Annotated in this window: 103 protein-coding genes and 1 tRNA gene (1 of these 104 cut by a window edge); 43 read left to right on the top strand and 61 right to left on the bottom strand. The window is 67.9% G+C overall.

All coding sequences use genetic code 11. The features are described 5' to 3' along the window. Window positions 1-11 precede the first annotated feature (11 nt). The 5 genes from KHC28_RS17455 to KHC28_RS17475 form a co-directional block, all read right to left on the bottom strand. Window positions 12-749, bottom strand: coding sequence for a proteasome-type protease (locus KHC28_RS17455; protein WP_214009609.1), 738 nt, complete (start codon window positions 747-749; stop codon window positions 12-14). Window positions 750-829: 80 nt separating this feature from the next. Beyond that, on the bottom strand, window positions 830-1,666 hold the full coding sequence (locus KHC28_RS17460) for a transglutaminase family protein (RefSeq protein ID WP_214009610.1): 837 nt from the start codon (window positions 1,664-1,666) through the stop codon (window positions 830-832). Window positions 1,667-1,767: 101 nt separating this feature from the next. Further along, window positions 1,768-2,712 (bottom strand): alpha-E domain-containing protein, encoded by a 945-nt coding sequence (locus tag KHC28_RS17465; RefSeq protein ID WP_214009611.1) that lies wholly within the window; start codon window positions 2,710-2,712, stop codon window positions 1,768-1,770. Between the two features lie 13 nt (window positions 2,713-2,725). Further along, entirely contained in the window at window positions 2,726-3,361 is a 636-nt protein-coding gene (locus KHC28_RS17470; RefSeq protein ID WP_214009612.1) for a LysE family translocator, read from the bottom strand. Between the two features lie 64 nt (window positions 3,362-3,425). Next, on the bottom strand, window positions 3,426-4,847 hold the full coding sequence (locus KHC28_RS17475) for a circularly permuted type 2 ATP-grasp protein (RefSeq protein ID WP_214009613.1): 1,422 nt from the start codon (window positions 4,845-4,847) through the stop codon (window positions 3,426-3,428). Window positions 4,848-5,053: 206 nt separating this feature from the next. On the opposite strand from KHC28_RS17475, the gene KHC28_RS17480 reads away from it, so the two are divergent. Further along, the gene (locus KHC28_RS17480; protein ID WP_214009614.1) at window positions 5,054-5,791 is read left to right on the top strand and encodes a competence/damage-inducible protein A; all 738 of its coding nucleotides are present in this window, start codon (window positions 5,054-5,056) and stop codon (window positions 5,789-5,791) included. A 187-nt stretch (window positions 5,792-5,978) separates the two neighbouring features. Here KHC28_RS17480 and KHC28_RS17485 read toward each other — a convergent pair whose 3' ends face one another. Beyond that, window positions 5,979-6,353, bottom strand: a complete 375-nt coding sequence (locus KHC28_RS17485; RefSeq protein WP_214009615.1) for a DoxX family protein — start codon at window positions 6,351-6,353, stop codon at window positions 5,979-5,981. A gap of 108 nt (window positions 6,354-6,461) precedes the next feature. On the opposite strand from KHC28_RS17485, the gene soxR reads away from it, so the two are divergent. Further along, window positions 6,462-6,935 (top strand): redox-sensitive transcriptional activator SoxR, encoded by a 474-nt coding sequence (gene soxR / locus KHC28_RS17490; RefSeq protein ID WP_214009616.1) that lies wholly within the window; start codon window positions 6,462-6,464, stop codon window positions 6,933-6,935. Window positions 6,936-7,162: 227 nt separating this feature from the next. Continuing rightward, window positions 7,163-7,495, top strand: a complete 333-nt coding sequence (locus KHC28_RS17495; RefSeq protein WP_214009617.1) for a GYD domain-containing protein — start codon at window positions 7,163-7,165, stop codon at window positions 7,493-7,495. A 30-nt stretch (window positions 7,496-7,525) separates the two neighbouring features. Here the strand turns inward: KHC28_RS17495 and KHC28_RS17500 are convergent, their stop codons facing one another. Beyond that, on the bottom strand, window positions 7,526-7,840 hold the full coding sequence (locus KHC28_RS17500) for a hypothetical protein (protein WP_214009618.1): 315 nt from the start codon (window positions 7,838-7,840) through the stop codon (window positions 7,526-7,528). Between the two features lie 416 nt (window positions 7,841-8,256). Between KHC28_RS17500 and gpt the strand changes: the two genes are divergently transcribed. The 6 genes from gpt to KHC28_RS17530 all read left to right on the top strand — a co-directional run bounded on the left by gpt (window position 8,257) and on the right by KHC28_RS17530 (window position 12,452). Beyond that, window positions 8,257-8,763 carry a xanthine phosphoribosyltransferase gene (gpt, locus tag KHC28_RS17505; protein ID WP_214009619.1) on the top strand — a complete coding sequence of 169 codons (507 nt, stop codon included), beginning with the start codon at window positions 8,257-8,259 and terminating at the stop codon, window positions 8,761-8,763. Between the two features lie 11 nt (window positions 8,764-8,774). Next, entirely contained in the window at window positions 8,775-9,236 is a 462-nt protein-coding gene (locus KHC28_RS17510) for a hypothetical protein (RefSeq protein ID WP_246564930.1), read from the top strand. Window positions 9,237-9,317: 81 nt separating this feature from the next. After that, window positions 9,318-9,728 (top strand): DoxX family protein, encoded by a 411-nt coding sequence (locus KHC28_RS17515; protein WP_214009620.1) that lies wholly within the window; start codon window positions 9,318-9,320, stop codon window positions 9,726-9,728. 95 nt (window positions 9,729-9,823) lie between these two features. Further along, window positions 9,824-11,518, top strand: a complete 1,695-nt coding sequence (locus KHC28_RS17520; protein ID WP_214009621.1) for a formate--tetrahydrofolate ligase — start codon at window positions 9,824-9,826, stop codon at window positions 11,516-11,518. An 81-nt stretch (window positions 11,519-11,599) separates the two neighbouring features. Then, window positions 11,600-11,686: transfer RNA gene (locus tag KHC28_RS17525), tRNA-Leu, on the top strand. Window positions 11,687-11,762: 76 nt separating this feature from the next. Then, a complete protein-coding gene (locus KHC28_RS17530; RefSeq protein WP_281419123.1) occupies window positions 11,763-12,452 on the top strand; it encodes an HAD-IA family hydrolase in 690 nt (229 codons plus the stop codon). Between the two features lie 40 nt (window positions 12,453-12,492). On the opposite strand, the gene KHC28_RS17535 is transcribed toward KHC28_RS17530, so the two are convergent. Then, window positions 12,493-13,395 (bottom strand): LysR family transcriptional regulator, encoded by a 903-nt coding sequence (locus tag KHC28_RS17535; protein WP_214009622.1) that lies wholly within the window; start codon window positions 13,393-13,395, stop codon window positions 12,493-12,495. Between the two features lie 121 nt (window positions 13,396-13,516). Between KHC28_RS17535 and KHC28_RS17540 the strand changes: the two genes are divergently transcribed. The 13 genes from KHC28_RS17540 to KHC28_RS17600 all read left to right on the top strand — a co-directional run bounded on the left by KHC28_RS17540 (window position 13,517) and on the right by KHC28_RS17600 (window position 29,099). Then, complete coding sequence (locus KHC28_RS17540; RefSeq protein ID WP_214009623.1) at window positions 13,517-14,194, top strand: L,D-transpeptidase; 678 nt, start codon at window positions 13,517-13,519, stop codon at window positions 14,192-14,194. A gap of 531 nt (window positions 14,195-14,725) precedes the next feature. Next, complete coding sequence (locus KHC28_RS28020) at window positions 14,726-15,910, top strand: septal ring lytic transglycosylase RlpA family protein (protein WP_376772739.1); 1,185 nt, start codon at window positions 14,726-14,728, stop codon at window positions 15,908-15,910. A 98-nt stretch (window positions 15,911-16,008) separates the two neighbouring features. After that, window positions 16,009-17,286, top strand: a complete 1,278-nt coding sequence (locus KHC28_RS17550; RefSeq protein ID WP_214009625.1) for a D-alanyl-D-alanine carboxypeptidase family protein — start codon at window positions 16,009-16,011, stop codon at window positions 17,284-17,286. Then, window positions 17,270-17,986 (top strand): dTMP kinase, encoded by a 717-nt coding sequence (gene tmk, locus KHC28_RS17555; protein WP_214009626.1) that lies wholly within the window; start codon window positions 17,270-17,272, stop codon window positions 17,984-17,986. Before KHC28_RS17550 ends, tmk begins: the two co-directional genes overlap by 17 nt. Beyond that, the gene (locus tag KHC28_RS17560) at window positions 17,983-19,017 is read left to right on the top strand and encodes a DNA polymerase III subunit delta' (protein WP_214009627.1); all 1,035 of its coding nucleotides are present in this window, start codon (window positions 17,983-17,985) and stop codon (window positions 19,015-19,017) included. The genes tmk and KHC28_RS17560 overlap by 4 nt, the downstream gene beginning before the upstream one ends. Window positions 19,018-19,088: 71 nt before the next feature. Then, window positions 19,089-20,642 (top strand): methionine--tRNA ligase, encoded by a 1,554-nt coding sequence (gene metG / locus KHC28_RS17565; RefSeq protein WP_214009628.1) that lies wholly within the window; start codon window positions 19,089-19,091, stop codon window positions 20,640-20,642. Beyond that, entirely contained in the window at window positions 20,639-21,412 is a 774-nt protein-coding gene (locus KHC28_RS17570) for a TatD family hydrolase (RefSeq protein WP_214009629.1), read from the top strand. The genes metG and KHC28_RS17570 overlap by 4 nt, the downstream gene beginning before the upstream one ends. Window positions 21,413-21,431: 19 nt before the next feature. Then, window positions 21,432-22,259, top strand: a complete 828-nt coding sequence (locus KHC28_RS17575; protein ID WP_214009630.1) for an MBL fold metallo-hydrolase — start codon at window positions 21,432-21,434, stop codon at window positions 22,257-22,259. 81 nt (window positions 22,260-22,340) lie between these two features. Next, window positions 22,341-23,165 (top strand): nucleoside triphosphate pyrophosphohydrolase, encoded by an 825-nt coding sequence (mazG, locus tag KHC28_RS17580; protein WP_214009631.1) that lies wholly within the window; start codon window positions 22,341-22,343, stop codon window positions 23,163-23,165. Between the two features lie 242 nt (window positions 23,166-23,407). Continuing rightward, complete coding sequence (locus KHC28_RS17585; protein ID WP_246564931.1) at window positions 23,408-24,688, top strand: glycosyltransferase family protein; 1,281 nt, start codon at window positions 23,408-23,410, stop codon at window positions 24,686-24,688. 3 nt (window positions 24,689-24,691) lie between these two features. Further along, the gene (locus KHC28_RS17590; RefSeq protein WP_214009632.1) at window positions 24,692-26,002 is read left to right on the top strand and encodes a glycosyltransferase family 4 protein; all 1,311 of its coding nucleotides are present in this window, start codon (window positions 24,692-24,694) and stop codon (window positions 26,000-26,002) included. After that, complete coding sequence (locus KHC28_RS17595) at window positions 25,999-27,153, top strand: glycosyltransferase family 4 protein (RefSeq protein ID WP_214009633.1); 1,155 nt, start codon at window positions 25,999-26,001, stop codon at window positions 27,151-27,153. The genes KHC28_RS17590 and KHC28_RS17595 overlap by 4 nt, the downstream gene beginning before the upstream one ends. Continuing rightward, the gene (locus KHC28_RS17600; protein WP_214009634.1) at window positions 27,150-29,099 is read left to right on the top strand and encodes a glycosyltransferase; all 1,950 of its coding nucleotides are present in this window, start codon (window positions 27,150-27,152) and stop codon (window positions 29,097-29,099) included. The genes KHC28_RS17595 and KHC28_RS17600 overlap by 4 nt, the downstream gene beginning before the upstream one ends. On the opposite strand, the gene KHC28_RS17605 is transcribed toward KHC28_RS17600, so the two are convergent. From KHC28_RS17605 to KHC28_RS17640, 8 genes are all read right to left on the bottom strand, one after another. Next, window positions 29,081-29,581, bottom strand: coding sequence for a class I SAM-dependent methyltransferase (locus tag KHC28_RS17605; RefSeq protein ID WP_214009635.1), 501 nt, complete (start codon window positions 29,579-29,581; stop codon window positions 29,081-29,083). The genes KHC28_RS17600 and KHC28_RS17605 overlap by 19 nt on opposite strands. Window positions 29,582-29,595: 14 nt before the next feature. Beyond that, on the bottom strand, window positions 29,596-30,777 hold the full coding sequence (locus tag KHC28_RS17610; RefSeq protein WP_214009636.1) for an ABC transporter permease: 1,182 nt from the start codon (window positions 30,775-30,777) through the stop codon (window positions 29,596-29,598). Further along, complete coding sequence (locus KHC28_RS17615; RefSeq protein WP_214009637.1) at window positions 30,774-31,772, bottom strand: ABC transporter permease; 999 nt, start codon at window positions 31,770-31,772, stop codon at window positions 30,774-30,776. Before KHC28_RS17615 ends, KHC28_RS17610 begins: the two co-directional genes overlap by 4 nt. A 3-nt stretch (window positions 31,773-31,775) precedes the next feature. Then, window positions 31,776-33,689 carry an ABC transporter substrate-binding protein gene (locus KHC28_RS17620; RefSeq protein ID WP_214009638.1) on the bottom strand — a complete coding sequence of 638 codons (1,914 nt, stop codon included), beginning with the start codon at window positions 33,687-33,689 and terminating at the stop codon, window positions 31,776-31,778. Between the two features lie 8 nt (window positions 33,690-33,697). After that, complete coding sequence (locus tag KHC28_RS17625) at window positions 33,698-35,509, bottom strand: ABC transporter ATP-binding protein (protein WP_214009969.1); 1,812 nt, start codon at window positions 35,507-35,509, stop codon at window positions 33,698-33,700. Window positions 35,510-35,573: 64 nt separating this feature from the next. Next, complete coding sequence (locus tag KHC28_RS17630) at window positions 35,574-37,211, bottom strand: adenylate/guanylate cyclase domain-containing protein (RefSeq protein WP_214009639.1); 1,638 nt, start codon at window positions 37,209-37,211, stop codon at window positions 35,574-35,576. A gap of 114 nt (window positions 37,212-37,325) precedes the next feature. After that, window positions 37,326-37,835 (bottom strand): cyclic nucleotide-binding domain-containing protein, encoded by a 510-nt coding sequence (locus KHC28_RS17635; protein WP_214009640.1) that lies wholly within the window; start codon window positions 37,833-37,835, stop codon window positions 37,326-37,328. A 30-nt stretch (window positions 37,836-37,865) separates the two neighbouring features. Then, window positions 37,866-40,553 (bottom strand): ABC transporter ATP-binding protein/permease, encoded by a 2,688-nt coding sequence (locus tag KHC28_RS17640; protein WP_214009641.1) that lies wholly within the window; start codon window positions 40,551-40,553, stop codon window positions 37,866-37,868. 201 nt (window positions 40,554-40,754) lie between these two features. Between KHC28_RS17640 and KHC28_RS17645 the strand changes: the two genes are divergently transcribed. Continuing rightward, window positions 40,755-41,675 (top strand): heparin lyase I family protein, encoded by a 921-nt coding sequence (locus tag KHC28_RS17645; protein WP_246564932.1) that lies wholly within the window; start codon window positions 40,755-40,757, stop codon window positions 41,673-41,675. 27 nt (window positions 41,676-41,702) lie between these two features. Here the strand turns inward: KHC28_RS17645 and KHC28_RS17650 are convergent, their stop codons facing one another. The 11 genes from KHC28_RS17650 to dusB form a co-directional block, all read right to left on the bottom strand. Then, window positions 41,703-43,040, bottom strand: coding sequence for a nucleotide sugar dehydrogenase (locus tag KHC28_RS17650; RefSeq protein WP_214009643.1), 1,338 nt, complete (start codon window positions 43,038-43,040; stop codon window positions 41,703-41,705). A gap of 43 nt (window positions 43,041-43,083) precedes the next feature. Then, window positions 43,084-44,484: a GTPase HflX gene (hflX, locus tag KHC28_RS17655; RefSeq protein ID WP_376772741.1), complete on the bottom strand. Its 1,401-nt coding sequence runs from the start codon at window positions 44,482-44,484 to the stop codon at window positions 43,084-43,086. A gap of 2 nt (window positions 44,485-44,486) precedes the next feature. Beyond that, complete coding sequence (hfq, locus tag KHC28_RS17660) at window positions 44,487-44,738, bottom strand: RNA chaperone Hfq (RefSeq protein ID WP_213351732.1); 252 nt, start codon at window positions 44,736-44,738, stop codon at window positions 44,487-44,489. 148 nt (window positions 44,739-44,886) lie between these two features. Beyond that, complete coding sequence (locus KHC28_RS17665; RefSeq protein ID WP_214009645.1) at window positions 44,887-45,747, bottom strand: D-amino-acid transaminase; 861 nt, start codon at window positions 45,745-45,747, stop codon at window positions 44,887-44,889. Window positions 45,748-45,768: 21 nt separating this feature from the next. Continuing rightward, the gene (locus KHC28_RS17670) at window positions 45,769-47,217 is read right to left on the bottom strand and encodes a TrkH family potassium uptake protein (RefSeq protein ID WP_214009646.1); all 1,449 of its coding nucleotides are present in this window, start codon (window positions 47,215-47,217) and stop codon (window positions 45,769-45,771) included. Between the two features lie 47 nt (window positions 47,218-47,264). Further along, window positions 47,265-48,641, bottom strand: coding sequence for a Trk system potassium transporter TrkA (trkA, locus tag KHC28_RS17675; protein WP_214009647.1), 1,377 nt, complete (start codon window positions 48,639-48,641; stop codon window positions 47,265-47,267). 176 nt (window positions 48,642-48,817) lie between these two features. Then, window positions 48,818-50,185, bottom strand: a complete 1,368-nt coding sequence (ntrX, locus tag KHC28_RS17680; protein ID WP_214009648.1) for a nitrogen assimilation response regulator NtrX — start codon at window positions 50,183-50,185, stop codon at window positions 48,818-48,820. A gap of 12 nt (window positions 50,186-50,197) precedes the next feature. After that, window positions 50,198-52,402, bottom strand: a complete 2,205-nt coding sequence (locus KHC28_RS17685) for a sensor histidine kinase NtrY-like (protein ID WP_246564933.1) — start codon at window positions 52,400-52,402, stop codon at window positions 50,198-50,200. A gap of 204 nt (window positions 52,403-52,606) precedes the next feature. Then, the gene (ntrC, locus tag KHC28_RS17690; protein WP_214009650.1) at window positions 52,607-54,049 is read right to left on the bottom strand and encodes a nitrogen regulation protein NR(I); all 1,443 of its coding nucleotides are present in this window, start codon (window positions 54,047-54,049) and stop codon (window positions 52,607-52,609) included. A 7-nt stretch (window positions 54,050-54,056) separates the two neighbouring features. Beyond that, window positions 54,057-55,142 carry a two-component system sensor histidine kinase NtrB gene (locus KHC28_RS17695; protein ID WP_214009970.1) on the bottom strand — a complete coding sequence of 362 codons (1,086 nt, stop codon included), beginning with the start codon at window positions 55,140-55,142 and terminating at the stop codon, window positions 54,057-54,059. A gap of 104 nt (window positions 55,143-55,246) precedes the next feature. Continuing rightward, window positions 55,247-56,278 (bottom strand): tRNA dihydrouridine synthase DusB, encoded by a 1,032-nt coding sequence (gene dusB, locus KHC28_RS17700; RefSeq protein ID WP_281419124.1) that lies wholly within the window; start codon window positions 56,276-56,278, stop codon window positions 55,247-55,249. A gap of 201 nt (window positions 56,279-56,479) precedes the next feature. On the opposite strand from dusB, the gene KHC28_RS17705 reads away from it, so the two are divergent. Beyond that, window positions 56,480-57,703 (top strand): bifunctional 2-C-methyl-D-erythritol 4-phosphate cytidylyltransferase/2-C-methyl-D-erythritol 2,4-cyclodiphosphate synthase, encoded by a 1,224-nt coding sequence (locus KHC28_RS17705; protein ID WP_312893268.1) that lies wholly within the window; start codon window positions 56,480-56,482, stop codon window positions 57,701-57,703. Beyond that, window positions 57,700-58,188, top strand: a complete 489-nt coding sequence (locus tag KHC28_RS17710) for a CinA family protein (protein WP_214009651.1) — start codon at window positions 57,700-57,702, stop codon at window positions 58,186-58,188. The genes KHC28_RS17705 and KHC28_RS17710 overlap by 4 nt, the downstream gene beginning before the upstream one ends. Window positions 58,189-58,232: 44 nt before the next feature. Here the strand turns inward: KHC28_RS17710 and KHC28_RS17715 are convergent, their stop codons facing one another. The 10 genes from KHC28_RS17715 to eno all read right to left on the bottom strand — a co-directional run bounded on the left by KHC28_RS17715 (window position 58,233) and on the right by eno (window position 67,892). Further along, on the bottom strand, window positions 58,233-58,691 hold the full coding sequence (locus KHC28_RS17715) for a type II toxin-antitoxin system RatA family toxin (RefSeq protein ID WP_214009652.1): 459 nt from the start codon (window positions 58,689-58,691) through the stop codon (window positions 58,233-58,235). 3 nt (window positions 58,692-58,694) lie between these two features. Further along, a complete protein-coding gene (gene lipA, locus KHC28_RS17720) occupies window positions 58,695-59,696 on the bottom strand; it encodes a lipoyl synthase (protein ID WP_214009653.1) in 1,002 nt (333 codons plus the stop codon). Between the two features lie 119 nt (window positions 59,697-59,815). Beyond that, a complete protein-coding gene (locus tag KHC28_RS17725; protein ID WP_214009654.1) occupies window positions 59,816-60,091 on the bottom strand; it encodes a GlsB/YeaQ/YmgE family stress response membrane protein in 276 nt (91 codons plus the stop codon). A gap of 41 nt (window positions 60,092-60,132) precedes the next feature. After that, complete coding sequence (gene lpdA, locus KHC28_RS17730) at window positions 60,133-61,548, bottom strand: dihydrolipoyl dehydrogenase (RefSeq protein WP_214009655.1); 1,416 nt, start codon at window positions 61,546-61,548, stop codon at window positions 60,133-60,135. A 177-nt stretch (window positions 61,549-61,725) separates the two neighbouring features. Next, the gene (locus KHC28_RS17735; RefSeq protein ID WP_214009656.1) at window positions 61,726-63,105 is read right to left on the bottom strand and encodes a pyruvate dehydrogenase complex dihydrolipoamide acetyltransferase; all 1,380 of its coding nucleotides are present in this window, start codon (window positions 63,103-63,105) and stop codon (window positions 61,726-61,728) included. Between the two features lie 15 nt (window positions 63,106-63,120). After that, window positions 63,121-64,512: a pyruvate dehydrogenase complex E1 component subunit beta gene (locus tag KHC28_RS17740; protein WP_214009657.1), complete on the bottom strand. Its 1,392-nt coding sequence runs from the start codon at window positions 64,510-64,512 to the stop codon at window positions 63,121-63,123. A 38-nt stretch (window positions 64,513-64,550) separates the two neighbouring features. After that, entirely contained in the window at window positions 64,551-64,868 is a 318-nt protein-coding gene (locus tag KHC28_RS17745) for a hypothetical protein (RefSeq protein ID WP_214009658.1), read from the bottom strand. 19 nt (window positions 64,869-64,887) lie between these two features. After that, on the bottom strand, window positions 64,888-65,937 hold the full coding sequence (pdhA, locus tag KHC28_RS17750; protein ID WP_214009659.1) for a pyruvate dehydrogenase (acetyl-transferring) E1 component subunit alpha: 1,050 nt from the start codon (window positions 65,935-65,937) through the stop codon (window positions 64,888-64,890). Window positions 65,938-66,203: 266 nt separating this feature from the next. Then, window positions 66,204-66,539: an FtsB family cell division protein gene (locus KHC28_RS17755; RefSeq protein ID WP_214009660.1), complete on the bottom strand. Its 336-nt coding sequence runs from the start codon at window positions 66,537-66,539 to the stop codon at window positions 66,204-66,206. A 69-nt stretch (window positions 66,540-66,608) separates the two neighbouring features. Continuing rightward, complete coding sequence (eno, locus tag KHC28_RS17760) at window positions 66,609-67,892, bottom strand: phosphopyruvate hydratase (RefSeq protein WP_214009661.1); 1,284 nt, start codon at window positions 67,890-67,892, stop codon at window positions 66,609-66,611. Window positions 67,893-68,049: 157 nt separating this feature from the next. Between eno and queF the strand changes: the two genes are divergently transcribed. Beyond that, window positions 68,050-68,502, top strand: coding sequence for a preQ(1) synthase (queF, locus tag KHC28_RS17765; RefSeq protein ID WP_214009662.1), 453 nt, complete (start codon window positions 68,050-68,052; stop codon window positions 68,500-68,502). A 105-nt stretch (window positions 68,503-68,607) separates the two neighbouring features. Next, window positions 68,608-69,690 carry a glycosyltransferase family 2 protein gene (locus KHC28_RS17770; RefSeq protein WP_214009663.1) on the top strand — a complete coding sequence of 361 codons (1,083 nt, stop codon included), beginning with the start codon at window positions 68,608-68,610 and terminating at the stop codon, window positions 69,688-69,690. Window positions 69,691-69,714: 24 nt separating this feature from the next. On the opposite strand, the gene glmS is transcribed toward KHC28_RS17770, so the two are convergent. Both glmS and glmU read right to left on the bottom strand, forming a co-directional pair. Further along, a complete protein-coding gene (gene glmS / locus KHC28_RS17775; RefSeq protein WP_214009664.1) occupies window positions 69,715-71,541 on the bottom strand; it encodes a glutamine--fructose-6-phosphate transaminase (isomerizing) in 1,827 nt (608 codons plus the stop codon). Window positions 71,542-71,641: 100 nt separating this feature from the next. After that, window positions 71,642-73,003 (bottom strand): bifunctional UDP-N-acetylglucosamine diphosphorylase/glucosamine-1-phosphate N-acetyltransferase GlmU, encoded by a 1,362-nt coding sequence (gene glmU / locus KHC28_RS17780; RefSeq protein WP_214009665.1) that lies wholly within the window; start codon window positions 73,001-73,003, stop codon window positions 71,642-71,644. 153 nt (window positions 73,004-73,156) lie between these two features. Here glmU and KHC28_RS17785 point away from each other — a divergent pair, with 153 nt between their 5' ends. Beyond that, window positions 73,157-73,537: a hypothetical protein gene (locus KHC28_RS17785; protein WP_214009666.1), complete on the top strand. Its 381-nt coding sequence runs from the start codon at window positions 73,157-73,159 to the stop codon at window positions 73,535-73,537. Here the strand turns inward: KHC28_RS17785 and KHC28_RS17790 are convergent. Beyond that, window positions 73,497-75,104: a glycoside hydrolase family 17 protein gene (locus KHC28_RS17790; RefSeq protein WP_214009667.1), complete on the bottom strand. Its 1,608-nt coding sequence runs from the start codon at window positions 75,102-75,104 to the stop codon at window positions 73,497-73,499. The two genes, KHC28_RS17785 and KHC28_RS17790, sit on opposite strands and share 41 nt — an antisense overlap. 336 nt (window positions 75,105-75,440) lie before the next feature. Here KHC28_RS17790 and KHC28_RS17795 point away from each other — a divergent pair, with 336 nt between their 5' ends. Together KHC28_RS17795 and KHC28_RS17800 are read left to right on the top strand one after the other, a co-directional pair. Continuing rightward, window positions 75,441-75,917, top strand: coding sequence for a hypothetical protein (locus tag KHC28_RS17795; protein WP_214009668.1), 477 nt, complete (start codon window positions 75,441-75,443; stop codon window positions 75,915-75,917). 278 nt (window positions 75,918-76,195) lie between these two features. Next, window positions 76,196-78,814 carry a glycosyltransferase gene (locus KHC28_RS17800; protein ID WP_246564935.1) on the top strand — a complete coding sequence of 873 codons (2,619 nt, stop codon included), beginning with the start codon at window positions 76,196-76,198 and terminating at the stop codon, window positions 78,812-78,814. A gap of 267 nt (window positions 78,815-79,081) precedes the next feature. Here KHC28_RS17800 and KHC28_RS17805 read toward each other — a convergent pair whose 3' ends face one another. The 3 genes from KHC28_RS17805 to yidD form a co-directional block, all read right to left on the bottom strand. After that, window positions 79,082-79,642, bottom strand: a complete 561-nt coding sequence (locus tag KHC28_RS17805) for a helix-turn-helix domain-containing protein (protein WP_214009670.1) — start codon at window positions 79,640-79,642, stop codon at window positions 79,082-79,084. 255 nt (window positions 79,643-79,897) lie between these two features. Further along, entirely contained in the window at window positions 79,898-81,859 is a 1,962-nt protein-coding gene (gene thrS, locus KHC28_RS17810) for a threonine--tRNA ligase (RefSeq protein WP_214009671.1), read from the bottom strand. A gap of 98 nt (window positions 81,860-81,957) precedes the next feature. Beyond that, window positions 81,958-82,266, bottom strand: coding sequence for a membrane protein insertion efficiency factor YidD (yidD, locus tag KHC28_RS17815; protein WP_246564936.1), 309 nt, complete (start codon window positions 82,264-82,266; stop codon window positions 81,958-81,960). A 132-nt stretch (window positions 82,267-82,398) separates the two neighbouring features. Here yidD and KHC28_RS17820 point away from each other — a divergent pair, with 132 nt between their 5' ends. Both KHC28_RS17820 and KHC28_RS17825 read left to right on the top strand, forming a co-directional pair. Continuing rightward, window positions 82,399-83,094, top strand: coding sequence for an acid phosphatase (locus KHC28_RS17820; RefSeq protein ID WP_214009672.1), 696 nt, complete (start codon window positions 82,399-82,401; stop codon window positions 83,092-83,094). 105 nt (window positions 83,095-83,199) lie between these two features. Beyond that, window positions 83,200-83,682, top strand: a complete 483-nt coding sequence (locus tag KHC28_RS17825; RefSeq protein WP_246564937.1) for a hypothetical protein — start codon at window positions 83,200-83,202, stop codon at window positions 83,680-83,682. Between the two features lie 5 nt (window positions 83,683-83,687). Here the strand turns inward: KHC28_RS17825 and KHC28_RS17830 are convergent, their stop codons facing one another. After that, entirely contained in the window at window positions 83,688-84,137 is a 450-nt protein-coding gene (locus KHC28_RS17830; RefSeq protein ID WP_214009673.1) for an iron-sulfur cluster assembly scaffold protein, read from the bottom strand. Window positions 84,138-84,365: 228 nt separating this feature from the next. On the opposite strand from KHC28_RS17830, the gene folE reads away from it, so the two are divergent. Beyond that, window positions 84,366-85,025 carry a GTP cyclohydrolase I FolE gene (folE, locus tag KHC28_RS17835; protein ID WP_214009674.1) on the top strand — a complete coding sequence of 220 codons (660 nt, stop codon included), beginning with the start codon at window positions 84,366-84,368 and terminating at the stop codon, window positions 85,023-85,025. Beyond that, the gene (hisI, locus tag KHC28_RS17840; RefSeq protein WP_214009675.1) at window positions 85,022-85,513 is read left to right on the top strand and encodes a phosphoribosyl-AMP cyclohydrolase; all 492 of its coding nucleotides are present in this window, start codon (window positions 85,022-85,024) and stop codon (window positions 85,511-85,513) included. Before folE ends, hisI begins: the two co-directional genes overlap by 4 nt. A 230-nt stretch (window positions 85,514-85,743) precedes the next feature. Here hisI and KHC28_RS17845 read toward each other — a convergent pair whose 3' ends face one another. Beyond that, entirely contained in the window at window positions 85,744-86,175 is a 432-nt protein-coding gene (locus tag KHC28_RS17845) for a CBS domain-containing protein (protein WP_214009676.1), read from the bottom strand. 211 nt (window positions 86,176-86,386) lie between these two features. Beyond that, window positions 86,387-87,148 carry a rhomboid family intramembrane serine protease gene (locus tag KHC28_RS17850; protein WP_312893239.1) on the bottom strand — a complete coding sequence of 254 codons (762 nt, stop codon included), beginning with the start codon at window positions 87,146-87,148 and terminating at the stop codon, window positions 86,387-86,389. A 218-nt stretch (window positions 87,149-87,366) separates the two neighbouring features. On the opposite strand from KHC28_RS17850, the gene KHC28_RS17855 reads away from it, so the two are divergent. Beyond that, complete coding sequence (locus KHC28_RS17855) at window positions 87,367-88,005, top strand: transglutaminase-like cysteine peptidase (protein ID WP_246564939.1); 639 nt, start codon at window positions 87,367-87,369, stop codon at window positions 88,003-88,005. A gap of 215 nt (window positions 88,006-88,220) precedes the next feature. On the opposite strand, the gene KHC28_RS17860 is transcribed toward KHC28_RS17855, so the two are convergent. The 5 genes from KHC28_RS17860 to KHC28_RS17880 all read right to left on the bottom strand — a co-directional run bounded on the left by KHC28_RS17860 (window position 88,221) and on the right by KHC28_RS17880 (window position 91,976). Beyond that, window positions 88,221-88,751: a gamma carbonic anhydrase family protein gene (locus KHC28_RS17860; RefSeq protein WP_214009679.1), complete on the bottom strand. Its 531-nt coding sequence runs from the start codon at window positions 88,749-88,751 to the stop codon at window positions 88,221-88,223. A gap of 3 nt (window positions 88,752-88,754) precedes the next feature. After that, the gene (locus KHC28_RS17865; protein WP_214009680.1) at window positions 88,755-88,967 is read right to left on the bottom strand and encodes a DUF3126 family protein; all 213 of its coding nucleotides are present in this window, start codon (window positions 88,965-88,967) and stop codon (window positions 88,755-88,757) included. Window positions 88,968-89,081: 114 nt separating this feature from the next. Beyond that, the gene (gene cysE / locus KHC28_RS17870; protein WP_214009681.1) at window positions 89,082-89,936 is read right to left on the bottom strand and encodes a serine O-acetyltransferase; all 855 of its coding nucleotides are present in this window, start codon (window positions 89,934-89,936) and stop codon (window positions 89,082-89,084) included. Between the two features lie 137 nt (window positions 89,937-90,073). Then, the gene (locus KHC28_RS17875) at window positions 90,074-90,826 is read right to left on the bottom strand and encodes an alpha/beta fold hydrolase (RefSeq protein ID WP_214009682.1); all 753 of its coding nucleotides are present in this window, start codon (window positions 90,824-90,826) and stop codon (window positions 90,074-90,076) included. 151 nt (window positions 90,827-90,977) lie between these two features. Beyond that, complete coding sequence (locus KHC28_RS17880) at window positions 90,978-91,976, bottom strand: hypothetical protein (protein ID WP_246564940.1); 999 nt, start codon at window positions 91,974-91,976, stop codon at window positions 90,978-90,980. A 233-nt stretch (window positions 91,977-92,209) separates the two neighbouring features. Between KHC28_RS17880 and KHC28_RS17885 the strand changes: the two genes are divergently transcribed. The 3 genes from KHC28_RS17885 to KHC28_RS17895 are packed head-to-tail and all read left to right on the top strand — an operon-like array spanning window position 92,210 to window position 94,140. Continuing rightward, a complete protein-coding gene (locus KHC28_RS17885) occupies window positions 92,210-92,455 on the top strand; it encodes a zinc-finger domain-containing protein (protein ID WP_214009683.1) in 246 nt (81 codons plus the stop codon). A 9-nt stretch (window positions 92,456-92,464) separates the two neighbouring features. Then, window positions 92,465-93,643 (top strand): FAD-dependent monooxygenase, encoded by a 1,179-nt coding sequence (locus KHC28_RS17890; RefSeq protein WP_214009684.1) that lies wholly within the window; start codon window positions 92,465-92,467, stop codon window positions 93,641-93,643. Beyond that, window positions 93,640-94,140 carry a hypothetical protein gene (locus KHC28_RS17895; protein WP_214009685.1) on the top strand — a complete coding sequence of 167 codons (501 nt, stop codon included), beginning with the start codon at window positions 93,640-93,642 and terminating at the stop codon, window positions 94,138-94,140. The genes KHC28_RS17890 and KHC28_RS17895 overlap by 4 nt, the downstream gene beginning before the upstream one ends. On the opposite strand, the gene KHC28_RS17900 is transcribed toward KHC28_RS17895, so the two are convergent. Beyond that, window positions 94,130-94,447 (bottom strand): DMT family transporter, encoded by a 318-nt coding sequence (locus KHC28_RS17900; RefSeq protein ID WP_214009686.1) that lies wholly within the window; start codon window positions 94,445-94,447, stop codon window positions 94,130-94,132. The genes KHC28_RS17895 and KHC28_RS17900 overlap by 11 nt on opposite strands. A 132-nt stretch (window positions 94,448-94,579) precedes the next feature. On the opposite strand from KHC28_RS17900, the gene KHC28_RS17905 reads away from it, so the two are divergent. Continuing rightward, complete coding sequence (locus KHC28_RS17905) at window positions 94,580-95,506, top strand: LysR substrate-binding domain-containing protein (RefSeq protein WP_246564941.1); 927 nt, start codon at window positions 94,580-94,582, stop codon at window positions 95,504-95,506. On the opposite strand, the gene eutC is transcribed toward KHC28_RS17905, so the two are convergent. Beyond that, entirely contained in the window at window positions 95,489-96,295 is an 807-nt protein-coding gene (gene eutC, locus KHC28_RS17910) for an ethanolamine ammonia-lyase subunit EutC (RefSeq protein ID WP_214009687.1), read from the bottom strand. The two genes, KHC28_RS17905 and eutC, sit on opposite strands and share 18 nt — an antisense overlap. Before the next feature lie 10 nt (window positions 96,296-96,305). Beyond that, complete coding sequence (locus KHC28_RS17915) at window positions 96,306-97,694, bottom strand: ethanolamine ammonia-lyase subunit EutB (protein ID WP_214009688.1); 1,389 nt, start codon at window positions 97,692-97,694, stop codon at window positions 96,306-96,308. Between the two features lie 168 nt (window positions 97,695-97,862). Here KHC28_RS17915 and KHC28_RS17920 point away from each other — a divergent pair, with 168 nt between their 5' ends. Beyond that, window positions 97,863-98,606, top strand: coding sequence for an alpha/beta fold hydrolase (locus KHC28_RS17920; RefSeq protein ID WP_214009689.1), 744 nt, complete (start codon window positions 97,863-97,865; stop codon window positions 98,604-98,606). 17 nt (window positions 98,607-98,623) lie between these two features. On the opposite strand, the gene KHC28_RS17925 is transcribed toward KHC28_RS17920, so the two are convergent. From KHC28_RS17925 to kdpF, 6 genes are read right to left on the bottom strand one after another with little or no spacing between them, the layout of a single operon-like run. Continuing rightward, window positions 98,624-99,310, bottom strand: a complete 687-nt coding sequence (locus KHC28_RS17925) for a response regulator (protein ID WP_214009690.1) — start codon at window positions 99,308-99,310, stop codon at window positions 98,624-98,626. Next, window positions 99,307-102,027 (bottom strand): DUF4118 domain-containing protein, encoded by a 2,721-nt coding sequence (locus tag KHC28_RS17930; protein ID WP_214009691.1) that lies wholly within the window; start codon window positions 102,025-102,027, stop codon window positions 99,307-99,309. Before KHC28_RS17930 ends, KHC28_RS17925 begins: the two co-directional genes overlap by 4 nt. 15 nt (window positions 102,028-102,042) lie before the next feature. Further along, window positions 102,043-102,612 (bottom strand): potassium-transporting ATPase subunit KdpC, encoded by a 570-nt coding sequence (gene kdpC, locus KHC28_RS17935; RefSeq protein WP_214009692.1) that lies wholly within the window; start codon window positions 102,610-102,612, stop codon window positions 102,043-102,045. A gap of 2 nt (window positions 102,613-102,614) precedes the next feature. Further along, a complete protein-coding gene (gene kdpB, locus KHC28_RS17940; protein WP_214009693.1) occupies window positions 102,615-104,678 on the bottom strand; it encodes a potassium-transporting ATPase subunit KdpB in 2,064 nt (687 codons plus the stop codon). Window positions 104,679-104,689: 11 nt separating this feature from the next. Beyond that, complete coding sequence (gene kdpA, locus KHC28_RS17945) at window positions 104,690-106,399, bottom strand: potassium-transporting ATPase subunit KdpA (RefSeq protein ID WP_214009694.1); 1,710 nt, start codon at window positions 106,397-106,399, stop codon at window positions 104,690-104,692. Window positions 106,400-106,418: 19 nt separating this feature from the next. Beyond that, window positions 106,419-106,544 (bottom strand): K(+)-transporting ATPase subunit F, encoded by a 126-nt coding sequence (gene kdpF / locus KHC28_RS17950; RefSeq protein WP_214009695.1) that lies wholly within the window; start codon window positions 106,542-106,544, stop codon window positions 106,419-106,421. 347 nt (window positions 106,545-106,891) lie between these two features. Here kdpF and KHC28_RS17955 point away from each other — a divergent pair, with 347 nt between their 5' ends. Next, window positions 106,892-107,872, top strand: a complete 981-nt coding sequence (locus KHC28_RS17955; RefSeq protein WP_214009696.1) for a DMT family transporter — start codon at window positions 106,892-106,894, stop codon at window positions 107,870-107,872. Here KHC28_RS17955 and KHC28_RS17960 read toward each other — a convergent pair. Further along, a complete protein-coding gene (locus KHC28_RS17960; protein WP_214009697.1) occupies window positions 107,827-108,858 on the bottom strand; it encodes an LLM class flavin-dependent oxidoreductase in 1,032 nt (343 codons plus the stop codon). The genes KHC28_RS17955 and KHC28_RS17960 overlap by 46 nt on opposite strands. A gap of 208 nt (window positions 108,859-109,066) precedes the next feature. On the opposite strand from KHC28_RS17960, the gene putA reads away from it, so the two are divergent. Continuing rightward, the gene (putA, locus tag KHC28_RS17965) at window positions 109,067-112,900 is read left to right on the top strand and encodes a trifunctional transcriptional regulator/proline dehydrogenase/L-glutamate gamma-semialdehyde dehydrogenase (protein WP_214009698.1); all 3,834 of its coding nucleotides are present in this window, start codon (window positions 109,067-109,069) and stop codon (window positions 112,898-112,900) included. A gap of 167 nt (window positions 112,901-113,067) precedes the next feature. Beyond that, window position 113,068 carries a 1-nt sliver of an agmatinase gene (gene speB / locus KHC28_RS17970; protein ID WP_214009699.1) on the top strand. Its footprint extends 1,055 nt past the window's final position, so just 1 of its 1,056 coding nucleotides falls inside the window; the start codon is cut by the window's right edge — 1 of its three bases falls inside, at window position 113,068; its stop codon lies beyond the right edge, outside the window.

The raw sequence follows: 113,068 nt of genomic DNA on the forward strand, positions 1-113,068 counted from the left end.
CTTTTCTACGCTCAGCGATAGGGCGGCCGGGGAATATTGTTGTGTGCTGCCCTGAGCGCCGCCGACCAGCGCTCGCGCAAATCGTGGAAATAGGCCTCGCCCGGCTCGATGCGGTAATTGAGCTCGGATTGGCCGGCATCGCGGCGCGCCACCAATATGTCGATCGGCATGCCCACCCCGAGATTCGAGCGCATGGTCGAATCCATCGAGATCAGCCCGAGCTTCAGCGCGTCATAGAGGTCGGTATTGTAGGTGACCGAGCGGTCCAGCACCGGCTTGCCGTATTTGTGCTCGCCGATCTGCAGGAACGGCGTGTCGCTGGTGCATTCGATGAAGTTGCCGGCGGCATAGATCATGAACAGCCGCAGCCGGCCGCCATTCACCTGACCGCCGAACAGGAAGGAGACGTCGAAGCGCAGGTCGGCGTCCTTCAGCCCCTCGGCATAGAGGCCGTGCACATGGCGGATGGCGCGGCCGACCAGCTGGGTCGCGCGGAACATGCTGGAGGTGCCGGCCAGCGTCTCCTTCTCGCCCGTCTCCGGGTTGTCGAGGCCTTCCTGCAGGGTGGAGATCACCGCCTGCGAGATCGAGAGGTTGCCGGCGGTGGCCAGCGCCATCACGTGCCGGCCCGCCTCCTCGAAGACGTGCAGCTTGCGGAAGGTCGAGACATTGTCGAGCCCCGCATTGGTGCGGGTGTCGGCGATCATGACGAGACCGTCGCGCACCAGGATTCCGCAGCAATAGGTCATTGAAGGCACTTCCCCCGACGCGCGCATGGCGCATGTTCATGGCGCGTCCTTATAGCGGGACGCTTCGTGGACGGGCAATATCAGCCCTGGATCTGGCGGCTCGATTGGTCGACGGTGAGGGCCACCGACAACACCTCGTCACCTCCGCCATAGCGGTTGCCGCGTACCGGCGCGGCGCTGAGATAATCGAGGCCGACCGCAACGCGCACATAGGCGTCGGTCGGGCAGACATCGTTGGCGGCATCGAAGCCGACCCAGCCAAATCCCTCGACATAGGCCTCCGCCCAGGCATGCCCGGCCTGGTGGCCGGCTCCCTGCTCGGCATGGGCCCCGTCCCCCACCAGATAGCCGCTGACATAGCGGGCGGGTATGCCGAGGTGACGGGCGCAGCCGATGAAGACATGCGCGAAGTCCTGGCAGACGCCGCGCTTCAGCGTAAAGGCCTCGGCCGCCTTGGTGGAGACCACGGTGGGATCGGGATCGTAGGTCATGCCCTTCGCCAGCCCGCCCATCAGCCGGTGCAGCCGGGCCAGGCGGTCGGCCTCGCCGGCGATGGCGTCGTGCGCGAATTCCCGCATTTCGGCGCTGGATTCGGTCAGCTCGCTGTCGCGCAGGAACAGGCTGGGCGGGAAGCGCTCCACCGTGCCGCGCACCACGCCGGAGGTGTCCTGAGTCTCCACCTCGCCCTCGACGGTGACGCGCAGCTCGGCGAGCGGCCCGTCGATGGCGAAGGTGTGGGAGAGGTTGCCGAAGGCGTCCTCATGCGCCTGCAGCCGGCAGCTCTCCGAGACGTCGATGCGCCAGGCGACGACATATTGCCCGTCATGGCTGCGCGGGGTCAGCCGCAGGATCTGGATGGCGCCCTTGGCCGGCGGTTCGTAGCGGTAGACGGTCGCGTGGCTGACATGGATACGCATGGGAACACCGTTGGCGGCGCGGAAGGCATCAGGGAAGCGGCAGACAAAGCTCGTGGAAGGCACGGCCCGTTCGGCACGTCAGGCGCGGCGGCGTGCGCCGGTCACAGCAGATACTGCTCCGTCACCGTGGCGCCGAGCCGGTTGTTCTCGGAGACGAAGGTCTCGATATATTCGTGCAGTCCGGTCTGAAACACGTCGTCCATCCGGCTGTTGGACAGCCGAGTGAAGGTGGAACGGGCCAGCCGTTGCGCGGTTCCCTGCCGTCCATAATAGGCAGCGATGTCATCGAGATAACGCGAGATGTTCTGGTAGCAGCTGGTGAGCGAGCGCGGCATCTGCGCGTTTAGGATCAGCAGGTCGGCCACCAGCCACGGCTTCACGCTCTCGCGGTACACCCAGTGGAACGAGGTCAGCGCCGACACCGAGCGCAGGATCGACGACCACTGGAAATAGTCGAGCGGCCCGCCAATGTGCTCGGTCTCCGGCAGCAGCACGTGATACTTCACGTCGAGGATGCGCGCGGTGTTGTCGGCACGCTCGACATACATGCCGACGCGGGAGAACCAGAACGCGTCGTTGCGCAGCATGGTGCGATAGGCGGCGCCGTCGAAACGCAGCGAGGTTTCCTTCACGAAGGAGAGGAAGCGCGCCAGCTCCTCGCGGGTCATGTCCTTGGTGGAATAGCGCTTCAGCTCCAGCCAGGAGGAGTTGATGGTCTCCCACATCTCGATGGTCAGCGCGGTGCGCACCGAGCGGGCATTGGTCCGGGCAATCTCGAAGCAGTTGCGGATCGAGGAGGGGTTTTCCGGCGCGAAGGCGAGGAAGTTGATGACGTTCTGCTCGGTGGCGTCCTCGCCATGCACCAGCTTGAACTGGTCGGCGCAGCCGGCGGTCAGCAGAGCCGAGCGCCATTCATTGGTGGAGCCGCCATAGGCGACCGGCAGCTGGGCGAGGCGCTGGGTGACGTCGAGCAGGCGCGCGAGACAGTCGGCGCGCTCCATGTAGCGGGCAAGCCAGTAAAGATTGTCGGCGGTACGTGACAGCATGAGAACCCGCGCCTTATTTGGCGTTGCGCCAGGCGAGCGTGGCAAGGCCCGCCCCGATGAGAAGGGAGCCGCCGATGCGGTTCACCGCGACGACGACCGAGGAATTGCTGATGGCGCCGCGCAGCCTGCCGGCCACCAGCGCGTAGGTGAAGGCATTAGCCGCCGCCAGCACCAGGAAGGTGGTCTCGAACACCACCATCTGGCCGAGCATCGGCCGGGAGGTGTCGAGGAACTGCGGCAGGAACGCCACGAAGAAGGTGAGGCTCTTGGGGTTGAGCGCCGTCACCAGCCACGCATGCGCCAGCATCTTCAGCGCCCGTCCCCGGCCCTGGCCGTTCCCCTGCGCCGGGGCGACCAGCGGGCTGGCGCCGGCGCGCCACAGCTTGATGCCGAGCCAGATCAGGTAGAGCGCGCCGATCCATTTCAGCACGGTGAACAGCGCGGCGGAGGTGGCGAGCAGCGCCCCGAGCCCGAGCATGGAGAGCGTCATCGCCGTGAAATCGCCGAGCGCCACGCCGGCGGCGACCGGCAGGGCGACCTTGCGTCCCTGTCCCAGCGCGTAGGAAACGACGAGCAGGATGGTCGGCCCGGGGATGAGCAGCAGCACCGCCGAAGCGGCGACGAAGGCCAGCCAGGTCTCGATGCTCATGTCAGACTCTCCCTGAACCTGCCGACCCTCTCCCTTAGGGGAGAGGGCGTTACCCCATCCTGCCTCAGTTCTCCTCCAGCACCCAGGTGTCCTTGGTCCCGCCGCCCTGGCTGGAATTCACCACCAGCGAGCCCGCCTGCAGCGCCACCCGCGTCAGCCCGCCCGGCACGATGCGCACCTTGTCCGATCCGGTCAGCACGAAGGGCCGCAGGTCGACATGGCGTGGCGCGATGCCTTCCTCGACGAAGGTCGGGCAGGTGGACAGCGCCAGCGTCGGCTGGGCGATGAAGTTGTTGGGGTCCTGCTTCAGCTTGGCGCGGAACAGTTCGATCTGCGCCTTGTCCGCCCGCGGGCCGATCAGCATGCCGTAGCCGCCCGAGCCGTGCACTTCCTTCACGACGAGCTCGTGCAGATTGTCGAGCACGTATTTCAGGTGGTCGGCCTCGCGGCAGCGCCAGGTCGGCACGTTCTTCAGGATCGGCTCCTCGCCGAGATAGAAGCGGACGATCTCCGGCATGTAGCTGTAGACCGCCTTGTCGTCGGCGACGCCGGTGCCGACCGCATTGGTCAGCGTGACGTTGCCGGCGTGGTAGGCGCTCATCAGCCCGGGCACGCCGAGCACGCTGTCGGGGCGGAAGGCGAGGGGGTCGATGAAGTCGTCGTCGAGCCGGCGATAGATCACGTCGACGCGCTTCGGCCCCTCGGTGGTGCGCATGTAGACGATGTCGTTCTTGATGAAGAGGTCGCGCCCCTCCACCAGCTCCACGCCCAGCTTGTCGGCGAGGAAGGAATGCTCGTAATAGGCCGAGTTGAAGATGCCGGGGGTGAGCACCACCACCACGGGGTCGCTCGTGGCGGTGGTCGGGGCGAGCGATTTCAGCGTCGCCAGCAGCTCGTCGGCGTAGTTCTCCACCGGCGCGACGCGGTTCTCCGCGAACAGCTCAGGGAACAGCCGCATCATGATCTCGCGGTTCTCCAGCATGTAGGAGACGCCGGAGGGCGTGCGGGCATTGTCCTCGAGCACATAGAAGGTGTCGGCGTCGATGCGCACCACGTCGATGCCGGCGATGTGCACATAGAGGTCGTGCGGCACCTTCTGGCCATTCATCTCCGGGCGGAACACCGGGTTCTGGTAGACGAGGTCCTCCGGCACGATGCCGGCACGCAGGATCTCGCGCTTGGAGTAGACGTCCTTGATGTAGAGGTTCAGCGCCTTGGTGCGCTGCTCCAGCCCCTTGGAGAGCCGGCTCCACTCGCCGCCGGTCAGCACGCGCGGGATGATGTCGAAGGGGATCAGCCGCTCCTGGGCATCGCTGTCGCCATAGACGGCGAAGGTGATGCCGATCTTGCGGAAGATGAACTCCGCTTCCTTGCGGCGATGATCAAGCACGTCGGGCGGAACGTTGCTCAGCCAGCGGGCGAGGGCGGTGTAGGCGGCGCGGACCGAGCCGTCCGCATTGGTCATTTCGTCGAACGCGACGGTCATCGTGGCAGGTTCACTCCCCAACTACGGCAAGTTAGCTACAAACGCCGTGCCAGCGGAAGAGGGGGTGGAGTACCTAGGCCGATATTGCGTGGAATGGTTTCATTTTGCTCAAAACGCAGGCGTCGTGCCCTTGCCTCAAGCGAGCTTTGCGCGCATGTGCGGCATAAGCGCCGGCCGGTGCGGCGCCAGCGACGGGGAATCGGGTGATGAGCACGCAGGAAGCGGTCACGGCGGGTATTCTGGTCATCGGCGACGAGATCCTCTCGGGGCGCACCAAGGACAAGAACATCGGCTACATCGCCGAATATCTTACCGCCATCGGCGTCGACGTCGCCGAGGTGCGGGTGGTGCCGGACATCGAGGACGAGATCGTCGCCGCGCTGAACGCGCTGCGCGCCCGCTACACCTATGTGTTCACCACCGGCGGCATCGGGCCGACCCATGACGACATCACCGCCGATTCGGTGGCGAAGGCGTTCGGCGTCGACATCTCGGTGAACGCCGAGGCCCGCGCCATGCTACTGGAGCGCATTGCCGAGGCCGACCTCAACGAAGCGCGGCTGCGCATGGCGCGCATCCCGCACGGGGCGTCGCTGGTCGCCAACAAGATCTCCAAGGCGCCGGGCTTCTGGATCGGCAACGTCATCGTCATGGCCGGCGTGCCCTCGATCATGCAGGCGATGCTGGACGAGGTGGCGCCGCAGCTGAAGACCGGCCGGGTGATGCTGTCGGAGACGGTGCGGGCGGACGCCAAGGAGGGCGATGTCGGCGGCCCGCTCGGCGAGATCGCCAAGGCCCATCCCGAGGTGTCGATCGGCTCCTATCCCTTCGCCGACGAGCTCGGCCGTCCCAACACCAATCTGGTGGTGCGCGCGCGCGACCCGGAACGGCTGGCCGCCGCCATGGCGGACGTCAAGGCGATGCTGGCCGCGCGGGCGGGGTGAGGGTTCCTAAGTCGTCACGACGTCATGTCGCGCCGACCCGCTCCCTGGCGGTGGAGCGGGTCGGCGCGGATGGAAGCCTGCTTCGCCTGCGAAGCAGGGACTTCCAACCTCGGATCGGCATCGAATTCGACAGCCTCGCCGCCGCCGGGCCGATAAGGCGCGTGTCTTCGGAAAGACCGCTCCCGGATTAGCGGGCGGGTTGCGCGGACCGGACACGCCGGATCGCCGGCGCTGCCACGGCGGCGAGGAGCATCAGCACCATCAGCGGCGCCAGTGCGTGCGTGTACTCACCGTGAAATAGCACCGTGCCGAGGGCGGCCGCCATCACCGCCGCTCCCAATGCGAGGCCAGCGAGCCGCGTTGTCCTGCGAACGATCAGCACCGCCGCCGCCAGTTCCAGTGTGGCCGTGACGAAGCGGAAATAAGCGGGATAACCCCACCGGACATAATCCGAGATGATGGCGTCGGAGGCGAAGGCGTTGCCGAAGCTACCGAGAATGAAGAAGCCGGCCAGTAGCCAGGCACCGATCTCGGATGCCCTTGAACGCCAATAGGTGAGCATGTCGTTTCCCTCCGTTGGCTCGGAGCGGGTGACGGCTCCGAGAGCTTGCGGGGGCAAGCCGACCGCTTCATAAAACCTCAAGCATGATTGAGGTCAAGAGGTGCGGGCATGCCTCTGCAGAGCAGCGGTGGACTGACGGTAGGCGAGGTGGCGCAGCGCAGCGGCGTTGCGGTTTCAACGCTGCATTTCTACGAGGCGAAAGGACTGATCGAAGCGGCGCGCACGGGGGGAAACCAGCGACGCTACCCGCGTGCCGTCCTTCGTCGAATCGCCATCATCCGGATCGCCCAACGCGCCGGCATCCCGCTGGCTACTTTGAAAGGCTATCTCGACACGATCCCCGCGGGGGCTCTCACCGCCGAGGACTGGAGGCGGCTCACGACATCCTGGCAGGCGCTTCTCGACGAGCGGATACAAAGCCTGCTGCAGCTGCGCAACCAGCTGGAATCCTGCATCGGTTGCGGATGCCTCTCGCTGCACGACTGTCCGCTGCGCAATCCCGACGACACGCTCGCGAAGGAGGGGGCGGGGCCGCGCCTGCTGCTGCGGGCGACCCGCCGTGGTCGATCCCCGGGGAAGTGAGGCCGGCTGCACCGGATTCTCGGTAATTTCGACCAGCCGGCCGTTACGTTTCCATCCGACGAATAGCGACTCCCGACCTACCCACTGGGCGCAATCAGCAGCTGACGTCCGCCGTGCCGGGGATCACCGTCGAGCCCGCTACCGGCGCCTGAGAGCGCCGCTCGCACTTGGCCTGCTCGCACTTCGCCTGCTCGCACTTCGCCTGCTCGCACTTGGGAGGAAGTCGGATGCCGATCTACGTCACGCGCGGCCGCTACTCGGCCGAGTCCATCAAGAACCTCGTCGCCCACCCCGAGGATCGCCTGCCGGCCGTCCGCAATCTGGTGGAGGCCAGCGGCGCGAAGCTGCTGCACTTCTACGTCACCCTCGGTCGCTACGATTTCCTGGTCATCACCGAGGCGGCCAATGCCAGGGAGGCGTCGGCCTTCATTCTGGCGGCGGCTGCCGCCGGAGGCATCACGGACAACGAGACGACGGAAGCGTTCACCGCCGCGGAGGCCAAGGAAGTCTTCGCCGCCGCCGGCAAGGCGGCGAAGAAATACAAGCCCCCCGGCAAATAGCTTCGGTCCCGTTCGCTTCTCCTCGCCGCGCTATTCCGGTGGCGAGGAGCCGATGGGGGCGGGCGCCTTTCCCGGCCGGTGCAGCAGGGTCAGCGACAGGAACGCGCCAACCCAGGAGCCGACGGCGGCGAAGACCACATACACCCAGTTCTCCGTGTAGCTGATCACGGCGAAGGACGAGAGCATGTACCAGACGCTCGACCAGTTGGCGGCGGAGAGCCGCTTGCGCGCCACCACGGCGGAAGTGAACGCCACGTAGCAGGCATCGGTCGCCGCCGTGGCGACGAACACGCCGAGCGCGATGAACGGGTCGAGGGCGAAAAACGCGGCGAGAAAGTGCTGCATGGGCGGCCCCGGAAGAGGAGGGCGGTCGGGTGATCCGCCCTCCATCATGGCGCAGGCGGGGACGCGGGCAAGGGGGCCGGCTCGTCGGATATCCGTCGCCTTGGCCGGCGCCTGCCGGGCCAAGGTCGGATCGCCATGGCTGACGATCCGACACGGCCCCTGCGGCGTTCGGCGCCAGCGTCCGAGCTGCGTAACGGCGTCATCCTCCGCTCCGCCCCCGACCGTCGCCGATGGGGCCGCGACGCGACGACCGCTCCCGGATCGGCCCGCGCCGGCCGGTGCCCCAGCCATCCTGTCCGCCTATCCTGTCGAGCCTCCCCCGATTTCCGCCACGGCCCCCTTCATCCGCGCCGCCACACCCGCTATTGATCCGCGCAAGCGACGGCGCGCACGTCCGCCGGAAGGAGGCCTCGACCATGTCCGATCCGCATCAGCAAAAGGCGTTTCCCGTCTCGTGGGACCAGTTCCATCGCGACGCGCGGGCGCTCGCCTGGCGGCTGCACGGCTTCGGCCCGTTCCAGGGGCTGATCTGCATCACCCGCGGCGGCCTGGTGCCGGCGGCGATCGTCGCCCGCGAGCTGGGGCTGCGGGTCATCGAGACCGTGTCGATCGCCTCCTATCACGACTACAAGAACCAGGGCGAAACCCTGGTGCTCAAGCCCATCGCCCCCTCGGTCATCGCGTCGGCGGGCGAGGGCGGGCAGGGGCTCCTAGTGATCGATGATCTCGTCGACACCGGCACCACGGCACGGCAGGTACGGGCGATGCTGCCCAAGGCGCATTTCGCCACCGTCTATGCCAAACCGGCCGGACGTGATGTCATCGACACCTTCATCACCGAAGTAAGCCAGGACACTTGGATCTACTTCCCCTGGGACATGGGCCTGTCCTTCCAGCCGCCCATCCGCGACGGCGTCGCCTGAGGAGATTTGCGATGAGCGGCAACGATTTTCACGGTAACCCGCCCGACGACGGCGACGAGGGTTATGACGAGGCCTATGAGGCCCACCGCGCCGCGCTGTGGGACATGCTGATGGCCTATGCCGACCAGCACGACCTCGCCGACGGCTTCCTGTCCGACCTCGTCTCCGATCTCGGCCTGTCTCTGCGCATGGTCGCCTATGCGGCGGAAACCGAGAAGCCGTCGGTCGGCGGGCTCAGGCTCGACCTCGACCGCTACGCCCGCGAGATGGGCGAATCCGTGCGCGAGGCCAAGAAGGGCGCCGGCGAGTTCATCGCCGAGGCCAAGGCCGCACGCGAGGCGGAGGCCGCCGAGGAGGGCGAGGCCGCCGCGCCGGAGGAGCCTGCGGCCGAGGTTACGGAAGAGCCGGGTCGCGAGCCGGCGGACAAGAACGCCGCGCTCATCGCCGCGCGGGCGTTTCCCCGACGTCAATAAAGCCGGCGGAGGCTCTCGCAAAGGACGACAGGCTGCGGTATGCGAGGGTGTATCCACAACCCTCGCGACAAGGCCTCTCCCATGACGCCTCGCATCATTTCCGCGATCCTCCGGTCGCCGGCCACCTTCCTGTTCGCCCGCGTGCTGCTGGTGGTGCCTTTCCTCGGCAGCGGCATCTCCAAGCTGGTGGATTTCCCCGGCGCGGTGGCGGAGATGGCGCATTTCGGCCTCAGCCCGCCGACCTTCTACGCGGTGGCCACCATCATCACCCAGCTGGTCGGCTCGGCGCTGATTCTCCTGAACCGCGCCGCCTGGCTCGGGGCTGGCGCCTGTGCCATCTTCACCGCGCTGACCATCCCGATCGCCCATCATTTCTGGACGATGCAGGGCGAGATCGCCCAGCTCGAATTCTTCTTCGCGGTCGAGCACATGGCGGTCATCGGCGGCATGATCCTGGTCGCCATCCTCGGCGAGCGCACCCGCAGTGCCTGAAGCGGTTCGCGTCGGCGGCCTTGAGCAGGCCGGCCCCGGCGTGCTCTAAGGCGGCGCGGAACTGAATGACGGGAATGGGAATGTCAGGAACGGCGATGGATCGCGGCGCGCGCAAGATCGATCCGAACAGCGATGCGGCGATCGCCGCCACGGTGACCCCGCGGCCGATCGAGGAGATCGGTGCCCGGCTGGGGCTCGATCCGCAGGTGCTGTTCCGCTACGGGCACATCAAGGCCAAGATCGCGCTCGAGGCGGTGCGTCCCGCCGAGGAGAAGGCCGACGGCAAGCTCATCCTCGTCACCGCCATCAACCCCACCCCGGCCGGCGAGGGCAAGACCACCACCACCATCGGGCTGGGCGACGCGCTGGCGCGCATCGGCAAGAATGTCGCCATCGCGCTGCGCGAGCCGAGCCTTGGCCCGGTGTTCGGCTCCAAGGGCGGCGCCACCGGCGGCGGCCGGGCGCAGATCATCCCGATGCAGGACATCAACCTGCATTTCACCGGCGACTTCCACGCCATCTCGGCCGCGCACAACCTGCTCGCCGCCGCCATCGACAACCACATCTACTGGGGCAACGCACTCGACATCGACGCCCGCCGCATCAACTGGCGCCGCGTCGTCGACCTCAACGACCGCGCGCTGCGCCATGTCACCGTCGGCCTCGGCGGCCCGCCTAACGGTTTCCCGCGCGAGGACGGCTTCGACATCACCGTCGCCTCCGAGGTGATGGCGATCTTCTGCCTCGCCCGCTCCTTCGAGGATCTGGAGGAGCGGCTCGGCCGCATGGTGGTGGCGCACACCCGCGCCCGCCATCCGGTCACCGCCGCCCAGCTGAAGGTCACGGGTTCGATGGTGGCGCTGCTGCGCGACGCCTTCCAGCCCAACCTCGTGCAGACGCTGGAGGGCACGCCCGCTCTCGTCCATGGCGGGCCGTTCGCCAACATCGCCCATGGCTGCAATTCGGTGGTGGCGACGCGCACCGCGCTCGGCCTCGCCGACTATGTGGTGACGGAAGCCGGCTTCGGCGCCGATCTCGGGGCGGAGAAGTTCCTCGACATCAAGTGCCGGCAGGGCGAGATCGCCCCCTCGGCGGTGGTGATCGTCGCCACCGTGCGGGCGCTGAAGATGCATGGCGGCATCGCCCAGAAGGATCTCGGCCCGGAAAACCCGGCGGCGGTGCGCGCCGGCTCCGGCAACCTCGTGCGCCACATCGAGAACATGAAGTCCTACGGCCTGCCGGTGGTAGTGGCGATCAACCGCTTCACCTCCGACACGCCGGCCGAGATCGCCGAGATCGAGAAGGCCTGCGCCGCCGTCGGCGCCGAGGTGCATCTGTGCAACCACTGGGCCGAGGGCTCGGCCGGCGCCACCGGCCTCGCCGAGGCGGTGGTGCGGCTCGCCGAAGGCCCGTCCGATTTCAAGGTGCTCTATCACGACGATCTGCCGCTGGTGCAGAAGATCGAGTCCATCGCCCGCCACATCTACCGCGCCGGCTCGGTGGCCTTCGACAGCGGCGCGCTGAAGAAGCTCGCCGATTTCGAGGGCATGGGCTATGGCGACCTGCCGGTGTGCATGGCGAAGACGCAGTACAGCTTCTCCGCCGATCCCGGCCTGCGCGGCACGCCGTCCGGCTTCGTGCTGCCGGTACGCGACGTGCGGCTCTCCGCCGGTGCCGGCTTCGTCGTCGCGCTGTGCGGCGACGTGATGACCATGCCGGGCCTGCCCTCGCATCCGGCCGCGGAGAACATCTATGTCGACGAGACCGGCTTCATCGCCGGCCTGAGCTGAGGTCGGCCCGGCGAGATCCTATAGTCTGGGTTGCACGGCTGGCATCGGCGCGGCACGCTCCGGTGGTAGGTCGATCCTTCGGCGGACGTGGCGAAACTGGTAGACGCACGAGACTTAAAATCTTGCGCCCTTAAAGGCTTACGGGTTCGAGTCCCGTCGTCCGCACCATTCTCTCCGCGCCGGCGCCGTCCGGTGCGCGTCTCATCTTGATCGTGCGAGACGGCCCGCACGGGGAGTGCCTGGATTGTTCGACCGGGATTTCGCCGCCTTCCTCTTCGACATGGACGGCACCGTGCTCACCTCCATCGCGGCGGCCGAGCGGGTGTGGACCCGCTGGGCGCAGCGGCACGGCCTCGATGTCGCGCGCTTCCTGCCGACCATTCACGGCGTGCAGGCGATCGACACCATCCGCCGGCAGGCGCCCAACATTCCCGGCCTCGACATCGAGGCGGAAGCCGTCTGGGTGACGCGGGCGGAGATCGAGGATGTCGGCGGCATCGCGCCCATCCCCGGCGCCGTCGCCTTCCTTGAGGCTCTGCCGGCGGAGCGCTGGACCATCGTCACCTCGGCGACCCGCGATCTGGCCGAGGCGCGGCTGCGTGCGGCCGGCCTGACGCCGCCGGCGCGGATGGTCTGCGCCGAGGACATCACGCGCGGCAAGCCGGCGCCGGACGGCTACCTGCTCGCCGCCGAGCGGCTGGGCGTACGCCCGCAGGATTGCCTGGTGTTCGAGGATGCGCCGGCCGGCATCGCCGCCGGGGAGGCGTCCGGCGGCGCGGTGCTGGTGATCGGCCACACCCATTCCCATCCGCTGGAAACCCCGCACGTCACCGTGCCCGATTATCTCGGCCTCGCCACCACGGTCACCGCCGGCGGCACGCTGCACCTCACCTGCCCGACCGCGCGGGAGCGGGGAGGGAAGGGCACGGCGTAAACCGCCGCCGCTCCGCTGACCCGAAGCGTCCCCGCCGCGCTCAGTCGATGCCGTCAACCGCCTTCAGCCGCGGCACGATGAAGTCGACGAAGGCCCGCACCGCCGGGCGCAGGAAGCGCGTCGAGGGGAGGGCGAGGAACAATTCGCTCGGCTTCGCCTCATAGTCCGGCAGGATGCGCACGAGTTCGCCGCGCGCGAGTTCGTCGACCACCAGCAGCTTCTGCACCGGCCCCGGCCCGTGCCCTTCCCTGAGGCTGCGCACCAGCACCTGCGCCACATTGGTGCGCAGCTTCAGGCGGACCGCCAGCTCGGAGGTCTCGCCGTCGCGTACCAGCACCAGCCGGTCGCGCTCGGAGAGCGCCCCGGTGGTCGCCACCAGCGGGCGCGAGGCCAGTTCCTCCGGCGTGTCGATCGGGCCGGCCTCGGCGAGGTAGGAGGGGGAGGCGACCAGTATGCGCTGCACCGTGCCGACCCGGCGGGCGACGATATCGCTTCCCTGCGGGCGGCCATAGCGCAAGGCGAGGTCGAAATTCTCATAGACGAGGTCGACGGACCGGCCGTCCAGCACCAGGTCGGCGACGATGCCGGGATGGGCGTGCTGGAATTCGGCCAGCAGCGGGTGCAGGCACTGGGTGCCGATGCAGGCCGGCGCGAACAGCCGCAGCGTGCCCTCGATCCGCCCGCTGTCGCGCCGCACGCCTTCCAGCGCCGCGTCGATGGAGGCCAGCGCCGCACGCGAGGCCTCGAACAGCGCCTGTCCCTGCGCGGTCGGGCGCACCGCCCGCGCCGAGCGCTCAAGCAATCGTGCGTTCACATGCCGTTCGAGATTGCGCAGATGCTTGGTCACCGCCGGCTGCGAAATGTCGAGATCGCGGGCGGCGCCGGTCACCGATCCCTTCTCCACCGTACGGATGAAGGCGCGCAGCGCCAGCGACAGGTCCATCGTTCTCCCACAAAGTGCCATATCTCAAAGTTATGATCACAATCGCATCATAGCAGGTGGACATGGTTGCGGCCATGAGGCTTGCTGCCGCGCGTCAGCTCAGTCGAGGCTCTGGAGAATCATGCTGCTTACCCGTCGTGCCGCGCTCATCGGTGCCCCGCTTTTCCTCGCAGGCTGTGCCACGCAGGGTCGCCTGCCGGCCCCGACGGCCGCGACCCCGACGGTCGATCCGCGCTGGGCGGCGATGTACGGCCCGGTGGACGGCGAGCCCTTCCCGGTGCCGGCGGTGGACATCTCCGAGATCGACCCGCAGTTCCTGCGCCAGGAAGTGGCCTATCGCGGCGCCGAGCCGCCCGGCACGCTGGTGGTGGATCCCAACCGGCGCTTTCTCTATCTGGTGCGCGAGAACGGCCGGGCAATCCGCTACGGCGTCGGCGTCGGCAAGCAGGAAGGCTTCAATTTCCAGGGCGAGGGGATCATCGCCCGCAAGGCGCTATGGCCGCGGTGGACGCCGACCCCGACCATGATCGCCCGCGAGCCGGAGCGCTACGGCCCTTATCGCGACGGCCTGCCGGGCGGGCCGACCAATCCGCTCGGGCCGCGCGCGCTCTATCTCTACAAGAACGGTCAGGACACGCTCTACCGCCTGCACGGCACCACCGAGCCGTGGTCCATCGGCACCATGGTGTCCTCGGGCTGCATCCGGCTGCTCAACCAGGACATCATCGATCTCTACCGCCGGGTTCCCACCGGCTCGAAGGTGATCGTGCTGCCGGCCGGCGCCCCAGGCGTCGCCTGAGGCGGTCGCCTGAGGCGCATCATCGGGGCGGCGGGGCAGGGGGCTCACGGCCCCCCTGGGCGCCCGCGACCAGCAGCTTACGCAGGGGACCTCGCTGCTCGCCCGGCGGGGCCTTCCGCCCGTCGCATCGTCCCTGTGGATGCCGCGGAAATCCCGTTGGCAACCGCGCCGGACTGTCGGAGATTGCCGCCGCATCTTGTTGCCGCATTCCTGCCGCCGGTGTGCCCCGCGTGCCGGCCCGGTGCCTTCAAAGCCTTGTCGCGCCAAGGCTTTCCTGAACGTCGGCTTACCGTTTGTTTACCATATTGTAATGTGCGTCGCATTTTTGCCGCACTTGGGCAGCCTCCTGTGACATAAGGAGTGGGGGATCGGGTGGATGGCCCGGTGTCCCGAATGTGGGTTCGCATCCGCTAGAATTTCGGTACCAGCCTTCAAGGTACCGCGACGGATGCCAACGGAACGGTCGGGTGCATGGGGCAGGAAACGGCTCTGGGTCGGGTTGCCGGCAAAAAATCGGCGCGGTTGATTTCGATGGACCTCTCGGGGGTCTGCCGTGTCGCGGTTCTTGTTGGCGTCGGCCTGATGGTCGCGAACTGCACGGGTGAGAACAAGCTCACCAGCAAGATCGATCCCAAGTACGGCGTGGCGGCGAGCCCGCGCGTGGTGAAGCCGGGCGATCCGGTTCCCAAGGGCGGCGGCACCTATCGCGTCGGCAAGCCGTATACGGTGGCCGGCAAGGTCTATACGCCCTACGAGAACACCAATTACCGCGCCGAAGGTCTCGCCTCCTGGTATGGCGACGATTTCCACGGCCGCCTGACGGCGAATGGCGAAGTGTTCGACATGCAGTCGATCGCCGCCGCGCACCCGACCCTGCCGATGCCGTGCTACGTCAAGGTCACCAATATCAGCAATGGCCGCTCGATGGTGGTGCGCGTCAATGATCGCGGGCCGTATCACGGCAACCGCGTCATCGACGTCTCCTCGCGCGCCGCCGATCTGCTCGGCTTCAAGCGCGTCGGCACCGCCCGGGTGCGGGTGGAATATGTCGGACGCGCCCCGCTGGAGGGGTCGGACGACATCCAGCTCGCCTCCACGCTGCGCGAGAACGGCAAGCAGGTCATCCCGACTACCATGCTTGCCTCGGCCGCGCCGAAGCTGCCGCGCCTGCCGGCGCTGTCCTCCGGCCTGTTCGCCTCGGCCGGCAAGCCCGCCACTGCTGCCGTCGCGGCCAATGTGCCGCTGCCGCCGAGCCGTCCGTTCGAGCTCGGCGAGCCCACGGCCGAGGACGTCGCCGAGGCGCCGGTCGCCGGCCCGGTGGTGGCGAGCGCCTATGCCGTCAATCCGGTGCGCGTCGCCCGTCCGGCGCAGCAGGCCGCCGCCGTGGTGGCCCCGCCCGCTCCCGCGCCGCAGCAGGTCGCCTTCGCCCCGCTGCCGCCCAAGCCGGCGAGCAAGCCGGTGGCGGCGCCCGTCGCCGCGGCTCCCGCTGCCCGGCCGGCTGCCGTCGCGGTTGCTCCGGCGCCCAAGCCCGCTCCCGTCGCCGCCCGTCCGGTTCCGGCCAATGCGCCGGCGGCGGTCGCCCAGATGGCGCCCAGGACCGCCCCGCAGCCGACCCAGCAGCAGTCGCTCGCCGCTGCCGGCTGGGTGGTCGGTGCGCAGCCGGTCATGAGCTATTCCCCCTCGCAGGGCGCGGCCACCGGCCAGGGCCTGTACTGACCCGGTTGCCGGTCCGCTCGGCGCGTCGCCGGAGGCGCTGATTGCTCCTCGCGGCGTCGGCTGCTAACTCTTCCGGCATGCGCGGAGGGTCGTCGGGCATGTCGTCGGGCAAGCTGTCATCATCTGTCGCCGCCGAAGCTGGCCTGATCGGCCGGATCGGCAAGCCGATTGGCCTCATCGCCCACCTCATCGGCCTGGCGGCGGTGCTGATCATCGGCCTTTCGCCGCTCCCCGCCCGTGCTCAGGCCCAGCCGCCGGCCATCGCTTCGCCGCAGGCGATTTTGGTCGACTATGATAGCGGCACCGTGCTCTTCGAGCGGGGCGCCGACACCCCGGTCGCCCCCGGCAGCATCGCCAAGATGATGGCGGTAGCCGTTGTTTTTCAAGAGCTTGCGGCAGGGCGCCTGACCCTCGACACCGAATTCAAGGTCAGCGAGTACGCGTGGCGGCGCGGCGGCGCGCCCTCCGGCGGCGCCACGATGTTCGCCGGCCTCAACACCTCGATCAAGGTTTCCGACCTGCTGCGCGGCGCCATCATTCCCTCCGGCAACGACGCGACCATGATTCTCGGCGAAGGCATTTCCGGCAACGAGCTCGCCTTCGCACAGAAAATGAACGAGGAAGCCAAGAAGATCGGCCTGACGAATTCGGTATTCGCCAATTCCAGCGGGCTGTCGGATCCCTCGCAACTGACCACCGCGCGCGACATGATGCGGCTGGCGACCTACATCATCCGCACGTTCCCGGATAACTATAAGATCTATTCCGAGAGCGACTTCCTGTGGAACAAGATCCGCCAGAACAATCGCAATCCTTTGCTGAGCATGAGCTTGGGCGCGGACGGCTTCCAGACCGGCTATCTGAAGGAATCCGGCTTCAATCTGGTCGGTTCGGCAGTGCAGGGCGACCAGCGCCTGATTCTGGTGCTGCTGGGCGCCAAGACCGACAAGGAGCGGGCCGAGGACGCGCGCAAGCTGCTCGAATGGGGCTTCCGCTCCTTCGAGTCGCAGCTGCTGTTCGATAAGGACCAAGTCGTTGGCGAAGCAACGCTTTATGGTGGCGCACGCGCCGGGATTCCGCTGGTCGGCACCGCGCCGATCCGCCTTCTGGTGCCGCGCAGCGGTGGCGAGCGGATCAATGCCCGCATCCTCTATGAGGGCCCGATCGACGCGCCGGTCAAGGCCGGAACCGAGCTCGCCCGGCTGCGGGTGATGCGCGGCGACCAGCTGGCGCTGGAAGTTCCGCTGGTCGCGGCCGAGGATGTACCGGAGGGCCCGCTCTGGCGCCGGGCGCTGGACGGGGCCTATGAACTCGTGGTCGGCCTCGCCCGCGAGGGATTCAGCAAGCTGAAGAGTGCTTATGCCAGAGCCACTTAAGCCGCGCGAGCCACGTCGCCGCACTGTGCGGCCGCCGGCCTCGGGGCGCTTCATCACCTTCGAGGGCGGCGAGGGCGCCGGCAAGTCCACGCAGGTGCGCCTGCTTGCCGAACGCCTGCGGCAGGCCGGGCTCGATGTCGTCACCACCCGCGAGCCCGGCGGCTCGGCGGGAGCGGAAATCCTGCGCCACGTTATTCTGTCTGGTGCCGCCAAACCCTTGGGGCCGTTGGCAGAAGCGACCCTGTTCGCCGCCGCCCGTGCCGATCATCTCGACGCCACCATCCGCCCGGCGCTCGCCGCCGGACGCTGGGTGATCTGCGACCGCTTCGCCGATTCCACCCGTGTCTACCAGGGCGCGCTCGGCCAGGTCGATCCCGGCCTGCTGCGGGAACTTGAGGCGGTGACGGTGGGCGAGACGCGGCCCGATCTCACCCTGATCCTCGACGTGCCGGCCGAGGCCGGGCTCGGCCGCGCCGCCGCCCGTTCCGGCGCTGGCGCCGACCGTTTCGAGAGCGAGGGGCTCAGCTTCCACCAGCATCTGCGCGAGGCGTTTCTCGATCTCGCGCGCGCGGAGCCGGAGCGCTGCGCCGTGATCGACGGCCTTCGAGGCATCGAGGTCGTCGCTGCCGATATCTGGCGCGTGGTGGGCGAGCGCCTGCCCTTGCCGGCGAGCCGGAGCCGGTCCAGGAAGACATCATGAGCGACGCCATCATAGAGGCCGACCGGTTCGGCACCGCGCCGACGCCGCGCGCCAATCATCTGCTGATCGGCCATGCCGAGGCGGAGGCGGCCATGCGCGAGGCCTGGGATGCCGGCCGGCTGCCGCATGCACTGCTGATTGGCGGACCGGAGGGCATCGGCAAGGCCACTTTCGCCTATCGCCTTGCCCGCTTTGTGCTTTCCAGCGGTCGCGCACCGGCGGGCACGCTGGAGATCGGCGCCGATCATCCGGTGTCGCGGCAGGTGACGGCGCTGTCGCATCCCGACCTGCTGGTCCTGCGGCGGATGCCGAACGACGCCGGCAAGCTGCCGACCGCCATTCCGGCCGAGACGGTGCGGCGGGTGCGCAGCTTCTTCGGTTCGACGGCGGCTTTGGGCGGCTGGCGGGTCTGCGTCGTCGACACGCTGGACGAGATGAATGCGCAGGGCGCCAACGCCCTGTTGAAGACGCTGGAAGAGCCGCCGGACAACGCTTTGTTCCTGCTGGTCAGCCACGCGCCGGGCCGGTTGCTGCCGACCATCCGCTCACGTTGTCGTGCCTTGTCCCTGCGGGCCCTGTCGCCGGAACAGGTTACGGAGGCACTCGACCATCTCGCCGGCCGGATGCCCGATCTGGTGCGCGAGCGGTTCGCCGAGGCCGCGGAGGCGAGCGAGGGCAGCGTCCGCGAGGCACTGGCCCTGCTCTCGGCCGACCGCCTGGCCGTGCGGCGCGCCACCAACGAGTTGCTGGCGCAGCTGCCGCGCATCGACCCTAAGGCGCTTCACAGCCTCGGCGACAAGCTGCAGGCGGACCGCGAGGGCGGCGCCGAGAGCTTCATGGCGGCTGTCGAAAACTGGATATCCGACCGCGCGACGGGGAGGGTGCAAAGCCCGGGAGTGCGCCTTGCACGCCTGCCGGAGGTGTGGGAGAAGGTTCGCCGCGCTGCGATCGACGCGGATGTCTATAATCTCGATCGCAAGACGTTCGTCTTCCGGATCTTCGCATCGCTCCACGAGGCGGTAGGGCCATAAGCTTTCGGCACCGCCCGCACGAGGCAGCCTGTCGGTCCGGCCGCCGCCAGATCGTGCCAGGATTACGCCTCGTGAAACCCGCCTTCTACATCACCACGGCCATCGACTACCCGAACGGCGCGCCGCATATCGGCCATGCCTATGAGAAGATCGCCACCGATGCCATCGCCCGCTTCAAGAAGCTGGACGGGTATGATGTGCGCTTCCTCACCGGCACCGACGAGCACGGTCTGAAGATGGCGCAGACGGCGGAAAAGCAGGGGCTGACGCCGTTCGAGTGGGCGACGAAGAACTCCGATCGCTTCAAGGCGATGGATGCGCTGCTGCGCGTCGACTATGACCGCTTCATCCGCACCACCGATGACGACCACATCGCCGCGAGCCAGGAAATCTGGCGGCGCATGGCGGCCAATGGCGACATCTATCTCAGCGCCTATTCCGGTTGGTATTCGGTGCGCGACGAGGCCTATTACGCCGAGGACGAGACGACGGTAAACGCCGATGGCGTGCGTCTCGGCCCGCAGGGCACGCCGGTCGAGTGGACCGAGGAGAAGAGCTACTTCTTCCGCCTTTCCGCCTATCAGGAAAAGCTGCTGGCCTTGTACGAGGCGCACCCCGACTTCATCCGGCCGGAGAGCCGCCGCAACGAGGTGCTGAGCTTCGTGAAGGGCGGTCTTCAGGACCTCTCGATCAGCCGCACCACCTTCTCCTGGGGCGTGCCGGTACCCGGTGACGAGGCGCATGTGATGTATGTGTGGGTCGACGCCCTCACCAACTACATCACCGGCGTAGGTTTCCCGGACGACGCCAGCGAGCTGTTCAAGCGGTTCTGGCCGGCGGATCTGCACATCATCGGCAAGGACATCATCCGGTTCCACGCCGTGTACTGGCCTGCCTTCCTGATGGCGGCGGGCCTTGAGGTGCCGAAGACCGTGTTCGCGCACGGCTTCATCCATAATCGCGGGGAGAAGATGTCGAAGTCGGTCGGCAACGTGATCGACCCCTTTGATCTCGCCGCCGCCTATGGCGTCGATCAGCTGCGCTACTTCCTGCTGCGCGAGATCCCGTTCGGCCAGGACGGCTCCTATAGCCATGAGGCCATCGTCGCGCGCACCAATGCCGACCTTGCCAATGACCTCGGCAACCTCGCCCAGCGCTCGCTGTCGATGATCGCCAAGAACCTCGGCGGCGTACTGCCCGAGCGGGGCGTTCTGTCGCCCGAAGACGCCACCATGCTGGCCGGCGCCGATGCCATGCTGTCGGCCGCACGCAACGCGATGAACGAGCAGCAGGTGCATCAGGCGCTCGCCGTAATCTGGGCGGTGGTGGCGGACGCCAACCGCTATTTCGCCGCCTCGGCGCCATGGGAACTGCGCAAGAGCGCGCCGGAGCGCTTCGGCACCGTGCTGTGGACCACCGCCGAGGTGATCCGGCAGGTGGCGGTGCTCGCCCAGCCCTTCATTCCCGACAGCGCGGCCAAGCTGCTGGATCTGCTCGCCGCTCCGGCCGAGACCCGCGATTTCGCCACGTTGGGGGAGGGCGGGCGCCTGGTCGCCGGCACCCTCCTGCCCGCCCCGTCGCCGGTGTTCCCGCGCTATGTCGAGCCGGAAGCGCCGAGCGCATGATCGTCGATAGCCACTGTCATCTCGACTTCCCGGACTTCGCCTCCGAGCTCGATGCGGTGGTCGAGCGGGCCCGCGCGGCCGGCGTCGGCCGCATGGTGACCATCGGCACCCGGGTGCGCCGCTCGGGCGAGGTGAGGGCGATCGCCGAGCGCTTCGACGACGTGTTCTGCTCGGTCGGCACGCACCCGCACAATGCCGGCGAGGAGCGCGACGTCACCCTCCCCGAGCTTCTCGCCGCCGCTGACCATCCCAAGGTAGTGGCGATCGGCGAGGCCGGGCTGGACTATCACTATGATACCGCCCCGCGCGACGACCAGATGGCCGGCTTCCGCCTGCACATCGCCGCAGCGCGGCAGACCGGTCTGCCCCTCGTCATCCATGCGCGCGAAGCGGATGACGACGTCGCGCAGGTGCTGGAGGAGGAATACGCCAAAGGCGCGTTTTCCTTCGTGCTGCACTGCTTCACCGCCGGCGCCGATCTGGCGCGCCGGGCCGTTGCCATTGGCGGCTATGTGTCGTTCTCGGGTATTCTGACCTTCAAGAGCGGCGCACCACTGCGCGAGATCGCAGCGGCCCTGCCCGCCGAGCGGCTGCTGGTGGAAACGGACGCACCCTATCTCGCGCCCAATCCGTGGCGTGGCAAGCGCAACGAGCCTTCTTATGTCGTCGAGACGGCGCGTATACTGGCCGAGGCTCGCGGTGTCGCGCCGGAGACCATTGCCGGGCTGACCACCGAGAATTTCTTCCGCCTGTTTTCCCGCGCCCATTGAGAGCGAGCCGTCCGCACCCATGGTCCTGACCTTCACCATCCTCGGCTGCGGCTCTTCCGGTGGCGTGCCGCGGGTGGGGCAGGGCTGGGGCGCCTGCGATCCCACCGAGCCGCGCAACCGGCGGCGGCGCTGCTCGCTCATGGTGGAGCGCTCCGACGGGGAGGGTGGGCCAGTCACCCGGCTGCTGGTGGACACCTCCCCTGACCTGCGCGAGCAACTGATCGATGCCGGCGTGGACCGCCTCGACGGCGTGCTGTTCACCCACGAACACGCTGACCACACACACGGCATCGACGATCTGCGCCCGCTCACCATCCTGCACCGCAAGCGGATGGACGTGTATCTCGACGCCGAGACCTCGGCGATGCTGAACACCCGTTTCAGCTACTGCTTCCAGTCGCCGCCCGGCAGCGACTATCCGCCGATCCTCGCCGAGCATCGTTTTGGACATGGCGATACCATCCGCATCGAGGGCCCAGGCGGCCCGATCGAGGCGACGGCGTTCCGCATGTTCCACGGGGGCATCATCGCCTTCGGCTTTCGCTTCGGCGACCTCGCCTATTGCCCCGACCTGCACGACCTTCCGGCCGACAGCCTTCCTTATCTGGAGCGGCTCGACACCTGGATCATCGACGCGCTGCGCTACACGCCGCATCCGACGCATTTGTCGCTGAGCGAGGCATTGGGCTGGATCGAGCGGATGCAGCCGCGTCGCGCCGTCCTGACCAATCTGCATACCGACCTGGATTATCGCCGGCTGGCCGCCGAGCTGCCGCCGAACATCGTGCCGGCGCATGACGGTATGCAGATCACATTAGCGACGCATGACCAGCGGCTTGAACGGTGACGTTCACCTAGGTTGCTACCCAAATATTTTCCATAATATGTCTTCTGCGACTTCCAGAGATAAACGCGGAGCCCGGATATCGTGACGCCCTCCCGCGACATTGAACGCCTCATCGAGATCATGACGGCGCTGCGCACGCCGGTCACCGGCTGTCCGTGGGATCTGGAGCAGGACTTCGCCTCCATCGCGCCCTACACGATCGAGGAAGCCTACGAGGTCGCCGATGCGATTGCGCGTCAGGATCCCGAGGATCTGTGCGACGAGCTTGGCGACCTGCTGCTGCAGGTCGTGTTTCACGCGCAGATGGCGCGTGAGCAGCAGCTTTTCGATTTCGGAGACGTGGTGACGGCGATCACCGCCAAGATGATCCGGCGTCATCCGCACGTGTTCGGCGCCGATCAGGGCCGCGATGTCGCGGCGGTCAATCGGGCGTGGGCCGAAATCAAGGCGGAGGAAAAGCGCCTGCGGGCCGAGCGACGGGCACGGCGCGGCCTGCCGGTAGACGGCGAGGGCGAGCGCGTGCTCGCGGGCATTCCGGTGGGGGCACCTGCCCTCACCCGCGCGGTCAAGATTCAGCAAAAGGCCGCGACTGTCGGTTTCGACTGGCCGGATGCCGGTCCGGTCATCGACAAGATCCGCGAGGAGATCGCGGAGGTCGAGGCGGAGATCGCGTCCGGCGACCGTGCGGCTGCCGCCGCCGAGGTCGGGGACCTCCTGTTCGCGGTCGCCAACCTCGCCCGCCATCTCGGCGTCGAGCCCGAAGCGGCGCTGCGCGGCACCAACGACAAGTTTATCCGGCGCTTCGCCCATATCGAGGATGCGCTGGCCCGCCAGGAGCGCCGCCCGGCCGACGCCAGCCTCTCCGAGATGGAGGCCTTGTGGCAAGAGGCCAAATCACTCGGCTAAGTGGTTCAGCGACAACGGAAGTTTTCGATCAGCACGCCCCCGGACGACGCGCGGCGAACAAGATCGTGAGCGTGGTTTTTGGGGCCTCTACTTTTGATCGAATCTCGGCTAGGCATAATCGAGTCCGCTCGACAGAACGGGCATCTCAGCCCTACGATTTCCCCGGTAGGCCACCGGGGATGGCGCAGGGCGAAAGCCTTGCCTCGCACAGGCTTGGCGGACGCTCGCAAGTGGATGATTTGATGGAAGTTCCTCGTATGCCGGCGCCATCGATCGCGGAAGCCGGCCGGCCGGGCAAGGCCACGCCCCGCATCCTGATGTACAGCCACGATACCTACGGGCTGGGACATATCCGTCGTACGCGAGCCATCGCCAATGCGCTGGTGGGTGCGCATGACAACCTGTCCATCCTGATCATCTGCGGCTCCGCCCTTGCCGGCAGCTTCAATTTCGCGCCGGGTATCGATTTCGTGCATGTGCCGAGCGTCGCCAAGAGCGAGGACGGCGAGTATGCCAGTGCCAATCTCCGCCTCAGCCTGCCGCAGGTCACCAATATTCGCGAGGCGCTGATCCGCCAGACCGCCGAGGCGTTTCGCCCGGACATCTTCATCGCCGACAAGGAGCCGGCCGGCTTTCGTGGTGAGCTGCTGCCCACGCTGAAGCTGATGGGCCATATGGGCACGCGGCGCGTGGTCGGCATCCGCGACGTGCTCGACGGACCGGAGGCGATCCGGGTGGAGTGGCACGACAAGGGAGCGATCCGCGCGCTCACCGAACATTACGACGACGTGCTCGTCTACGGGCTCGAGGAGTTCTACCGCCCGCTGGACGGCATCCCGCTGCCGGCAGAGCTGCGCTCGCGCCTCGTCTATACCGGCTATCTGCGCCGCTCGGTGCCGGGCGGCCTCGCCACCATGCGCTATCCGCGCTCGACCAAGGGGCCGTTCATTCTCGTCACCACCGGCGGCGGCGCCGATGGGGCGGGGCTGATCGACTGGGTGATCTCAGCCTATGAGGCGGACCCCTATATCCCCCTCCCCGCGGTGATCGCCTTCGGGCCGTTCCTGTCCAATACCCAGCGGGGGCATTTCCTGGAGCGTATCGAGCGGCTCGCCAAGGTCGACGCCATCGTGTTCGATCCGAAGATCGAGCGGCTGATGAACCGTGCCGCCGCCGTGGTCGCCATGGGCGGCTACAACACGTTCTGCGAGATCCTGTCCTTCGACAAGCCGGCCCTGCTGGTGCCGCGCGCTCGGCCCCGGCTTGAGCAGACCGTCCGTGCCACCCGCGCCGCCGAGCTCGGGCTGATGCGGATGCTGGAAGACCCGATGGAACACGGCGCCGACGCCCGCGATCCGTTGCAGATGGCCGCGGCGCTGACCGGCCTGTGCGACCAGCCGTCGCCGTCCAAGGTGGCCATGCCGGGACTGCTGGACGGGCTGGGACGGATTTGCCAGCATCTGGAACCCCATATCCGCAAGGCGGATATGGGGAGCGGATCGGCCGTCGGTATCGGGGTCTGACGTATGACGGTGACGGTCCGCGACGCCGAAACCCTGGTGCGGTCGGCATCCGGGGAGGGCGCCTCCCCTCGCCTCGCCATCGTGCTCAAGGGATATCCGCGCCTGTCGGAGACCTTCATCGCCCAGGAAATCCTGGCGCTGGAACAGGCGGGATATTCGTTCGACATCTGGTCGCTGCGCCGGCCGACCGACCGCTACCGCCATCCGATGCATGAGCAGATCACCGCCCGGCTGTTCTACCTGCCGGAATATCTGCGCGACGATCCGCGCCGTGTCGCGGGCGGGTTCTTCCACGCGCTGCGTCGGCTGAACCTGCGGGCGACACTGTCGGTTTTCCTGCGCGACCTGCGCCGCGACTTTTCGGCCAGCCGCGTGCGGCGCTTCGGCCAGGCGCTGGTGCTGGCGCGCGAGGTCGATCCGGCCATCCACCACCTGCATGTGCATTTCCTGCACACGCCGGCCTCGGTGACGCGTTATGCCGCCCTGCTGACCGGCCGCTCCTTCTCCTTCTCCGCCCATGCCAAGGACATCTGGACCACGCCGGAGTGGGAAAGGCGGGAGAAGATCGGCGCCGCTCGCTGGGGGGTGACCTGCACGCGCGATGGCCGGTCGGAGCTGCGGCGCGTCGCCGAACCCGGCCATCGCGACCGGGTGGAACTGGTCTATCACGGCCTCGATCTGGCACGCTTTCCTGCTCCTCCCGAGGAGCGTGAGCCGACCGACGGCAGCGATCCCGCGCGCCCGGTACGGCTGCTGGCGGTCGGCCGTGCGGTGGAGAAGAAGGGTTTTGACGATCTGCTCGCCGCCCTGGGGCGGCTGCCCCCTGCCCTGCACTGGCGGCTGGTCCATATCGGCGGCGGCGAGCTCCTCGACACGCTCAAGTCGCAGGCGGAGGCGCTCGGACTTGCCGACCGCATCGAGTGGCGCGGCAGCCAGGCACAAGGAGCGGTGGTCGAGGCGATGCGGCAGGCCGATCTGTTCGTGCTGCCCAGCCGCCCGGCCGGCGACGGCGACCGGGACGGGTTGCCCAATGTGCTGATGGAAGCGGCGACGCAGAAGCTGCCGGCCGTCTCGACCGATTTCGCCGGCGTGCCAGAATTCATTGAGAACGGCGTCAGCGGCGTGCTGGTACCGCCGAAGGCGCCGGTGGAACTTGCCGCCGCGCTCGAACGGCTGATCGTGTCGCCCGCCGAGCGGCAGCGGCTGGGACAGGCGGCGTATCAGCGACTGATCTCGGCCTTTTCCTTCGAGGCGGGTGTCTCGCGGCTGGATGCGCTGATGCGCCCCCTCGCCGCCCCTCGCCCACGGCCATGAAGATCCTGTTCCTCGCGCCGCTGAAGCCACCGGACCATCCGGTACCATCGGGCGAGCGAACCATGGCACGGTTGTTCCAGAAGCTGCTCGGCCAGCTCGGCTATGAGGTGGAACTGGCCTCCCACCTGCGGACCCTGACCCTCGCGCCGTCGCCAGCCGCGTGGGATGAGTTGTGCCGCGCGGCGCGAGGCGAGGTCGAGCGTATTTTGGCGCAGGAGACAGATCGCGGTTCGATCGCCTGCGTCTTCACCTACCATGTCTATTACAAGGCGCCGGATCTGATCGGCCCTGCCCTCGCCCAGGCGCTCGGCGTACCCTATGTCATCGCCGAGGCCTCGCGCGCGCCAAAGCGAGCCGTCGGCTCCTATGCCGAAGGGCATCGCCTCAGCGAGGCGGCGATTTCGCGTGCCGATCTGGTGCTCACGCCGACCCGGCACGACCGCGAGATGCTGGAAGCCTTTCGTCCGCCGCATCAGCGCATCGTCGATCTCCGTCCCTTCGTCGATCTCGGCGAATGGCCTTTGGCGCGATCGCCGCGCTCCGTGTCCCCGTCGCGCGATGTGCGACTGATCACCGTGGCGATGATGCGCGAGGGCGACAAGCTCGCCTCCTACCGCCAGCTGGCGGTGGCGCTTGCCGGGATTGCGGACCGCCCCTGGCGCCTGACCGTGGTCGGCGATGGGCCGGCGCGCAAGGAAGTGGAGGCGCTCTTCGCGCCGTTCGGGGATCGCGTGCGCTTCCTCGGGGCGATTTCCGAGCGGCCCGCCCTCGGCCGCCTGCTGGCCGCTGCCGACCTGTTCGTCTGGCCGGGCGTGAACGAGGCGTTCGGCGCGGTGTACCTCGAAGCGCAGGCGCATGGCCTGCCCTGCGTCGCGGCCAGCTATGGCGGCATTCCCGATGTGATCCGCGACGGTGAAACCGGCCGACTATCGCCACCGGATGACATCACCGCATTGGCGGCCAACCTTGCGGAACTGATCGACGAGCCGCCCAGGCGTGCGAGCATGGCCGCCGCCGCCGCCCGCTTCATTGCAGAGGATCGCGATCTGTCCGCCGCCGCGAACCTCGTCGGGCGGGCATTCGCCGACGCAGGCATTCCGGTGCCCATGCCTGGTCCTTTGCCCGTTTCCTTGCCCGGAGTTCCGTCGTGAGCGGCCGTACGACCTTCATCGTGGTCACGCATCTGCTGGGCGTCGGCCATCTGGCGCGCATGGCGGCGCTCGGCCGTGCGCTGGTGGCCGAGGGATGGCACGTGGTGCTCGCATCGGGGGGGCGCCCCAACCCGACGATCAGAATCGAGGGCTGCGATCTCGTGCAGCTGCCGCCACTCCATTGCGTCGGCGCAGACTTCGCCACCCTGCTGATGCCGGACGGTCGCCCCGCCGACAACGCCTACCTTGCCCGACGCACGCAGATTCTCGTCGACGCCTTCGATCAGGCGCGGCCACAGGTGCTCGTCACCGAGCTGTTTCCGTTCGGGCGCCGCACATTGGCGAGCGAATTCGAGGCGGTGCTGCAACGGGCGCACGCTCAGCAGCCGCGCCCGGCGGTGCTCGGCTCGATCCGCGACGTGCTCAACCCGCCGTCGAAGCTGGAAAAGGCCGACAGCGCGCTGGCGCGGCTGACGGCCTATTACGATGGGGTGCTATTCCATGGCGATAGCGACGTCGTGCCGCTTTCGGCGTCCTGGCCGACCACGCCAGCGCTGATTCGTCGTGTAAAAGATACCGGCTATCTCCATGATGGAGATCGGGTTTCAGACGATGGTGGAACCGATGGCCGGGATGAGATCGTCGTGTCCGGCGGCGGCTCGACGGCCAGCCTTCCACTGGCCCGCGCCACTGTGGTCGCGGCCACCAAGCTGCCGATACATCGTTGGCGGCTTCTGGTCGGTCAGGGTGTCCCCGAGGCCGATTTCACGGCGCTCGCGGCAGCGGCACCGCCCAGCCTGATCGTCGAACGGGCGCGCCCGGACTTTCCGCTGCTTCTCCGCCGCGCCGCACTCTCCATCAGCCAGGCGGGCTACAATACCGTGCTGGACCTCGCGGCGGCAGGATCCCGCGCACTGCTGGTACCGTTTGCCGAGGGTGGTGAGCGCGAACAGACGCTGCGCGCCGCCGAACTGGAACGTCGTGGTCTCGCACGCGTCATTCCCACCGTCGAGATCAATGGCGACCGCCTCGCGGCCGCCGCGGCCGCCTTGCTGGAGCTTCCGAAACCCGACTGGTCCGGCATCGCGCGCGACGGCGCCTCGCATTCGGCGCGGCTCGTCGAGGAGTTCGCCGGACGCGCGACGGCCCGTGCGAAGGGACTGGACCGGCTCGATGGCCTGTTGGCCCGTGCGCGCGGGATGAAACGGCAGATCCGCTTCTGGTGGCGCGATGACGACGCGGTCATGCCCAGCCCGGCACTGGATCGGCTACTCGACCGCACGGGCAAGCGCGGTATACCCCTCGCGCTCGCGACCATCCCGGAGCACGCGACGCCGGAACTGGCCGGCCATGTCGAGGCCTTCGGCCAAGTCGACATGCTGGTGCATGGATGGCGGCACGCCAACCACGCTCCCGCCGGCGAGAAAAAGGCGGAGTTCGGGGCGCACCGCCGTTCCGATATCATGATCACGGAGGCGGAGAATGGACTGCAGCGCGTGCAGGCGCTGTTCGGCGGCAAGGTATTGCCGGTCTTCGTGCCGCCGTGGAACCGGGTAGATCCGCTCGTCGTGAACGCCCTGCCCGGCTGCGGCTTTCGAGCGTTGTCGACCTTCCAGCGCCGGAAGGTGCGCTATGCGGCTCCCGGTCTGTTGCAGTTGAACACCCATCTCGACCCCATCGCCTGGCGGGCCGGAGGCGGCCTCGCCGACGAGGGCGCCCTGCTCGACCGTCTGGCGACCCTCATCGACGAGGAACTTGAGGCCGGCGCGGGCGAGTTGGAGCCGATCGGGCTGCTGACCCACCATCTGGTGCATGACGGCTGGATCGACCGCTTCCTCGACGAACTGGTGGATCGCCTGCTCGATTCCGGTGTCGCGCAGTTCGTCAGCGCGCGGGACATGCTGGTCGAGGATGACGCGGACGGACGTCAGGCTGTCCGGCGATAGAGATAATAGCGATCTTCAAGGGCGCCGGGCGGCAGCGCCACCGTCTCGAAACCCGACAAGGCGAGCGGCAGGTCGGACATGACGATGCCGCCCGGTGCCATGAGCGGCGGCAGAAGGCGGCTCGACATTTCCGCGACGCGGCGGTTGGAATCGCGGTCGAAGGAGCCGAGGTCGGAATTGGCCAGCACTACCCGGCCTTCGAGCCGATCCCGCAAGGCCGGCAGCGTATCCTCGATCTCGCCGAGGAACAGCAAGGCCGGATCGGGCTGGCAATCGGGATAGGCGTCGTTCACGCGGTCGAACACATAGATGTCGCGGCCCGGCAGATGCCGGCGCAGATGATCGAAGGTACGGCCGAGCCCGAGGCCAAACTCGATCACCGGGCCGGGCCGGTCGGCGATCCGCTCGAAGGCCCAGGCGAGGCAGGCATGCTGCGATTGCAGCCTGAACAGCGTCTTCTCGAGACGGGACACAGCATTCATGTGCGAAACAGACCTTACCGGTACGGATCGGCCGCGTCACGCAGACCGTCGCCGAGGAAGTTGAAGGCGAGGATCACCGCGATCACCGGCACCACCGGCAGGATGAGCCAGGGATAGAGCACGACGATGTTGATGTTCTGCGCTTCGTTGAGCATCACGCCCCAGCTGGTGATCGGCGGGCGCAGGCCGAGGCCGAGAAAGCTGAGCGCCGTCTCGCCAAGGATCATGCTGGGAATGGCGATGGTCGCCGAGGCGATCAGATGGCTCATGAAGCCCGGCACCAGATGGCGGAACACCACGCGGGGCGTTCCCGCTCCCATCAGTTGCGCGGCGACCACATAGTCGTCCTCGCGCAGCGACAGCAGCTTGGAGCGGACGGCGCGGGCCAGCCCGGTCCAGTCCATCAGGCCAAGGATGACGGTGATGCCGAAATAGACCAGCAGCGGGCTCCAGCTCGGCGGCATGATAGCCGATAGCGCCAGCCAGAGCGGGATGGTCGGCAGCGATTGGACCACCTCGATGGTCCGTTGCACGAGGAGGTCGAACAGGCCGCCATAGTAGCCGGCGAGGCCGCCGATCACGATGCCGAGCGTAAAGCTGACGGAAATACCGATCAGACCAATGGTGAGCGAGATGCGCGCGCCGTAGATGATGCGCGAAAGCATGTCTCGACCCAGCCGGTCGGTGCCGAGCAGGAACAGCGTGCCGCCCTTCCCGGGACAGACGAGATGCAGGTCGCCCTCGAACATCCCCCAGAAGCGGTAGCCGTCACCCCGGCAGAAAAAACGAACCGGGAAAATCTCTTGCGTGTTCTCGCTGTAGTTCCGCTTCAGGTTGTTCATGTCGAGCGTCGAGGTCAGCCCATAGGTGAAGGGGCCGATGAACGCGCCGTCATGGAAAAGGTGCACGCTTTGCGGCGGGGTGCGGATGAAGTCGGTATGCCGCGTCTGGTAGTTGTAGGGGGCGAGGAACTCGCTGATGAGGATAGAGGCGTAGAGCACTATCAGGAAGGCGCCGGAAATGACCGCCAGCCGGTGCTTGCGGAACTTCCACCACATCAGCGTCAGCTGCGAGGCGAGGTAGACGCGCTCCTGCGCCTTGGTGAGCTTGTCGGCCTGATGGGGATCGAACGCTCCCGCGGCGACGAAATGCGGCAGCGGCGTGCCGGACGGCGGCAGGACGACTGGCTGGTTCACTTCGTGCGCCCTCCCTGCAGGCGGATGCGCGGATCGAGGAAGCCGAGCAGGATATCGGAGATCAGCACGCCGACCACGGTCAGGCAGGAGAGGAACAGCAGGAACGAGCCGGCCAGATACATGTCCTGGCTTTGCAGGGCACGCAGAAGCAGCGGGCCGGTGGTCTGGAGCGACAGCACGACGGCGGTGAGTTCCGAGCCGGAGACGATGGAGGGCAGCACGTCGCCAATATGCGACACGAAGAAGTTCAGCGACATGCGCAGCGGATATTTCACCAGCGCCTTGCCGGGCGGCAGGCCCTTGGCTTTGGCGGTGACATAGTACTGCTTCTGAAGCTCGTCCAGCAGGTTGGCGCGAATGGCGCGCACCATGCTGCCGGTGCCACCGGCGCCGATGATCAGCACCGGGATCCACAGATGGGCGAGGACCGACTGTACCTTGGCCCAGCTCCACGGCTGGTTGAAATAGATCGGGTCCATCAGGCCGCCGATGGACAGGCCGAACCACACATTGGCGAAATACATGAAGATCAGCGCCAGCAGGAAGTGCGGCACGGCGATGCCGAGCAGGCCGATGAAGGTCAGACCGTAATCCGCCCAGCTATACTGGTGCGTCGCCGAATAGATGCCGATCGGAAAGGCGATGATCCAGGTCATCAGGATGGTGCAGAACGACACCAGCACGGTGAGGGCGAGCCGCTCGCCCACCACGTCGCTCACCGGCATCTCATACTCGAACGAATAACCGAAATCGCCCTGCACGAAGCCGGTGACCCACAGGAAGTAGCGTTCGATCAAGGGCTTGTCGAAGCCGTACTCCTTCTTGAGGAATTCCACCCGGCTCATGTCGGCCTTTTCGCCCTGCGCCGCCATCTCCGCGACATAGGTCTCGAAATAGTCGCTGGGCGGCAGCTGCATCACCGTGAAGATCAGCGCGCTGGTGATCAGCAGCGTCGGGATCATGATCAGGATGCGGCGGGCGATATAGCGAAGCATCGCTTATGGCTCCCCGTCGTCGAACCAGAAGGTGTCAGGCTGATAGACGCCGAAATAGGCGCCCGGCTCGAAGCTGAAAATGCCGACTTCGGGGACGTTCTTCAGGTGGTTAGACACCACCACCGGCTGCGAGGCACGGTTGACGATGCCGATGGAGAACACCTCGTCGGCATTGATCTGCAGCATGCGCTGCCAGATTTCACGCCGCTCCTCGGTGGTAACCGATTGACGCCAGCGACTTTGCAGGTCGATCAGCTCCTGCGCCGCCGGCATGTCGGGCTTCTCGCCGGCCATGCCGCCGGTCTCCACGAACTGCCCCCATTGCGGCCACTGGAACTGCATCGAGCTCGTCGGGGCGAGGCCGTCGGGGGCCATGTCCGGTCCCGGCGTGGCGTTGTCGAGGCCGGGCCATACCGACATCATCGCATTGCCGGAGCTGACGCTGCGCCTCAAGAGATCGGTCTGCGTCGCCCGCACGAACAGCTTGATGCCGATCTTCTCCCAGTCATAGGCGACGAGTTCGAGGACGTCGGTTTCCTCGGTGCTGTTGCCGGCGGTCTCGATGGTGATCTCGGCCCGCCGGCCGTCCGGCAGCATCCGGATGCCATCATCGTCGCGCTTCGACAGGCCGGCGGCGTCCAGCAGCTTGTTCGCAAGCGCCGGATCGTACTGTGTCCAGGCCCGGTCAAATTTGGAATCGAAGAGCGCGCTGCCGGGAATGACGGTATTGGCCCCCTCATGGGCAAGGCCGAAGAAGATCACCTGGTTGATGTCGCGCCGGTTGATGCCGACGGACAGCGCGCGACGGACATTGGCGTCCCGGAGCACCGCACGCCAGGCGGGATCCTTCACGTTGAGGTTGGGGAAGATGGCGACATAGGCGCCCTCCCCGCGCTCCCACAGGCGCACCGTGTAATTGCCGCGCTTCTCGCCTTCCTTCAGGAAGGTGTAATTGTCGAAACGCAGATAGCGTGCCTGCAGGTCGGACCCGCCGGCGCCGACCTTGGCCGGAATTAGCGAGGCGGTGCCGATAGCGATGGTGATGCGGTCGACGTAGGGCAGTTGCCAGCCGCGCTCGTCGACGCGGTGGAAAAAGGGATTGCGGTCGAACACGAAGAATTCCGCCGGCGGCTTGGTACGCGGAATCCACGGGCCGAGCATCGGCAGTTCGGGATTCTCCGGCCGGTAGGAGCGTGCCATCCGGTCGTGCAGCGCCCCCCAATCCTTCACGCGCTCCTGCCGGATCAATGCGCCGAGGCGGATCGGATCGGCGTAGCGCTGGTGGAACTGGCGCAGATAATGCGCCGGCACGAAGACCTCCAGCGGCTGCGCGCCGGCCAGCGCCGGCAGGAAGGCAGGATTGGGCTTGCTCCAGCTGAAGCGCACCGTGGTCGCGTCGAGGACCTCGAACTTCGCCACCTCGCCATCGACAAACAGCTGGAAGGGAGGCCCGCCCGGGCTCAGCCGGTCGTTATTGGCCATGTCCTCCCACCAATAGCGGAAGTCCTCAGCCGTGAACGGCCAGCCATCGGACCATTTGTGGCCCTTACGCAGATGCAGGGTGAAGATGCGGCCGCCCTCGACGTCGACCTTCTCCACTATGTCGGGCACGATCTTGCCGGCGGTGTCGAACACTACCAGCCGCGTATAGCCGTAGATGCTGATGGAGCGGATATCGCGCTGGTCGCCCATCAGCATGCGCATGGTGCCGCCATAGCGACCGGGCTCGCGACCCATGCCGGCGACATCGATCACCCGCGGATGATCGGGCAAGCGATCGGGCAAGGCCGGCATCTGGTCGATGTCGACCTCGGTGCGCAACAAGGGCGGCTCGGGCGGGTAGCGACCTGGCGCCGCACCGGCGACCCGTTCTCCCGCCAGCGCCATCATCAGGGCCAGGAATGTTCTTCGCCGCATGGTCACCTCTATGCGCAGCGAATGTCGTGGGCGGTGCAGCGCTCGGCCGCCAGCACGCTATGGCCGTTGCCGAGATCGACCATCCGCAACGGGCCGCCTTCGGTGTCGCGGAACTCGGTCGGCCAGCTCGCCGGGTCGGACGCGGTACCACCGGACATGGCGACATCGAAATCAAGCTTGCGGTCGAGATCCGGCAACGGCACCGCCTTCAGCAGGGAGCGCGTATAAGGATGCGCGGGATTGCGAAAGAGTTCCTGCCGGGGCCCGATTTCGACGATGCGGCCGCGCGCCATGACCGCGATGCGCTCGGCCATGTAGTGGACGACCGCGAGATTGTGCGAGACGAACAGATAGGTCAGCCCGAGGGAGGCCTGCAGATCCTTGAGGAGGTTGAGGATCTGCGCCTGCACCGAGACGTCGAGCGCCGAGACCGGCTCGTCGCAGATGATGAGATCCGGGTCGAGCGCCAAGGCGCGGGCAATGCCGATGCGCTGGCGCTGGCCGCCCGAGAAACTGTGCGGATAGCGGTTGAGGAAACGCGGGTCGAGGCCGACCGCGTGCATCAGCTCGACGGCGCGCTGCTTCTGGGCGTTGGCGTCGCCCCTGCCCTGGATGATCATCGGCTCGCGGATGATGTCGAGCACGGTCATGCGCGGCGACAGCGAGCTGACCGGGTCCTGGAAGATCATCTGCATATGCGGGCGGAACGCCTTCAGCGCGTGGGAATCGAGACCCAGCACGTCCACGGCGCCCTTCTCGCCGTGGAACACGACCTCGCCGGAATCCGCCTTGCGCGCCCGCATGATCATGTTGCCGACGGTGGTCTTGCCCGACCCGCTCTCGCCGACGAGGCCGAGGCACTCGCCGCGGCCGATGTCGAAGCCGACATCGTCGACGGCCAGCACAGAGCCGCCGCCCTTGCTGCCATAGGTCTTGCGCAGGTGGCGGACGCTCAGCAGCGGCGCGCTGTTGCCGTCATAGACCCGCTTGGCCCGCGTCGGGGCGACGGGCGAGACGTCGCGCAGCGCCACCAGGCGCTCGCCCTCCTGCATGTCGAAATCGGGCGAGGCCTTCAGCAGCGCCTTGAGATAGGGATGCGACGGCCGGCGGAAGATATCCTCCACCGTGCCGGCCTCCATCACCTCGCCGCGATAGACCACCACCACCTCGTCGGCCATGTTGGCGACCACGCCGAGGTCATGGGTGATCAACAGGATCGCCATGCCGATGTCGCGCTGGAGCTCCTTCATGAGCTTCAGCACCTGCGCCTGGATGGTGACGTCGAGCGCGGTGGTCGGTTCGTCGGCGATCAGCAGCGCCGGATGACAGATCAGCGCCATGGCCAGCATGGCGCGCTGGCGCAGGCCGCCGGAAAGCTCGAACGAGTAACGGTCGTAGGAGCGCGGCGGATCGCGGAACCCGACCAGGCCGAGCATCTTCTCGGTGACCGCCCTCGCCTCCTTGCGCGGATGCGGGCGGTGGAGCTGGAGCGCTTCCTCGATCTGGCTGCCGACGGTATGCACCGGCGAGAGCGAGGACATCGGCTCCTGGAAGATCATACCGATGCGGCCGCCGCGCAGCTTGCGCATCTTGCTGCCGTCAGCGGGAAGCTGGGCGATGTCGAGGACCTTGCCGTCCTTGAGCGGGTCGCTGAACAGGATCTGGCCCTGCGAGATCACCCCGTTGCGCGGCAGCAAACCCATAACCGCCTGGGAGATCACGGTCTTGCCGGAGCCGGATTCGCCGACGAGCGCGACCGTGCGCCCGGCGGGCACGCGCAGCGAGACCCCCTTGACCACCTCGTTCAGGTGGCCATGCATCTCGAAGGAAATACGTAGATCGTCGATGCGCAGGACATCGGAAGGCGTCGCGGGCGCCACGCGTCTATACTCCGGCCTTGTTCAGGACCCTCAGCATAGCAGGGCGCGCCATGATCTTGTCCAGCGCCGCGCGATCGGAAACGGCATAGGCCGGCACCGTCGTGTTGTGGGCATCGACCACCACGTCGCGAACGCTGTGATCGGTGAAGTCGTAGCCGGAGGCTTCGGCAGTGGAGACCGCGATCACGTAATCCGCCAGGAATTCCTTGGAGGCTGCTTCCAGCCCCACCGAAAAGGCCACGGTGGAACCGATGGCACGCATGACCGAGTTCTGCAATCCATCGCCGATGCGCGCGAGCACCACCGGACCGGTATGGATGCCGATGCCGGCCCGGATAGGGATCGGCAGTGCGCCGCGCATCTCCGAGTTGAGCAGATCGAGCACCTTGCTCATGTCGCGGGCCGCGCTGAGGGCGGCGCGCGCGCCGGCACCGACATGGTGGTCGTCGACATCGAAAACCGCCAACAGGCCGTCGCCATACATCAGGTCGATATGCCCGCCATGGCTCTCCACCGCTTGCGTCATCTCGGCGGCAAACCGGTTGATCAGCACGGCGATCTCATAGGGCAGCCGGTTCTGGGTCAGAGTGCTGAAGGCGCGCAGGTCGAGGCACAGCACTGTGGCGTTCCGCTCCAGCGCCCATTCGTTCGCCTCGCCGTCGACATCGGCATTGGGGCGACCGAGCACCGGCATCAGCACCCTCACGCCGATGTCGTGCGTGGGACGCAGCTGGCAGCCGAGGCGCACATTCTCCGGCGCGCCGATATGGGACAGCAGCAGCCGCTCCGGGCCGGAGGCATCGGGCAATCCCTTCGCGCCGGCGATGATATGCACCCGGCAGGTCGAGCACCGTCCGCGTCCACGACAGGTCGAGGGATGCGGAATGCCGTGCATGCGGCTCGCCTCCAGCACGGAGATGCCGCGCGGCACCTGCACCGGGCCGTGGCCGCGATAGGTGATGGTCACGGTCGCCCGCGAGCGCCGGCGCACATAGGCGAAGCCGATCAGACCGGCGAGGCCGATCCCGAAGGCGCCGAGGCCGCTGTCGAGCATCATCCGCGCCCGGTCGAGGCCGGCACGCTGCTCCTCGGTCATCGGCTTGGGGCTGACATATCTCGCTGCCGCCTCGCGTCCCGAGGCGACGAAGCCCGCCAGCGCCAGCAGCGGCACGATGATCGCCACCATGCGCAACGTCGTCCGCCAGTGCGGATACCAGTTCTGGTAGCGCAGCGAATGGTGGATGCCGACCACGCCATGCGTCCAGGCCACCAGCAGAAGCACGGTCTGCCAGGTGGCAACCGCCGGCCACATCCTGGCGAGCACCGCGTGATAGGCTTCGTCGGCGCCGAACCAGGTGCCGCCCACCCGTGTCTCCAGCACATGGCCGGCGGCCAGCAGCGGGATGGCAAGCCCCGAGACGATCTGCCAAGCCTCGTCCCGCGGCATCCGCCAGGTGTGGCGACGCAGGATGCGGAGGCTGGAGAGGATCATGTGGGTAAGGAAGCAGGCATAGAGCAGGACGCTGCCGGGAAGCGACTTCCACAGCAGCCAGCGCCATTGCTGCGCCACCTCCATCGCCTCGACCCCGAATATGCCGAGCGCATGGTTGAGCAGGTGGGTGAGCACGAACGCAAACAGCACGATACCCGACCACAGCCGTGCGTGGCATGACCAGGGATGGTCGCGAAAATCCTGCTGTAGCCTCCCTGAAGCCGGCGACCCGGTCGTCGTGCTGACGGAAGCCATTGCCGTGGATCAGTGCGTGTGCTGCGGCTCGCCGAGACGGCGACCGGCATCCACCGCCGGCGCGCCCTGCGGGAGCTGCTGCACCAGTTGGGCGCAGATGTTGTTGAGATCCATGATCTGTCGTCCCAGTTCGCGCATGACGGCGAAGTTGAACGGCGGCGATTCCTTCAGCAGCTGGAGGAACACGTCGCGGTCGATGCGCAGCGCCACCACCGGGCTCTCGGCGGTGATCGTCACCATGCGCACCTGATCGCACAGGACGCCGGCCTCGCCGAGGATGGCGCCACGCACATGCTCGGCGAAATTGATCACTCCCGCCGGCGTGCGTAGCGACACGGTGAACTGACCTTCCAGCACGATGTAGACAGCATCGGACGCCGCGCCCTGCTCATAAATCACCTCCCCCGGCTGGAAGGTGATCCGGTCGCTGACCATGGCAAGCAGCTTGAGCTTGGACGCTTCCACATGATGGAACATGCGGAATTTCTGCATCGACCTGACTTCGTCCTCGATGGTCATTTTCCAACCTCCTGAGGAACACGTTCCCCGTTAGGCAGACGCCGCTGCGGGCTCGGACGCCGGCATTTCCGAAGGGGCTTCCGCACTGCCCCTACGTTCCAGGCCAGTGAACTTAGCTCCTTCGAATTTCAACACAATGTCAAACGACGACAAATCGTCGTCTGCCGATTGCGTCACGATCACTGTTCGCCCCTGCATGGCGTCCATGATGTTCTCAAGGATCATATGGCCTTCCGACGGCGCGAAGCTAGATAGCGCATCGTCTAGGACGAGAATATCCGGCCGCCGTAGCATCGCGCGCGCCAGTTGCACCGTCACGCGCTGCTGCACCGAGATCAGCCGGCCACCCGGGCCGACCTCCTGGTCGAGGCCCTTGGAGACCACGAACCTCTCCAGCCCGTGCTCGTTCAGCACCTCGGCGACCACGGCAATAAGCTTGTCGCGCATATGCGCCTTGCCATAGCGGATGCGCCCGAAGATCAGGTTGTCGCGGATCGACGCCGCCGGCATCAGCCGTCCTTCGTCGTAAAACTCCACGTCCTTGGCTTCCGACGCCGGCAGGAATTGCCGGAAGCTCACCCGCGCCCGCAGGATGCGGGCCACCAGGCGATCGTCGATCAGGTTCAGGCGGTGGCGCGGCTCGACATACATCAGCGCGTAGCCGATCAGCTTGTCGCGTACCTGGGCACTGAGGTGCCGCCGCTGGCCGCGGTTCCACGCCGAGCGGACCTCGGGCCACACCGCCTCGATCTCGGCATTGTCGATGAAGGAATAGCGCTCGCGCAGCGGGTTGTCGGGCGCCAGATCCTGGAAGACGTCCGCCACCGTCTCCACCATCTTGATGCCGATCGCGGTAAGCGGCGCCGTGAGGGCTTCCGCCGCGATGATCGAGCGCATGAAGGGGTCAGCCGCCATGTTCTCCGCCGCGAAGCGGTCGCCGACCGCAACGCCGTAGAGCAGGTTCTCGCCGATGCTGGCGCTGGTGTTGAACGTATCCGGCTGGAAGGCCTCGACATATTGCTCGAGGCCGCGCTCCCTGAAGCGCTCGATCATCGCCGGGCGAGCGGCGAGCAACTGCGTGGCGGTGTCCGGCTTGATGTTGTCGCCGAGGCGGCTCGACATGCCGACGCGGAAGATCTCGTCATAGCCGCGCACGACGCGCAGCGCGTTGCTGATCGCCGTATCGACTTCGGCGGCATTCGACGCGCCGATGGCCGCATAGTCGATCCAGTCGGCACTGGGTGACACCAGCGGATTGTCGGTCTTGCGCGCCTCCTCCAGCCAATAGCGCTGCTTCGCCGTCAGTTCCGCCTTCTCGTCCGGACGCGGCGTCGCGCGCCGCAGCACGAGGGTCAGGTTGTCGCGGATCGAGCCCGACATGATGTAGGGCTCGCTCGACGCGTAGAGCATGATGCTGCTGGCCTCGCGATCGGACATGGCGGAAATCTCCTGCCCGCCGATCGTCACGCTGCCCTGGTAATCGGTCACCTGGCGGCCGATCACCTTCGCCAGCACGTCGCGCCCGCCGCCGGCCGGGCCGGTGAAGGCGATCCGGCCCGGACGACCAATGGCGACCGACATGCGGTCGAGCTGCACGATGCCGCGCCCGTTGATCACCCGCAGGCCGACCACGGTGATCGGCGCATCGGCAGCGATGGCCGGCGGCGGCTCGTTGGTTTCCTTCGGCAGCAGCGTGTCCTTGGAGAACTGGCTGACGACCTGCTCGTATTTGACGGTCACGTCGGCCCGCTGCTGGTCCCAGTCGATCAGTTCCTTGATCGGCGTCGGCAGGTCGCGATAGGCGGCGATGACGGCGACCAGCTGGCCGATGTCGAGCTGGCCCTTGAGCGCGAGATAGCCGCCCACCGTGTAGAAGACGAACGGCGTGAGCTGGGCCAGCAGGTTGTTGAGGTACTTGACCGCGAATTTGCGGCGATAGAGCCGCAGGCGGATATCGAACAGTGTACCGAGCCGATGGCCGATCTCCGCCGAGGAATGGCCGGTGACGCCGTAATTGTGCAGTGCCGGCGCGGCCTCGATCATCTCGCCGATGCGCCCGGCGAGGATGCGGGATTCGATCTGCCGTTCCCGTCCGAGCCGGATCTGCTCGCGGCGCAGATGCGGGATGACGACGCCCTGCACCAGGATCAGGCTGATGGCGAGCGTGCCCAGCCACATGTTCTGCGCCAGGATGAACGCCATGGCGGTGAGCGCCTGCGTGCCGAGGAAGGCGGGGGTGATGAACGCCTCGCCGAAGAAGCCGCCGATCGGCTCCACCTCGTCCTTGATCATGCTGGTGACTTCCGCCGACTTGGTCGTGCGGATGTCTTCCGGCCGGAAGCGCATCACCAGCCCGAACAGGTCGAAGCGAAGCCGCCGCAGCATGCGCTCGCCAAGCACACCCTTGCGGATGTTGATGACGTATTTGAACCAACCGCTGATCAGCGTCAGGACAAGGAAGACCAGGCTGAGCGCGAACAGGTAGGGCAACTGCGCCAGCAGCAGCCCGTCGGAAATGACATAGCTGCCGCCGCCGAGGAAGTCGGGCAGCGAGATGGTGAAGGCGAACAGACGGGCCTGGGTGACGCCATGCTCGAAGACACTGCCCTGGATGCCCTCGTTGACGATGCGCTTCGGGACATCGAGCGACCACCAATAGAAGGGCAACGACGCCACCACGTAGAACAGCACGATGAGCTGTTCACGCCGGCTGTACATCCAGACGTAACGAAAAAAATTGACCGACAACGCGAGTGGCGCCTTTTCTCGCTCAAGCTACTCTAACGGCACTAGATGGTGTGCGAAGCGCCCGTCTGCCGAACGCTTCACCTTTTTATGATCCTAACATGACAATCGAGTCCCGGTGATATGCGCCCTGCCCCGACCGTCGCCCTGCTCGCCGCCCTGCTGACCGTCGCAATGTCGGCTTCGCCGAGCCGGGCGGACCCGGCAACCACCCCTCTGGCCGACGGATTCGAGGGCGAGGATTTCGCGCCCGGAGGCGGCCTTTACTACAAGCACAACCACGAGCAGAGCGCTGGAACCGTTGTGTTTCAGTCCCAGGTGGCCCGCAGCGGCCATCAGGCGCTCGACCTGTCGGTGCGTCCGATGTGTCCGCCGGAGAGCGAGCTGTGCAGCGAGCGCGCGGAGATCTGGGAGAAGCCCGACGTACTGGTGCCGTACGGGCGGCAGACCTGGTATGCGCTTTCGATGCAGCTGGCGCAGCCGGTTTCCACCGAGCGCCATCGCTATGTGATGATGCAGTGGAAACGCGAGATCGATCCTGGCGCGATGGGCGATTACAGCCCTCTCCTCGCCCTCCGCCTGATGGAAGGGCGCCTTGCCGTCACCGTCGATACGGATACCGGCGCCTTCGCGCCGATCGGCACACCGGAACGGCCGACGGGCTGCAAGCCCGGCGAGGCGATGGCGAGCCCCCCGGACGAATACAACCAGTTCCGCACGCTCGTCGCCATCGAGCCCGGCGCCATGGGGCCGGAGGAAGCCGGTTTCAGCGGTTGCACCCCGGACATCCGGGTAACGCCGCGCGGTACCTTGCCGGCGGCCGGATCGGGCTGGATCGACTATGTCTTCAGCGTCCAGCCTGGCCCCAAGGGTGACGGGCGCATCGACGTCGTGGCCAATGGCGCGTGGATCGTCACCGTCGAAGGCAAGATCGGCCATGAGGGGCCGCAGCTCGGCGACCACATGTACTTCAAGTTCGGCCCGTATCGCGGCGGCGACGGCAATATCTGGCGCATCTACTACGACGATTTCCGCCGTGGCCCGACCTGCGCGGATGTCGCCGACGCCGCCATCTGCGCCAAGATCCACGATTGACGAGAAGTGCGACCGAGCCGCCGAGCGTCAGGCCTTGACCAGCCGCGCCGGCGTCAGGCCGAGCCGAGCGAAGACGTTGCGGGTATCGACCACGAGGCGAGCCTCATCGGCCACCAATGCATAGTCGACGCCGTCATGGTCGGTGGCGACCAGAACGGCGTCAAAGCCGGCGAGCGTCGCCGCATCCAGCGGGATCGACGGCTTGCCGCTGAGGCGTGGGTGACGCCTTGTCGGCGGCAGCGCCGTCACCTGCGGGTCGTGGAACTCGCAGAGGCCGCCGCGCTCGTCGATCAGCTCCATCAGCTTCAGCGCCGGGCTCTCGCGCACGTCGTCGACGTTCTTCTTGTAGGCAGCGCCGAGCACCAGTACGCGCGCGCCGGCAAGGCCGCGACCGAAATGCCGGTCCAGCGCCTCGGCCAGCTGGTCGACGACCAGATACGGCATGCGGGTGTTGATCTGGCCGGCCAGCTCGATGAAGCGCGTCTCGATGTCGAATTCCCGCGCCTTCCAGGTCAGGTAGAACGGATCGATGGGGATGCAGTGCCCGCCGAGGCCCGGACCGGGATAGAAGGGCATGAAGCCGAAGGGCTTGCTGCTGGCCGCCTCGATCACTTCCCAGATGTCGACGCCCATGGCGGCGTAGACGGTCTTCAGCTCGTTCACCAACGCGATATTGACCGAGCGGAAGATGTTCTCGGTCAGCTTCACCGCCTCGGCAGCCTGGGTGGACGAGACCGGCACCACGGAACTGATCAACTGGGCATAGAGCAACTGCGCCAGCGCACCCGCCTCCGACCCATCGCCGCCGACCACCTTGGGTATGGTGGCGGTTGAGTAATGGGCGTTGCCCGGATCCTCGCGCTCCGGCGAGAAGGCGAGGAAGAAATCCCGACCGGAGGCGAGGCCGGTGGCCTCCAGGATCGGCTTCACCAGCTCGACGGTGGTACCGGGCCAGGTGGTCGATTCCAGCACGACGAGCTGCCCCGGCCGCAGCGTCCCGGCGATGGTGCGGGTGGTATCGGCGACGAAGGAAAGGTCCGGCTCGCGCTGGCGCGTCAGCGGCGTCGGCACGCAGATGACGATGGCATCGCACGAACCGAGGCTGGTGAAATCATCCGTGGCCCGGAAGCGGCCGTCGGCCAGCGCCGCCTCCATGCGCGCGGCGGGGATGTAGCGGATCACCTGTTCGCCGGCGTTGATCGCCTCCACGCGGCGGGGATTGATGTCGAAGCCGATGACCGGAAACCCCGCCTCGGCGGCGACCAGCGCCAGCGGCAGGCCGACATAGCCGAGGCCGATGATGCCGATCGTCGCCCGGCGCGTGCGGAACAGCGTGTCGAGCTCGGCGAAGGTGGGCGTGGTCATGTCTGGGAATCCGGGCCGGGGTGTCGATGAGGCGGGTCGTTGCTCAGGCGGCGCCGCGCCGTCCGGCGGTGCGGCGGGCGCCGAAGCGCCTCTCGATGTTCTCGGCCCGGTCGGGTGCCACCCGCACCACCAGATGCAGCGTGCCGTCCTCGGCACTCCGCCGGTCCAGCACCTCGCTGTGGCGGTAGAGCCAGCCGAGCCCCTCCCCGTCCGCCGGGCTGAGGTCGAGCGCCAGCGTCACTCGATCCCGCGACAGCCGGCGACCGATGGCGAGCTTGAGCTCGTCCAGCCCCTCGCCGGTCAACGCCGAAACCGGAATGGCGCGCGCGTCGCCGGTGAGGCGTGCCGCGGCATTGAAGATGCGGGCACGACCCTCCTCGTCGAGGCTGTCGATCTTGTTCCACACCTCGATCAGCCGATGGTCGTCGTCGGGATCGACCCCGAGGCCGCGCAGCACGTCGGCGACGTCAGCCGCCTGCGCCGCGGTGTCCTCGTGCGAGACGTCGCGCACATGCAGGATGATGTCGGCCTCGATCACCTCTTCCAGCGTCGCGCGGAAGGCGGCGACGAGCTGGGTCGGCAGGTCGGAGATGAAGCCCACCGTGTCGGAGAGGATGATCTGGTCGCCGGTATCGAGCTTCACCGAGCGCAGCGTCGGGTCGAGCGTGGCGAACAGGAGATCCTGCGCCATCACGCTGGCAGCGGTCAGCCGGTTGAACAGCGTCGACTTGCCGGCATTGGTATATCCGACCAGCGCGACGACAGGGTAAGGCACCTTCTTGCGGCTGGCCCGATGCAGCGCGCGGGTGCGCTTCACCTGCTCAAGCTCGCGCTCGATCTTGTAGATGCGCTCGCCGATGACGCGGCGGTCCGCCTCGATCTGGGTTTCGCCGGGACCGCCGAGGAAGCCGAAGCCGCCGCGCTGGCGTTCCAGATGGGTCCAGGAGCGGACCAGCCGGCTCTTCTGGTAATTCAGATGAGCGAGTTCGACCTGCAGCACGCCTTCCTTGGTGCGGGCACGTTGGCCGAATATCTCCAGGATGAGAGCCGTTCGGTCGATCACCTTGGCCGACCACGCCTTTTCGAGGTTGCGCTGCTGCACGGGGCTGAGCGGCGCATCGACGAAGACGAGGCCGGCTTCATGGGCCTTCACGTCCTCGCCGATCTCCTCGACCTTGCCGCTGCCGAGATAGGTGGCCGGCCGCACGGCCGAGAGGCCGATCACATGGGCCGACACCACATCGAGATCGATGGCGCGGGCAAGCCCGACCGCTTCGTCCAGCCGGGCCTCGGGCGAACGGCGGCGCTCGCCCTCCTCGCCCGGCCTGCGGGAGACATGAGGAACCAGCACGACGACACGGGTTGCGTCGCCGTTCGGTTCGTCGGTCGGTGCGAGGCTCTCGCCGGAACCGGCGGGCGAGCGCCGGGAATTCCTGCTTTCCAAGCTCAACCCTTCTCGCCGGTCTCGTCAGGCTCGAAAAGTTGGACGGGATGACCGGGCATGATGGTGGAGATCGCGTGCTTATAGACCAGCTGCGAATGCCCGTCCCGCCGCAGCAGGACGCAGAAATTGTCGAACCAGGTGACAACCCCTTGCAGCTTCACGCCATTGACGAGGAAAATCGTAAGTGGCGTCTTGTTCTTGCGGACGTGGTTGAGAAAGGTGTCCTGAAGGTTTTGGGTACGTTCCGCGGCCATGTTTTTTGATCCGTTGTTTGTGTGGTGCGCCGGCGCGGCCGCCGCCTCTGCCTTTCCCGTCCGGGGATCGGCAACGGTGACGTGCTCATTTAGCATCGCACACCAAGCCTATCGCGCAAGATGCCTTCATCTGTGAAGGGGTTTTGCGCTATTTGCGGGCAAATTCCGCAACATCGTAGAAAGAATCGCGCAGCGAGCGCGCGACGGGACCCGGTTTGCCGTCGCCGACCGTCTTTCCGTCTATGCTGACGATGGGTACCACCACATTGCTGGCCGAGGAAATGAAGGCCTCGCGGGCGGCGAGCGCCTCGTCGAGCGTGAATCCGCGCTCCTCCACCGTCAGGCCGAGTCGATTCGCGACCTCGAACAGCACAGTGCGCGTGATGCCGCGCAGGATACCCGATTCGGCCGGCCGGGTGACGATGGCGCCCGCCTGCGTGACGATCCAGGCATTGGTCGAACCGCCCTCGGTGACCACGCCGTCGCGTACGAACCAGGCCTCCCGCGCCCCGGCCTCCTTGGCCGCCTGCTTGGCCAGCACGTTGGGCAGCAGGCCGACCGTCTTGATGTCGACGCGGTCCCACCGGTTGTCTGGCACGGTGATGACGGCGGCGCCGCTCTCCACCGATGCGGCGGCCTTCGCCTGGTCGGTGGCGCGCGCGGTGACGACGATGGACGGCAGCGTGTCGGGCGACGGGAAGTAATGATCGCGTCGGGCGACGCCGCGCGTCACCTGGATATAGACGATGCCCTCGCGCACGCGATTGCGGCGGATGGCCTCGCGCAGCACGACGCCGAGTGCTGCGGGCGGCATCGGCATGGCGATCCGCAGCTCCCGCAGCGAGCGCTGCAGCCGCTCCATGTGGCGACGCTCGTCGACCATCCGACCGCCGCGCACCTCGCACACCTCGTAGACGCCGTCGGCGAACTGGTAGCCGCGATCCTCGACATGCACGGCCGCGTCGGCATGCGGGACATAGAGACCGTTCACATAAGCCACGCGCGACATGATTTCCTCGAAACGTCTTCGCTACCGGCGCCAGAAGGCGAAATGCGCCAGCCCCAGGACGACGAGGATTTCGAGGCGTCCGAGAATCATGGCGAACGCCAGTATAAGCTGGGCATAGACCGGCAGCGCGATCCAATCCGGCCAGACCACGCCTTCTTCCCAGCCGGCATAGTAGACCGGCCCGGCATTGCTGATGGCGGCGACGATGGCGACCAGTGCCGCGTCGAAGCTCGGCATGGCGGGCGCGATCACGATGGTCAGCAACGCGATCATGCTGCACGCAACGCCGAAGCACAGCCAGATCGCCTTCATCATCGGCATGGATATGCTCTGCTGGCCAAGGCGGCGCGGGTACACGGCATTGGGGTGCACCAGCCGCTCGAGCTCCAGAGAGCTCTGCACCGCCATGGCGGCGGCGCGGTACATCTTAATGCCGCCGGCCGAGGAAAAACTGGCCCCTCCGACAAAGATGACCACCAGCACCAGCGCTAGCGGCAGGGCGCCGAAAGCGCCGGCATGCGGTTCGATGGCGGTGGTCGTCACCAGCGCGACGCCGGTGAACAAGCCATCCTCCAGCGCCAGCACCAGCGACTGGCTCCCGATCGGTGTCGCGTACCAGCCCGCGGCAGCGAGGATGCCGATGGCCACACTGACGAGAATGACGCCGATGTTTTCCTGCTGGCCGAAAGCGAGGCGGAAGCGGCGGGTGAGGATCATCCGATGCCACAGGATGCTGGTTCCACCCACCAGCATGAACAGCATCATCACCAGCTTCACGACGAAATGCCCGTAGGCGGCCATGCCGTCGGCATCGGGGAGCAGGCTGCCGGTGGAAAGCGCCGCACCGGCGAGGCCGAGCGCGTCGAACAGCCTGACGCCGCTCATATAAAGCAGGACCGTGCACAGCGCCGTGGCGCCGAGATAGACCGGCAATACCTGCCGCAGGGCATCGGAGATCGAGGTGGCGCCGCTACGCCGCAGCAGATGGCTCCGCTCGGCGTGGTCGGGCAGGCCGCCCACTCCCGCAGGACCGAGCACGGCGACGAAGCCGACCAGAGTCAGCAGGCCACCCGTCCACTGCAGGGTCAGCAGCCAGCCAAGCGTCGCGCGCGGCAGCACGTCGACATTGTGGATCAGCCCGCCGCCAGAGGTGGTGAAGGCGGAGACCGCCTCGAACCAGGACTGCGCGAAGCTGAGCGGCGTGGTCGCCACGATGGGTAGGGCGGCGAGTGTCGGTATGCCGAGCCAGAGCACCACCAGCAGGGAGAAGGACGAGAGGCGTCCGAGCTGAGCCCGGATATTGCGCAGCCCGAGATAGACGGCGCCCGCCCCGAACACGGTGAGCAGGGCCGTCGCCAGGAACGCCGGCGCGCCGTCCTCGCCCCGCAGCAGCGCCCCCACGGCGGCGGCGAGCAGGAAGGCGGCCACGACGCCGGCGGCGGCCGCGCCGTAGCGGGCGAGAGCGATCATCGGCAAGCACCCCTCAAAAGAACGCGCCTTTCAAAAGAACTCGCCTCTCAAAAGAATTCCAGGCTGACCCTGAACATCTGCTCCACCCGCTTTACCCGGTCGGCCAGCGCGAAGATGATCACCCGGTCGCGGGCATGGATGACGACGTCGCCGCGCGGCAGGATCAACTGCCCCCCCCGCATGATGGCGCCGATGCGCATGCCGTCGAACAGATCGAGGTTGCGCAGCGGCTTGCCGACGAGCGGCGACGTCTCCAGCGCCTCCGCCTCGATCACCTCGCCGGCGCCGTTGAGCAGCGAATGCACGCCACGGATGCGCCCCTTGCGGACATATTGCAGGATCTTCGAGACGGTGATCTGCCGCGGATTGACATAGGCGTCGATGCCGAGCCCACGGGCGAAGGCCGGATAGTTGGGATCGTTCAGCAGCGACAGCATGCCGGTGGCGCCGAGCTCGCGCGACAGCAGGCAGGACAGGATATTGACCCGGTCGTCATTGGTGACGGCGATCATGGTGTCGGCATCGCCCACCGCCGCCTCCTCCAGGATCAGCCGGTCGAGCGCGCTGCCGCGCAGCACCACCGTCTTCGACAGCTCCTGCGCGATCGCCTCGGCGCGCTCGGCATTCTCCTCGATGAGCTTCACACGGGCGCGGGGATTGCGCCGCTCCAGCTCGCGCGCGACATAAAAACCGATATTGCCGCCGCCGCCGATCACCACGCGCTGGGCCGGCGGCTCGTCATGGCCGAAGATCGACAGGGTACGAGTCACCTGGTCGGCGCCGGCGACGAAATAGACGAGGTCGCCGGCGATCAGCGCGTCGGCGCTGCGCGGCACGAACACCCGCCCCTTGCGATTGACCGCCACCACCACGGCGCGCAGATCCGGGAACAGGTCGGTGAGCTGGCGCAGCGGCGTGTCGAGCACCGGGCAATCGTCGGCGCAACGCACCCCGACCACGACGGCGGCTCCGTCGGCGAAGCTGACGGTGTCGATCGCGCCGGGCAGGGACAGCCGGCGCAGCACCATCTCCCCCACCTCGATCTCCGGCGAGATCACCACGTCGATCGGCAGATGGTCGCGCGAGAACAGGTCGCGCCAATGGCCGTGGAGATAGCTCTGGGCGCGCACGCGGGCAATCTTGGTCGGCACGTCGAACAGCGCATGGCCGACCTGGCAGGCCACCATGTTGACCTCGTCGTGCAGCGTGACGGCGATGAGCATGTCGGCCGCCTCAAGACCGGCGCGCTCCAGCACATCAGGATGCGAGCCGTGGCCGACGAAGCCGCGCACGTCCAGCGTGTCGGTCACCGCCTGGATGAGCCGGGCCGAGGTGTCGATGATCGACACGTCGTTCTGTTCGGCCGCCAATCGCTCGGCGATGCCGAAACCCACCTGGCCCGCGCCGCAGATCACGACCTTCATCGTTACCCCCAAAACCTTACGCGGGAGACTAGAGCATGTTCCGCAAAAGTTGAAAGACTTTCGCGAAAGGCGATATGCGCCAGCCTATTGATATTAGAGCACTTTCCTGACGATCGGGCGATAGGCGTCCGATCGGGGGCGGAGGTGTCGCGTGGCTGTGGGCCGGGGCTTCCGGTTCAGCCGATGCCAAGCGCCTTGAGCTTGCGGTGAAGGGCCGAGCGCTCCATGCCGACGAATTCGGCGGTCCGCGAGATGTTGCCGCCGAAACGGCTGATCTGCGCCACCAGATATTCGCGCTCGAACACTTCGCGGGCGTCGCGCAGCGGCAATCCCATCAGGTGCTCGCCGCCGCTGCCATTGGGCAGGTTCGGCACCAGCGAGCCGACATCCGGCGGCAGCATGTCGGCGGTCACCGGGGCGTCGGGCTCGCCGCTGGCGAGGATCAGCAGCCGCTCGATATTGTTGCGCAGCTGGCGGACATTGCCCGGCCAGTCATGCGACTGCAGCACGGCGAGCGCGTCGTCGGCGATGCGCCGCCGCGCAAGGCCGGTGCCGTGCGAGATCTGCTCGAGGAAGAACTCGACCAGCTCCGGCACGTCGTCGCGGCGCTCGGCCAGCGGCGGTACCCGGATCGGCACCACGCCCAGGCGGTGATACAGGTCCTCGCGGAACCGCCCCTCGGCGATTTCCTTTTCCAGGTTGCGGGCGGTGGAGGAGATGATCCGCACATCCACCGACACGCGGGTCGCACCGCCGACGCGCATGAAATTCTGGTCGACCAGCACCCGCAGAATGCGGTTCTGGGTCTCGCGCGGCATGTCGGCGATTTCGTCGATGAACAGCGTACCGCCATGCGCCTCTTCGAGCGCCCCGACCTGCCGTCCCTGCCCGGCCACGGCCTCGACGCCGAACAGCTCCACTTCCATGCGCTCCGGCGTGATGGCGGCGGCGTTGATCACCACGAACGGCCCGTTGGCGCGCGCCGAAGCGGCGTGCAGCATGCGGGCGGTCAGTTCCTTGCCGGAGCCGGACGGGCCAACGATCATGATGCGGCTATTGGTCGGCGCCACCCGTTCGATGGTCTGGCGCAGCTGGTTCATGACCGAGGATTTGCCGATCAGGTGCTGGGCCAGCGGGGCGCGCTGCTTGAGATCGCGCACCTCTCGCTTGAGCCGGAGGGTCTCCAGCGCCCGGTTGGCCACCAGGATGAGCCGGTCGGAGTTGAACGGCTTCTCGATGAAGTCGTAGGCGCCCTGCTTGATCGCCGCCACGGCCGTTTCGACGGTGCCGTGGCCGGAGATCATCACCACCGGCACGTCCGGATGCTGGCGCTTGATCACTTCCAGCAGTTGCAGTCCGTCGAGCTTGGAGCGCTCGATCCAGATGTCGAGGAAGATGAGATGCGGGCGGCGCGCCTCGATGGCGGCGAGCGCCTCGTCGCTGTCCTTGGCGGTACGGGCGCCATACCCCTCATCCTCGAGAATGCCGGCGACCAGCCCACGAATATCGGCTTCGTCGTCGACAATCAGAATGTCGGTTGCCATGTCGGCACTCCCTTATCCGGCCTGCGGGACAGGCACGGCCTTTTCGGTGGTTACGAGTTGAGGAAGCCCGCCGCCGGTGCGCTGGAAGCGCAGGCGGATCCAGGCACCCCGCCCTTCCGGCGCGTCGGCGAGTTCGATCCCGCCGCCGTGCTCCTCCATGATCTTGCCGACGATGGCGAGGCCAAGGCCGGTGCCCTTCTCGCGCGTCGTCACGTAAGGCTCAAGCAACCGCGCACGGTTCTCGGTCGGCAGCCCCTTGCCGTTGTCGATAACGTCGATGGTGACGGTCCGTTCGTCGGCAGAGAGCCCCACCTTGATGCGCGGCGGCTCCGTCTGCTCCTCCGGATCAACGGCGGCAAGGGCTTCCGTGGCGTTCTTCACGATATTGGTGAGCGCCTGGGAAATCAGCCGACGGTCGAAGCGGGCGGTGACCGCGCTGTCGGGGGTGTCGAACTGGATGTCGATCTCCGGGTTGCCGACCCGCATCAGGAAGACCACCTGGCGCACCGTCTCGGCGACGTCCTGCTCCTCCACCACCGGCTTGGGCATGCGGGCGAAGGAGGAGAACTCGTCGACCATGCGACCGATGTCGCCCACCTGCCGAATGATGGTGTCTGTGCACTGGTCGAACACCTCGCGATCCTCGCCTATCACCTTGCCGTAGCGCCGGCGCAGGCGCTCGGCGGAAAGCTGGATCGGGGTCAGCGGGTTCTTGATCTCGTGCGCGATGCGCCGGGCGATGTCCGCCCAGGCGGAGGAGCGCTGGGCGACCACGAGTTCGGTGATGTCGTCCAGCGTGACGACCCAGCCGTGATCGGCCTCGCGCGACTGCTCGGTGGTGAAGCGGACGGCGATCACCCGGTCGCGGCCGTTGCGCGACAGCGTGGTGTTGCCCTGCACCGAGCGCGGGCCGGCGCCCATCGCCTCCGCCAGCATCGGGGCGATCTCCGGCACGATGTCGCCGAGCGGTTTGCCGAGCGCATCCTCCTCGCTCACGCCCAGCATCTTCTCCGCCGGGCGGTTGATGATGGTGACGGAGCCGGAGGAATCGACACCGATGACGCCGGCTCCCACGCCGGACAGCACCGCCTCGGTGAAGCGGCGCCGGGTATCGATCTGGTCGCGGGCCTGCACGAGATCGTTCTGCTGGGTGCGCAGTTCCTGCGTCATCTTGTTGAAGGTCTCAGCGAGGCTCGACAAGTCGCCTTCCGCCCGACGCACCGGCACCTCGACATAGAGATTGCCCGCGGCGACCAGATCGGCGGCGCCGATCAGCCGGCGGATCGGGGCGACCAGATGATTGGCGAAATGGATGCCGAGCCACACGGCGCAGAGCAGCACGGTAAGCGAGATCACCGCATAGAGCAGCGCGAAAGCCACCTGCACACCGATGCGCTGCTGTTCGAGATTGCGGTAATCCGCAACCGCCGCCTGCGTCTCCTTGAGATAGTTGATCACGCGCGGATCGATCGGCCGCGCCACGTAGAGGAACAAATCCCCGAAATCTTTCAAGGGGATGACCGCGCCGACGAAATCGGCGTCGGTCGGCAGGTAGATCAGCGGCTGCTCCTCGGTGGCGTCCTTCACCGCGAGGTTTGACGGCACCACGAATTCGCGCCCGGTGCGGATGGTGGTGCGGTCGACGACGGAGAGGTCGCGCTGGATCACCATGGCCACCGGCAGTCCGCGCACCACCGCCTGGGCGGTCATCGCCTGGCGGAAGCGGCTGCGGTCGCTGTCCCACAGCGGACGGATGCGCTGCAGGTCGCGCGCCATGCCGAGAATGTCGCCGCGGATGGAATAGGCGTGCTCGCGCACATAGGTCTGCGCCACCGACACGGCATTGTCGACGATGGCCCGGGTGCGTACCGAGAACCAGCGGTCCAACCCACGATCTAGCGTGATGCTGGCCAGAAGCGCTACCAGTAGTGCCGGGACCACGGCGACGACGCCGAACAGCCCGACGATGCGCACATGCAGCCGGGCGGCGGCGCGGCCCCTGCGGCGGGCCTTCACGATGCGCCAGACCTCGCGGCCGATGATGCCGAGCAGGGTCAGCGACATCACGCCGTTGATGCACAGCACGACGACGACGATTTCGTGCGACGGCACCAGCGGGGTGATGCCGATCAGGACGACGAAGCTGACTAGTGAGGTGACCAGTGCGGCCAGAACGGCCAGTGGGGCCAGCCCCCAGAACGAAAAACGAAAGCCCATGCCCCCGAGGTCGGGAGTGTCGCGGCTTTCGGTCTCTCGTGTTCGGCCACTATCGCTCATGTCTCACCACGGCGCCGGCCGGTTCGATTCGAACCGGCGCAACTGATGCAGTGAAACGACACTGGTGCAAAAATGTGACATGCGCCAGAGCCAGCCGCATTTAATCGGCTGGCATCCACATCACTTGAATGTGGGCGACGCCCCCTAGCGGCTGGTACGAATGATCTGGATATCGAGGTCGCGGATCTTTTTGCGCAGCGTGTTGCGGTTGAGCCCGAGCAGCTCGGCGGCCTTGATCTGGTTGCCCCGCGTCGCCGCCAGCGCAGCCGACAGCAGCGGGTATTCCACGTCCTTCAGGATGCGGTGATACAGCCCCGGCGGCGGCAGGTTCTCGCCGAAACCGCCGAAATAGGTGTTGAGGTGACGCTCCACCGAAGAGGACAGCGTCTCGTCCTGCCCGCCCTCCTCCGGGGTCGCCGTCGACACCGGGGTGGCCAGCTCCGCCTCGATAATCGAGGCGGTGATGATCTCCTGCGGGTAGAGCGCGGCGAGGCGGCGGATCAGGTTCTCCAGCTCGCGGACATTGCCCGGCCAGCGATAGCGCTTCAGCCGGTCGACGGCGGCGATGTCGATCTGCTTGCGCGGCAGGCCTTCCCGCTCGGCCTGGAGGAAGAAGTGGCGCACCAGATCCGGGATGTCCTCGGTGCGCTCGCGCAGCGGCGGCAGCCGCAGCGGCACCACGTTGAGGCGGAAGAACAGATCCTCGCGGAACAGGCCCTGCTGGATGAGGATGCGCAGGTCCTTGTTGGTGGCGGCGACGATGCGCACATCGGTCTTGATCGGGGTGCGCCCGCCCACCGTGGTGTATTCGCCCTGCTGAAGCACGCGCAGCAGGCGGGTCTGCGCCTCCATCGGCATGTCGCCGATCTCGTCGAGGAACAGCGTGCCGCTCTCGGCCTGCTCGAAGCGGCCGGCCGAGCGGGCATTGGCGCCGGTGAACGCCCCCTTCTCATGGCCGAACAGCTCGCTCTCGATGAGGTCGCGCGGGATGGCGGCCATATTGATGGCGACGAACGGGCCGTTGCGGCGCTTGCCGTAGTCGTGCAGCGCGCGGGCCACCAGCTCCTTGCCGGTGCCGCTCTCGCCGGCGATCATCACCGTGAGGTCGGTCTGCATCAGCCGCGCCAGCACGCGGTAGATGTCCTGCATCGCCGGCGAGCGGCCGACCAGCGGGATGGCGTCGGTCTCGTCGCCGCCCTTGGGCGCCAGATCGTGCTTCTTCGGCTCCGACAGTGCCCGGCCGACGATGGCGATCAGCTCCTTCAGGTCGAAGGGCTTGGGCAGATATTCGTAGGCGCCGCGCTCGGAGGCGCGGATCGCGGTCATGAAGGTGTTCTGCGCGCTCATGACGATGACCGGCAGATCCGGACGCACCTTCTTGATGCGCGGCAGCAGGTCGAAGGCGTTCTCGTCCGGCATCACCACGTCGGTGATGACGAGGTCGCCGTCGCCCTGGCTCACCCAGCGCCACAGCGTGGCGGCATTGCCGCAGGAACGCACCTCGTAGCCCGCTCGCGACAGCGCCTGATTGAGCACGGTGCGGATGGCGGCGTCGTCATCGGCGACCAGAATACTTCCCGTGGGCATGGCGCTCTCAATTCTTCTCAGTGCCGCGGGCGGCGCCGCGATACATGGGCATGAGGACTCGGAAGATGGTGCGGCGGGGCTGGCTGTCGCATTCGATGATGCCGCCATGGTCGCCGACGATCTTGGCGACCAAAGCGAGGCCGAGTCCGGTGCCGGTGGGCTTGGTGGTGACGAAGGGGTCGAACAAATGCTGCATCAGGTCCTCCGGCACGCCGGGACCGTTGTCGCGCACGCAGAATTCCAGCGGCAGGCTGACGCGCGTCGCCGAGCCGGGCACGGTGAGCCGCACGCCGGGACGGAAGGCGGTGGTGAGCATGATCTCGCCATCCGGGCTGTCGCCGATGGCTTCGGCCGCGTTCTTCACCAGATTGAGGAAGATCTGGATGAGCTGGTCGCGATTGGCCAGCACCGGCGGCAGCGAGGGATCGTACTCCTCGACGAAGCGGATGTTGCGCGCGAAGCCGGTGGAGGCGAGCGTGCGCACATGCTCCAGCACCGCGTGAATGTTCACCGGCTCGCGCTCGATCGGCCGCTCGTCGGAGAACACCTCCATGCGGTCGACCAGCTTGACGATGCGGTCGGCCTCGTCGGTGATCAGCCGGGTCAGCGAACGGTCGTCGTCGCTGGCGTTGAGCTCCAGCAGCTGCGCGGCGCCGCGAATGCCCGACAGCGGGTTCTTGATCTCGTGCGCCAGCATGGAGGCGAGCGCGGTGACCGAGCGGGCGGCGCCGCGATGGGTGAGCTGGCGGTCCATCTTGTCGGCGATGGTGCGCTCCTGCAGCATCACCACGACATAGCCCGGCGCTTCCGGCAGCGGCGCGACATGGATGTCGACGATGCGCTCGCCGCCATTGCGCGGCGTGCCGAGGTCGACGCGATACTCGTTCACCGCCGCGCCGCTGTCCCGCACCTGCTCGACCAGCGCCAGCAGCGGGCTGCCGAAGGGAATGAATTCCTGCAGGCGATGGCGGGCGAGCACCGCATGGCCGGCCTCGAAGAAGGCCTCGGCGGCGACGTTGGCGTCGACCAGCCGGTCGTCATCGGCGACGGTGAACACCGGATGCGGCAGCGCGTTGACCACCGCATCCGACATGGCCGGGGTACCGGCCTCGATCGGCGGGACGGAATCGACGCCGCCGCGGGCCGCGGGCTTCTTCGACGCGGGAGCCTTCGCCGCTGAATCCGGCTTGAGCGTTTTCATGCTGCGGCACTCCATGACAATTCGTCGAAGGCGGCGCGGAGGCCGGTACGAACCTCACGCGGTTCGTCCTGGGTAAGGATCCGCTTGCGCCAATGCGCCAGCGCGTCGGGCGGGCGGCCGGCGGTGACCGCCGCCGCCTCCAGCGCCCAGCCGATGTGCTTGCGCGCCTGCCGGCGGCCGAGCTCGATCCCGTAATGCGACAGCCAGCCCTCGTAGAGCTCCAGCAGCACGTCGTGCTGCTCGGCGAGGCTCGGATCGGCCGGCACCTGGCCGGTGGCGAGATAGGCGGCGACCTGGGCGGGGAACCATGGCCGCCCCTGGGCGCCACGGCCGATCATCACCCCTGCCCCGCCCGAGGCGGCGAGCATGGAAGGCGCCTGTTCCGCCGCGACCAGATCGCCATTGGCGAGCACCGGCAGATCGATGGCAGCGCTGATGGCGGCGATCGCCGCCCAATCGGCCGAGCCGGTGTAGAACTGGCAGCGGGTACGGCCATGGATGGTGACCAGCCGCACGCCGATATCGGCGGCGCGGCGCGCCAGCTCCGGCGCGATGAGGCCGCTATCGTCCCAGCCGAGGCGGGTCTTGAGCGTGACCGGCACCCGCACCGCGCCGACCACCGCCGCGATGATGCGGGTGGCGAGGTCGAGGTCGCGCAGCAGCGCCGCGCCGGCGAGGCCGGTGGTGACCCGCTTGGCCGGGCATCCCATGTTGATGTCGATCAGCGCCGCGCCGGAGGCTTCGGCCATGGCGGCGGCGCGGGCCATCGAGGCGGGCTCGTTGCCGGCGAGCTGCACGGCGTGGACCGGCAGGCCGGCCGCCTCGGCGCGCAGCGCGGTTTCGGCATGGCCGGTCTCCAGCGCTTCCGAAGCCACCATTTCGGAGACGACGAGGCCGGCGCCGTAGCGGTGCGCCATGCGCCGGAACGGGGCGTCGGTGATACCGGCCATCGGCGCCAGCACGACGCGATTCGGCAGCGTCAGCGGCCCGACGGTCAGATTGGCGTTCTGAAAGGCATCAACGATCAAGCGGTGATCACTCGGTGCACACGAAATGAGCCCAGCGGGCGGTGCCTACATAATAGACAGACGAGGCCCGTCATCAAGTCTCTACCACCGGATGGCGGGAAACTTTTGCACTGCCGCGCCGCTTTTGCGCTAAACGGAGGGCCGGGGCAAGGCCCGGCGGGTGCCGCCGGGCGGCTGGAAGCGGAGTTACGGGTGGTCGACGTGCAGGCGGATGGACAGGCTGAGTTGCGGGCCGACGTCATCGTGGTGGCGGCCGGGCGCGGGACCCGCGCCGGAGACGGGCTGCCGAAGCAGTATCGCTCCCTGGGCGGGCGCCCGCTGCTGCGCCATACGCTGGAACGTTTTCTCGCCCAGCCCGGCATCCGCCGGGTGGTGACGGTGATCGACCCCGCCCATGCCGGGCTCTATGCGGCGGCGACGCAAGGCCTTGTGGGCGCTGGCGGCGCCGGCCTCGCCGCGCCGGTGGCCGGCGGGGCGACCCGGCAGGCCTCGGTGCGCGCCGGGCTGGAGGCGCTGGCCGAGGATCCGCCGGAACTGGTGCTGATCCACGATGCCGCCCGCCCCTTCATCACCGCGCGGCTGGTCGCCGATGCGCTGGAGACGGCGGCGCGGCATGGAGCGGCGGTGCCGGTGCTGCGGCTGGTCGACACGGTGAAGCGCTGGGAAGCGGACGGCTTCGTCGTCTCCGGCCCCGACCGCGACCAGATGCGCAGCGTGCAGACGCCGCAGAGCTTCCGCTACGCGCTGATTCGCGGAGCGCACCTCGCGCAGGCCGGGCGCGACGACCTCACCGACGACGCCGCGGTGGCCGATGCCGCCGGGCACCGGGTGGCGAGCTTCGCCGGCGAGGCCGGAAATCTCAAACTGACGACGCCGGAGGATTTCGTGAGCGCCGAACGGGTTCTTGCGCGGGAGCTTCGCGACCTCGCCGATGTGCGCACCGCCACCGGCTATGACGTGCACGCCTTCGGCGAGGGCGACCATGTGATGCTGGGCGGCATCGCCATCCCCTTCGGGCGCGGGCTCTCCGGCCATTCCGACGCCGATGTGGTGCTGCACGCGCTGACCGACGCGCTGCTCGGCACCATCGGCGCCGAGGATATCGGCTTCCACTTCCCGCCCTCCAAGCCGGAATGGAAGGGCGCCGCCTCCGACCAGTTCCTGCGCCATGCGGTGGATCTCGTCGCGGCCAAGGGCGGGCGCGTCGCGCATCTCGACACCACCATCGTCTGCGAGGAGCCGAAGATCGGCCCGCACCGCGAGGCGATGCGGGAGCGGATCGCCGAGATCGCCGGGCTGCCGGTGGCGCGGGTGAGCGTGAAGGCGACCACCAGCGAGCGACTCGGCTTCACCGGCCGGCGCGAGGGCATCGCCGCGCTCGCCACCGCCACGGTGCGGCTGCCCTTCGCGGAGGACGAGATATGAACGAGCGCGATGCGCTGGCCACGCGGGTGCTGGAGCTGTGCCGGTCGCGCGGCTTCACGGCGGCGACGGCGGAATCCTGCACCGGCGGCCTCGTCTGCGGCGCGCTGACCGAGATCGCCGGCTCCTCCGACGTGGTGGACCGCGCCTTCGTCACCTATTCCAACCAGGCCAAGATGGACCTGCTCGGGGTGTCCGAGGCGACGCTCGCCGCGCATGGCGCGGTGAGCGAGGAGACGGCGCGGGAGATGGTGGCGGGCCTGTTGAAGGCCGCCGGCACCTCGCTCGGCGTCTCCGTGACCGGCATTGCCGGGCCGGGCGGCGGCTCGGAGGCGAAGCCGGTCGGGCTGGTGCATTTCGCCGCCGCGCGGGCCGATGGCCGGGTGATCGTGCGCCGCGAGGTGTTCGCCGGCGAGGACCGCTCCAGCGTGCGGGCGCATGCGGTGATGACCGCACTCGCCATGCTGGCGGAACTGGCGGAAGGCTGACGCGCTCCGCGCCACGCCGTGCGGCCGTGCGCGGGGGAACGGCCTCAGGCCAATGTGCCGTAGACCTCGTCGGCGCGCTTCTCGAAAGCTTCGGCGAAGCGGCGGAAGGCGGCGTCGAACATCGCGCCCATCAGCAGGCCGAGCGTGCGCGAGCGGAACTCATAGTCGATGAAGAATTCGACCTCGCTGGTGCGCTCGCCGGTCGCCTTGAACGTCCAGCGATTCTCCAGCCGACTGAACGGCCCGTCGAGATATTCGACAACGATGGTGAGGCGCGGCCTATCCAGCGTCACCCGGCTGGTGAAGCTCTCGCGGAACACCTTGTAGGCGACCGTCATGTCGGCAACGAGGATGTCGATCCCCTCGCCGCTCGCCACCCGCCGGCGGGTGTGCAGGCTCTCGCAGAGCGGCACGAATTCCGGGTAGCGCTCGACGTCGGCGACGAGCTCGAACATGTCGGCGGCCGAATGCCGGACCTGCCGCTTGCTGCGGAAAGACGGCATGGCTCAGACGGGCGCGAGAGACGAAGTCAGGTTGGCGGGCGCCGCGGTGCCGAGCTTCGTCGACCGCGCCGCGCGCAGCCGGGCGAAGTCCTCGCCGGCATGGTGCGAGGAGCGGGTCAGCGGGCTCGACGACACCATCAGGAAGCCCTTGGCATAGGCGATGGTCTCGTAGGACTTGAACTCGTCGGGCGTCACGAAGGACATCACCGGGTGATGCTTGCGGGTCGGCTGCAGGTACTGGCCGATGGTCATGAAGTCGATGTCCGCCGAGCGGAAATCGTCCATCAGTTGCAGCACCTCGTTCCGAACCTCTCCGAGGCCGACCATAATGCCGGACTTGGTGAAGATCGACGGGTCGAGCTCCTTCACCCGCTGCAAGAGCCGCAGCGAGTGGAAGTAGCGGGCGCCCGGCCGCACCTTCAGATACAGCGAGGGCACGCATTCGAGATTGTGGTTGAACACGTCCGGCTTCGCCTCGACCACCACTTCCAGCGCGCCATCCTTGCGCAGGAAGTCCGGCGTGAGGATCTCGATGGTGGTTCCGGGGCTGGTGGCGCGAATGGCGCGGATGGTGCGTGCGAAATGCTCGGCGCCGCCGTCCGTGAGATCGTCGCGGTCCACCGAGGTGACGACGACATGTTCGAGGCCGAGGCGGGCGACGGCGTCGGCGACCTTCTGCGGCTCGTCCATGTCCAGCGGACCGGGCATGCCGGTGCGCACATTGCAGAAGGCACAGGCGCGCGTGCAGGTGTCGCCCATGATCATGAAGGTGGCGTGCTTCTTCTGCCAGCACTCGCCGATATTCGGGCAGCTGGCCTCCTCGCACACGGTGACGAGGCCGTTGGCGCGCACGATGTTGGCGGTTTCCTGCCAGCCCGGCGTGCCGGGCGCGCGCACGCGGATCCAGTCCGGCTTCTTCAGAACCGGGGTCTCGGGCCGGTTCACCTTTTCCGGGTGACGCGGCTTTTCGAGAGCGCGGTTCAAAGTGTTGAGGACGGTGACCATGAAGTGCCCGATACCCGTTCGCGTTTCGCCTTCACACTTAGTCATTGCGTGCCGCCCCGGAAACCCCGCCTTGCGAAGGGGAGACCCGAGCGCCGCGCACGTCTCGGCGCGGCAAGGCGTCAGCGCGAGCGCAGCTTGCGCCAGATGAACAGCACGATGATCGCGCCGACCGTGGCGGCGATCAGGGTGCGGAAGAAGCCGAACACCGGGACCGCCGCCAGCTCGGCGAGATACTTGCCGACGAAGGCGCCGATCAGGCCGAACAGCAGGTTGGCGAACAGCCCGTGATCGCTCGCGGTTACCCGCTCGGCGATCCAGCCGGCGAGCAGGCCGATGATGATCATGGTGAACCAGCCGACTCCCGGCTGGTCCGCGACGGCGGCAAAGCTATCCATGGCTGACCCCTGCCCTGCTGCGGAGCGGCCTTGCGGCCTGCTCAGATGTGGATGGCGCGCCCATAGGCGGCGAGCACGCTCTCATGCATCGTCTCAGAAACCGTCGGATGCGGGAAGACGGCGTTGATCAGCTCTTCCTCGGTGGTCTCAAGGTTCATCGCCAGCACGAAGCCCTGGATCATCTCGGTGACTTCCGCGCCGACGAGATGGGCGCCGAGCAGCTGGCCGGTCTTGGCGTCGAAGATGGTCTTCACGAGGCCATCCGCCTCGCCGAGCGCCACCGCCTTGCCGTTGCCGATGAACGGGAAGCGGCCGACCTTGACCTCGTAGCCGGCTTCCTTGGCCTTCTTCTCGGTGAGGCCCACCGAGGCGACCTGCGGCATGCAATAGGTGCAGCCGGGGATCATCAGCTTGTCCATCGGATGGGCGTGCTTGCCGGCGATGCCCTCGACGCAGATGACGCCCTCATGCTCGGCCTTGTGGGCCAGCATGGGCGGGCCGGCGACGTCGCCGATGGCGTAGATGCCGGGCACGTTGGTGCGGCACAGGCCGTCAATGACGACGCAGCCGCGATCGGTCTTCACGCCCAGCTTCTCGAGGCCGAGATTCTCGATGTTGCCGACCACGCCCACCGCCGAGATCAGGCGATCCGCGACGAGGGTCTGCACCTTGCCGTCGGAAGTCTCCACCGTCGCGGTGACGTTGTCGGCGCCCTTGACGACCTTCGACACCTTGGCGCCGGTGAGGATCTTGATGCCCTGCTTCTCGAAGCGCTTCTTGGCGTGCTCGGCGATCTCCTCGTCCTCGACGGGGAGGATCTGCGGCAGCAGCTCGACGATGGTCACGTCCGAGCCCATCGCCTTGTAGAAGGAGGCGAATTCGACGCCGATGGCGCCCGAGCCCATGATCAGCAGCGACTTCGGCACGCTCGCCGGCGCCAGCGCGTCGAAATAGGTCCAGATCAGCTTGCTGTCCGGCTCGATGCCCGGCAGCGCGCGCGGACGGGCGCCGGTGGCGACGATGATGTTCTTGGCGGTGTACTCGCCGGCGCCGAGCGCGCCCTTCGGCGCGCCGTCGGTGGCGGCGACGGAGACCTTGCCGGGCGCGGTGATGGTGGCCTGGCCCCAGATCACCTCGACCTTGTTCTTCTTCAGGAGGAAGCCGACGCCATTGCTCATCTGGCTGGCGATGCCGCGCGAGCGCTTCACCACGCCGGCGATGTCGACGCCGAACTTCTCAGCGACGAGGCCGTAATCCTTGGCGTGCTCGATATAGTGGAAGATCTCCGCCGAGCGCAGCAGCGCCTTGGCCGGGATGCAGCCCCAGTTAGGGCAGATGCCGCCCATGTACTGGCGCTCGACCACGCCGACCTTGAGCCCGAGCTGGGCGGCGCGGATGGCGGCGACATAGCCGCCGGGGCCGGAGCCGATGATGAGGAGGTCGTAGGAAGCGGCCATGTGCGTGGTTCCGTCATACCCGGGGCCAAGGCGACCTTTCGGTCGCCGTCTTGCGCGAAGACGCCGGGGCATTCACCCCGGCTTTTGCCGGGCATCCGCCCGGTGCGCCGCTGAAAAGACGTCGAAGGCAGGAAGGCAAGGACCGGGACGAACGCCCCGGCCCTCACGCGGTGTCGATCACACCAGCATCGACATCGGCTTCTCGATCAGCGCCTTGAAGGCGGTGATGAGCTGGGCGCCCATGGCGCCGTCCATGACCCGGTGATCGCAGGAGATGGTGACCGTCATCTGGGTGGCGACGGTCAGCTCGCCCTTGCGCACCACCGCCCGCTGCTCGCTGGTGCCCACCGCGAGGATGGTGGCGTGCGGCGGGTTGATGATGGCGGTGAAGTCCTTGATCCCGAACATGCCGAGATTGGAGATCGCCGAGGAGCCGCCCTGATACTCGTTCGGGGCCAGCTTCTTGTTGCGCGCGCGGATGGCGAAGTCGCGGGTCTCGTTGGAGATGGTCGAGAGCGACTTGGTCTCCGCCTTGCGGATGATCGGGGTGAGCAGGCCCTTGCCGCCGTCGATCGCCACCGCGACGCCGATGTCGGAGTGCTTCAGCTTGAGGTAGCGGTCGCCGCCCCACACCATGTTGGCGTCCGGCACCTGCTGGAAGGCGAGCGCGTAGGCCTTGATGACGAAGTCGTTGACCGACAGCTTGTAGGACGGCTTGCCGTCCTTCTCCGGCGCGGCCTTGTTCAGGGTCTCGCGGAGCTTCAGCAGCTCGTCCATGTCGCAGTCGACGGTGAGGTAGAAGGTCGGCACCGTCTGCCGGGCCTCGGTCATGCGCTGGGCGATGACGCGACGCATGCCGTCGAGCGGGATCTCCTCGTAGGTGCCGGCCTCGTAATAGGCCTTGACCTGATCGAGCAGCGCGCCGGGGGCCGGGGCGGGCTTGGGCGCGGCGGGAGCCGCAGCGGCCGGGGCCGGCGCGGCAGCCGCGACCGCCGGAGCCGCGACCGGCTTGGCGGCGCCGGGCGTCGCCGAGGCGATGTCGGCGGCGACGACACGGCCGCGCGGACCGGAGCCCTGCACGGAAGAAAGGTCGACGCCCTTCTCCTTGGCGAGGCGACGGGCCAGCGGCGAGGCGAAGACGCGCGCCCCAGCAGCAGCCGGGGCCGCGGCGGGAGCCGCCGCGACCGGAGCGGCGGCAACCGGAGCAGGCGCAGCGGCCGGGGCCGGCTCGGCCGCCTTGGGAGCCTCGGCGGCAGGAGCCGGCGCGGCCTTGGGCGCCGAGGCGCCGCCGGCGGCGACCGCCTTGGCGTCCTCGCCGTCGGTGGCGAGCACGGCGATGAGCTGGTTCACCGGCACATCCGCCGTGCCTTCCGGCACCAGGATCTTCGCCAGCGTGCCCTCGTCGATGGCCTCGACTTCCATCGTGGCCTTGTCGGTCTCGATCTCGGCGATCACGTCACCGGGCGCGACCTTGTCGCCTTCCTTCTTGAGCCACTTGGCGAGGTTGCCCTTCTCCATGGTGGGAGACAGGGCCGGCATGAGGATCTCGATCGGCATGGGCGCTCTCCGTCCTCAGCGATAGGTGACCGCGCGCACCGCCTCGACCACTTCCTGGACGTTCGGCAGCGCGAGTTTCTCGAGATTGGCGGCGTAGGGCATCGGGACGTCCTTGCCGTAGACGCGCAGTACCGGCGCATCGAGATAGTCGAAGGCGCCTTCCATGACGCGGGCGGAGATTTCCGCGCCGACGCCGGACTGGCCCCAGCCCTCTTCCACCGTGACCAGGCGGCCGGTCTTGCGGACCGAGGCGAGGATGGTCTCGGTATCCATCGGGCGGATGGTGCGCAGGTCGATCACCTCGGCGTCGATGCCGAGCTTGGCGAGCTCGTCGGCGGCCTTCAGCGCGTAGGACATGCCGATGGACCACGCGACCAGCGTGACGTCCTTGCCGGGACGCGCGATGCGCGCCTTGCCGAGCGGGACGATGAAGTCGTCGAGCTTCGGCACCGGCGAGGAGTGGCCGTAGAGGATCTCGTTCTCGAGGAAGATCACCGGATTGGGATCACGGATCGCCGCCTTGAGCAGGCCCTTGGCGTCGGCGGCGGTATAGGGCGCCACCACCTTGAGGCCGGGAATGTGCGAGTACCAGGAGGTGTAGTCCTGGCTATGCTGCGCGGCGACGCGGGCCGCGGCGCCGTTCGGGCCGCGGAACACGATCGAGCACTGGATCTGGCCGCCGGACATATAGAGCGTCTTGGCGGCGGAGTTGATGATCTGGTCAATCGCCTGCATGGCGAAGTTGAAGGTCATGAACTCGACGATCGGCTTCAGGCCGGCCATGGCGGCGCCGACGCCGACACCGGCAAAGCCGTGCTCGGTGATCGGAGTGTCGATGACCCGCTTCGGCCCGAATTCCTGCAACAGGCCCTGGGTGATCTTGTAGGCGCCCTGATATTCGGCGACCTCCTCACCCATCACGAAGACGTCGCCGTCCTGGCGCATCTCCTCGGCCATGGCGTCGCGCAGCGCCTCGCGCATGGTCTGGTTGACCATCTCGGTGCCTTCCGGCACCTCCGGCTGGGGAGCCGGCGCGGAGACGACCGCCGGCGCGGCCGGCGCGGGCGCCGCAGCGGCAACCGGCGCGGGCTCAGCCGGGGCGGCCGCCGCCGGAGCGGGCTCGGCGGCCTTGGGCGCGGGCGCCGCAGCGGCGCTGGCGTCCTCGCCATCGGCGAGGATCACCGCGATCGGGGTGTTGACCGCGACGTCCTGCGTGCCTTCCGGCACCAGGATCTTGCCGAGGGTCCCCTCGTCGACCGCCTCGACTTCCATCGTGGCCTTGTCGGTCTCGATCTCGGCGATGACATCGCCGGACTTCACCGTATCGCCCTCTTTCTTGATCCACTTGGAGAGGTTGCCCTTCTCCATGGTGGGCGACAGGGCGGGCATGAGAATTTCGGTCGGCATGGCGGCGTTCCCCAAAGAACGAGCGTCGAGATCGCGCGTCACTGATGCGTCTGGGCGGAGGGCGCAAACGTCAGGTTGCTGTAGACGGCCAGCGAAGCGGTGGCCACGAGAAAGGCGGCAAAGAGAGCGACCAGCATCTTGGAGAGACTGGCCGTCCGGTCCGCCGGCGCCCCGGCGAGGTGGCGCATGGCGAACGGCCACACGCCCATCTTGATCCAATCGGCAGCTGCGTTGCTGCCGCCGCCGGCGCGGACGCCGGAGAGAATGCGATAGGCCGTGCCGGCGGCGAAGACCCACAGCACGACGATCGCCGATGCTCCGGCGACCCACAAACCCCAGAACAGCCAGGCGAGCATGCCCCCTACCCTCCGCCGGTCAGCGGAGGATGTCGGTGTAGAGCTCGGACGGATCCGGCTCCGGGTCGTGGCTGGCGAAATCGGCGGCGGCGTTCATCACCTCGCGGATTTCGGCATCGATGGCCTTGAGGTCGTCCTCGCTGGCCCAGCCCTTGTCCAGAAGGCGCGCGCGCACCTGCTCGATCGGGTCGTGCTCGGTACGCATCTTCTGCACCTCCTCCTTCGACCGGTACTTGGCCGGATCGGACATGGAGTGGCCGCGATAGCGATAGGTGAGCATTTCGAGGATGTAGGGACCCTTGCCGGAGCGGGCGAATTCCACCGCGCGCTCGCCGGCCGCCTTGACCGCCCGCACATCCATGCCGTCGACCTGCTCGCCGGGAATGTTGAAGGAGGTGCCGCGACGGGAGAAGTCGGTCTGGGCGGAGGCGCGGTTTACCGCGGTGCCCATGGCGTATTTGTTGTTCTCGATGATGTACACGACCGGCAGCTTCCAGAGCTCGGCCATGTTGAAGCTCTCATAGACCTGGCCCTGATTGGCGGCGCCGTCGCCGAAATAGGCCAGGGTGACGTTGCCGTTCTCGCGGTAGTGGTTGGAGAAGGCGAGACCGGTGCCGAGCGAGACCTGGGCGCCGACGATGCCGTGGCCGCCGTAGAAACCCTTCTCGATGCTGAACATGTGCATCGAGCCGCCCTTGCCCTTGGAATAACCGCCGCGACGGCCGGTGAGCTCGGCCATGACGCCCTTGGGGTCCATGCCGGTGGCCAGCATGTGGCCGTGGTCGCGGTAGCCGGTGATGACCTGGTCGCCCTGCTTGAGCGCCAGCTGCATGCCGACGACGACGGCTTCCTGACCGATATAGAGGTGGCAGAAGCCGCCGATCAGGCCCATGCCGTACATCTGGCCGGCCTTCTCCTCGAAGCGCCGGATCTCCAGCATCTGGCGATAGGCGGCCAGTTCCTGTTCCTTGGAGAAGTCCAGTTTGTCGACGGGTTTGTCGGACCGTTTGGCGGCGGCGCGGGGCGCGGCGGCCTTGGGGGCGGGGGACTTCTTCGCAGCTACAGCCATAGGCGCATCCCTAGCTCGTTAGCGGATTTTGCCAGTGTCTTAGCGCAAGTTGCGCACCAATGCTACGCGCACAACGCAATGCTGCGGCGCACAACATGTTGCCAGCGCAAGGGTTTCTGTACTTGAACTATTATTCGGTTAAATGAACGATTTAACTTAAATAAAGTTAAGTTCTTGCGATCTATCGGTTTCCCGCTGATATACCAGGCGCGCGCACCAGCGGGCGCCGAAAAGCGCCCCGCCGATAGTCGAACCAAATAATGACGCTATTGCGTGGCTGTGGTCGCGACGTGCGGACGCAGCAGCACGAGGTCCTTGGGGTGGACGAGGTTCAGGAGCGACCTCGCCTGCTCGTCGAGCATGTCGGCATCGACGAGATCCGGCGACAGGAGCCGGACCTTGGATTCGATGGCCTCGCGCTGGGTGCGCAAGGCATCGCGCTCCTGCGTCAGGGCCTGCATCTGCTCTTCGAAATGCCGCCGCGCCACCAGTCCGTATTGGCCGTTATAGCCCTGGAAGGCGAAGTAGCCGATGAGCGATGCCGCGCCGAGATGCAGCGTGACGGTTTGGAGAATCGAGCGCCAGCGGGTGCGTGCTATCATGAAAACGGAGCCTAACCGTATCCGGTTGAGGCTCCGTTAACTGTGTCGTCAAGAAACGGCAGAAAGGGCTCAGCCGAGCGCCTTCAGCGCCGAGCGCCCGGCATAGATCGCCTGCGGGCCCAGCTCCTGCTCGATGCGCAGCAGCTGGTTGTACTTGGCGGTACGGTCGGAGCGCGCCAGCGAGCCGGTCTTGATCTGCCCGCAATTGGTGGCCACCGCGAGGTCGGCGATGGTCGAATCCTCGGTCTCGCCCGAGCGGTGCGACATCACCGCGGTATAGCCGGCCTTGTGGGCCATCTCGACCGCGTTCAGCGTCTCGGTGAGCGAGCCGATCTGGTTGACCTTCACCAGGATCGAGTTGCCGACGCCCTGCTTGATGCCGGCCGAGAGGCGCTTCACATTGGTGACGAACAGATCGTCGCCCACCAGCTGGCACTTGGAGCCGATGGTGTCGGTGAGCAGCTTCCAACCCTCCCAGTCGTCCTCGGCCATGCCGTCCTCGATGGTGACGATGGGATAGCGGGCGACGAGATCGGCGAGATACTTCACCTGGGTCTCGATGTCGCGCACGACACCTTCGCCCTCATAGTCGTACTTGCCGTTCTTGAAGAACTCGGTCGAGGCGCAGTCGAGGCCGATATAGACGTCCTCGCCCGGCTTGTAGCCGGCGGTCTCGATGGCCTTCACCACGAAGGCGAGCGCGGCATCCGCCGACGGCAAATTGGGGGCGAAGCCGCCCTCGTCGCCGACATTGGTGTTGTGGCCGGCATCCTTCAGCGCCTTCTTCAGCGTGTGGAAGATCTCGGCGCCGGTGCGCAGGCCTTCCGCGAAGGTCGGGGCGCCGACCGGCAGGATCATGAATTCCTGGAAGTCGATCGGGTTGTCGGCATGGGCGCCGCCATTGATGATGTTCATCATCGGCACCGGCAGGGTGCGGGCGTTGACGCCGCCAACATAGCGGTAGAGCGGCAGGTCGCGCGCATCGGCGGCCGCCTTGGCCAGGGCGAGCGACACGCCGAGGATGGCGTTGGCGCCGAGGCGGGCCTTGTTCGGGGTGCCGTCGAGCTCGATCAGGATCTGGTCGATCGCCGGCTGGTCCTCGGCGTCCATGCCGCCGATGGCGTCGAAGATCTCGCCGTTGACGGCGTCGACCGCCTTCTCCACGCCCTTGCCGAGATAGCGACCCTTGTCGCCGTCGCGCAGCTCGACCGCCTCATGGGCGCCGGTCGAGGCACCCGACGGCACCGCCGCACGGCCCTTGGAACCATCTTCCAGGATCACATCGACCTCGACGGTCGGGTTCCCGCGGCTGTCCAGAATTTCGCGGCCGATAATGTCGACAATGGCAGTCATTCGCTTCCCCAATTCGTCATGGTGAGCAGTATCGCAGGCGGTGCCTTTGGCGCTTCTACCGCCTCGCCATGACATGGGAAAGAGGACACGTGCGAAAGAAGACATGTGAAGGCGCCCACGCTAAACAACCGTCCGGGCGGGGGCGAGGAGAAAGACCATGACCGACGAGACACTGCAGCTCGGCCGCGCCACCGTGTGGCCGGCCTCGCCGGAAGAGGCGGTGCTCGACCGCGTTCCCAACCCGCAGGCCGACACGCTCTATGTCGCCCGCTTCACCTGTCCCGAGTTCACCTCGCTCTGCCCGGTGACCGGGCAGCCGGACTTCGCGCATCTGGTCATCGACTACGTGCCGGACGGCTGGCTGGTCGAATCGAAGTCGCTGAAGCTCTATCTCGCCAGCTTCCGCAACCATGGCGCCTTTCACGAGGACTGCACGGTGGCGGTGGGGCGGCGGCTGCACGACCTGCTCAAGCCGCACTGGCTGCGCATCGGCGGCTACTGGTACCCGCGCGGCGGCATCCCGATCGACGTGTTCTGGCAGAGCGGCGCGCCGCCGAAGGACATCTGGCTGCCCGACCAGGGCGTGCCGCCCTATCGCGGGCGCGGCTAGGCTCCCTCCCCGCTTGCCCCGCCCCCGGCCCGACAGGACGGGCGGCGGTCCCGATGGCTCGCCGTCCTCATGGAGCGGCCGCCGGCTCGAATGAAGGAGCGCTCCGTGCCGACATCCTTCGCGGTGGTGATCACCAACTACAATTACGGCCGCTTCGTCCTGGAGGCGGTCGCCAGCGCGCTCGCCCAGACCCGCCCGCCCGAGCGGGTGATCGTCATCGATGACGGCTCCACCGACGATTCGGCCATGCGGCTGCGGCAGGCGTATGCGAGCGATCCGCGCGTCGAATTGATCTTCTCGGCCAATCGCGGCCAGCTGGCCGGCTTCGCCAACGGCGCGGCGCGGGCGGGCACCGACGTGGTGTGCTTCCTCGACGCCGACGACCTGTGGGAGCCGGACTACCTGGCCCGGCTGGGCCGGCTCTACGATGCCCGCCCCGACGTCGATTTCGTCTTCTCCGACCTGCGCCAATTCGGCCAGTCGGAAGGATCGGAGGCGTTCGGCCCCGGGGAGGAGGACCTCGGCTACACGGCCGTGATGACCTATCTGACGGCGGCCTGGTACGGGGCTTCCACCTCGGCACTGTCGATGCGGCTCTACTGGGCGCGGCGCTGCACCGATTTCCCCGAGCCGTTCCTGCATATGTGGCGGCTCTGCGCCGATGCCTGCGTGCTGCTCTCGGCGAGCGTCTATGGCGCGCGCAAATATTATTTGCCGACCAACAATGTGCGCTACCGCGTGCACGGCGCCAATGGCTGGTACGGCAACCGGACCGCCGCCTCGGATTATCGCGAATCCCTCGCCAAGCGCGCGACGGTGAATTACTGCGCTCGGCTGGTCGGCATCGACGCCAATTGCGCGGTGACGCTGGCGCTGGAATACGCCACCAAGCCGGCACCATCCATCGGCGAGACGGTCCGCTACCGCGATGTCATGGAGCAACTGGCGCGAGATCCTGCCTCGCTTCATCCGTTGCAGAACCTGCCGGCACCGCGGCACGAGCCGAGGCTGCCGGGCGAAGCCTCCCTTGCCCGCCACCCGGAACAAGCGGTGGCACCTCCGGCGCCGGTCGCGCGGCCGGAGCTGCCGCACCCCTTCATAACCATCGGGCGGCGCTCACCCTGGCGCCACCCGCGTCGCTACCTGCGCGACATATTGCGCGTCATGCTGCAGAAGCCGAACTTCTGACGCGCCAGGCTCGTCTCTCCGCCGTCACTCCACGGTGACGGACTTGGCGAGGTTGCGGGGCTGGTCGACGTCGGTGCCCATCTGCACCGCCGTGTGATAGGCGATCAGCTGGATCGGGATCGCATAGACCAGCGGCGCGATCAGCGGGTTCATCTCCGGCAGCACCAGCGTCGCTTCGGTCTCGATGCCGGCCTCGGCGGCGCCGCGCGCATCGGTCAGCAGCACGATGCGCCCGCCGCGCGCCGCGACTTCCTGCATGTTCGACATGGTCTTGTCGAACACCTGGTCGTGCGGGGCGATCACCACCACCGGCATCTTCTCGTCGATCAGCGCGATCGGGCCGTGCTTCAGCTCGCCGGCGGCATAGCCCTCGGCATGGATGTAGCTGATCTCCTTCAGCTTCAACGCGCCTTCGAGCGCCAGCGGATAGGCGGTCGAGCGGCCGAGATAGAGCACGTCCTGCGACTTGGCGAAGGAGCGGGCCAGCAACTCGATCTGCGGGCCGAGCCGCAGCGCCTCGTTCATCAGCCTGGGCACCTCGACCAGCGCCCGCACCAGCTCGCGCTCACGCTCGGGCGACAGCACGCCGCGCGCCCGGCCCGCCGCCACCGCGATGGCGGCCAGCGTCGCCAGCTGGCAGGTAAAGGCCTTGGTGGAGGCGACGCCGATCTCCGGGCCGGCGAGGGTCGGCATCACCGCATCGCTCTCGCGGGCGATGGTGGAGGTCGGCACATTGACCACCGCCATCACCTTCTGCCCCTCCTGCTTCGCGTAGCGCAGCGAGGCCAGGGTGTCGGCGGTCTCGCCGGACTGGGAGATGACGATGGCGAGGCCGTTCTTCGGCAGCGGCGCCTCGCGGTAGCGGAACTCGGAGGCGACGTCGATCTCCACCGGCAGCCGGGCGAAATGCTCGAACCAGTACTTGGCGATCAGCCCGGCATAGTAGGCGGTGCCGCAGGCGGCGATGGAGATGCGATCGAGATTGGTGAAGTCGAACGGCAGGTCGGCTTCCAGCTGCACCGTCTCGGCGGCGAGGTCGAGATAATGCGCCAGCGTGTGGGAGACGACCTCGGGCTGCTCGTGCATCTCCTTGGCCATGAAGTGGCGGTGATTGCCCTTCTCGACCAGGAAGGCGGAGGCGGTGGAGCGCTGGATCGGGCGCATCACCACGTCATTGGCGGCGTTGTGGATCTCGGCGCGGCCGCGATGCAGCACCGCCCAGTCGCCATCGTCGAGATAGCAGATGGTGTCGGTGAACGGGGCGAGCGCGATGGCGTCGGAGCCGAGATACATCTCGCCCTTGCCGTAGCCGATGGCGAGCGGCGAGCCCTTGCGGGCGCCGATCAGGAGGTCGTCCTCGCCGTCGAACATGAAGGCGAGCGCGAAGGCACCCTTGAGGCGCGGCAGCGAGGCGGCGACCGCCGCTTCCGGCCCGGCGCCGCTGCGCAGCTCGCGGGTGACGAGATGAGCGACGACCTCGGTGTCGGTCTCGCTCTCGAAATTGGCGCCGTCGCGCAGCAGCTCCTCGCGCAGCTCGCGGTAGTTCTCGATGATGCCGTTGTGCACCACCGCCACCTGCGTCGTGGCGTGCGGATGGGCGTTGGCGACGCTCGGCCGGCCATGGGTGGCCCAGCGCGTGTGGCCGATGCCGACCTGGCCGGCGAGCGGCGCCTGGGCGAGTTCGGTTTCGAGGTTGCGCAGCTTGCCCTGGGCGCGGCGGCGGGTGAGGCGCCCCTGCTCCAGCGTCGCGATACCGGCGGAATCGTAGCCGCGATATTCGAGACGCTTCAGCGAATCGACGAGCCGGTCGGCCACCGGAGCGGTACCGAGGATGCCAATGATGCCACACATGGCGCAGACCTTTCGCGCGAACCAGCACAGGAACTTACCGGCACGGGTTTAACCGGGTGTCACCGCACTGCAAAAATCAATTCGGATGACGATTCTTATCTCAACTCTCCGGGGCGGCTTTCCGGATCGCCTGAAGACGCTCACGCAGACGTGCGGCAAGGCCCGGCTTGTTGACCTGCCGGGCCCGGCCGATGGCCAGCGCGTCGGCCGGCACGTCGTCGGTGATGACCGAGCCGGTGCCGACATAGGCGCCGTCGCCGATGGTCACCGGAGCCACCATCAGGCTGTTGGTGCCGATGAAGGCGTTGGCGCCGATCACCGTGCGGTGCTTGTTGAAGCCGTCATAATTGCAGGTGATGGAGCCGGCGCCGATATTGGTACCCTCGCCGACGGTGGAATCGCCGACATAGGACAGGTGGTTGACCTTCACCCCCGGTGCGAGGTCGGCGTTCTTGATCTCGACGAAATTGCCGATGTGCACCCCCTGCCCCAGCGCGGCGCCGGGGCGCAGGCGCGCGAAGGGACCGGCCGAGACGCCGGTGGCCAGCGTCGCGCCCTCGAGGTGGCTGAAGGCGCGGATGACGACGCCGTCCGCCACCGCGACGCCGGGGCCGAACACCACGTTCGGCTCCACGACGACATCGCGGCCAAGCGTCGTGTCGGCGCTGAAGAACACGGTTTCCGGCGCGACGAGCGTCGCGCCGCCGTCCATCGCCGCGCGGCGCAGCCGCTGCTGGATCACCGCCTCGGCCTCGGCGAGCTGGGCGCGGGTGTTGACGCCGGCGACCTCGCCGGCCTCCGCCACCCACACCGCCGCCGGGCGGCCGCGGGCGATCACCGATTCCACCGCGTCGGTGAGGTAGTACTCGCCCTTGGCGTTGGCATTGCCGATGCCCGACAGCACCCCCAGCGCCAGCGCGCCGTCGAGCGCCATCAGCCCGGCATTGCACAGGCCGATGGTCTTCTCCGCCGCGCTGGCGTCCTTTTCCTCGCGGATGGCGACGAGATCGTCGCCTTGGGTGATCAGCCGGCCATAGCCGGTGGGGTCGGCGGGGCGGAAGCCGAGCACCGCGAGGCCGGCGCCCTCGGCCAGCGGCGCGCGCAGCGCCTCAAGCGTCTGCGGCCGCACCAGCGGCGTGTCGCCATACATGATGAGGATATCGTCATAGCCGCGCTCCAGCGCCTCGCGGGCGGCGAGCACGGCATGGGCGGTGCCGAGGCGCTCGCGCTGCACGAAGACGCTTGCCTCCGGAGCCAGGCGGCGCGCCTCGGCCGCCACCTGATCGTGATCGGGGCCGATGACCACGGCGATCTCGGCGGCGCCGGCCGCCTTGGCGGTCTCCAGCACATGGCCGACCATGCTGCGCCCGGCGACCTTGTGCATCACCTTGGGCAGCGCCGACTTCATGCGCGTGCCTTCTCCGGCGGCGAGGATGATGACGAGCAGGCGGCGCATGCGCATTTTCTCCGAGAGGGCGGGCGCCCGTGTTTACCGCAGCGCGGCGGCTGCCGGAAAGACGCTGCCGGAAAGACTGGGAAATTCCGGCCGTTGAATGGCGGCGCCCGCCGTGGCATCCAAGGGGCTTCTGCGACACGCCGATGTGAGGAGCCGACCATGAGCCAGCGCAACTTCCTGCCGGGTGCCCGCGCCTGGAACGTCATTCTGGTGCTCGGCGGCTTCGCGCTCGGCTGGGCGATCTACATGCGCTACGCACTGGTCGAGCAGTCGGCGGTCGGGCTGGCCTGCCTCGGTGTCGAGACCGGCACCTGCACGGTGCGGCGGACGGTGATCGAGCTGTTCAGCTATTCCGCCTTCGGCATCGCCGCGCTGGCGACCTCGGTGGTGCAGCTGATCCGCCCGTCCGTGCCGATGTTCACCATCGCCGCCATGGCCACCGGCGTCGGGCTGGTGATGTACAACAACAACCTGGCCAGCGTGGCGGCCGGCCTGCTGCTCATCTCGTTTGCGCGGCCGTGGCAAGGCGCCAGAGGCTGAGCGCCATCACCACCAATAGCGCGCCGGTCCACAGCCCCTGCCAGTTGGCCAGCGTCTCGTTGAAGACGATGTAGAGGCCGCTGCCGAGGAAGATCGCAGCGGTGATCTTCTCCGCCGCCGACGCCTCGGCGGTGACGCGCGGGGCCGCCGCCAGCGCGTAGAAGGCGAAGGCCATGATGACCGGCGTGAGGCCGGCGAACTGGAAGTCCTTGTAGCGCGGGTCGAACACCAGCCCGAGCGCCACATGGACGATCAGCACCACCGAGGCGGCGAGCAGGATCGCCATCACCCGCTCCACCGGCGCGGCGGCGCGGCGCGACACGCCGTCGAGCACCTGGGTCAGCACCGCCGCCCTCGCCTGCCGGCCGACCGCGAAGGCGGCGGCGAGCGGGACGAGGACCGCCAGAGCGAGGATGGAGCCGCCACGGATCCAGCCGCCGACGCCGAGGCTCTCGACCGGCACGGAGACGAAGGCGCGGCCGACGGTCAGCCCGGCGAACAGCCCGATGCCGGACACCGCCAGCCAGCGGCGGGTGTCCATGCCCTGCACGCGGCCGCCAAAGGCGCCGGCGACGAACACGCCCAGCGCCAGCAGCACGCCGATGAGCGCCTGGCGCAGCCAGTAGGGATGATCGGACACCGCCTCGCCCCAGCCGAACTTGAAGTCGCGCGTATAGGCGTCGAGGAAGCCCCAATGGCCGCCGACCGTGCCCTCGGAGGCGCGCTTCCACGGCTGGTCGAACGCCTCGATGACGTTGATGCGGTAGCCCTTGTCCTTGGCGAGCGCCAGCAGTTCCTGGATCACCATCGCCTGGTTGGAGGGCGACGGCAGCGCGCCCTCGCGCATGCGCCCCTCGCTCGGCCAGCCGGTCTCGCCGATCAGGATGTCCTTGCCGGCGAACACCTTGCCGACATGCTCGCGGATCTCGCCGATATGCGCGGCCGACTTGTCGGCGGCGACCGGCACATCCTCCCAGAACGGCAGGATGTGCACGGTGACGAAGTCGACATATTGCGCGAGGTCGCGGTTGCGCTCCCAGAACTCCCAGACATCGGCATAGGTGACGGGCACCGGCACCTTCGACTTCACTTCGCGGATCAGCGCCGCCATGCCGGTGGGCGACTGCTCGCCGCGCAGCAGCACCTCATTGCCGACGATGACGGCGTCGATGACGTCCGGATTCTCCTGTGCCGCCTTCACCGCCGCGTCGATCTCGACGCGGTTCTTCTCTTCGTTACGGCCGATCCAGATGCCCTGCAGCACCTTCAGCCCGTGCTTGCGCGCCATCGCCGGCACCACGTCCAGCCCCATCTCGGTGGAATAGGTGCGCACGCAATGGGTGATCTTCGCCAGCCGGGCGAAATCGTCGTCGATCTGCTCGGGTGGGATGACCAGCCCCTCGATGAAGGGCGACTGGCCGGGCCGGAACGGCGCGTAGGACACGCAGGGCATCTTCTCCCCCGCCGCCAGCGGCGTGGCCGGCATGGGCACCGGCTGGCCGAGCCAGGCCCAGACGGCGACGATCACCGCGCAGACGACGGCGGCGAGCGGGAGGGCGATGCGCATGCGGGAGGTCTCCGGCGGGATGGAATGCGGCACCGGCTGGGGTAGCCGCGCAACATGGTGAGCGCAAGGGGGCACAGGGCGGGGGCGCAGGGCGGCCGGAAGCAGGACGGCAAATCGCGGCGTCGATATGGCCGCCCCGCACCGGGCGGCGTATCGGCCAGCGCTGCGGTGCGACATCGCGGCGGTATGGGGAGGCGCCGCGCCGGGTTTAATTGTCCGGTGAGTACATTTACGCACAACAAGGCAGCAACGACGCCGCGATGCTGACAAATTCGGCAGCTTCACCTAGTGTCTTCGAGCCCGTTTGGTTTCCTCTCGCGTGTGACGAATTCCTCCATGTTGTGCTCCGTACGCCCCTTCGCCGCCGCCCTGTTCGGCGGCCTTCTCCTCACGGCCGCCGTCAACGCTCCGGCCTTCGCGCAGAACAGCGCGTCCGAGCAGAAGCCGGCCGAGCAGCAATCCCCGGAAGACCAGGCCAAGGAGGCCCAGCGCCGGTCGATCGAGGAATATAACGAGGCGGCCAAGCTGCCTGGCAATGCCGGCCTGCCGGAATGCGTGTGGAGCGGCCGGCGCATCGCCCTGCTGCTGTGGCGCGACGATGTCGACACCGCCAAGCGCCACATGGAACTCTATGAGCGCTTCGGCTGCCCCACCGAGCACCTGAAGATCGCCTTCCGCTGCCTCGTGCGGCAGGGCAACATCGACCCCAAGGCGCAGGAGCGGCTGTCCGAGCGCGTCCATGCCTGCTGGGTCAACCCGGACTCGACCCCGGCGGCGCCGACGGCGCCTGCGGCGGCACCGGCCGCACAGTGATTTGGGACAGCGCATTTTACCCAAATGAATTCATGACGCGGCCCCAGCCGCGACACGCCGCCGCCACAGACGGGAACGATCTTTCCGTCGACGCGTTTTAAGCAAGCCGCAGGCACGACTCGCATTTTTTGCGATGCAGGCATGCGGATGCTGCAAAAGCGTTAGAATTAAATTATATATCGCCCCAATACCTCTCCAAAGCTGGTGGTTAGTCCATGCGTCCCGCTGTTCGTGTCGCTGCCGCTGCGATTGCGGTAGTCACGTCCGTGCATGCTTTCATGTGGCTCGCGATGCGTTCGGAGGCGACCGCCCCGGCGATCCCCGACCGTTTGGCCAGCATGTCCTTCGCGCCCTATGGACGCGATGCGAACCCGGACAAGGGGCAACCCACCACCGAGGCCCAGATCCGCTCCGACGTGGAAGCGGTGGCGCCCTACACCAAGGCGGTGCGTACCTACGCTTCCACCGGTGGCCTGGAGAACGTCGCCCGCCTCGCCAACGAGAAGGGGCTGAAGACGACCGTCGGCGCGTGGCTCGACAATAACGAGGACCGCAACGCCCGCGAGATCACCAATGCCGTCGAGGCGGCGAAGAAGAATTCCAACGTCGTCGGCATCGTGGTCGGCAACGAGTCGATCCTGCGCGCCGAGCGCACCCCCGAGCAGCTGATCGACACCATCCGCCGCGTGAAGCGCGAGGTGAACGTACCCGTCACCACCGGCGAGACCTGGGACGTCTGGCTCGAGCATCCCGAGCTGGTGTCGGCCGTCGACTACATCGCCGCCCACATCCTGCCCTATTGGGAAGGCGTGCCGGCCGACCAGGTGGTCGACCGCACCATCGGCATCTACAACCGCCTCCGCGCCGCCTATCCCGGCAAGCGCATCGTCATCGCCGAGTTCGGCTGGCCGAGCGCCGGCTACAACCGCGACGCTGCGGTGCCCGGCGAACTAGTCCAGGCGCGGGTGATCCGCGACTTCGCCGCCCGCGCCGACGCGCTCGGCATCGACTACAACCTCATCGAGGCCTTCGACGCGCCGTGGAAGAGCTTCGAGGGCTCGGTCGGCCAGTACTGGGGCATGCTCGATGCCGACCGGCATCTGAAGTTCCCGCTGTCCGGCCCGATCACCCCCTCGACCTACAGCGCTACCGCCGCCATCGCGCTGCTGTTCGGCATCGCCTTCTCGCTGCCGCTGTTCCGCTTTGCCCGCCTGACCTTTACCCAGGCGGCGGTGATGGCCGGCGCCGCGAACCTCGTCGGCGCCTGGATCGCCACCGTCACCGACCACTGGCTGACGCACTACGTCATCGGCGGCAACAAGATCACCTTCGTAGTGTCGGTCGTGCTGCTGGTACCGCTGGTCGTGGTCATGCTGTACCGGGTCGAGGAACTGGCGACCATCGCCTTCGGCCGCCGCCCGCGCCGGCTGATCGAGAATGCCAACGGCCCGATGCCGGCCCGCACGCCCAAGGTGTCGATCCACATCCCGGCCTATAAAGAGCCGCCGGAGATGCTGAAGCAGACGCTCGACGGCATCGCCCGGCTCGACTGGCCGAACTATGAGTGCCTCGTCATCATCAACAATACGCCCGACCCGGCCTTCTGGGAGCCGATCGAGGCCTATTGCCAGCAGCTCGGCGAGCGCTTCAAGTTCATCAACCTGCCCAAGGTCGCGGGCTTCAAGGCCGGCGCGCTGCGCGTCGCCATGGAACAGACCGCGCCGGATGCCGAGATCATCGGCGTGATCGATGCCGACTACGTGGTCTCGCCCAACTGGCTGCGCGACCTCGTGCCGACCTTCGAGGACCCGACGGTGGGCATCGTGCAGGCGCCGCAGGACCATCGCGACGCCCGTCGCAGCCTGCTGAACGAGGCGATGAACACCGAATATGCCGGCTTCTTCGACATCGGCATGGTCCAGCGCAACGAGCACGACGCCATCGTGGTGCACGGCACCATGTGCCTGATCCGCCGCGCCGCCATGGTGGAGGCCGGCGACTGGTCGAGCGACACGATCTGCGAGGACACCGATCTCGGCCTCTCGATCGTCGAACGCGGCTGGAAGAGCCACTACACCAATGTGCGCTATGGCTGGGGCCTGCTGCCGGACGACTTCGCCTCGTTCAAGAAGCAGCGCCACCGCTGGGCCTATGGCGGCATGCAGATCATCAAGAAGCACTGGCGCCGCATGCTGCCCAATGGCGGGACCCGCCTGACCACGGCTCAGCGTCGCGAGTTCTCCATCGGCTGGGTCAGCTGGCTCGGCGCCGAGAGCATCGGTGCGCTGGTGGCGATCCTGTCGCTGCTCTGGGCGCCGGTGGTGTTCGCTCTCGGCATCGCCGTGCCGCAGCGCATCCTGACCATCCCGATCGTGTTCTGCTTCGGCATCTATGTGCTGCATTTCTGCGCCCTCTACCGGCTGCGGGTGGCGACCACGCCGCTGCGCATGATCGGCGCGGCCTTCGCGGCGATGGCGGTGCAGTTTACCGTGGCCAAGGCGGTCTTTGACGGGTTCCGCTACAAGGACCTCGCCTTCGCCCGCACCGCCAAGGGCTCCTGGCTGTCCGGCGCCGCCCGCGCCTTCCCGGCGCTGCCTGAGGCGGTGATCGGCGGCGGGCTGCTGCTCAGCGCCATCGCCCTGCGCATGACCAACTGGCACGCGGTGGTGGAGGTCGATCTGTTCGCCCTCGCTTTGGCGATCCAGGCGCTGCCCTTCCTCGCCGCCGCCTTTATCGGCTGGCTGGAAGGCTCGAAGTACAACGAGTTCGCCACCTGGGCGGCGCTGCGCTCTCGCGCCGCTGCCCTGCTGCCGGGCCGCGCCGCCCAGCCGCTGCCGGTGGGCGTGACGGTCAACCGTTCCGCGGGCGACCTGCCGCCGGCCGGCCCGCAGATGTGAGGTCGGGCGGCCCGGCTTGATGGCCCGGCCGCTCTTATTCGAGATGCCGACCGAACGCCGGTCCCTCGCGGGGCCGGCGTTTCTGTTTTGAGCTATGCCTCGGGGGCCCCTGACGGAGATGCTATGGCGGCCCGGCGGTTCGACCGCTGGAAGCTGATGGCCCGGTGAAGCGGTGTCGCTCGGCGGCCGGCAGGTCGCTGATGCCGAGGGGCTCGCAGTCCGAAGGGCCGCCGAGCTATTGCGCGGGCCTTCGGATGGCCCAGCGCTTCACGGCAGGGTTTCAGCCAGGATCGCCCATTGCCCGTGACGCTCGACCAGCGCTTCGCGGGTGCTCGCGCGGGTCTCCACCACCTCCAGCGGGCTCGCATAGCCGGCCATCGCGGCGTCGAGCGAGCGCACCCAGATATAGGGGATGGTCCGGTCGACGAGGTCATCGAGACCGGGATGCGCATAGTCGCCGCGCATGAAGGCGAGGGTGCAGAGGATGAGGTGGCCGCTGCCGCCCTTCAACCCGATGCAGCCGGAATCGTCGGTTTCGATCACGTCGAAGCCGAGGCCGATATAGAGCCGGCGGGGCGCGTCGAGGTCGCGGCAGATGGTGAGCGGCGTGACGCGGCGGACCGGGCCGTCCGGAGCGACCAGCGCCGCTTCCGACAGCGACAAAGCGAGAGCCAGCGCGGCGAGCGATGTGGGTGTCGCCGCGTCGCCCCTCTCGAGGCGCTGGATGGTCCGCACGCTGAGGCGGCTGATCGCCGCCAGCTGGTCCTGCGACCAGCCGCGCTTGCGGCGTTCCGATCTCAGTCGGGCACGGTCGAGGCGAAGCAGCATGGCGCGAGTCTCCGGGAAGCCAGGCAAGCCTAGCGGCGGAATGTGCCGCCGGCCACGACAGCCACCCGTCACGGAAGCCGTGCCGGGGAAACGTACCGGAAAGGACTGCCTGCCCGCCCCTCGCCCGACGGCTCTGTAGCGGGCGAGGCGCCGCCCTACCCTTCGACGGTCGCCCGGCGGCGCATGAAAAAGGCCCGGAGCATGCCCCGGGCCTTTTCCGCTTTCGACAGTCGCGCGGACATTCCGCCCGGCCGCTTACTCGGCGGCGCGGGCAACATCCGGCGCGGTCGCTTCAGCCACCAGCGCATCCAGCGCCTCGTCCAGCGACAGCGTCGTCTGGTTGGGCGAGCCGAGGCGGCGAATGGAGACGGTGCGCTCCGCCGCCTCCTTGCGCCCGACGACGATCAGCGCCGGCACCTTGGCCAGCGAGTGCTCGCGGACCTTGTAGTTGATCTTCTCATTGCGCAGGTCGCTCTCGACGCGCAGGCCACGCTTCTTAGCCAGCGCGAGAATCTCCTGCGCGTAGTCGTCGCCCTCGGAGGTGATGGTCGCCACCACCGCCTGCACCGGCGCCAGCCAGAGCGGGAAATGCCCGGCGAAATGCTCGATCAGGATGCCGGTGAAGCGCTCCATCGAGCCGCAAATGGCGCGGTGGATCATCACCGGCGTCTTCTTGCCGCCGTCGGCGTCGACATAGAAGGCGCCGAAGCGCTCCGGCAGGTTGAAGTCCACCTGCGTGGTGCCGCACTGCCATTCGCGGCCGATGGCGTCACGCAGGGTGTACTCGAACTTCGGACCGTAGAAGGCGCCCTCGCCCGGCAGGATGCCGGTCTTGATCTTGCCGCCGGATTCCGCCTCGATCTGCGTGAGCACCCGGCCCATCACATCCTCGGCGTGGTCCCACACCGCGTCGGAGCCGACGCGCTTCTCCGGCCGGGTGGAGAGCTTCACCACGATCTCCTCGAAGCCGAAATCGGCATAGGTCGAGAGGATGAGATCGTTGATCTTCAGGCACTCCGCCGCCATCTGCTCCTCGGTGCAGAAGATGTGGGCGTCATCCTGGGTGAAGCCGCGCACCCGCATCAGTCCGTGCAGCGCGCCGGACGGCTCATAGCGATGCACCGCGCCGAATTCGGCAAGCCGCATCGGCAGATCGCGGTAGGACTTCAGGCCGTGCTTGAAGATCTGCACGTGGCCGGGGCAGTTCATCGGCTTCAGGGCGTAGACGCGGTCATTGTCCTCGGTGTCGCCGGCCGGATGCACCTTGAACATGTTGTCCTTGTACCAGCCCCAGTGGCCGGAGGTCTCCCACAGCGACTTGTCGAGCACCTGCGGGGCGTTGACCTCGTCATAGTCGGCCTTCAGCCGCCGGCGCATATAGGCGACGAGGTTCTGGAACAGGCTCCAGCCCTTGGGGTGCCAGAAGACGACGCCCGGCCCCTCCTCCTGGAAGTGGAACAGGTCCATCTCCCGGCCGAGGCGGCGATGGTCGCGCTTCTCCGCTTCCTCCAGCTGGTGGAGATAGGCGGCCATCTCCTCGTCGGTGCGCCAGGCGGTGGCGTAGATGCGGGTCAGCATCGGGTTCTTGGCGTCGCCGCGCCAATAGGCGCCGGCCACCTTCATCAGCTTGAAGGAGTTGCCGATCTTGCCGACGCTCGGCATGTGCGGGCCGCGGCAGAGGTCGAACCACTCGCCCTGCTTGTAGATCTTGATCTTCTGGTCCGCCGGGATGGCGTCGACCAGCTCGACCTTGAACGCCTCGCCCTTCTCGCCGAAGACGCGCTTCGCCTCGTCGCGGTCCCACACCTCCTTGGTGAAGGGGGCGTCGCGCGCGATGATCTCGCGCATCTTCTTCTCGATGGCCGGGAAATCCTCCGGCGAGAACGGCTCGTTGCGGAAGAAATCGTAATAGAAGCCGTTCTCGATCACCGGGCCGATGGTGACCTGCGTGCCCGGCCACAGCGCCTGCACCGCCTCGGCCAGCACATGGGCGGCGTCGTGGCGGATGAGTTCGAGCGCATCCGGACTCTCGCGGGTGACGAGCTCGAATTTCGCGTCGGCGGCGATGGGATCGGAAAGGTCGGTCAGCACGCCGTCGAGCTTCATCGCCAGCGACTTCTTGGCGAGCGACTTGGCGATGGAGGCGGCGACCTCGGCGCCGGTGGTGCCGGCGGCATATTCACGCACGGCGCCATCGGGGAAGGTGAGATGGATCATGGTCTTTTCTCCTGCCCACTCCTGCGAACCACGCAGGTAGGCTGTTCTCAGTGATGTGACCGGCGGGCCGTCGCCCGCCCGCGCGAACGGAGGACGATCTAGCTCTTCGTCCAGAAAGAAGGCGCCCGCGCGTAGCGCCACGGCATATACCACACGGCTTTCGGCGGCAATTCGACCGGCACGGCCTCGAAGCCGGAGCCGCCCCAGGGATGGCAGCGGCAGATGCGCCCGGCCGCCATCCAGCCGCCCGCCCAGGCGCCGTGACGGGAGATCGCCTGATCGGCGAATTCCGAGCAGGTCGGCAGATAGCGGCATTGCCGCCCCATGAAGGCGGAGAGCGAATAACGGTAGACGAGGATCGGCACCCTCAACAGATAGGACGGGATCAAAAGCACATATCGAATCATGACGCCTGGTAAGACTTCCCATACGTTCGCGATGACCATAGGTCATCTTACTATTATTTGAATCGACACACCGGCGTCATGAACTGCCGGCTTATCTGACAGCAGCTGCTCTGACCTTTGCGGAGTTTTCCCATGCGCCGACTCGCCTTTTCTCCCCTGCTCCTCGTGCTTTTCGTCGCCGTCCCGGCCCTCGCGGATGGCGGCAACTATATCACCCACGAGCAGCTCGACCTGACCAAGGTGCTGGCGCCGCCGCCGGCGCAGGATTCGCCGACCACCACGGCGGAAATCGGCCAATTGCTTCTCATCCAGCAGGTTCGCACGCCGGATCAGGCCGCCGCCGCGCAGGCCGACGCCACCGAGGACGTGTTCCGCTTCGCCAACGTTATGGGTCCGGACTTCACGGCGGACAAGCTGCCGGTCGCCAAGGCCTTCTTCGCCCGTGTCGCCGAGGACGAAGGCTACATCGTCGATCCGGCCAAGGATGTCTGGAAGCGCCCCCGCCCGCATATCTTCGATCCGCGCGTTAAGCCGGTGGTGCCGCTGTCCAAGAGCGGCGCCTATCCGAGCGGCCATGCCAGCTTCGCATATCTCACCGCGGTGGTACTCGCCAATATGGTGCCGGAGAAGCAGGCCGAGATCTTCGCGCGCGCCGCCGACTATGCGCATAACCGCGTGATCGGCGGCATTCACTATGCGAGCGATATCGACGCCGGCCGTATCGCCGGCACGCTGATCGCCTCGCAGGAACTGCGGAACGCCAAATTCCAGGAAGACTTCGCGGCAGCGCGCGCGGAAGTCCGCCGCGTGCTCGGCTATGGCGGCTGAACAGCGACCTGTCCCGTCGCGATAGATCGCGGACGGGAACCACGTACCGGGCGGCGCATTGAGGAGGGGCACGGCGCCGAAAGGCGCCTCCCCGAGGAGCCCGCCATGATCTTCGCCGCCCGGATTGCCACCTTCCCTGCCCGCTTCTTGGGCCTGTCGCTGCTCCTCGCGAGCCTCGGACCGCTGCCGGCCGCCGCCCAGAACGCGCCGGCACCGCCATCCACGGCGCCCGGCCCGGTCGCGCCCGCCCTGCCCGCGCCATCCGGCCCGGCCGGCGGCACCCAGCCGGCGCCCTCGGCCGCGACCTCGCCCGATGTCGACCCCGGCATGCAGCGCGTCGCCGCCTGCAAGGAGAAGGCGCTGGGCCGGCTGAAGGCCGCCTCGCCCTCCGTCGACGACATCTATCTCGATGTCGACGGCCTCACCATCGCCTCGACCAAGGATGGCCGGATCGGCGACACGCCGGTGAGCGGGGTTATCATGGGCGAAGCCTATATCCAGCGCGACCGCAAGGACGAGCCGAACCGATTCCTGTGCCTCACCGGCGCCAAGGGCGAGGTGCTGTTCACCTTCTTCACAGTGCGATGAAGGCCCTACTCCGCCGCCTCGGCGGCCTGCCGCGCCTCGATCTGGCCGATGGCGTCGACCACGGCGTCGAAGGTCAGCAGGGTGGAGGCGTGGCGCGCCTTGTAGTCGCGCACCGGCTCCAGCACTGCCAGCTCGGCCCAGCGCCCGTCCGGCGGCGGGCCGTTCTCCTTCAGCATGCGGCGCATCGCCTCGCGGACCTCGCGCAGTTCGTCGGCGGTCGCCCCGACCACATGGTCGGCCATGATGGACGACGACGCCTGGCCGAGCGCGCAGGCGCGCACCTCATGGGCGAAATCGATGACGATCCCGTCCTTCATGGCGAGGTCGATGGTGACGGTGGAACCGCAAAGTTTCGAATGCGCGGTTGCAGTGGCATCGGGTGCGTCGAGCCGGCCGAGCCGTGGTATATCGGCGGCAAGTTCGAGGATGCGGCGATTATAGACGTCGTTGATCATGAGGGCGCCCATCCGGCGGGAGCAGCATAGCGTAATGGTTGGTTGCGACGCGGCATGTGTCCCTTATATAGGAATGCGGGACTGTGGCGGAAGAAGCCCCGGTCCCGTTCGAGCCTCTGCGCGGCAGGCGGAGCAGCCGGTCTTCCGGCCGGTCCTTCACCCGCATGGCGACAAAACCGGTGACACCCCGGCGCCCGGTTACCAATGCGCCGTCGAACGGAGTTCGTCATGGATGCCGTGCTGAATGCTCTGATGCGTAGTGCCAAGAACGAAAGCGGGAGCCCTGTCGAGGTCACCCAGACGACCGCCCCGCAGAAGCCCAGCCGCGAGGAAGCCGAAGCGGCGGTGCGCACCCTGATCGCCTGGGCCGGCGACAACCCAGACCGCGAGGGGCTGGTCGACACGCCCAAGCGCGTGGTGCGGGCCTATGAGGAGCTCTACAAGGGCTACGCCACGCCGCTGGAGAACGTGCTCGACCGCACCTTCGGCGAGATCGGCAATTTCGACGACATGGTCGTCGTGCGCGACATCGTGTTCTATTCGCATTGCGAGCACCACATGGTGCCGTTCATGGGCAAGGCGCATGTCGCCTATTTCCCGGTGGAACGCGTGGTCGGGCTGTCCAAGATCGCCCGCGTGGTCGACATGTATGCCCGCCGCCTGCAGACGCAGGAACACATGACCTCGCAGATCATCACCGCGCTCGACGAGACGCTGAAGCCGCGCGGCGTCGCCATCCTCATCGAAGCCGAGCACATGTGCATGGCGATGCGCGGCATCCAGAAGCCGGGCGCCTCCACCGTCACCATGCAGTTCACCGGCGTGTTCCGCGACGACCCGCAGGAGCAGGTGCGCTTCATGAACCTGATCCGCGGCGCGCGGTCGTGAGCGATGCCGCTGGCTGGTTCGCTCCCGCCGGCGACAAGCTGGCGGTGGAAGAAGGCGACCGCCTGAGCCCGAAATTCGATGCCGACGGCCTCGTTACCGCCGTGGCGGTCGATGCCGGCGACGGCGAGGTGCTGATGCTCGCGCATATGAACGCGCAGGCGCTGGCGCTGACTATCGAGACCGGCTTCGCGCATTATTACAGCCGCTCGCGCCGCAAGCTTTGGAAGAAGGGCGAGGAGAGCGGCCACCTGCAGAGGGTGGTGGAGCTCCGGATCGACTGCGACCAGGACGCCGTGCTGATGCGCGTCGAGATGGCCGGCAGCGGCGCCGCCTGCCACACCGGGCATCGCTCCTGCTTCTTCCGCTCGGTGCCGCTGGGCGCGCCGCCCTCGCCGGAGCTGAAGCTGACGGTGAATGACGGCGGCAAGCTGTTCGACCCGCAGCAGGTCTACGGCACGCCGGGCAAGACCGACACGCCGCGCTTCTAAAGGGCGGCGGAGGCGCACGAGATCTCCCGCCGGACATTCGGGGCGCCGGGTCATCCGAAAACCTGTCGGCGCACCAGACGGAGCGCGCACGCGGTTCCCTGGCGTGCCCGCCAATCAGGTTTCCCGGCCTTCCCCACAATGCCGCGAGCAAGGAGCCTCATCCGCCGTCCTGCGGCGGCGGTGAGACGACGGCGCCCTATGCAACACAGGGCGCCTTGCGCGATACCGCCTCAGGTCGAGAGGATGTATTCCCGCATCGCCGAACTCTCGCGCTCGAATTCCGCGAGGCGGTGCTTCACCACGTCGCCGATCGAGACGAGGCCGATCAGCTTGCCGCCCTGCACCACCGGCATGTGGCGGAAGCGACCGGCGGTCATCTGCTCCATGAGCTGCGGCACCGTCTCGTTGGTGTCGCAGGTGACCACCTTGGTGGTCATCACCGTCTCCAACGCATCGTCCAGCCGCTCCGCCCCCTCGAGGCCGATCACCCGCACCACGTCGCGCTCCGACAGGATGCCGATCACCCGCCGCTCGCGGTCCGTCACCACCAGGGCGCCGATGCGCCGCTGGGACATCAACACGGCGGCCTCGCGCAGCGAGGCGGTCGGGTCGATGGTCTCAACGCTGTAACCCTTCTCGTCCAAAATAGACCGCACGGTCATGGCTTGCCTCCTTCCCGGTGGGCACCATCCGCCATGGTGATGCTCCGCTTGTCGGGCGGATCGTTTGATCGTCCGCCGGTTGCGGAACGCGCCGTGGCGTCGGCACGTTCCGTTGCGACAGATGATCGACCCGATCGGGCCGGACGGCAATAGGGTTGCTGAAACTCGCAGGAAATGTGCGGACCGGAGAGGACCGGCGGTGCCGTCGCCCTCAGTCGGCGTAGCGGCGGTCGGCCGGGGTACGCCGCACCGGATCGAACAGCGGGAAGGCCAGCAGCCCGGCAAGGAAGCCGCCGATATGCGCCTCCCAGGCGACCGCGCCGGACGCGATGCCGCTCGGCGCGCCGAGCCCGAAGGCGAGGTTGATGGCGAACCACACCGCCACGAAGCTGATCACCCGCCGGTCGCGCAGCACCCGCATCAGCGGAGGAGCCGGCAGCAGCACGGCGTGCTGCATGGCATCCGGGCGCCAGGCGGAATAGCCATCGGTCGCGAACATGAAGCGCAGCGCCGCCGCCATGCAGCCCGAGACGGCGGCGGAGGCGCCGATCATCGGCACCGGCTCGCCGGCGTGAGTGAGCAGATGCAGCCCCGCCCCGGCCGCAGCGGTGAACAGGAAGAAGGCGAGGAAGCGCGCCATCCCGAAGCGACGGGCTACCGGCGAGCCGAAGGCCAGCAGCCACAGCGTGTTGACGCCCACATGCATGAAATCGGCATGCAGGAAGGCATAGGTGACGAACGTCCACACATCCGCCCCGGTGCCGCCGGGCAGCACGCCATCGGCGAACACCGTCGGATCGAAGCGGGCCGGGATGAAGGCGAACAGAGCGAGGATGTCGATGTCCGTCGCCTCGCCCACCACGCTGCGCAAGGCCTGGATGGCGACGAGCACCACCGCCAGACCGACGATCACCGGCGGCACGTTGAAGATGGGCTGGTGCCGGGGATCGGCATGTCGGGTCGGGTCAAGCACGCCGATGACATAGGCGTCCCGTCCCGACTCGGCAAGCGGAACGCGCCGCCCGCGTGCCCGGCAGACGTAAATAAAATGCGAGCTGCAATGGTTAACGAGCAATAGAAAACCCGTTAACATTCCCTCGCCGCAGTCGTTACGAATTCCACGTGGCGCTTAGATCAAGATCAAAATCTCTCTGCCATGATGTGATCATGGACAGGGAAATGGAGTTCGCGATGTTGAAGAGCCTCACGGGGGCCCTGGTCGCGGTGGCGATGGCGGTGCTGGTTGTTCCCGCCGAGACGGCGCGGGCCAGCGAGGCGGTGGCGATGCTCTCGCCCTTCGCCGCCAACATGGCAGTGAGCGGCTCGACCTCGACGCCGATCGGCTATGCGCAGTTCTGCGAGGCCATGCCGGCCGAATGCGGCGGCGGCAACGGGCGCGCCGGCCGGGTCGTCGTCAACGAAGCGGAATTCCACCAGCTCAAGCAGGTGAATGACGAGGTCAATCGCCGCATCCAGCCGATGACCGACATCGACCATTATGGCGAGGTCGAGCGCTGGACCTATGCCGAGGACGGCTATGGCGACTGCGAGGAATACGTTCTGGTGAAACGCCGCGAGCTGATCCGCCTCGGCTGGCCGCCGGAGACGCTGCTGATCACCGTGGTGCGCGACAAGAAGAACGCCGGCCACGCCGTGCTCACCGTGGTGAGCGACCGTGGCGACCTGATCCTCGACAATCAGGAAGCGCCGATCCTGCTGTGGCATGAGACCGGCTATCGCTTCGTGAAGCGGCAGGCGCAGGGCAACCCGGATCGCTGGGTCTCGCTGGGCGACGTGCTGGCGCCGGCGACCGTCGGCCGCGCCAAGTGAGCGACGTGGGGCGAACGACGCGGGGAAGAGGCGGGCAATCCCTGTCGCCCCTCTCTTCCCGCCGGCCCACCCTGCTCCCGGCTCGCCTGCGCGGATGGTTGACGTCTTCTGAACAGGCGCCGATTATTTACCTAATAAAAACGCTCCCGACCGATTGGCGGGAGCGTTTTTGCTTAATCGACGCTTACGATATCTTGCCCGCGAAGGGCCGCGCTTCAATCGATGCGCTTCAGACCTTCGGCGAAGCGGCGCCAGTTGCGCACATAATGCGCGGAGGTACGGCCGATGCGCTCCACCCATTCCGGCCCGAGCTCGCGGATCGCCTTGGCCGGAGCACCGACGATGAGCGAATTGTCGGGGAATTCCTTGCCCTCTGTGATCAGCGCTCCCGCCCCGACGAGGCAGTTGCGGCCGATGCGGGCGCCGTTGAGGATGGTGGCGCCCATGCCGACGAGGCTGTTGGCGCCGATGGTGCAGCCATGCAGCATCGCCTTGTGGCCGATGGTGCAGTCCTCGCCGATGGTCATCGGGAAGCCGGGATCGGTGTGCAGGACGCACAGTTCCTGGATGTTCACCCGGGCGCCGATGGAGACCCGCTCATTATCGCCGCGAATGACGGAGCCGAACCAGACGCTCGCCTCGTCGCCGAGCCCGATGTTGCCGATCACGGCGGCGTCGGGAGCGATCCAGAACCGCCCGAGGGCGGGCAGGTCCGGCTGGATGCCGTCAAGCGCGTAGACCGGCATCGATCAATCCTCGAGGTCGGTGTCGAGGATTGCCATCTGGAAATTATAGGACAGGTCGCCGTCTTCCTTGTCCTCGAACATCACGCCGATGAACTCGTCGCCGATATAGACCTCGGCCGAATCCTTCTTCTTCGGGCGCGCGACGACCTTGATCTGCGCGTTGTTGAACAGCCGGCGCATATAGGTCTGAACGCGCTCGAGATCTTTCTTTTCCAAAACCGTGCTCCCACGAAGTGTGTCAGGCCGCAGCCACGTCCCGGAGCCTTGCCACGGCCCGGCGCGCGGCGCAACCGCGCCCGGGTCCGCTTCCCCGGTTCAGATCGGCCTGCCTCAGATCGATTCGCCGAGGAAGGGCAGATCGAACAGCTGGTCCATGCTGCGCGAGGGATCGCAGCACGAGCCGGTCTCGCCGACGATCCGCGCCGGCACGCCGGCCACAGTGGTCTTGGCCGGCACCGGCTTCAGCACCACCGAGCCGGCGGCGATACGGGCGCAATGGCCGATCTCGATATTGCCGAGCACCTTGGCGCCGGCGCCGATCAGCACGCCGTAGCGAATCTTCGGATGGCGGTCGCCATGCTCCTTGCCGGTGCCGCCGAGGGTGACGCCCTGCAGGATCGAGACGTCGTCCTCGATCACCGCGGTCTCGCCGACCACGATGCCGGTGGCATGGTCGAAGAAGATGCCACGGCCGAACGGCGCCGCCGGGTTGATGTCGACCTGGTAGCAGACCGAGGCGCGGCTCTGCAGATAGAGCGCGAAGTCGCGCCGGCCATTGTGCCACAGCCAGTGCGCCAGCCGGTGGGTCTCGATGGCGTGGAAGCCCTTGAAATAGAGCAGCGGCTGCAGCGCCCGGTCCGTCGCCGGGTCACGGTCGCACACCGCCATGATGTCGGCGCGGATGGCGACGCCGATCGCGGGATCGGCGGTGAAGGCATCGTCATAGGCCTGGCGGATCAGTTCCGCCGGCACGTCGGCATGATGGAGCCGCTGGGCGATGCGGTGCGCCACCGCCTTCTCCAGCGACTGGTGATGCAGCACCGTCGTATAGACGAAGCTGGCCAGCGCCGGGTCGTTGGCGGCGACCTCCTCCGCCTCCTGGCGGATGCGCGACCACACCGGGTCGACCTTCTCGATCAGCGAGCGCGTCGCGTGGTCCGCGCGGGAATTAACAGCCTGCACCATCGCCTTGTGTCCTGTCTTCCGCCCTGGGGCGCGGGCCGCCTTTACCCGGCGGCGGCCACGAATTGGCGTCGTTCTAGCACAGCTGGCGCCTGCGGCCTATGCGGTCGCGATCCGGGTGGTCGGCCGTTGTCTGAAGCTCATCCGTGCCGGTCGAGAAAGGCCAGCGCCGCCTGCTTGAACACCTTGTCGCCGACGGCGAGCATGTGCTCGCGATCGGGGATATCCAGCACCTCCGAGCCGGGGATCAACGCGGCGAGCGGGCGCGCGGCGCCGGACACCGCGTCGCGGGTGCCGATGGCGATCAGGGTCGGCACCCGGATCTGGCCGACCTCCTCGCGCGTCAGCGTGCGGCGCGAACCGTAGATGCAGGCGGCGAGCGCCTGGCGGTCGCTCTTGGTCTGCTCGGCGAAAGCGCGGAAGGTGCGGCCCATCGGATCGGTGACGTCGTCGAGGCTGTCGGCCAGCAGCGCCTCGGCGACGGTGACCGGCAGCCCGGCGCCTTCGACGAGATGAATGCCTATGCCGCCGAGGATGAGCGTGCGCACCCGCTCCGGCGCCAGCAGCGCGACGCAGGCGCCGATGCGCCCGCCCATCGAATAGCCCATGACGTCGAAGCGCGGCAGGCTGAGATGGGCCATCAGCGCCAGCACGTCGCCGGCCATGATCCACGGGTCGTAGGCATCGCGGTCGTAGAGCTTCACCGAGGCACCGTGGCCGCGATTGTCCATGGCGATGACGCGGCGGCCGGCGCGGGTCAGCGTCGACACCCAGCCCGGACCGACCCAGTTGATCTCCTTGGTGGAGGCGAAGCCGTGGATGAGGACAATCGGCTCGCCCTCGCCCTCGTCGAGATAGGCGAATTCGAGACCGTCACGGGAGAAGGTCGGCATGCGGCTGGGACTCCGGCAAGGCGGGAGAGCGGGAAGCCGGCAAGCTACTGAGCAGGGCGAGGCATGCCAAGACGATCCTCCGCATGCCGGACATGCGCCATCGCCCGGCATCACGGGAAGTGGCCGTTCGTGAGGCGGCCGCTCGGAAGGCTCAGGCCGGCAGGAGCCCAGCGCGACCGCCGCGCCACAACGGGCGCAGCAGCGCCACCACGGTGCTGTTGAGCGATGCCACCAGCCCCAGGAGGTTCAACGCCGCCGCGACGACCCAGAAGGCGAGCTTGGCCGCGACCTCGCCGAGCACCAGCGCGCCCCGGCCGAGCGTCTTCAGCACCGCCAGCGTCTGGCCGCCCTTGGCCTCGGAGAGCCGCCGCAGCCGTGCAACGTCGGTGACGTCGTCGGCATGGCGCAGGCCGGCAAGCGTCGCGCGCATCCCGGCCCTCTCGCCGGCGCGGCCGATATCTCCAATGGCGGCAATCGCACGGGCCTTGCGGCCGGAGCGCAGCAGCCCGACGAGGTCGTCGCCGAGGCGCAGACCGAGCGCGCCGGCGCGGCGGGCGCCCTTGGCGAGGCTGAGGCCCGCCCGCAGCGTCAGCGGGGCGCCAAAGGCGGCATAGGTGGCGGCGGTCGCCACGAGGCCCACACCGGCAAAGCCGGTCATCAGCGGGTCGACGGCGTCGCCGCGCAGATAATTGCCGGCCTGCCGGCCGAGATCGCGGATATCGCCCCAGACGGTCAGATCGGCGGCCGTGGCGCCGGCGAGGCCGGGGAGGTCTTCCGCCGTTCCGGTGACGAAGCCCCGGCCGAACGCGCCGGCCTCGCGCAGCGCCGTGGCGGCATCGGAGGAGGCGGCCAGCACCCGTGCCCGCCGCTCCGCCGGCACCGGCAGCGCGCGGGCGTCGGCAAGTTCGAGGAAGCTCGCCGCCAGCTCGGCATCGTCATGGGCCAAGGCTTCGTCGATCTCGCGATTGGCGCGCTCGGCGGTGAGCGCCTTGTCGAGACGCAGATCGGCAAGCCGCGCGGCATCGTCCCGCGCCATCAGCAACGCAAAGGCCTCCCGTCCCAGCGGCAGCAGCCAGTGGGCCGAGCCGGCAAGGGCAAACAGGAGCGAGACGGCGGCGAGGAGGCGGGCGAGATTCAGGCGGCGCATCATGGACGACCAGCGGAGCACGCTGCGTCATGCGCGCGCATTGTGGCGAAGCCAAGAGGAAGCCAAGAGTACGAAGCCGAGGGCGCGCGGCGTGCGGCCATGGGCGGCTTGGCGAGAGACCAGATTTCAGCCTTCTCATCTTGGGATCGCAGCGCGTGCCGTCGCGCCGCCCCTTTCGCCGGGAGACGCCAGCGGCTATCCTGCCGGCCTTCGATCCATCCGGACAGGGCAGATACATGGCGGGCCACGTCGTTCCTCACTTCCACAATTCGGCGGGCGTGCCGGCCATCTCCATCGGCGCCAAGGAATTCATGTGCGTCGGCGCCAAGCCGCCCTACGACCACCCGCATGTCTTCCTCGACATGGGCTCGGACGACGAGATCATCTGCCCCTACTGCTCCACCCTCTACAAGTTCGACGCCAAGCTGCATGGCGACGAATCGGTGCCGGCGGGCTGCCTCTACGAGGCCGCCGCGGCCTGAGGAGGCTCCTTGTCCGAGCGCGACATCCTCGTCGCCGGTGCCGGTGTCGGGGGGCTGAGCGCCGCACTCGCACTGGCGCGGGCGGGTTTCGAGGTCACCATACTTGAGCGCGCGGAAGCGCTGCAGGAGGCGGGCGCCGGTGTGCAGCTCGCCGCCAACGCCACGAGCTGCCTCGCGCGGCTCGGCGTGCTCGAGCGGGTGAAGGCACGCGCCGTACAGCCCGCCTTCCTGCGGGTGATGGATGCGCGCCATGGACGGCTGCTGGCCGAGGCGACCATGGGCGAGGCCGCCGAAATAGGATTCGGCGCGCCCTTTCTCGTCATCCATCGCGCCGATCTTCAGGCCGCGCTCGCCGAGGCGGTGCTGGCTGAGCCGCGCATCCGGATGCTCCTGCGCTCCACCATCGAGGGTTTCACCGAGGAGGACGGCCGCGTCCGCGTGGTCATCCGCCGCGGCGAGACACCGGCGATCTTCGACGGTGCGGCGCTGATCGGCGCCGACGGGCTGCGCTCGGCGGTGCGCGCGCAGCTGTTTCCCCACGCACTGCCCTCCTTCCGCCATCGCGCGGCCTGGCGGGCGATGGCGCCGGTGGCGCGGCTGCCGGCGCACCTCGCCGACGCGGCGACGCGGCTCTGGCTGGGGCCCGGCGCGCATCTCGTCACCTATCCGGTGCGCGGCGGAAAGGCGGTGAACCTCGTCGCCATCACCCCGGACGAGCGGCAGGCGCATGGCTGGAGCCATGAGGGCGAGAAGGGCGAGCTCGCCGGGCATTTCCGGGGCTGGTGCGCCGATGTGCAGGCGTTGCTGGCGGCGCCGGGCGCCTGGCTGCGCTGGGCGCTGTTCGACCTCGACCCGCTGCATGCGTGGGGCACCGGACGGGTGACGCTGCTCGGCGATGCCGCGCACGCCATGGTGCCGTTCCTCGCCCAGGGAGCCGCGCAGGCGATCGAGGATGCGGACGTGCTGGCCGCCTGCCTGCGGGAAGGTGGCGACGTTGCCGCCGCGCTACGCCGCTACGAGGCGCTGCGCCGGCCGCGCACGGCTCAGGTGCAGGCCGCCGCGCGCGGCATGGACCGGGTGTATCACCTCTCCGGCCCGATGGCGTTCGCGCGCAATTTGATGATCCGCGCCAAGGGCGGCGCCGGCGTGCTGGAGCGCTATCGCTGGATCTACGAACGGCAGCCGTGAGCAATGGCCATCGGGAACTCCTGTGGGACATTGCTGTCGCGGCGCGGAACTTCCTGGAAGCGATCTGGCCCGAGTGGCATTCGGCTTGGGGCGAAGCTCCCGCCGTAACGTCGCGTTGGACCTGCGGGCGCTCCAGCCTGTTTCTGGTGCATGTGCTCAAGGAGCAGGGCTTGGCCGCCCGCTGGGTCAGCGGCACGCCGCGGCTAGGGGAGCAGGAGCCGGAGATCGGGCCATACGGCTTCTTCGATGGCAAGCAATGGCAGTCACACGCCTGGGTCCGGCAGGGCGACCTGATCGTCGACGTCACCGCCGACCAGTTCGGCGCGGCGCCGGTGCTGGTGGTCGCGGCTACCGACAATCGTTATGGCGAGGGACCCGGCGATACCGCGCTACCGACCTTCGCCGCTGCGCGCGAGCGTGCGGCGAAGGCCCTGCTGCCGCGCTGGCATGTATCGGCCCAGCGCGACGCCCTGCATGGCAGGCTATTCAGCTGCTGATCTGAAGGCCCGCGACGCCGCCGATCAGCGCGGCGGTGGCGAGCAGCTTGCCGAGGCCGAGTGGCTCGCCAAAAAGGGCCGCGCCGAGAATGACGGCGCCGAGCGTGCCCATCGCCGTCCAGGCGGGATAGGCGAGGCTCACCGGCATGGTCTTCATCGCGAAGGTGAGCAGCGCAAGGCTGATGCCACCGGCTACCAGAGTGAGCAGGCTGGGCAGCAGTCGGGAAAAACCCTCGGAAGCCTTCATGGCGAGGGCGAAGACGATTTCAAACCCCGCCGCCAGCACGAGAAACAGCCACGCGGTCATGGATCACTCCTGTCGAAAAGATGAGGCACATTCACGTGTCTCTTGCCGGCAAGGAGATAAGCCCCTTGAACTGGCTCGACAAACGCGAAGTTCTCAGGCAATGGATGAGATGAATTCATCCATGAGGACATCATGCGCCGCCTGCCGCCGCTGGGATCGCTCCGCGCCTTCGAGGCCGCCGCGCGGCTGGAGAGCTTCAAGGACGCGGCGGCGGAACTCGGTGTGACACCGACCGCCATCAGCCATCAGGTGCGCCTGCTGGAGGAGGAACTCGGCACGCCGCTGTTCATCCGCCGCACCCGCAAGGTGGTGCCGACTGCCAGCGGGCTGGACCTGGCGGCGCGGCTCGGCAGCGCCTTCGAGGTGATGGCGGATGCGGTGGCGCAGGCGCGCCCGCGTCCCGGACGCCGGCTGGCGACGCTGTCGGCCACCCTCGCCTTCTCGGCGCGGCTGCTGGTGCCGCGTGCCGGCCGCTTCCGCACGCTGCATCCGGGCTGGGATTTACGCCTGCACGCCTCCGACGAGGCGGTCGACCTCATCGCCGGCGAGGCGGATGCCGCGATCCGCTATGGGCGCGGCAGCTATCCCGGCCTCGTCTCGGTGCCGCTGATGAGCGAATGCTTCGCGCCGGTGTGCAGTCCGCGCATCGCGCCGACGCGCCTGGAGGATCTGCGGCGGGCCAATCTGATCCATTTCGACTGGCTGCTCGCCAGGTCGCACAACAAGACGCCGAGCTGGAGCGACTGGGCGGAGAAGGCGGGGCTCGCGGGCTTCGACGCCACGGCGGGCCTGACCTTCACGGACGAGAACAGCGCCATCGAGGCGGCGGTGGCCGGTCAGGGCGTCGCCCTGCTCAGCCTGCCGCTGCTGGCGCCGGAACTGCGCTCCGGCGTGCTGATCCAGCCCTTCGGTCCGGTGATCGAAGGGCTGGGCTTCGACTTCGTGTTTCCCGAGGGCGCGGAAAACCGGCCGGAGGTGGCGACATTGCGCGACTGGGTGCTGGGGGAACTCGGCCCGGCCCTCGTTCCGTCGGCCACCCCGTCAGCCGGCGAGACGTGAGGCCGGCGGCTTGCCGGCAATCAGCAGCAGGTCGCTTTCGTCCTTCAGGCTGACGCCGGTCAGCCGGCGGGCGAGGGCTTCCTTGAGCAGCCAGGCCAGCTTGAAGGCGGCATGGTCGTGGGAAAGCCCCTCCCCGCGCACATTGGAGATGCAGTTGCGCTCGGCATCCGAGCGGCCGACCTTCGGCGCGAAGGTGAGATAGAGGCCGAGGCTGTCCGGCGAGGACAGGCCCGGCCGCTCGCCGATCAGCACCGCCACCGCCCGGGCCGCCAGTATCTCGCCGACCTCGTCGCCGAGCGCCACCCGCGCCTGCGAGGCGATGACGACCGGGCCGGTGCTCCAGCCCTCCTCGGCGAGGCGCGGCTTGAGCGCGGCGAGGAACGGCGCCGCCTGCGCGTGGATGGCGGTCGAGGACAGGCCGTCGGCCACCACCAGAGCGAGATCCGGCGCGCTGCCGGCATACGGCGTGAGCGCGGCGCGCCCCTCCTCCGAGAGTTTGCGGCCGAGATCAGGCCGGCGCAGATAGGCCTCGCGCGAGGGGGCGGCGGAGGCGACATGCAGCGTCTCGAAGCCCAGCGCGGCGATGGCGGCGGCGGTCGCCTCCGCCTCGAACGGGGTGTGTACCGCGTCGCGCGCTTGCGCATGGGCAAGGGCGAAGCGCAGCACCTCGCGCGTCGGCAGGCCGGTGCCGGCACGGCCGAGCGCGATGCGCGCCGGCGTGGCGCGGGCGAGCTTCCCCCAAGCATCCTCGATGATGTAGCCGCTGGCGGGCCGGGTGTCGTTGCTCATCGCCCTGCCCTCACGCCGCCAGGCCGGGGGCGTAGGCGAGCAGCGGATTGGCGCCGCCCTGCGGCTTGAGCCGCCCGTCCGGGCCGGTGATGCCCATGGATTGCAGCCAGGCCTCGAATTCCGGCGCCCGCTTCAGGCCCAGCACATCGCGCAGATAGAGCTGGTCGTGGAACGAGGTCGACTGGTAGTTCAGCATCACGTCGTCCGAGCCGGGAATGCCCATGATGTAGGTGACGCCCGCCGCGCCGAGCAGCGTCATCAGCGTGTCCATGTCGTCCTGGTCGGCTTCGGCGTGGTTGGTGTAGCAGACGTCGCAGCCGAGCGGCACGCCCATCAGCTTGCCGCAGAAATGGTCCTCCAGCCCGGCGCGGATGATCTGCTTACCGTCATAGAGATATTCCGGGCCGATGAAGCCGACCACGGTGTTGACCAGCAGTGGGCGGAACGGACGGGCGACCGCATAGGCACGCGCTTCCAGCGTCTGCTGGTCGACGCCGTGATGGGCGTTGGCGGAGAGCGCCGAGCCCTGCCCGGTCTCGAAATACATCACATTGTCGCCGAGCGTGCCGCGCTTCAGCGAGAGGGCCGCCTCGTGCCCTTCCTTCAGCGTGGCGAGGCTGATGCCGAAGGACGCGTTGGCGGCCTGCGTCCCGGCGATCGACTGGAAGACGAGATCGACCGGCACGCCGCGATTGATCACCTCGGTGGAGGTGGTCACGTGGGTGAGCAGGCAGGCCTGAGTCGGAATGTCGAAGCGGGCGATGATGTCGTCGGTGAGCTTCAGCAGCTCGCTGAGCACCGGGATGCTGTCCGAGGCGGGATTGATGCCGATCACCGCGTCGCCGCAGCCATAGAGCAGGCCGTCGAGGATCGAGGCGGTGATGCCGGCCGGGTCGTCGGTGGGATGGTTCGGCTGCAGCCGCACCGCCATGGTGCCGGGCAGGCCGATGGTGTCGCGGAACTTCGTCACCACCCGGCACTTGCGCGCCACCGCGATGAGGTCCTGGTTGCGCATGATCTTCGACACCGCCGCCGCCATCTCCGGGGTGACGGCGGGGGCGAGCGCGGCCAGCGCCTGCGACGAGGCGGCATCGGACAGCAAGAAATCGCGGAAGTCGCCGACCGTCATGTGGGAGACCGGGCGGAAGGCGCTCGCATCATGCGTGTCAATGATCAGCCGGGTGACCTCGTCGGCCTCGTAGGGCACCAGCGCCTCGGTGAGGAAGGTAGCGAGCGGCACCTCGGCGAGACACATGCGGGCGGCGACGTTCTCCTCCGCCGAGACGGCGGCGATGCCGGCCAGCATGTCGCCGGAACGCAGCGGCGTGGCCTTGGCCATCAGCTCCTTGAGATCGGCGAAAACGTAGCTGCGCGGCCCGATGAGGTGACGATACGGCATGTTTGCTCCCGCCCGGCGCCCGCTGCCCAATCCGGCGCCATGGCGCAAAAACATACTCCGACCGGGCGGGCGACGGAAGCCGGCACCGCGCATGTTCCGGCTCTGGACGGCGGGCGGGCCGGGGTCTAGGACGGCGCACAAAATACCAGATCGAACGGCGAGGAATCGATGGCAACCTTCATCCTCATTCACGGCGCCTGGCATTGGGGCGGCTGCTTCGTGCAGGTGGCGAACCGGCTCGCGGCCATGGGCCACGCGGTGATCACCCCCGACATGGCCGGACACGGCTTCGACCCGACGCCCATCGCCCATATTCCCGATTTGCCGACCTATGCCGCCAGCGCCCGCGCCGCTCTGGAGGACATCGAGGGCCGGGCGATCCTCGTCGGCCACAGCGTCGGCGGCGCGACCGCCAGCTGGCTCGGCGAGCTGATGCCCGAGCGGGTGCAGGCGCTGGTCTATCTCACCGGCTTCATGGCGCCGAACGGCAAGAGCGCCCGCGACTTCGTGATGACGCAGACCCATCTCCGGCATCCGGCGATCCTGGAGACGCAGGGCATGCTGCGCGTGACGCGCGAAGGGCTGGGCCTCGACTTCACCAAGCGCCACCTGATCGTGCGCTCGCTCTATTCCGACTGCACGCCGCACCAGATCGAGGTGGCGCTGCCCAACCTCATCCCGGTCACGCCGCATGTGCCGTTCGCGGCGATCTCGACCGTCACGCCAGGCCGCTACGGCCAGCTGGAGCGGCACTATGTCGAATGCCTGCAGGACTGCGCCCTGCCGCTGCCGGTGCAGCGCGAGATGCAGGCCGCCGTGCCGGGTGCGACCGTGCACCAGCTCGATGCCGGCCACTCGCCTTTCCTCAGCATGCCCGACGAGGTCGCCGACCTGCTCGATGGCATCGCCTGACGATCGCCGCCTGACGATCACTCGGCCATGAAGCGATAGCCGACGCCCGGCTCGGTGCGGAGGATCGCCGGCCGGGTGGGGTCGCGCTCGATCTTGGCGCGCAGCTGACCGATGAACACCCGGAGATAATGCAGGTCCTCGCCATGGGCGGGGCCCCAGATCGAGGTGAGCAGGGTGCGGTGGGTGACCACCCGCCCCGCATGCCGGGCCAGCAGCGCCAGCAGGTCGTATTCCTTCGGCGTGAGCTTCACCGGCGCGCCGTCGCGGCTGACGAGGCGGCGCAGCGTGTCGATGACGAGGCCGTCCACTTCGACGTGATCCGCCTCCGCATCGGCGGCGAGGCGATGGCGCAGCGCCGCGCGGATGCGGGCGGTGAGCTCGCCGATGCCGAAGGGCTTCTCGACATAGTCGTCGGCGCCGAGGTCGAGGGCGGCGATCTTCTCGCTCTCGCGGTCGCGGGCGGAGAGGATGATGATCGGCACCTGCGACCAGCCGCGCAGCTGGGCCACGACGTCCTTGCCGTCCATGTCCGGCAGGCCGAGGTCGAGGATGACGACATCGGGCGCCGCCGTCGCCGCCGCCTTCAGCGCCGCCGCGCCGGTTGCGGCTTCCACGACGTCGTAGCCGGCGGCACTGAGCGCCGGGCGCAAGAAGCGGTGGATCTGCGGCTCGTCGTCGACGACGAGGATACGGTCGGCGCTCATGATGTCGGCGCCTCCGGTGACGCGGAGAGCGCCTCATCGGGCGGAATCGGGAACCGCAACACCATGCGGGTGCCGCGACGCCGGGTGGCCGGGCTCTCGGCCTTGATGCTGCCGCCCATGGCGTCGACGAAACCTCGCGCGATCGACAATCCCAATCCGGTTCCGGGCGGGCGCCCGTCCGCCGAGCCGGGACGAAAGAACTTTTCGAACACCTTGTCGATATCTCCGGGCGCGATTCCCTTGCCGGCATCCGTCACCGAAATGACGATCTCGCCTCCCTCGGTGCGGGCAAAGATCCGCACCGGCTCGCCGGCGGCGTATTTGGCGGCGTTGTCGAGCAGGTTGAACAGCACCTGTCCGAGCAGCACGCTGTCCCCCTGCATCAGCGGCAGCGTGGGCGCGATCGACACGTCGATGACCAGCTGGGGGTAATAGCGGGCGCACCGCTCCACGGCGGCGCGGATGACGTCGCCAACATCGAGCCAGTCGCGCCGCGCCTCCAGCGTGCCGGACTCGATGCGGGTCATGTCGAGCAGGTTGGAGACGAAGCGCGACAGCCGCCCGCCCTCCTCCTCGATGGTGGCGAGCAGGTCGTCACGGCTCGCCGCGTCCATGCGGGTGCCGAGCTGGCGCAGGCTGGTCACCGCGCCAGTGATGGTGGCGAGCGGCGTGCGCAGATCGTGCGAGATCGAGGACAGCAGCGCGGTGCGCAGGCTGTCGCCCTGTAGTCGCGCTGCCTGGGCGATGCTCTGCTCGGCCAGCCGCGCCCGGTCGAGCGCGATGGCGGTCTGGTCCATGATCGCCGCCAGCATCGGCTCGGCGGCACCGTCGAAGGGCTCGCCGTCCCAGCGCAGGCCGAGAATGCCGACCACGCCGTGCGGGCTGGTCATCGGCCGGAACTGCCAGCGGCTGGACGGCAGCGTGCCGGTGTCGCGCCCGGCGGCCTCGCGATGCTCGAAGGCCCAGCGGGCGGCGCTCATGTCGCCGACCTCGAGATCGGCGTCGGGCGGCCAGGCGGCGGCGAGCGCCACCGCGCCGTTCTGCGAGGTGAGGATCGCCGCCGGGCGACCGAAGGTCTCGTGCAACTGCGATACCGCCGCCCAGAGCACGTCCTCCGCCTCGGCATTGCCGGACAGCTTGCGCGAAAAATCGTACAGCGATTGCAGCGAGCTCGCCCGCGCCCGGGCCGTGCGCGCCTGTTCGCTCACCCGCGAGGCGAGGCCACCGGCCAGCAGCGCGGCGAGCAGGAACACCACGAAGGCGAACACCTCGTGCGGCGAGGCGATGGTGAAGGTGTAGAGCGGCGGGATGAAGAAGTAATTATAGGCGAGGCCCGACAACATGGCGGCCAGGAGGGCGGCGCCGTAGCCGGCGCGGATCGCCGCCACCACCACCGCCATCATGAACAGCAGCGAAACATTGGGCAGGTGCATCGCCCGCTCGATGCCGGTGCCGATCAACGCGGCGGCGACGACGCTGGCGACCGCATACAGGACGCTGCGGGCCAGCTCGCGTGGCCGGCGGGCGCGGCGGCGCGGCGCCAAGCTGCCCTCGGCCTGGTCGCCGGTGACGATGTGGACGGCGATGCCCGGCACCTGGGCGACGATCTCGTCGGCGAGCGACGGCCGCCGCAGCAAGGGCCAGCGACGGCGGTTCGGGGCGCCGATGACGATCTGGGTGACATGCTCGCGGCGCGCGAGGCGGATGAGCTCGGTGACGAAGTCGTTGGCGGTGATCCGCCGCGTCTCCGCCCCCAGCCGTTCGGCGAGGCGCAGCAATTCGTCGATGCGTGCCGGAGCCCCCTCCCCGGTCTCGCGGTCGGCGCGCTCCAGCGACACCACGGTCCAGGAGGCGTTGAGGCCGGAGGCGAGCCGGCTCGCCTCGCGCACCACCTTCTCCGACAGCACATCGGCGCCGACGCAGACCAGCAGCCGCTCGGCCGAGGCCCAGGCCCCCTCGATGGCGTGTCCCTTGAGATAGTCGACCATGTCGTCGTCGACGCGGTCGGCGGTGCGGCGCAGCGCCAGCTCGCGCAAGGCGGTGAGGTTGCCGAGGCGGAAGAAGCGCTCGGAGGCGCGGCGCGCGCTCTCCGGCAGATAGACCTTGCCGTCCTTGAGCCGCTCGATCAGCTCGGCCGGCGGCAGGTCGACGAGCACGATCTCGTCGGCCTTCTGCAGCACGGTGTCCGGCACCTGCTCGCGGACATGGATGCCGGTGATGTTGGCCACTACATCGGCGAGGCTTTCGAGGTGCTGGATGTTCAGCGCCGTCCAGACGTCGATGCCGGCGGCCAGCAGTTCCTCGATGTCCTGGAACCGCTTGGGGTGGCGCGAGCCCTCGGGGTTCGAGGAGGCGAGCTCGTCGAGGATCAGGATGCGCGGCTTGCGGGCCAGCGCGGCGTCGAGGTCGAAGGTCTCGATGACGCGGTCCTTATAGGGCACGCGCCGGCGCGGCAGGATCTCGAGCCCGTCGAGCAGTTCGGCGGTCTCGGAACGGCCATGGGTTTCGGCGAGGCCGACCACGATGTCGGCCTTGAGCTTGCGGGCGCGGGCAAGCATCGCATAGGTCTTGCCCACGCCCGGCGCGGCACCGAGGAAGATGGTGAGGCGACCGCGCCCGTCGGCGCGCGTGCCGTCCGGCCGCGTCTCCTGGCGCATCACCGCCAGCAGCGCGTCCGGATCCGGCCTGCCCTCGTCACGGGGCTCGGTTGCCGCCATCTCGTTGAAATCCCGTCAGCTCTTCAATCCGTCGAGCGCGAGATTCAGCCTTAGCACATTGACCCGCGGCTCGCCGAGGAAGCCGAGTTCGCGCCCCTGCACGTTGCGGTCGACGAGGGCGTCGACCTCGGCGGCGTCGAGGCCGCGCGCCTTGGCGACACGGGCGACCTGGGCGCGGGCGAATTCCGGCGAGATGTCCGGATCGAGCCCCGAACCGGAGGTGGTGACGGCATCGGCGGGGATGTCCCCCTCGATGCCGGCCGCGCGCAGCTTCTCGACGTCGGCGGCGACCCGGTCCTTCAGCTTGGCGGCCGTCGGGCCGAGATTGGAGCCCGACGACGCACCGGCATTGTAGGGATCCGGGCCGGTGGCCGAGGGGCGCGACCAGAAATACCGCTCGGAGGCGAAGCTCTGGCCGATCAGCGTGGAGCCTATCAGAGTACCGTTGCGGGTGACGAGGCTGCCGCCCGCCTGTGCCGGCAGGGCCGCCCCGGCAATGCCGGTGATGGCGAGCGGATAGGCCAGGCCGAGCAGGCCGGTGAGGAGGACGGTGAGGACGATGGCGGGACGAAGATGCTTCAACATGATCACACCAGGTGCAGGGCGGCGACGGCGAGGTCGACCAGCTTGATGCCGATGAAGGGCAGGACCAGCCCGCCGACGCCGTAGACGAGGAGGTTGCGGCGCAGCAGCGCCGCCGCGCCGGACGGACGGTAGGAGACGCCCCTTAGCGCGAGCGGGATCAGCGCGATGATGATCAGCGCGTTGAAGATCACCGCCGACAGGATCGCCGATTGCGGCGAGGTCAGCGCCATGATGTTGAGCGCGTTCAGGCCGGGATAGGTGGCGACGAACAGCGCCGGGATGATGGCGAAGTACTTCGCCACGTCGTTGGCGATGGAGAAGGTGGTCAGCGAGCCACGCGTCATCAGCAACTGCTTGCCGATCTCGACGATCTCGATGAGCTTGGTCGGCGAGGAATCGAGGTCGACCATGTTGGCAGCCTCACGCGCGGCCTGCGTGCCGGTCTGCATGGCGACGCCGACATCGGCCTGGGCAAGCGCCGGGGCGTCGTTGGTGCCGTCGCCGCACATGGCGATCAGCCGGCCGCCCTCCTGCTCCTTGCGGATATAGGCGAGCTTGTCCTCCGGTGTGGCCTGGGCGAGGAAGTCGTCGACGCCGGCCTCCGAGGCGATGGCGGCGGCGGTGACCGGGTTGTCGCCGGTGACCATCACCGTGCGGATGCCCATGGCGCGCATCTGGGCGAAGCGCTCCTTGATGCCGGGCTTCACCACGTCCTTCAGGTGCACGACACCGAGCAGCCGATTGCCCTCCGCCACCGCCAGCGGGGTGCCGCCGGAACGGGCGATGCGGTCCACCGCGGCGCGGAAGGCTTCCGGCGCGCGGGCCTCCTCGACGCCGGCGAAGCGCAGCACGGCGTCCACCGCGCCCTTGCGCAGCTTGCGGGCGCCGAGGTCGACGCCCGACAGCCGCGTCTCGGCGGCGAAGGGGATCACCGCGTCCGGCTGCGCGGCGGGACCCGGCACGCGGTATTCGCCGGTAGCCAGGGCGACGATGGAGCGGCCCTCCGGCGTCTCGTCGGCGAGGCTGGCGAGCAGCGCGGCTTCCGCCAGCACCTTCTCGGAAACGCCCGGCACCGGGAGGAAATCGGTCGCCATGCGGTTACCGAAGGTGATGGTGCCGGTCTTGTCGAGCAGCAGCGTGTCGACGTCGCCGGCCGCCTCCACCGCGCGGCCGGAGGTGGCGATGACGTTGAAGCGCACCAGCCGGTCCATGCCGGCGATGCCGATCGCCGACAACAGGCCGCCGATCGTGGTCGGGATCAGCGTCACCAGTAGCGCGGCGAGCACGGTGACCGACAGCACGGTGCCGGAATAGCCGGCGAGGCCCCACAGCGTGACGACGGCGATGAGGAAGATCAGCGTCAGGCCCGAGAGCAGGATCGACAGGGCGATCTCGTTCGGGGTCTTCTGCCGCTTGGCACCCTCGATCAGCGCGATCATGCGGTCGACGAAGCCGCCGCCCGGCGCCACCGAGACGCGGATGACCAGCCGGTCGGACAGGAGCTGCGTGCCGCCGGTGACGGCGGAACGGTCGCCGCCGGCCTCGCGGATCACCGGGGCGGATTCGCCGGTGATGGCGCTCTCGTTGACCGAGGCGACGCCTTCGATGACCTCGCCATCGGCCGGGATCAGCTCGCCGGCCTCGACGATGACGACGTCACCGATCTTCAGCGTGGTGGCGGGCACCTTCTCGATGCGGCTGCCCTCATGCTTCAGCCGCGCGGTGAGCTCCGAGCGGGCACGCTTCAGGCTGTCGGCCTGCGCCTTGCCGCGCCCTTCGGCGACGGCTTCGGCGAAGGTGGCGAACAGCACGGTGAACCACAGCCAGGCAGCGATCTGGCCGGAAAAGCCGGCGTCGCCGCCTATGGCGAGGTCGCGGACGAACAGCAGGGTGACCAGCGCCGCGACCGCCTCGGTGACGAAGATCACCGGATTGCGCATCAGCTGGCGCGGATCGAGCTTGCGGAAGGCCGCGACCACCGCCGGGCCGAGAATGGCCGGGGCGAACAGGCCGGGCGCCGCCGGCGCGTGGGACGATTGATGGGCGGAGGTTGTACGATTCGACATGGGTCGGAACCTCAGAAGGTCTGGCCGGCGAGCATGGCGAACTGCTCGACGATCGGCCCGAGGGCGAGTGCGGGGAAGAATTGCAGGCCGCCCAGGATCAGGATGATGCCGATCAACAGGCCGACGAAGAGCGGCGTATGGGTGGGGAAGGTGCCCGCCGAGACCGGCGCCTTCACCTTGGCCGCGATGGAGCCGGCAAGCGCCATGACCGGGATGACATAGGCGAAGCGGCCGAGCAGCATGGCGATGCCGAGGGTGGTGTTGTACCAGAGCGTGTTGCCGGTGAGGCCGCCAAAGGCCGAGCCGTTATTGCCGGCCGCCGAGGTGAAGCCGTAGAGGATCTCCGACAGGCCGTGCGGGCCCGGCGTGCCGACGCTCGCCACCGCGAAGGGCAGCATGGCCGAGATCGCCGCGAAGCCGAGAATGGCGAGCGGCAGGATCAGGATCGCCAGCACTGCGTACTTCATCTCGCGGCCCTCGATCTTCTTGCCGAGGAATTCCGGCGTGCGCCCGACCATCAGGCCGGCGACGAACACCGAGAGCAGCGCGAAGACGATCAGGCCATAGAGGCCCGAGCCGGTGCCGCCCGGCAGCACTTCGCCGAGCTGGATGAGGAACATCGGCACCAGGCCGCCGAGCCCGGTGAACGAGCCGTGCATGGCGTTGACGCCCCCATCCGACAGGCCGGTGGTGATCGCGGCATAGAGCGCGCTCGCCGACTGGCCGAACCGCACCTCCTTGCCCTCCATGTTACCCATGGAAGGGTCGAGGCCGAGGCTGGTCAGGATCGGGTTGCCATAGGTCTCCGCCCAGTAGACGAAGCCGACGCCGGCAACCAGCAGCACCGCGATGGTGGCGAGGAACGCCCAGCCCTGCCGGCGGTCGCCGACCATCTGGCCGAAGGTGATGACCAGCGCCGCCGAGATCGCCAGCATGACGTAGATGTTGAGGAGGTTCGACAGCGCCGTCGGGTTCTCGAACGGATGCGCGGCATTGACGTTGAAGAAGCCGCCGCCATTGGTGCCGATCTGCTTGATCGCCTCCTGGCTGGCCACCGGGCCGAGCGCGATGGTCTGCTGCGCGCCTTCCAGCGTGGTGGCGGTGACCGAGGCGTCGAGCGTCTGCGGCAGCCCCATGGCGACGAAGACCAGCGCCGTCACCACCGCGAAGGGCAGCAGCACGTAGAGATTGGCGCGGACGAGATCGACCCAGAAATTGCCGAGCGTGGTCGCCTTGGAGCGGGCGAAGGCGCGGGTGACGGCCATGGCCAGCGCGATGCCGGTCGCCGCCGAGGTGAAGTTGTGCACGGTGAGCCCGGCCATCTGGGTGAGATGGCTCATCGTGGTCTCGCCGGCATAGTTCTGCCAGTTGGTGTTGGTGAGGAAGCTGACCGCCGTGTTGAAGGCGAGGTCCGGCGGCACCGCCGGGAAGCCCTGCGGGTTCAGCGGCAGCACGTCCTGGAATCGCAGGATCGCGTAGAGCGACACGAAGCCGATCACCGAGAAGGCCAGCATGGCCAGCGTGTAGGCGAGCCAGCCCTGCTCGCGGTTCTCGTCAATGCCCGACAGGCGGTAGAAGCCGCGCTCGACCGGGGAAAGCACGGGTGAGAGGAAGGTCCGCTCGCCGGAGAAGACGCGGGCCATATAGAGGCCGAGCGGCTTGACGGTGACGAGCACGAGGAGGAACAGGACGGCGATCTGCGCCCATCCGACGAGTGTCATTGTTGTTGTCTCCCGTCGTTCAGAAGCGCTCGGGACGCAGCAGCGTCACCACGAGATAGGCGCCGAGCGCGAGGGCCACGGCGAGCCCCAGAAGCGGTTCGATCATGATTGCGGCCTCACGAAAGCCGGGCGAGGAGGCGGGCATAGACGCCGAGCGCAGCAAGCGCGGCGATGCCGACCAGGAGAAAAACGACGTCTGCCATGGCAGAGCTCCCAAGGTTTCAGGGTCGCGGGAGACTGCGCCCGGTACGGGTCAGGTTTCGATTGCGGATGCACGGGCGGCGCATAAGGAAAGCGTAAAGACACGCCGACGTGCGGGCGCCTCGCCGCGGGTATTCATCTGCCGACGAGCGAACCGCGGGCTGTCGCGGCGGCCATCCCGTGGTCATCGACGTTCCGAATGACCCCTATCGGAACATCTCGTTTCCTGATGCCGGCCGGGGCGCCTATGGTCGCGCGACTTTTACGGACCAAGCGTTCCGAGAGGCCGAGATGAGCCAGAACTCCCTGTCAGACGGCAATGCAGCCCTCCCCGCCGAAGGTACCGGCGCGGTGTCGGGCCGGCAGTTGTTCGCGCTGGTGCTGGCCTTCTGCCTGTTGTGGTCCTCGGCCTTCGCCTTCGCGAAGATGGCGCTGATGGACTGCCCGCCGCTGATCCTGCTGGTGCTGCGCCTCACCCTGGCCGGCGGCATCATGCTGGCGCTCGCGGTGAAGGTGGACGGCAGGGCTCGGCTCGCCAGCATGCGCCGGCGCGACGTCTACGCGCTGATCCTGTGCGGCATCCTCAACAACGCGGTCTATCTCGGGGTGAACTGGACGGCGCTGACCTTCACCTCGTCCGGCTACAATGCGGTGCTGATCAGTTGCAACCCTCTGGTGGTCGCCGTGCTGGCCGGGCCGCTGCTCGGGGAACGCCTCAGCCTGAGCAAGTGGATCGGGCTGGGGCTTGGCCTGGTCGGAGTGGTGATCGTGCTGCGCTCGCGGCTCGCCGGCGGGCATGAGGATGCCTTCGGCACGCTGCTGATCGGCATCGGCATGCTCGGCCTCGCCGCCGGCACGCTGGCCTTCAAATATTTCAAGCCGCGCGGCGGCGTGTGGACCGGCAACGCCATCCAGTGCCTCACCGGCGCGGCGGTGCTGCTGCCCTTCGCCGCGCTCACCGAAAGCCTCGCCGACGTGCATGTGACGACCGGCTTCCTGACCGGTTTCGCCGTGCTGGTTTTCGCGGTGTCGATCGGTGGCTACGGGCTGTGGTTCTACCTGCTGAAGCGGTCGAGCGCGACGGCCGCTTCCAGCCTGCATTTCGTCATGCCGCCGCTCGGCCTGTTCTTCGGCTGGCTGCTGCTCGGCGAGCAGGTGCCAGCGCTTGATATCATTGGTATTTTGCCGATCGCACTCGGCATCTGGCTGGTGACCCGCTCGTCGCGTCAGGCGGGCACGGACAGGCCGGCCATCTCGGCGAGCAATTCGTAGGAGCGCTGCTTCGCCGCGAGGCCGTGGATGGCAGTGGTGATCATCAATTCGTCCGCCTGCGTGGTCTCGATGAAGCGGGCGAGGCCTTGCGCCACCTTTTCCGGGCCGCCGACCAGCACGCGCTCGCGGTTGCGGGCGATGAAGCGGCGGTCGGATTCGCTATAGGGATGCGCGGCGGCCTCCTCCGGCGTCGGGATCGGCCGGTATTCGCCGTGCTGACGGCGCAGATGCGAGAGATCGATGCTGCCGGCGAGATACTCCGCCTCCTCGTCGGTGTCGGCGCACACCACCGCCAGCGCCAGGATCGCGTGCGGCTTCGCCAGGTTCGGCGAGGGGCGGAAGCCGTCGCGATAGCTCAGCATGGCGTCCAAAACATCATGATTCGCAAAGTGATGCGCGAAAGCGAAGCCGAGGCCGAGCTGTGCCGCCAGCCGGGCGCTGTAGCCGGAGGAGCCCAGCAGCCAGATCGGCGGCAGCGGCACGTCGACCGGCATCACCGAGATGTGGCGATAGGGGTGGTCGTCCGGCCAGCCATCGGTCTCCCAGGCCATCAGCTCCTTCAGCCGGTCGAGGAAATCGTCGGCGGGGTCCATGTCGCGGCGGCGGCGCAGGGCGCGGGCGGTGAGCTGGTCGGTGCCCGGCGCCCGGCCGAGGCCAAGGTCGACGCGGCCGGGATACAGCCCTTCCAGCACCTTGAAGCGCTCGGCGACCACCAGCGGCGAGTGGTTCGGCAGCATGACGCCGCCGGAGCCGACGCGTAAATTCCGCGTCGCCGCAAGGATTTGGCCGGCCATGATATCCGGTGCGCCGGAGGCGACCGACGGCAGATTGTGGTGCTCAGCGACCCAGAAGCGGGTGTAGCCCAGCGCATCCACCTGCCGGGCCAGCGCGATGGTGCCGGCCAGCGCCTGCGGTCCGCTGCCGCCGGAGGTGACGAAGGAGAGGTCGAGCACCGAGAGCGGCACGCGGATCGCGGGAGCGTTCATGAAAGGAGCCGTTGGCTGATGGCGGTCAGCATGGTGAGGTAAGCTGGTTTGGCCGTCGCGCAAGACCGTCACGCAAGACCGATGCGGTGGCCGATGCGAACGGATCCGGCGCCTGAATGACCGATGAGGGTGAGGTTGCACCTTATTGCGGAAAAGGTGCAACCCATGTATCCGAGCAGTGACCACATTCCATCTGGCGGGGGCAACCATGGCGACAACCACCATCGGCCTGAAGATCGACGACGAGCTGCGCGCCCGCCTCAAGGCGGCGGCGGAGAGCGAGGGGCGCACGCCGCATTCGCTGCTGAAGCAGGCGGTGATCGGCATCGTCGAGCGCATCGAGCAGGGCCTGCCGATCGATCCCGAGCCGATGGAGCCCGACGCGGCGGCGCACCACCTCGACACCGACAGCCCGTTCCTGCCCTTCGCCCGGGGGGTGAAGCCGCAGAGCGTGCTGCGTGCCCGCATCACCAGCGCCTATCGCCAGCCGGAGACCGAATGCGTCTCCATGCTGCTGCCGGGCGCCACCCTGCCCCCGGCCAAGGCGGAGGCCGCATCGGCGCGCGCCCGCACCCTGGTCTCGGCGCTGCGCGAGAAGGGGCAGAAGGGGCCGGTCGAGGGACTGATCCACGAATATGCGCTGTCCAGCCAGGAGGGCGTCGCCTTGATGTGCCTCGCCGAGGCGCTGCTGCGCATTCCCGACCGCGCCACCCGCGACGCGCTGATCCGCGACAAGATCGGCCATGGCGACTGGCAGGCGCATGTCGGGCACTCGCCGTCGCTGTTCGTCAACGCCGCCACCTGGGGGCTGGTGCTGACCGGCAAGCTCACCACCACCAATAGCGAGGCCGGCCTCACCGGCGCGCTCTCCCGGCTGATCGGCCGCGGCGGCGAGCCGCTGATCCGCAAGGGCGTCGACGTCGCCATGCGGATGATGGGCGAGCAGTTCGTCACCGGCCAGACCATCTCCGAGGCGCTGGCCAATTCGCGCGCCATGGAGGCGAAGGGCTTCCGCTACTCCTTCGACATGCTCGGCGAGGCGGCCACCACGGCGGAGGACGCCCGGCGCTATTTAGCCGACTACGAACAGGCGATCCACGCCATCGGCAAGGCCTCGGCCGGGCGCGGCATCTATGAAGGACCGGGCATCTCCATCAAGCTGTCGGCGCTGCACCCGCGCTATTCCCGCGCCAAATATGAGCGGGTGATGGGCGAATTGCTGCCGCGCGTGGTCTCGCTCGCCCGCCTCGCCCGCCACTACGACATCGGCCTCAACATCGACGCCGAGGAGGCCGACCGGCTGGAGCTGTCGCTCGACCTAATGGAGGCGCTGTGTTTCGAGGAGAGCCTTTCCGGCTGGAACGGCATCGGCTTCGTGGTGCAGGCCTATCAGAAGCGCTGCCCCTTCGTGATCGACTATCTGATCGACCTCGCCCGGCGCTCCGGCCACCGGCTGATGGTGCGCCTCGTCAAGGGCGCCTATTGGGACAGCGAGATCAAGCGTGCGCAGGTCGACGGGCTGGAGGGCTTTCCGGTCTATACCCGCAAGGTGCACACCGACGTCTCCTACATCGCCTGCGCCCGCAAGCTGCTTGGCGCGGCCGATGCGGTGTTTCCGCAATTCGCCACCCACAATGCGCAGACGGTGGCGAGCATCTTCGAGATCGCCGGGCCGAACTATTATGGCGGCCAGTACGAATTCCAGTGCCTGCACGGCATGGGCGAGCCGCTCTATGAGGAAGTGGTCGGCAAGGACAAGCTGAACCGGCCGTGCCGCATCTACGCGCCGGTCGGCACCCATGAGACGCTGCTCGCCTATCTGGTGCGGCGCCTCTTGGAGAACGGCGCCAACTCCTCCTTCGTCAACCGCATCGCCGACGTCAACGTGCCGATCGACGAGCTGATCGAGGCGCCGGCCGAGGTGGCCGGCCGGCTGGAGCCGGTCGGCGCGCCGCATCCGAAGATCGCCGCGCCGGCCGAGCTGTTCGGCGACATCAGGCGCAACTCACAGGGGCTCGATCTTTCCAACGAGCAAAGGCTCGCCTCCTTGGCGGCGGCGCTGCTCGCCGGCTCGGCGCAGGCGCTGAAGGCGGTGCCGCTCATCGGAGATGGACCTGCCGAGGGCATCGCCCGCGAGATCCGCAACCCCGCCGACCGACGCGATCCCGTCGGCGTGGTCGAGGACGCGACGCCCGAGATCTGCGCCCGCGCCATGGAACTGGCGGTGGCGGCGGCGCCGATCTGGCAGTCCACCACCCCCGCTGAGCGAGCCGCCTGCCTTGCCCGCGCCGCCGACGCCTTCGAGGCGCGGATGCCCGAGCTGATCGGCATCGTGGTGCGTGAGGCCGGCAAGTCCTACCCCAATGCGGTGGGCGAGGTGCGCGAGGCGGTCGACTTCCTGCGCTATTACGGGGCGCAGGCGCGCGACGGTCTCTCCAACGATACCCATCGCCCACTCGGGCCGGTGGTGTGCATCAGCCCGTGGAACTTTCCGCTCGCCATCTTCACCGGGCAGGTGGCCGCCGCGCTCGCCGCCGGCAATCCGGTGCTGGCCAAACCGGCGGAAGAGACGCCGCTGATCGCCTTCGCCGCCGTCACCATGCTGCGCGAGGCGGGGGTGCCGGCGGGGGCGTTGCAGCTATTGCCGGGTGCCGGCGATGTCGGCGCGGCGCTGGTGGGCGATCCCCGCACGCGCGGCGTGATGTTCACCGGCTCGACCGAGGTGGCGCGGCTGATCCAGCGCCAGCTCGCCGGGCGCCTCACGCCGGACGGCCAGCCGATCCCGCTGATCGCCGAGACCGGCGGGCAGAACGCGATGATCGTCGACTCCTCGGCGCTCGCCGAGCAGGTGGTCGCCGACGTCATCGGCTCGGCCTTCGATTCGGCGGGGCAGCGCTGCTCGGCGCTGCGCATCCTGTGCCTGCAGGAGGATATCGCCGATCGCACCCTGACCATGCTGAAGGGCGCGCTGCACGAGCTCGCCATCGGCAACCCCGTGCACCTCGCGACCGATGTCGGCCCGGTGATCACCTCGGAGGCGCAGGCCACCATCGAGGCGCATATCGAGCGCATGCGAAAGGCCGGGCACGCGGTCGAGCAGCTGGAGCTGGCGGACGACTGCGCGCATGGCAGCTTCGTGCCGCCGACGCTGATCGAGATCGCCGACATCGCCGAGCTGAAGCGCGAGGTGTTCGGCCCGGTGCTGCACGTGCTGCGCTACAAGCGCGACAAGATCGGCGCGCTGATCGAGGCGGTGAACGCCACCGGCTACGGCCTCACCTTCGGCCTGCACACCCGTATCGACGAGACCATCGCCGAGGTGACCGCGCGCATCGAGGCCGGCAATCTCTATGTGAACCGTAACATCATCGGCGCGGTGGTGGGGGTGCAGCCCTTCGGCGGGCATGGGCTTTCCGGCACCGGGCCGAAGGCGGGCGGGCCGCTCTATCTCGGCCGGCTGCTCGCCACCCGCCCGGCGCCCAGTCGGCCGGCGGTCTCCGCCGAGGCCACCGAGGCGGCGCGGACCTGGACCGATTTCGTCAGCGACCCGGCGGCGCGCGCGCTGTGCGGGGCTGTGCTCGATGCGCCGGAGCTGCCGGCCTCCACCGTGCTGCCCGGCCCGGTGGGCGAGCGCAACGCCTATGAGCTCACCCCGCGCGGCACGGTGCTGTGCCTCGCCCAGACGGAGGCGGGGCTGGCGGTGCAGGTCTGTTCGGCGCTCGCCACCGGCAACCGCGCGCTGATCGCCTCGGCGACGCCGCCGGCGCTGCCGGAGGCGCTGAAGCGGCGGATCGCGGCGACCGACGATATCGGCGCCGCGCGGTTCGACGCGGTGCTGTTCGAGGGCGACGGCGACGCGCTGCGCCAGCTCAACGAGACGATCGCCGGCCGCGAGGGGCCGATCGCGCTGGTGCACGGGCTGAACCCGGAGGATCTCGCGCGCGGGGCGGGCTATCCGCTCGACCTCCTGGTGCTGGAGCGCTCGGTGAGCACCAACACCGCGGCGGCCGGCGGCAATGCCAGCCTGATGAGCATCGGGTAATGGCGGGGCGAGGCCGCCACTCTCTCGGCAATGTCGGGCCGGCGGGAATGCCAGCCTGATGAGCATCGGCTGAGATGCACAGATAAATGGCGGGGGCGACCTCAGGCCCCCTCCCCGGCTTGGCCCTACCCGGATAGATTGGCGCCTCCTTTGCTGATGAGGGCCCTA

Source organism: Ancylobacter sonchi (assembly GCF_018390695.1).
Classification (GTDB): domain Bacteria; phylum Pseudomonadota; class Alphaproteobacteria; order Rhizobiales; family Xanthobacteraceae; genus Ancylobacter; species Ancylobacter sonchi.

Bases quoted from the DNA above. Each gene is read 5' to 3' on its own strand.
- KHC28_RS17455 (WP_214009609.1), bottom strand. From the start codon at position 749: ATGACCTATTGCTGCGGAATCCTGGTGCGCGACGGTCTCGTCATGATC.
- KHC28_RS17460 (WP_214009610.1), bottom strand. From the start codon at position 1,666: ATGCGTATCCATGTCAGCCACGCGACCGTCTACCGCTACGAACCGCCG.
- KHC28_RS17465 (WP_214009611.1), bottom strand. From the start codon at position 2,712: ATGCTGTCACGTACCGCCGACAATCTTTACTGGCTTGCCCGCTACATG.
- KHC28_RS17470 (WP_214009612.1), bottom strand. From the start codon at position 3,361: ATGAGCATCGAGACCTGGCTGGCCTTCGTCGCCGCTTCGGCGGTGCTG.
- KHC28_RS17475 (WP_214009613.1), bottom strand. From the start codon at position 4,847: ATGACCGTCGCGTTCGACGAAATGACCAATGCGGACGGCTCGGTCCGC.
- KHC28_RS17480 (WP_214009614.1), top strand. From the start codon at position 5,054: ATGAGCACGCAGGAAGCGGTCACGGCGGGTATTCTGGTCATCGGCGAC.
- KHC28_RS17485 (WP_214009615.1), bottom strand. From the start codon at position 6,353: ATGCTCACCTATTGGCGTTCAAGGGCATCCGAGATCGGTGCCTGGCTA.
- soxR (WP_214009616.1), top strand. From the start codon at position 6,462: ATGCCTCTGCAGAGCAGCGGTGGACTGACGGTAGGCGAGGTGGCGCAG.
- KHC28_RS17495 (WP_214009617.1), top strand. From the start codon at position 7,163: ATGCCGATCTACGTCACGCGCGGCCGCTACTCGGCCGAGTCCATCAAG.
- KHC28_RS17500 (WP_214009618.1), bottom strand. From the start codon at position 7,840: ATGCAGCACTTTCTCGCCGCGTTTTTCGCCCTCGACCCGTTCATCGCG.
- gpt (WP_214009619.1), top strand. From the start codon at position 8,257: ATGTCCGATCCGCATCAGCAAAAGGCGTTTCCCGTCTCGTGGGACCAG.
- KHC28_RS17510 (WP_246564930.1), top strand. From the start codon at position 8,775: ATGAGCGGCAACGATTTTCACGGTAACCCGCCCGACGACGGCGACGAG.
- KHC28_RS17515 (WP_214009620.1), top strand. From the start codon at position 9,318: ATGACGCCTCGCATCATTTCCGCGATCCTCCGGTCGCCGGCCACCTTC.
- KHC28_RS17520 (WP_214009621.1), top strand. From the start codon at position 9,824: ATGGATCGCGGCGCGCGCAAGATCGATCCGAACAGCGATGCGGCGATC.
- KHC28_RS17535 (WP_214009622.1), bottom strand. From the start codon at position 13,395: ATGGACCTGTCGCTGGCGCTGCGCGCCTTCATCCGTACGGTGGAGAAG.
- KHC28_RS17540 (WP_214009623.1), top strand. From the start codon at position 13,517: ATGCTGCTTACCCGTCGTGCCGCGCTCATCGGTGCCCCGCTTTTCCTC.
- KHC28_RS28020 (WP_376772739.1), top strand. From the start codon at position 14,726: ATGGACCTCTCGGGGGTCTGCCGTGTCGCGGTTCTTGTTGGCGTCGGC.
- KHC28_RS17550 (WP_214009625.1), top strand. From the start codon at position 16,009: ATGTCGTCGGGCAAGCTGTCATCATCTGTCGCCGCCGAAGCTGGCCTG.
- tmk (WP_214009626.1), top strand. From the start codon at position 17,270: ATGCCAGAGCCACTTAAGCCGCGCGAGCCACGTCGCCGCACTGTGCGG.
- KHC28_RS17560 (WP_214009627.1), top strand. From the start codon at position 17,983: ATGAGCGACGCCATCATAGAGGCCGACCGGTTCGGCACCGCGCCGACG.
- KHC28_RS17570 (WP_214009629.1), top strand. From the start codon at position 20,639: ATGATCGTCGATAGCCACTGTCATCTCGACTTCCCGGACTTCGCCTCC.
- KHC28_RS17575 (WP_214009630.1), top strand. From the start codon at position 21,432: ATGGTCCTGACCTTCACCATCCTCGGCTGCGGCTCTTCCGGTGGCGTG.
- KHC28_RS17585 (WP_246564931.1), top strand. From the start codon at position 23,408: ATGGAAGTTCCTCGTATGCCGGCGCCATCGATCGCGGAAGCCGGCCGG.
- KHC28_RS17590 (WP_214009632.1), top strand. From the start codon at position 24,692: ATGACGGTGACGGTCCGCGACGCCGAAACCCTGGTGCGGTCGGCATCC.
- KHC28_RS17595 (WP_214009633.1), top strand. From the start codon at position 25,999: ATGAAGATCCTGTTCCTCGCGCCGCTGAAGCCACCGGACCATCCGGTA.
- KHC28_RS17605 (WP_214009635.1), bottom strand. From the start codon at position 29,581: ATGAATGCTGTGTCCCGTCTCGAGAAGACGCTGTTCAGGCTGCAATCG.
- KHC28_RS17615 (WP_214009637.1), bottom strand. From the start codon at position 31,772: ATGCTTCGCTATATCGCCCGCCGCATCCTGATCATGATCCCGACGCTG.
- KHC28_RS17620 (WP_214009638.1), bottom strand. From the start codon at position 33,689: ATGCGGCGAAGAACATTCCTGGCCCTGATGATGGCGCTGGCGGGAGAA.
- KHC28_RS17625 (WP_214009969.1), bottom strand. From the start codon at position 35,509: ATGCATGGCCACCTGAACGAGGTGGTCAAGGGGGTCTCGCTGCGCGTG.
- KHC28_RS17635 (WP_214009640.1), bottom strand. From the start codon at position 37,835: ATGACCATCGAGGACGAAGTCAGGTCGATGCAGAAATTCCGCATGTTC.
- KHC28_RS17640 (WP_214009641.1), bottom strand. From the start codon at position 40,553: ATGTACAGCCGGCGTGAACAGCTCATCGTGCTGTTCTACGTGGTGGCG.
- KHC28_RS17645 (WP_246564932.1), top strand. From the start codon at position 40,755: ATGTCGGCTTCGCCGAGCCGGGCGGACCCGGCAACCACCCCTCTGGCC.
- KHC28_RS17650 (WP_214009643.1), bottom strand. From the start codon at position 43,040: ATGACCACGCCCACCTTCGCCGAGCTCGACACGCTGTTCCGCACGCGC.
- hfq (WP_213351732.1), bottom strand. From the start codon at position 44,738: ATGGCCGCGGAACGTACCCAAAACCTTCAGGACACCTTTCTCAACCAC.
- KHC28_RS17665 (WP_214009645.1), bottom strand. From the start codon at position 45,747: ATGTCGCGCGTGGCTTATGTGAACGGTCTCTATGTCCCGCATGCCGAC.
- KHC28_RS17670 (WP_214009646.1), bottom strand. From the start codon at position 47,217: ATGATCGCTCTCGCCCGCTACGGCGCGGCCGCCGCCGGCGTCGTGGCC.
- trkA (WP_214009647.1), bottom strand. From the start codon at position 48,641: ATGAAGGTCGTGATCTGCGGCGCGGGCCAGGTGGGTTTCGGCATCGCC.
- ntrX (WP_214009648.1), bottom strand. From the start codon at position 50,185: ATGGCAACCGACATTCTGATTGTCGACGACGAAGCCGATATTCGTGGG.
- KHC28_RS17685 (WP_246564933.1), bottom strand. From the start codon at position 52,402: ATGGGCTTTCGTTTTTCGTTCTGGGGGCTGGCCCCACTGGCCGTTCTG.
- ntrC (WP_214009650.1), bottom strand. From the start codon at position 54,049: ATGCCCACGGGAAGTATTCTGGTCGCCGATGACGACGCCGCCATCCGC.
- KHC28_RS17695 (WP_214009970.1), bottom strand. From the start codon at position 55,142: ATGTCGGATGCGGTGGTCAACGCGCTGCCGCATCCGGTGTTCACCGTC.
- KHC28_RS17710 (WP_214009651.1), top strand. From the start codon at position 57,700: ATGAACGAGCGCGATGCGCTGGCCACGCGGGTGCTGGAGCTGTGCCGG.
- KHC28_RS17715 (WP_214009652.1), bottom strand. From the start codon at position 58,691: ATGCCGTCTTTCCGCAGCAAGCGGCAGGTCCGGCATTCGGCCGCCGAC.
- lipA (WP_214009653.1), bottom strand. From the start codon at position 59,696: ATGGTCACCGTCCTCAACACTTTGAACCGCGCTCTCGAAAAGCCGCGT.
- KHC28_RS17725 (WP_214009654.1), bottom strand. From the start codon at position 60,091: ATGGATAGCTTTGCCGCCGTCGCGGACCAGCCGGGAGTCGGCTGGTTC.
- lpdA (WP_214009655.1), bottom strand. From the start codon at position 61,548: ATGGCCGCTTCCTACGACCTCCTCATCATCGGCTCCGGCCCCGGCGGC.
- KHC28_RS17735 (WP_214009656.1), bottom strand. From the start codon at position 63,105: ATGCCGATCGAGATCCTCATGCCGGCCCTGTCTCCCACCATGGAGAAG.
- KHC28_RS17740 (WP_214009657.1), bottom strand. From the start codon at position 64,512: ATGCCGACCGAAATTCTCATGCCCGCCCTGTCGCCCACCATGGAGAAG.
- KHC28_RS17745 (WP_214009658.1), bottom strand. From the start codon at position 64,868: ATGCTCGCCTGGCTGTTCTGGGGTTTGTGGGTCGCCGGAGCATCGGCG.
- pdhA (WP_214009659.1), bottom strand. From the start codon at position 65,937: ATGGCTGTAGCTGCGAAGAAGTCCCCCGCCCCCAAGGCCGCCGCGCCC.
- KHC28_RS17755 (WP_214009660.1), bottom strand. From the start codon at position 66,539: ATGATAGCACGCACCCGCTGGCGCTCGATTCTCCAAACCGTCACGCTG.
- eno (WP_214009661.1), bottom strand. From the start codon at position 67,892: ATGACTGCCATTGTCGACATTATCGGCCGCGAAATTCTGGACAGCCGC.
- queF (WP_214009662.1), top strand. From the start codon at position 68,050: ATGACCGACGAGACACTGCAGCTCGGCCGCGCCACCGTGTGGCCGGCC.
- glmS (WP_214009664.1), bottom strand. From the start codon at position 71,541: ATGTGTGGCATCATTGGCATCCTCGGTACCGCTCCGGTGGCCGACCGG.
- glmU (WP_214009665.1), bottom strand. From the start codon at position 73,003: ATGCGCATGCGCCGCCTGCTCGTCATCATCCTCGCCGCCGGAGAAGGC.
- KHC28_RS17785 (WP_214009666.1), top strand. From the start codon at position 73,157: ATGAGCCAGCGCAACTTCCTGCCGGGTGCCCGCGCCTGGAACGTCATT.
- KHC28_RS17790 (WP_214009667.1), bottom strand. From the start codon at position 75,104: ATGCGCATCGCCCTCCCGCTCGCCGCCGTCGTCTGCGCGGTGATCGTC.
- KHC28_RS17795 (WP_214009668.1), top strand. From the start codon at position 75,441: ATGTTGTGCTCCGTACGCCCCTTCGCCGCCGCCCTGTTCGGCGGCCTT.
- KHC28_RS17800 (WP_246564935.1), top strand. From the start codon at position 76,196: ATGTGGCTCGCGATGCGTTCGGAGGCGACCGCCCCGGCGATCCCCGAC.
- KHC28_RS17805 (WP_214009670.1), bottom strand. From the start codon at position 79,642: ATGCTGCTTCGCCTCGACCGTGCCCGACTGAGATCGGAACGCCGCAAG.
- thrS (WP_214009671.1), bottom strand. From the start codon at position 81,859: ATGATCCATCTCACCTTCCCCGATGGCGCCGTGCGTGAATATGCCGCC.
- yidD (WP_246564936.1), bottom strand. From the start codon at position 82,266: ATGATTCGATATGTGCTTTTGATCCCGTCCTATCTGTTGAGGGTGCCG.
- KHC28_RS17820 (WP_214009672.1), top strand. From the start codon at position 82,399: ATGCGCCGACTCGCCTTTTCTCCCCTGCTCCTCGTGCTTTTCGTCGCC.
- KHC28_RS17825 (WP_246564937.1), top strand. From the start codon at position 83,200: ATGATCTTCGCCGCCCGGATTGCCACCTTCCCTGCCCGCTTCTTGGGC.
- KHC28_RS17830 (WP_214009673.1), bottom strand. From the start codon at position 84,137: ATGATCAACGACGTCTATAATCGCCGCATCCTCGAACTTGCCGCCGAT.
- folE (WP_214009674.1), top strand. From the start codon at position 84,366: ATGGATGCCGTGCTGAATGCTCTGATGCGTAGTGCCAAGAACGAAAGC.
- KHC28_RS17845 (WP_214009676.1), bottom strand. From the start codon at position 86,175: ATGACCGTGCGGTCTATTTTGGACGAGAAGGGTTACAGCGTTGAGACC.
- KHC28_RS17855 (WP_246564939.1), top strand. From the start codon at position 87,367: ATGTTGAAGAGCCTCACGGGGGCCCTGGTCGCGGTGGCGATGGCGGTG.
- KHC28_RS17860 (WP_214009679.1), bottom strand. From the start codon at position 88,751: ATGCCGGTCTACGCGCTTGACGGCATCCAGCCGGACCTGCCCGCCCTC.
- cysE (WP_214009681.1), bottom strand. From the start codon at position 89,936: ATGGTGCAGGCTGTTAATTCCCGCGCGGACCACGCGACGCGCTCGCTG.
- KHC28_RS17875 (WP_214009682.1), bottom strand. From the start codon at position 90,826: ATGCCGACCTTCTCCCGTGACGGTCTCGAATTCGCCTATCTCGACGAG.
- KHC28_RS17880 (WP_246564940.1), bottom strand. From the start codon at position 91,976: ATGATGCGCCGCCTGAATCTCGCCCGCCTCCTCGCCGCCGTCTCGCTC.
- KHC28_RS17885 (WP_214009683.1), top strand. From the start codon at position 92,210: ATGGCGGGCCACGTCGTTCCTCACTTCCACAATTCGGCGGGCGTGCCG.
- KHC28_RS17900 (WP_214009686.1), bottom strand. From the start codon at position 94,447: ATGACCGCGTGGCTGTTTCTCGTGCTGGCGGCGGGGTTTGAAATCGTC.
- KHC28_RS17905 (WP_246564941.1), top strand. From the start codon at position 94,580: ATGCGCCGCCTGCCGCCGCTGGGATCGCTCCGCGCCTTCGAGGCCGCC.
- eutC (WP_214009687.1), bottom strand. From the start codon at position 96,295: ATGAGCAACGACACCCGGCCCGCCAGCGGCTACATCATCGAGGATGCT.
- KHC28_RS17915 (WP_214009688.1), bottom strand. From the start codon at position 97,694: ATGCCGTATCGTCACCTCATCGGGCCGCGCAGCTACGTTTTCGCCGAT.
- KHC28_RS17920 (WP_214009689.1), top strand. From the start codon at position 97,863: ATGGCAACCTTCATCCTCATTCACGGCGCCTGGCATTGGGGCGGCTGC.
- KHC28_RS17925 (WP_214009690.1), bottom strand. From the start codon at position 99,310: ATGAGCGCCGACCGTATCCTCGTCGTCGACGACGAGCCGCAGATCCAC.
- KHC28_RS17930 (WP_214009691.1), bottom strand. From the start codon at position 102,027: ATGGCGGCAACCGAGCCCCGTGACGAGGGCAGGCCGGATCCGGACGCG.
- kdpC (WP_214009692.1), bottom strand. From the start codon at position 102,612: ATGTTGAAGCATCTTCGTCCCGCCATCGTCCTCACCGTCCTCCTCACC.
- kdpB (WP_214009693.1), bottom strand. From the start codon at position 104,678: ATGTCGAATCGTACAACCTCCGCCCATCAATCGTCCCACGCGCCGGCG.
- kdpA (WP_214009694.1), bottom strand. From the start codon at position 106,399: ATGACACTCGTCGGATGGGCGCAGATCGCCGTCCTGTTCCTCCTCGTG.
- kdpF (WP_214009695.1), bottom strand. From the start codon at position 106,544: ATGCCCGCCTCCTCGCCCGGCTTTCGTGAGGCCGCAATCATGATCGAA.
- KHC28_RS17955 (WP_214009696.1), top strand. From the start codon at position 106,892: ATGAGCCAGAACTCCCTGTCAGACGGCAATGCAGCCCTCCCCGCCGAA.
- KHC28_RS17960 (WP_214009697.1), bottom strand. From the start codon at position 108,858: ATGAACGCTCCCGCGATCCGCGTGCCGCTCTCGGTGCTCGACCTCTCC.
- putA (WP_214009698.1), top strand. From the start codon at position 109,067: ATGGCGACAACCACCATCGGCCTGAAGATCGACGACGAGCTGCGCGCC.